Origin of the sequence: Nodosilinea sp. FACHB-141 (assembly GCF_014696135.1) — a bacterium.
GTDB lineage: Bacteria > Cyanobacteriota > Cyanobacteriia > Phormidesmidales > Phormidesmidaceae > Nodosilinea.
In genome coordinates, this window is record NZ_JACJPP010000025.1 from 1 (window position 1) to 115,343 (window position 115,343).

Genomic DNA, 115,343 nt, shown 5'->3' on the forward strand with positions numbered 1-115,343 from the left:
GTCACTCAGCGCTGTCAGGTTCTGCTGAACCGCCCTAGGTTCATCCAAGGACTAACCGGCTTTCACTGGTGGATAGAGGCGCTTAACTATGCCTAAATAAACGGACTTGATATTAGCATCGTGGACAAGCTTTTTCCAGTCCCGCTTCAAATAAGCATTTTTATAAAAGGGATGCTTGTCAGGAAAGAAGCAGCAGCCGTTGTTGCAGACCTTCTTGCATAGATCCTAATGAATTGGGCAAAAACAAAAACCATCAATCTTCTGAAAAAGCACCCAAATCAACGAGTGTTGACTTTTGTGCCTTTGTTAAATTTCTTGCACCTGTGATATTCATACCCTCATATGGTCTAGGGGCTTTTAGAGTTTTTACACATTGTTTAGTTTGCAAATCCCATATCTTAATCGTTTCATCTGCACCGCCACTAGCAAGTACTGAAGCATCTAAGTTGAAAGATACTGAATGCACTAAATTTGAATGGCCACGAAAAATGCTGATGCATTCCTTAGTTGATACATCCCACAGGCGTACAGTTCTATCGTTACTCGCGCTTGCTAGAAAACTACCATCTGGGCTAAAAGTTACTGAGTATATCCACCCTTGATGTCCTCTTAAAACATCAAGACATTCCCCATTGAAGTTCCAAAGGCGTATTTCGTTATCACCGCTGGAGCTTGCTAGAACGTGCCTATTGGGACTGAAAGCTACTGAATAAACTTCATTTCTATGGCCTTGTAGGGTTACTAAACACTCACCTGAGTTGACATTCCATAACTTCACTGTTGTATCACGACTACCACTAGCAAGTATTTGGCCATTAGGACTAAAAGCTACTGAATAAACTTGCTCTTTATGATCTCGTAGAATTTTTAGGCATTCACCTGAGTTAATATTCCATATTCGAACAGTTTTATCATCACTACCACTAGCTATAACGCTTTTTTCTGAACTAAAAGCTACTGAATATACCTGATCGGTGTGTCCTAGAAGCGTCCGTAGGCACTTCCCCGAGCTAAATTGCCATAGTTTAACAGTCTTGTCCCAACTCCCAGTAGCCAAAGTCTGTCCATCAGGGGAAAAAGAAACGGATTGTACTCGCTCAGTATGTCCTGAAAGCAACCTACACTCCTCCGAGGTAATATCCCATATTCTAGTGACTTGATCATCGTCACCACTAGCTATCCTATTACCATCTAGGCTCCATGCAACTGAACGAACCCATTTGCTGTAACCTCGCCATGTTGCTGTACATTTAACTTCTGTAGTATTCTTTCGCAATTCCCACAGCTTAACTGCCTTGTCAACACCAGCGCTAGCCAAAATTTTGCCTTTTGGACTGAAAGCTACTGACTGTATCCAACTGGTGTGACCTTGCAAAGTATTTAAGCATTGAATATTATGAATGTCTCGAATATCCCATAGTTTAATAGTTTGATCTCCAGAGCCACTTGCCAATAGTTGTCCATCAGGGCTAATTGCAATCGAACGTATTTCACTTGTATGCCCGTGGAGAGTTCTTACGCATTGAATATTTTGAATATGCTGGAAATCCCATAGCTTGATAACTACTTTAGAACTACTCACTAATACACAGCTATTAGGACTAAATGCAATCGAACGTATTTCACCGATATGAGCATCAAGAGTTTCTACACATTGAATATTTTGAATATGCTGGAAATCCCATAGCTTGATGGTTTGATCCCCAGAACCACTAGCCAGCAGTCGACCATTAGAATTGAAAGTAACTGAATTCACTCGTCCATGATGACTAGTTAGTGTAGATAATTCTTCTCCAGTAAAAGCGTCCCATATTCCAATTGTTCCATCACTATAACCACTAGCAAGAATTTTTCCATCAGGACTAAAAGCTATTGAATGCACTAAAACATTTGATTTCTCTAAAGTTTTAATTAATTGAAAATTTTCTGGATTCCATAGTTTTATACTTCCATCATAGCTACCACTAGCTAACATACGGTCATTTGGACTAAAAGCTACTGATCTAACTAACTTTCGATGCCCTTTGAAGGTATAAAGTTTCTGACTATTCGCTATTCGCCATAAGTTAACCTCGCCAGATTCATCTCCTATAACTAGTAAGTGACCATTAAAACTAAATGCTAATGAAAGAACAGGAGCCAAAGTAGCGGTAAAAATAGATTTATTCAAATCGGAATGAGAAAGATTGACCCTGTGCAAATTAACATCCTTGAAAAATGCCTGCCAAATTGTTAAATTTGAAAGATCCAATCCGGTCAGGTCTCTTTGCAAAAATACGAGTAAATTAAGGACATTCCCAGCTCCATAATCTGACAAACTACTATGCTCCACGGGTAGACTTGGGTCAGTGCTTTCCCAAAAGCGAGAGGCAGTAATTTCATCAGCAATAGGACTAAGTATTAATCGAATTTGTGCATCTCTGACAAAATCTTTCGTCGTGGCTTTGACAAGAGGAAATTTATTAAAAATCTCAAAGTTACCAGTTTTAATTTCTTCGCAAATTTGAATTACAAATCTGTTAATTACATATTCCATTACTACAGGCTGCTGCGTATAGGCCGCTCCACTCTTCTCAACTAGAGAACGTCGAAACAGAGTGATCAGCGCTTCCATAAAGAAATTACGTCTAGTCCTAGCTGGAACAATATCATCTTGTAACTCCTCAATGGTCACTGGCTCTCTATCAATTGCCAACCAATACATGATTGATTTTTCTAAATTTGAAAGACGCTGAAATTGTTCGTCTAGTAGTTTGCGAATTTCATTAAAAGCTAGTGCTCCTTGCGTCAAAAACTCTGCGATGTCACCGCCAAAAATTTCCTCTATATAACTGGCAGCTACTTGTAATACCAGCGGATTTCCTCCATATAAATGATTTAATTCTTTGCTGTGTTCCTCGTTGCCTAATAAGTTGATACCTTTTGTCCTTAGGAGTTTTTGGGCATCGGCATCAGCTAGTCCTTGTATTCTCAAATATCGAACTAATAAATTTTCACCTTCTGAAGCATTGAGTTCTTCTAACTTTTCTCGAGTTGTTAAAATAAGACAGCTTTGATGAGAAGACTCAGCTATTCGTCTAAAAAACATCCCATATTCGTCATACCCTTGTCGATAAATTCCTGATTGCCCACTCTCAAGAATTGCCTCGACGTTATCAACAATTAGCAAACAGCGGCGCTCCTGAAGATAGTGTAGTAGTCGAGTAGTACAAGCACTGTTTGCTGAAGGTAAGTTAGCTTCATTTTCCTGTTGATTCGAGACAAATTGAATTAGACTGATCAGTATATTCTTGAGGGGTGGAGCTTCCTTAAGCGATCTCCACACCACGCACTCAAAATTATTTTGAATTTGCTTACCTAACCTTTTAGCAAGACTAGTTTTGCCAATTCCACCCATTCCCAGTAAAGAGACGAGACGACAGTGGTCGTCCAAAATCCACTGCTCGAGAACAGCAAGTTCTTCAGTACGACCATACAAGATGGAATCATCTACCGATTCATCCCAATCTATCAATGGAGATTTGCGGCGATCTGCTTCATTGAACTTTAAATTCAACGTTTGAAAAGCCGACTCTAATGATTTAGGTTGCTGGGATGGCTGAACTTGTAGCTTTGCCAGTAGCTCAAAAGCAAAGGCACTGGCATGACAAGAAGCTTTCTCCTGACGAACCTGCTCAGGCTCTTGACCTGATTCTGACGTGTGCGAGTTTTTATTCTCGATTAGGTCAGAAATACCTCGAATAACAATGGCTTTGATATTGGGATACGCAAATACTGCACTCAGAAAGCCAAAGCCTTCCATCTCAACGGCAATCGCATCGTTATAGCTTGCTCTGACAAAGTTGAAAACATCTGATTCTTTCGAGGCGATAACCTTCGCTCCGGCAGCAATAGGAGCGACAAACACACGAGGCTGTAAAGCTGGACTGCTAGATAGTCGCCTTAACCACTCGCCTTTTCTTGCCTCTGCTCTAGCCCGCTGCACTAATGCATGAGCTGATTGTCCTAACGTAGGACGAGTGAAAAACTGCTCTCCGACTTTGCCAGACTCATAGCCGTAAACTTTTGTTGCTGCTACGACATCGCCGATCACAACGTCTTTGATCCCTCCAGCAATGCCCACAAAGAAAAGGATGTCCGGTTTGAAGTGGACGATCGCCCGTTCTGCTTCGACAGCTGCCCCTGCGTTCCCGGCTCCCACTTCTGCAATCCCAACTTCCCATTCTTGACCATTCCCTAAAAATCGTCCGCGCTCGTAAATCGTCCCTTGAGGATGCGTTTCCTCCCGGAGATCTGTGAGATGAGTACGGACAGCCGAATATTCAACGGGCAAAGCAGTTAGTATCACCGCGCAAGGCATAGGCTAATCCTTCGGGTAACCTGAATACCCACTATTTTGGCTGTTCAATCTCGAATTGCCCATGGTTTAGAGAATTTCTTTGGTTTGTTGGGGGATAGCTCCTCATCAGCCACAATAGAGGCAGCGTTTGACGAACTGGGAGTAGCCATGAGCGATAAGGATCAATTTCTTGAAGTGTTGCTTGCCGAATATGACAAGTTGAAGTCTGAACAGGCTCAACGCATTGGCTTTCGGGACAATCTGCTCTATGTGACGCTGGGCTTGTTTGCCACAATTATCTCGTTTGCAGTTTCTAATGCGAGCAACTACTATGCCTTACTGGTGGTGCCTTGGGTTTGCCTGATTCTAGGTTGGACCTATGTGGTTAACGATGAAAAGATTTCGGCGATCGGCAGGTACATTCGCTACAAACTGGTTGACAAGGTGAAGGAACATACGGACTACGCCGACCTGGAAACACTTTTCGGCTGGGAGATTGCTCACCGGGATGACAAACACCGCAAGCGCCGTAAGATTCAGCAGTTGATTGTGGATGAAATTACGTTTGTCGCTTCGGGGTTGATTGCTCTGGGGGCGTTCTGGTTTCTGGTTCCCAACTCACCGATCGGAGTAACGATTCTCTCCTGGATAGAGCTTCTGCTTCTCATTGTGTTGGGGATTGAGACTTACATTTATGCCGACCTGGGGAAAGGTCGTTAACGTTTAATTCAGGTGTAGCACTTTATAGTACAAGGGGGTGCTGTTATGGCAAAAGTAAGCCGGGATGAGGAGCGTGAAGAGCGCATCACGATGGAAATTGTGGTGGATGCCTATGGACCGGAAGAGCAGGCAATGGGCTAGTACTACTACTTGCAGGACGCGATGCAGTTTCCCTTCACAGCAATATGTATCAGTAAGCGACGCATCTCTCCTTTAAAAGAAGGCGAAACTGTAGAAGTTGTGGGCATGGCACCGGAGGATGAGTGCGAGCAGGAGATGTTTGTGGAGATTGAGTTGGAGGGTGATACTTTGGCAGTGCCATTGATCCAGATTGAGGCAACTGAGGCAGATGAGGAGACGCAGCAGGCGATCGCTGACTAGTATTGCTGGATCAATCAGGGCTATGAGTGTGGGTAGGGTCTAGTGCTCGATCGCCTCACTATCGTCAGCATTTTGCCCGAATCTACAACCTGATGTAAGGGGTACTTCCAGCACTAAATGCCGTGTTCATCCAGATAAGCTTTGATTCCCGTCTCCAGATCCTGGAGTGCTGCTTCTATGCTGAGGTAGCTGTCCTCACCCTCGTAAACAGTGCCGCCAAAATCGTATGCTCGGACAAACGATGAAATCATCTCATGCTGCCCAATTTCGATCCAGGCAATTTTCAACAAAGCGATAGATAGTTGGGTATTCTTCCTCAAAGATTTTGAGTTTTGGCATCAACACTAACCTGTACAAATGGCTCTTACTAATACGAATAGCTCTTATTATGTCAAACCGCTTCAGACACCCTCAGCCGGCACATCACTGATTATGAATCTCGCCGATATACGCTGTGCCTCCTTCAATTTTAGTTTGCCAGCCTTTTGCATTATCGTAATTGTTTTGAACCATCATTGTATTGTCCTTCAATTTCTCTGCATAGATTTCCTGCGAGATATGCTGAATCTCTGCTGCAAATTCTGTATCATCGTTCATCATTGTCTCTAAATAAGTAGCTAAATTATCCAGCTCAGTCTTTGAACCTTGCTCAGCAGAGATTAGAGCAGACTCTTGCTTTTGATTACCTTGTATTTTTTCTCGGATACTTCTGTAGAGTTCGTCAATCTTTAAGAGTCCTGCTTTCGTAAACTTCTCTTGTAGATTGTGTGAATTAGAGTCACTGAACCGAGCGAGTGCAACAGTCAAAATCGTATTAGCAGTTAGTGTTGAGATAGTTGGAGTAGTTGCAATTTGACTTGACAAAGAGCTATCACTTATTTTAGCAGCCTTTACTTCTTCAGTATCACTATATCGTCCCTGTACCTGATAAAGTTTGGTCAGATTATTGAGTGTAGCCAGAACCTCTGGATGGTTTTCACCGAGAGCAGCTTGCCTAATTACCAATGCCTTTCGATAAAGCTCCTCTGCATCCTCGTAACGATTTTGTACCGAATACAATCCTGCCAAGTTATTAAGACTGGTTGCTACAGCAGGATGATTTTCACCTAACATTCCTTGCCAAATTCGTAGTGCTTCTCTGTAGAGAGCTTCCGCATCACTATAGCGTTCTAATGAGTAGTAAAGGTTTGCCAAGTTGTTTAGACTGGCTGCAACATCTGGATGCAGTTCACCCAACAATGACTTACGCAGTTGCAAAGCCTGAAGATAGAGAGGCTCTGCATCCGCATAACGTCTTTGAGCACGATATAGCTCTGCTAAATTGTTGAGTCCAGCTGCATTAGATGGATGCCCCTCACCTAAATACGATCTGACAAGGTCTAAAGCCTGAAGATAGAGAGGCTCTGCTTCTGCATAACGTCCTTGGGCACAATAGAGCTCTGCTAAGTTGTTGAGACTAGCCGCAAAGTCTAGGTGTTGTTCACCTAGAAGCACCCGTCTCAGCTGCAAAGCCTGAACATACAAAGGCTCCGCTTCTGCATAACGTCCTTGTGAAACATAAAGATATGCTAAGTTATTGAGGCTGGTTGCTATGCTTGGATGCTGCTCACCTAGAAGCACCCGTCTCAGCTGCAAAGCCTGAAGATACAAAGGCTCCGCTTCTGCATAACGTCCTTGTGAAACATATAGTCCTGCTAAGTTATTAAAGCTGGTTGCTATGCTTGGATGCTGCTCACCTAGAAGTGCCCGTCTCAGCTGCAAAGCCTGAACGTACAAAGGCTCCGCTTCTGCATAACGTCCTTGAGCTTCATACAACGCAGCTAAATTATTTATGCTAGCTGCAATGTCTGGATGCTGTCCGTCTAGAAGTAGCCGTCTTAGTTCTAATGCCTGTAAATATAGCGGTTCCGCTTCTGCATAGCGTCCTTGAGCACGGTAAACTTCTGCTAAATTGCTAAGACTAGTCGCTACATCACGATGTTGTCTCCCCCACAGAGACTGCATCAGGTTTAATGACTGTAAATAATATGTTTCTGCTTCTGCATAGCGTCCCTGAGACTGATAAAGTGCTGCAAGGTTATTCAAGCTAGCTGCTACTGTTGGGTGCTTCTCGCCAAGGCGAGTTCGAGTTGCATTTAGGCATTCCTGTAACCAAGGTTCTGCTTCAGCAAACAGCCCCTGTTCCTCGTAAAAGCGGGCAATACCAAGAAATGCCCAAATCAAATCTTCATCAGATAAAGTAGGTGCTAGTTGTGTAGTAACAACTTGTAGGTGTGGAACAATAACTGTAAGAGACTCAATTTCTGCTCTCGTCAAGACTTGAGAAATTTGTCTTACTTGCTCTGCCATTACTTGGCAGAATTGTCGCTTGTATTGCTCAACTTCTGCTTCAGGCGCTTGACTCAGCCTAGTATTGAAGAATTCTCGAGTTAGGGGGTGTAGCTGGTAGATATCTGATTCAACACGTTGTAGCAAATGAAGATTCAATAGCTGTTTATCTCGTAGGTCTTCAAGTTCCTCTTCGTCCCACTCAGGCAAGCAAAGTTCAACTAATTTCCATGGAATTGGAGCCAAGGCAAATAAACCCAATAGTCTCGCAAGGTTTTGCGCCGATGTTTCTAATTCCTCCCAACTTAACTCAAAAGCTGCCTTGATTCCGAGTGATGCTGTCATATCTATCTCGGATTGACTAACGGCCAAAGCATCCAAACGTTTATTTTCCAGCCGTTGCAGCATTACTGCTAAAGACAGATCTGGCTTTCTTGTCAAATAACTTCCTACTAGTTCTAATGCCAACGGGAGATTTCCGAGCCATTGAGATAATGCAATTGCATCAGAAAATTGTTGTTCAGTTCGCTCACTTCCCAGAAAAGAGCGTAGTAATTCTAAGGTTTCAGCCTGAGTTAGTACTTCCAATGATAACGTTTCAACTGGTGGGCTAAGTCTTAAACGTGTTGTCAGCAAAACCTTAAATCGTGGCTCTGCTGGAGGTAAGTACAGTTGAATACTCTTATAATCTTGTACGTCGTCTAAGATTATAAGCACATTTCCTGCGTCCCAATTCTGCCAACAGAAAGCAACCGTCTCATTTAAGTTCAGATCATCAGGTGGATTTAAGTTCAGCCGAGTTTTAGCAAAGGAGACAATTTGAATTCCTATGTCTTCACGTGCTTTTATCCAGCATATTCCACCAGAATATGTAGCAATTTGACAGTGGGACGAAGCATACTGCAACGCTAGTTCTGTTTTGCCTATGCCACCCATGCCCTCAATTCCCACAATCGCTACTTGATTATCTTGCTGAAGTTTTTTGTTCAGTATTGCTAACTCAGCCTCACGGCCTATGAAAACTGATACTCCAGAGCGAGGAAGGTTGTGAGGAACTGAGACATCTGTTTCAGTGGGTAAAACTTCTAGCCTGGGAGTAGAAATTTCGTAATCAATCGAAAATGGTATCGAAGCGAACTCATTAACTGATTTGTGAAGTCGAATATCGCTGAGTCTTACGCTTCTGATTAATACTCCCCACTTGTTGATCAGCGTAATTTTTATCTTTGCTCCATCTTCTATGTTCGCTGCCGTCATCAAAAATCTTGCTTCGCCATAACTTCCGCCAAAGCGATGCAAAACAACAACAGGTTCTCCAACAGGTTTACTAGTAAATATTTCACTGTCCACTGTGCAGTAAATTGGATATTCTTCTTCGTCGTACTGCCACTCAAAGCCCTCTTCTGGTTGTAGGTCGACCGTCATCAAATAGGTTTTCCCAACCTGTACTTCACGAGGATATTTAATAATGGGCTTAACTGCGATCGACCTCGATATATCAGTCATTGGATTCACCCTCCGCAGAAGCCAGTTGCAACCTGATCAGTGGATTGCCGTAGTAAACGTGCAAGAATGTTGCCAGGTAAGAGGCACATGTATTTTCATTCACCTCATCTTCCAACGCTTCCCACATTCGTTCGCGTAGCCGTCGCAAAATTTCTGGAATTGTCCACTCAGGATGTTGCCGATGTTCTTCCGAGAATAGTTCCACAACCTCTTTTGCCATTGCGCGATCGATCCGTTTCAATGTGCCCACAATGCCCTTTGCCCCATGCTCCAAAAAATTGGTCAACAACGATCGATGCGTCAATCCGGTTGAAGTATCCAGATGAAGCTGTCCGCTAACAAACACAATGCTGGTGCCATTCTTAAACAGCTTCGAGCGTTTGATATACGCTGTTGGGCTACTCTTCAACGGCTCCTCAACACTGAACCCATCAATAAACACCAGCCCAAACTCCGTCGCTGGTTTTTGCATCTGGCTCAAAAACTCTTGAAACACCGTAAACTGCTGCCGCTGATACCGCTGCCATCCCCCATACTTTGCATGGGCATACACCAGAACTCCACCTCCACAGCAGGCATTCACGGGCGCTACCTCTGGCTCCATCTGCCTCTGCCGCACGGTTTGAAATGCAACTCCCACAGGTTTTGCCCCTGACTCCAGCAACTCCCAGGGCATCTCAAACTCAGTGCGCTCATCAATCATCAAACACGGCACCTGATCCGACGAGTCATTTTGCTGTTGGCGGAGCCATGTCAGAAGTTGACCTGCAAGGCAATCAACCGAATTTTTAACCCTAGCATTGCAGTCATCAATAGCACTCAACAAATTACCCGCAGTCAGATTGCCCTCTATTTGCTGATGCAAGTCTATGATCGATCGATCAAACTGTCCCCGGTTGGTAAACGTCCTTTTTCCATGATGGGCATGGATGTAATACTGATTCTCTTCCAGCAGTGCCTGAATATTGAGGCTAATCATGCCTTCTGGCAACGTACTGTCAAGAGCGACCTGCGCTGTGGTTTGATACACCTCCGATCGCTCAGTTACACCCTCGCCATCCAGTTTTGCCAGCAGCGTAAACGTAAAAGCACTGGCATGACGGGCTGCTTTCTCCTGCCGCACCTGTTCCGATTCTATTGAGTCATCATTCTTGCCATCCAGGAGATCCGAGATTCCCCGAATGACCATTGCTGAAACGTTTTTAACTTGCTGGGTTGCTTTCAGGAAGCCAAATCCTTCCATCTCAACGGCGATCGCATCATCGTAATACTCTCGCAAGTACTCATAAACCTCAGCTTTACGCGACGCAATCACCTTCTCTCCCGCTGCAATCGGTTTGACATAAACAGAGGGAGCAGCATCAAAGGACGAACCTGAACGGATCTGCTCAAGCCAATCATCCTTCCGGGCTTCTGCCTGTGCCCGTTGCTTGAGGTCATAATCCGCTTCTCCCAGCTTCGGTCGAGGAAGGGTGCGATCGTCAATGAGCTTGCCACACTCATAGCCATAAACGATGGATGCTGCTACCACATCGCCAACCTCTACGTCTTTGATGCCTCCCGCAATTCCCACAAACAAAATCACTCTGGGATTAAACTGCATCATGGCACGAACAGCTTCTATGCCTGCACTGGCATTACCCATGTCAATCTGGGCGACCGCTACATTCCAGATGCCGTTGTGCGCCTTAAATTGCCCCTGTGTATAAATCGTGCCATTTGGATGAATCTCTTCTAATAGGCGAGTGGCTTGTCCAATGGGTTCAAGGTGGGCTTCAACGGCTTTATGCTCCACGCCCAAAGCAGTCAAAATCACTGCCCAGTCAGTTGCCGTTCCGCCTTCAATTCCTTCATAGGTTGCAGACACAGGTTGTTTAGGAACTTCCGCTAGTGCGATCGTACTGGGCAAAGCACCCGATTGCCGAATGCTACTTCCTTGTGTAATGGCCTGGAAGGTAGTTCCTGACATTAAGCATCCACCTCCCAAGGCTGGAGAGTGGGAATCTTGGCAATCTTTGCCCCCATCGCCTGGGCCAGTTCCACAGGCAAATCCCCATAGTGCTTCGGCTGCGGGTTCAACACCACAGCCTCCACCCCCTTCAACGCCGCAATCTGCTGCGCCACTGCCATGGCATCCTCAATGCCCTGTCGCCCCACCGGAGGCGTCACTGTTCCCGCCCGACTGGCTGCCAGCGGCACATTGCCCCGTCCGTCCGTAATCACCACCAACACCGCTTTTTGCACCGTGCTGCGCCCATGCTGCAACCGATGGCGCAGCGTCTGTAACGCCAAATCTAACCCATGGGCCAGGGGGGTCGCCCGGCCCCAATTCACCTCCAGGCGGTTGCGAATACGGGGCACCAAAATGTTGTCCGCCTCGCGCTTCTCCGCCCGCAACTCATCCTGGGCATCAGCTGCCCCCACCTGGATCAGGCAAACACTAGCCCGCTCCACATAGGCCCATTGCAGGTAAGGCAACAACGCCCCCTGCCACTGGCACTCCTTCAGGGAGGTATAGTCCAAAACCAGGGTCAGCATTTGCTCCGGCACAGCAGCCCGCCGATAGCGGCGCAGATCCCCCGCTTGCAAAATTAACGGAATATGGCCGTTCGCCTGCCGTTTATCCAACAGATTTTTTGCCCACAGAGGCGGGTTTGGCTTCTCCTTAAGCGCCTGCCACCGCAGGGCTTGGTACTTCGCGGCTTCCAATAACGTGCTGACCAAAGCCAAGTCTCGGGGAACCGGGGTCGGTTCAACCCCAATAATCGCTCCACGATCCAGAGATGCCGCCTTAAATCGCCGGGGAGGCAGCCGTAAAGAGGCTGCCTCTCGCTCAGGGGATACCGTGTCTTCCAGATAGGGATCTATGGTTGGGCCACCTATGGGTAACGCTGTGGAAGGCAACGTTTCCTGGGTGTCGGACTCGAAAACAGGTTCTTCCGTCACCGACGGAGCTTCATCTCGGCGGGGCTGAGTATTCTCCTGTTCAGACCCTTGGCTCAGAGACTGCGGCACATCATCCTTTTTCTCCAGGTCAGTCACTGTTGAATCGGGTGGCGATATTTCCGGCTGGCTACGCTGAGGGGTAAGACCAATCAGTGCCGCGGCTCCATCCACCGCCTGCTTACCCACCTGCGCTGCACCTGCCAATCGAGCCTGTGCCCTGGCCAACCGCAACAAAGCTAAATCTCGGCGAGGGCTATACCCGCCAGATACTCCGACATAATCTAACACCCGCTCTCGCGCTTCTGGCAAAACCTCTGGCTGAATTTGCTGGGCCTGTTTTAACGCTTCCACAACCTCAGCTGATAGCGGAGCTGCCTCCCATTCCCTATCCTCAGAGGCGTGCTTTTGGTCAAATTGCTCAAACCACGCTCGCAGCTGCATGACCCGCTGGTGAGAATTTGGCGACTCCCCACCGCTGAGCCGCAGGGCAAAGCGATCGAGCAAGTGGGGAGAGAGGGTGCCAATGCGGGTGCGATCGCACCCTGCCAACCAAAATAACTGGGGCTGCCAGCGATCGCGCTGTCCGTGCCGCTCCAGGTGGGCCACCTCTGCTCCTATCAGCATCACACAGGCTCGACTCGCGGCCAAACTCAGCCGCGACAAATCGGGGATGACGACAATTCGAGTTTCCTGCTCATTCCCGGCTGCCAGCAAACCTGCTTTCCAAATGACCGATTGGGAAGTGCCATTTTGTCCTAAAGCCAGACAGCCCCATAGGTCTTCTTCCGTCTCCACGGTGCCAAGCTGAACTGGCGGAATCCGCTTGGCAGCCTTTGTATCACTGGCTTGGGGCAAAACCACCTCTCCCCCGGCAACAACTGCCGCCATCTGGGCTAGCAGCCTGGCCATAGTTTGTAGCGTAGCCGGGGAAGCATCAAACACGAGAATGCTTCGCAATCCAGAGCCCAGGGCAGCACAAGCCAACCCCTTCATCAACGGATTTTGAAACTCAGCCTTCACTCAATATGCACCTGGTTTACTTGTCTGAATCTGAACCTAGAACCCGCCGTAGCTCAAGCTCATCCTTTTCAGTCCACATCGCCTCTTGGTTCTGATCCACCCCCATTCGCCGATGTTGAAACGCCAGCGGCGCAATTATTCTGAGGTCGTCAATCGTGACTTCAAATCGTTTTGCCAGAGCAGCGTGGGCTCGCGCCGCCATGGCCAGCACCCGTTCTCCCCGGTTACCTTCGACCTCAAAGGCTTCAGCCAGGGCAACACAAGTCTCCAGTGCTGGTGTCACCTCTACGTCATAGAAGTGCTTCCTAGCCTGCGTCAGAGCATTCCGCCTCTGCTCATCTGCCTCTTGGGCCTGGGCTAAAAACGCTGACGCCCCATCCGCTTGCTGCCTGGCCCATTCGTCTTCAAAGGTCAATACATTTTGAAGGATCTTCAGCCGCTCTTCCTTAGTAGTGGCGGTGTTGACGTTCACCATCAACCCAAAGCGATCCAGCAGCTGAGGCCGCAGCCCGCCTTCCTCCGGGTTCATGGTGCCGACCAGAGTGAACGACACATCGTCTCGAACACTTTGCCCATCCCGCTGAACTTCTAGCTTCCCGGTCGAGGTCACGTCCAGGATGATGTTGACGATGTGGTCATCCAGCAAGTTGATCTCATCCACGTAGAGCAGCTTGTCTTTGGCCTCAACCAGTAGGCCATCCTTCCACTGGGCATCGCTCTGCATCAGTTTGTCCACATCCAGGCCACCAACCACCCGATCTTCTGTGGCGTTGATCGGTAGGGTGACGGGCAAATCGCCGTAGACCATTTTGGCGAAGGCACGTACGGCGGTAGACTTGCCTGTACCTCGCTGGCCGCTCAGTAGCACTCCTCCCAACCGAGGGGCAATGTAGGCCAACTCCAATGCCAGCTTGAGCGTTTTCTGCCCCACGATTAGGCTGTAAGGCAAAATCGGGATTAACTGATCTTGGGCTGGAGAGTTGTTTACAGGAGAAGAGGTGTCTACGCCCATGTCATCGTCTGCCGGAGTAAGACTCGTTAGTCATGAGTTTGCCTAGTTCTGGAGGGTAGTCGCTAATTTTCCTAAGACTAACACTGGTTTACTGGGCCGTTATGCCGTAGCCAAGTTGTTTGGCGATGTCGAGGAAGGGGCCTATATTGCCAATACCCCACTGGTTGCAGACCGCAACGGTTTGATTGTCCCCTGTCCGTAAAATCTGGCTCTCATCCAGGAAGTAGCGCTTTTGGCCCTTCTCTAGGGCTTTCTCAATCGGAGCTACTACCCTAAAGGAACTGTGGAGGAAATCGGGGAATACCTGCCTCAGCTCATCCAAAGTCGCCTGGGGGTGATCGTGAATGTACTGGGTGACTACAGCCAGAACCAAGTTGCGCTTGTTGTATACCTGGCTCAGGAACTCATATTGCGTGTTATCTCGACTAGAACGGGCAGCCGCTCTTTGCGCCTCTGCCTGTTCCCGAATTCTTACCTGGTATTCCTCTGCCTCCGGCAGGGGGATAATCTGCTCGATGTCTAGCAGCAAGTCGTTTCCGAGTTTATATGGCTGAAGGCGGACACATCGAATGTCTAAGTCGCGCTTATTCAGCCACATGACGGCTGTGGTCAACTCTTTTGAAAAATTGGCAGAAGCTAACACGATTCTGACATCTGTAGGAAACTGTTCTTCTTGTGGGTCACTCCACCCTAAGAAGCCTAGGATTTCCTCTTCAAAACCTTTCGCAATGCCTCGCTTATCGAGGTACTGCTGGTGAATCTCGATAGCTCGTTTGAAGGTCAGTGTAGAGACCATCGCGGCACAGCGCAGGGACTGTAGCTCCATATGAGCCCCAATTTCATCACGCTTGAGTTCAATCACTACCAGGTTGGCCTGCTTGTCGATGCCCAGTAGATCGATCCGCCGTGCTCCCTCAGTCCAGCCCGAGAATTCCTCAGACAGCACCATCGTATCGGGCGAAATAACGTTGATGTTGTCTCGGAGTGCGGCTTGCAAGCCGGTGCGCTCCTGAATGCCTTCCGCGCCAAATTGAGTACTTTTGACAGCGGCGATTTGCTTGTCTTTAAGGGTAAACAGCGGCATTGGTTCCAAAGGGTGAGGTTATCTGAATCGGAAGTGGGAGAGCGATTTTAGCGGCGATTGAACTCGACCTGGCCGACATGGGCAAAGTCTCCATACTGCTCATTGCCGCTGAATAGGCTGACCTCATAGGTGCCCGACGTAGGCAATGAGCAAGTGATCTGCGGGCCTTGGGTAGGGCTATCGCTGCAACGCTCCGCCTGAGCAGAGCCCTTAAGGGCATAACTAGAGAGCAGCCAGCGCTGATTGGGGTTCTGGAGCTGGATCACCGCCGTTTGGTGGATATCGGTCTGCGATCGCATTGGCGTAACCAGCTTCATTCCCTCCGCAAAGAACCGGGCTCGCATCATCGGCTGGCGCAAGAACTCCCCTCGAGTAATCGACTGCGCCATGAGCTGGAAGCTTTCTTCTTGGGGAAAATGCGTAATCCCCATCACCTCGGGCGGTGGGAAGAGGTAATCGGTTTTGTAGGCTTTGGTAAAGCCAGACGCCCGATCCACATAACCACTGTTCCAGGTGGCGTCAATTAAATACCACTGCCCATTGATCTTGGCAGCATTCCAGGCATGGCTCTGCCCCTCCAGATCGCTGGTGGAGCTGCGAGAGTCACCGGTCACATAGACAATCTCTTCGCCAATGGCCTGGCCTAGGGCTTCAAGCAGCTTGGCGTAGCCCGCACACACCGCCACCCGTCGCTGAAACACCGTCTCCGCATCCTGAGGCGGATAGATGCCCGCAAAGTAGTTGGGAGCATCGTAGGCAATGCGATCGGCCACGTAATCATGCAGAGCTTTGACCCGCAGCATGGGGTCTTTTTCCTGGCTGGCAATGTACTGAGCGACTGAGGCAATGCTGGTTTCAGCGCTGGCAGGCATGTTGACCACAGCGGGATGAAGACCAACGTCTGTCCAGGGCCACCCCTTCCCCTGTCCCGTCTGTCCTATGGGGTTAGGCTGGGGAGTTTGCTGGGGCCGCACCTGGGTTGTATCGGCGTACTGATCAAAGGGGTTATCGTGGAATCTCAGATAAAGCCCTTCAAGTCCCCTAGCGGCAGTGAATAACCCGCGTCGGGCCAACTCCACCTGTGGCCCCTGCATGCCATCCAAGAACCAATCGCCTCGGGTGGATAGCGCCAAAAACGAGGTCTGGGGCCGCAGGGCCAGCAGGAGAGTGAGGAAGACCAGGTTGAGGGCCAAGGTGCGCAGGGTGATGCGATCGCCCCAGGTGAGAATACTGGGCTGCTTCCCTTTCTTTCGTCCCCGCATTTCCCACAAAATGGGCACGAGGGGAAAGAGCAAAATGCCAGAAAAGACGGTCAGCAGCTTAGGGCCATTGATATAGGCAACGAGCGACGAGGCGACCCAAACGCCCAATACCGGGGAGAGGAAGACTGCCAGGTAGAACAGCGTTCTCGTAATCAGCGAGGGCAGCCTCAAAAAGATAAATCGCATGAAACCGGAGATAAGAAAAGCCAGAGCTCACTTCCAGTCTAGGTTTCCCGATTTCGACGCTGACCTATAAGACAAGCTCGTAGGATAGTCTTTTTGATTCGCAGCCTGCCATTTGCCAAACCTTTACAGGTGTATCTCATTCCGGTGGCTCATTCAGCACCGCGAAAAATACTCTGATCGCACGGCCTACACGAAATTCAGTCCCATCTCCCCAAATGTGACGGCATAGGGGCTGAGCTTGCAGTTATTGCTCTTTTTGGTTTGTCCAAGCGGTCTATTGAATTAGTTCAATATGGCACTCATAGCCCTCTCCAAGCGCCCTGCGCCAGCATTGCAGTACCCCCTCTGAGTCGTCCGTAAATCTCACGATCAACAATTCAGTAACAGCGCGGCTTTCAGGCACGGTGCCCTGGGGATGCGACCAATTCGTTCGTCTCAGCACCTCTTTTACCCGTGCTAAGGTGCCCCACCCACACTGAGGCGCAGGTGAAAAACTCTCCCATACCTCAGAAATCAGCGATACTGCATCCGTTGATAGGGTTTCTGGGCAAAGCGATTCCGGCAACCCAATCGCTGTGGTCAACTGCTCATCCGACCACCAAGCCCACCACTCTTCCCGGTGCAAGAGTTGCACCTCCTCAGCCTGACGAATGTTTGACCAGGGAGTCTGATCTAGTGCAGCTAGACGAAGCGCCTCAAACCAGGTCACCGCTACATAGCGGCGCGTCAAAAATCGAGCCATGATGTTCCTACTCCGCTACCGGCCTACAGACGACCACAGCAGCAAGAGCGGGAATGGCCCCTAATGCTCTGCCCCCAAAGCGTTGCTTAAAATTGTTCTTCATTTCAGTCCAACAACCCTGCGTGTGCGATGGCGGTGATACGAGCGACTACGACCCTGGGGCAAACAGGTCATCGCTCTGCCACCCAATTATCAGGTAGCAAATATCACCAGTACATCATTTGTACTGAGTTAACAGGCAGAATCCGGACGAAATGATAAAAGCCGTTTCGAACGCTATGACACGACCTCCGGCCCGCCTTCAATCTCTGATTCCATCCGCGAGATGGCTTTTTCGTAAACCCGCAAGCCCAATAAAACAAGGCGTACCAGCATTTGGTCTGGGTTACGCTGACTTGCTTCCGCCAATTCCACAATGCGTTCTGTCGGGATATGTTCGTTAAACAGAACTAGATTCGCTTCCAGTTCATGAATTAGAGGACGGCGGTGCTTTTGGGCACCTTCTCGCAGCTGTTGCCCTACGTCACTCGTGAGCAGCAGTTCCATGATTTCGGCCAGGAAGGGCGATCGCTTCCGGTTCCCCTCCGCCGTGCACTGAGCCTCGATCGCCTCCAACAGTTCAGCCGTCATGTAGAACGTCGGGCGGCATCCGCCCTCTGAGGCATCGGATGATTTGTCGTGAGGCACAGGCGACTTGACCATAAGGGATAGTAACGAGACCAACTGCCGCTATCCTAGCCTCCTACTTAAGTCGTCGAAAGCCAGCAGAACGTAGATTCACAGAACTCTAGAGCGGATGAAGTCAATCTCTTCACTGCTTCACATCCTCTTAATCAAGGATTTGTCATACTCCTGCCGACTGCGATTTACAAGCCAACCCCCGGTTTAACTTGCCAAAGCCTCGTCCTTGAAGCCCTTGAAGCTACTCATGGTCAAGCTCGCATTACAAGAATGTAAACAAATCTTAAGGGCTGCTTTACTTTCCGAGTTAGCTCATTCAGTATGACTAAGTAGTACTTTGAATACGAAAGTACGATAAAGATTGAGTCACTAATCTTGAGTTCCTGATAAAGTTCCGCGCTTGATCCTGGGGTGGCGAGACCAACGACCTGTTACCCGTAGCCGCAATCGTCCTACTCAATCTGTTCAGGGAGCAATCTACCTACGTCCTCAATCTCTTGGAGTAGGAGATATGAATCTTGTATCTAACCGCCTGGGGCATCTACTGCCTCTATTTCAGCGCAGCCGTAAGACTCTTTCTAGAGCTGGAGATCAACTTGCCCGCTTCAAATTTCGTGGCCTCAGCGGCTGGACGCTGCTGGGCCTAGCCACCGGAATCTTGCTATTCATCAGCATTACCAGCCACGCCAACCCGGCTATGGCCCAGCTTTTCGACACCGTCGAAGGTGAAGCCCAGAATATCTTTGGGCAATACCTAGATGGCGACATCATCAGCTTCATGTTTGGCATCCTGCGCCTGGTGGTGTGGGTATCAGCCGTAGGCTTTGTGTTCTTCGCTGTCTACCAAGCGCAACGGGGCGAACAGTGGCAACCGCTACTGCAAAACGCCTTCATCATCATTGCTGCCGTCGTTATTGTCGAGGGTCTGAGCCGATTGTTCTTTGGAGCCTGAGATGAGCGATGACTCGCGCCTGTACTGCCCGGTTAACCCGAGCCTGGGCCGACAACCTTCTCTTGGCCCCATCCCAGCTAACCTGCTCGCCCCCTCGGGCGGCATCTTCGTCGGTTTCTACATCTTGATTGAAGTCTTACTCGGCCTGGGCTTTGTCCCATTTTTGCTGCTCAGCACCTGGGGCATTTCCACCTGGTGGGTAGTGGTCGGCGAAAAGACCTGGCTCTTTACCCACAAGTTTGTGCCCGTGCCCGACTGGAAACGGGGCCATGTGCCCTATCAGCGTCATTTATCCAACCACCATGAGTAAACCAAGGCTTGGAACGCAACGCTACCGCTTTCGCCCCTTTGAAGATGAATCGCACCTGGAATGTCTCTGCCGCCTGAACTTGCGCGGGCGCAACGTAGGGGCTTACTTGCTCAAGTACCAGCGGCAGTACAGCCTGGTGTTTGGTTTTCGCAGTCGGGGCATTCATACCCAACTGCAACCGGGGCAGGCAGAACCCACGTTGAAGCGACTGGAGGATGGGTTGAAGGGGTTTCGCCCCGGAGACCGTTTGCGCATTCACTGGCGGTCGTTTGCGGAGGACAATGATCGCCAACAGTCCCTCGAAACCCTGATTCAGACCACCAGCACCCTAGAAAGCCAGTTCCTACTGCTAGCCCAGCAACGCGCCACCCGCGACCTCACCACCGAGAAACAACGACAGCCAAAGCAGCTTTACCTGTTTGCTACCTACCCCATCGGGTCGGGTCAAGAGCAAAGTGCCGACCATGTTGAAAAATTACTGGCCTGGGTGGTCGCCCAGTACGACACCTTTAAAGGATTGAAGGAGCAGAACCAGCAGCAGTCCTATGTGCAGCTTCTGACCCAAGGCTTTACTGATGGCTATCTGCACTGGGAGCAGCAGCTCAATGCCCGCATGGGTCTTCAGGTCACCCCGATGGGAACCGAGGACTTGTGGCAGTATCTCTGGGCTCAGTTCAATTCCACCTCTCTGCCACCGGTACCCCAGTGTTTGGAGCTGAGTGATGCGAAGCTCAGCGAACTGATCCACGATCCGCTGCACGCCACATCTCGCCTGATTCGCGGTGAGAACGGACAACCCAGCCATCCCAAAGCAGACCGTCAGTGGGTGCAGGTGAAAGGCAAATTCGTGGGAGCCGTGGTGCTGGAATCCAAGCCTGCCGGATTCACCACTCCCGAGCACCAGCTCTATTACCTGTGGCAAGCCCTGGCTCAATTCCCGGACTGCGAATGCGTCTGCGAACTGGCCGCAGCGGATCGCATGATGACCCGCGTCACCCTGCAAAGGCTGACCAAACAAAGTGTCACCGCTACCTTCCGCGCCAACCTGCTGCGGGATGTGGATGTGGCCTCTCAAATGCGGATGAAGCAGGGGGTGGAAGCTCAAGAACGGATCTACGAAGGAGCGCTTCCCATTTGGATCAGCGGCCTGGTGCTGCTGCATCGGGATAGTCCAGAGTCGTTGGCTGAAGCCTGCCAAAAGCTCACCAACACCTTTCACCAGGGCGATTTTATCCGAGAAACCGAGATTGCCTGGCAATTATGGCTCAGGTCACTGCCCATCGTGGGCGATCGCCTGATCGACGATGGCCGTAGACAGATGTACCTGACCAACGAAGCCCCTGGGCTGATGCCGGTGGCTTGTCCCCGCACCATCGACAACCGGGGCATTGAGCTGATCACCCGCGACGGTCAGATGCCGGTCTATTTGGACTTCGTCAACCAACACCGGGGGATGCTGATCTTCGGGGAGACTCGCAGTGGGAAGTCGGTGCTGGCGGCGGAGATCTTTGTGTGGGCGATCGCCAACGGCATGAACGTTATCTCGTTGGACTACCCCAAACCCGATGGCACCACCACTTACACCGACCTGGTCAAGTTCTTCGGCGACCAGGGCGCTTATTTCGACATCGGCTCTGAGAGTAACAACCTGTTTCAAATCCCCGACCTGCGTAATCTGCCGGGCACCCAATGCCAAGAGCGCCTGGACGACTACAAAGAGTTTCTGGTTAAAGCCCTCGACACCATGGTGATGGGCACCGAGACCGACAACCAATTGGGCAAGCGGGTTCACACCGTGCTCTGGCAAGCGCTATCCACCTTTTTTGAAACCCCGCAGATCCTGACCCGCTATGATGTCGCGTTTGAATCGGGATTCGGCAGTCCTGATTGGCAGCAGATGCCGACCTTGTCCGATTTTGTCGAGACCGTCGCCAACCTGGATCTGGAGGTGGAATCTGCTCTCTTGAACGAAGCTGTCGCTACCATCCTGCTGGAACTGCGGGGCTGGCTCTCCAGCCGGGTGGGCAAAGCCATCTCCCAGCCTTCCACCATTCGCACCGATGCTCAACTCACCGTCTTTGCTCTCCGCAACGTCGGCGACAACATCGAAGCGGCGGTACTGGCCCTCTCCGCCCAATCCATGGCCTTCCGCCGCGCGCTGGAAGTTTCCGACTCCCTGCTGGCCATTGATGAGAGTCCCATTCTGTTCAAGTACAACGGCATCGCCCAGATCATCGGCCAGGTCTGCGCCAACGGAGCCAAATCCGGCATTCGGCCCCTGATTATCGGCCAAGACCCTGACACCATTGCTCAATCTGTCGCCGGGTCGCAGATTCTGCAAAACCTCAATACTCGGTTGGTAGGAGCCATCCAGCCCAACGCCCTACCCTCCTACCAGCGGCTCTTTGGCTACGACCCGAGTTTGCTGCGGCCTAACACCGAAGAATCTTTCCGCATCAGCCCCGGTCGGCTCTGTTCTCACTGGCTGCTCGATGCCGATGCCAGGCTTACCCCCTGCGCCCACTATCCTTCTCGCGAGTTGCTAGGAGCTGTCGCCAATAACCCCAAAGAACAGCGAGCACGCCAGCGGGTGTTATCCCAGCACCCCAACAAATTTGCCGGGTATGCCGCTTTTGCTAAGGCCTACGTTCAGGCGCTGCACAGTGGCCAGTCCCTCGACACCATTGCGCCCGCCACCTCTCAGTTTGAACTAATTCATTCAGCGGCTGAGCCAGCTCCCAACGGTCATCAACCTCAATCTTCAACATCTCGGAGGTCATCATGACAACTCAATCAAAACGCCAACCAATTCGCTATCGCTGTATCCTCGGCACCAGCCTCAGCCTCGGCCTACTCGGCATCAGCACGGCTCGTGCTTCCCTCCAACCCGGCGGCTGGGGCCAGCAGTGGCAAGACTGGGCAACAGAAAACCTGTCCAATCCTTTAGAAGACATCCTGGCCCAAATCGAGGAAACCACAGCCCTGGCCGAAGAAACCTTGCAGTCCGTTCTAGGCGACCAGTGGGAAGCGCTGAAAACAGCCTTGGGCAGCAACCTGCCCGACCCTAGCCGAGTACGGATGGAAGACGCTGTTCCCATCCAAAGCATCCTCGGTACTGACCCCACCACCCAACAGCGCGAGCTAGCCAACCGATACGACCAGGAGGTTGCCCGCTCAATGGCCTCGCCCTGGCTGGGCGATCAGGGCCAAACTCGATTATCCAATCAAGCTGAACAGACCACGGCTCTTTTAGAAGGGAGTCAGGCCCGCACCCAGCAGGCGCAGTCCATGGCCGAAGAAGCCCAAAGCATGAACGTCACCCAAGACGTGATGAAGCAAAATGCTCAGATTCAGGCGTCCGTGGCAGCCCTGCTCCATGAACAGACCCAGCTCACCGCCGAAAACAATACGACGCTGACACAGCTCCACCAGCTTCAGGGGATGCTCACCCAGCTCGCCGCCAATACCAGCGAAGGCATTGATGAAACCAACCGCCGCGAACGGGTGGAGCGGCAGATTTCGATCTCCGGCTCCGCCCAAGCTCCGATCTATATCCCCGGTGCCCTAGGTACTGACACGTCTGGAAACTAACGAGCCATGCTCAACGCTCTCCTACCATCAAGTATCGTCCCCCTGGCCCAAGTCACAGGCGGCGTCGGCATCATTGACGACAGCGTGCAGCAACTGGAAGCGGTGCAGCAGGCCTGGGATGCCCGTTGGCAAGATATCTTCGCCAGCAGCAGCGGCCTGTATCTGGGCATCAACCAGTTTGCCTCGATCATTCTGGTGGGTGCCTTCCTCTTCTTTGCCGTGGGCTGGGTGAAAGAGGCCATCGAGCGAGGCATTTTCCCGGCCCTACCCAATGTGCTCTGGGTGCTGACCATCGCTGTGCTGCTCTTCAACAATGGCGCTTTGCTAGGTTCCGCTACCCTCGGTATCCGCAACCTGATCAACGCTCAAACCCAAACGGTGCTCCAGGTGCAGGTAGGCGAGGTGTCAATGCTGGAAGCTCTCAACGATGTGATTCTGTCTCAACAGGCTAAGGCCGTGATTCAGCAAGAATATGCCGCCTGCGATGCCCAAACCGGGCAAGCCCAGGTGGACTGTTTCATCCGTGCCGGGGAACGTGCTCAGCAGCGGCTGGAAGAAGAATACCGTTCCCGAGGGTTTTGGAGTGCAGGCCTACAACGACTGTGGAGTCGAGTGCAGCAGATCAGCCAGCAGGTGGAGCAGGTCTACCAATCTGGCGAAGCGCCCGTTGGAGGCAATCCCCTGGCCGACATTCTGGTGGGAACTGTGCTGCAAACCAGCAGCCAAGCGCTGGCGGAGCAGTTTCTCAAGGGCTGGCAGTGGGCCTTTGCCAATCTGTTGGAAATGGCGATGCTGCTGACTGGGTTGATTGGTCCCATCGCGGTCGCGGGTTCTGTTGTGCCGCTTCAGGGTCGTCCGTTGTGGTCATGGCTGGTGGGCTTTTTCAGTCTGGGCATGGCCAAGTTTTCCTACAACGTCATCGTCGGTCTGGCGGCCACGGTGGTCGTAGCCGCCGATGCCCAGACCTCCAGCGACTTTGGTTTTTTGCTGCTAATCTCCATCCTGGCTCCGGTGCTTGCCCTGGCCATTGCTGGAGGGGCTGGGATGGCGGTCTTTCGCGGTGTTTCTGGTGGGGTGACCCGACTGATTGCGGTCGGCACCTCTGCAATTCCCATTCCGAGGTAAGTGATGGAACTGCTTGAATTTAGCCGTAAGGTGAAACGACCTCGTATCCATTCCAGCGATATTCTGCCCCTGGCCTTTGCTGGGCTGTCGGTGGGGGTGATTGTTTTCGCGTTGTCTCTTTTGTGGCTGGCGGTATCCGTATCGCGGCTGGCCAACCAGAAGCCGCCGACTTTGGTACAGCAGGTGGATGGTCGTGCCTTCTCGGTGCGCCCTGCCGACTACCGCCACCGGGAACCCGAGGTGATTCGTCAGGTGGTCTCGACCTGGGCAATGATGACCTTCACCTGGGGCAAGCTGCCGGGGGAGGGGGAGAAAGCTGTTGATGAAGGGGTTAAAGTTGCCGGGCGCGATCGGGTGTCTAAAGCTGCCTGGGAAGCCTCGTTTCTGCTGGCCCCCGACTTCCGCGATGCCTTTCTGCAAACGCTGGCTACCGAAGTGATTCCTGAGGGTGTCTTCGACGGGCAGGTGTCAGCGGTCTTGATTCCCCAGCACATCTCCCCACCCCAAGCGATTGGCGAGGGCCGCTGGCAGGTGGATCTGGTGGCCACCCGAGTGGTGTTTGAAGCTGCTAACCCCGCTGGGACAACCCTGAATTTTAACCGACGCATCACGGTGCGAGCCGTTGAACCCACCGATAAACCCCTGATTCCCGATGCGTCAGAGTACCAGGCGGTGGCCTACCGCCTGTTGGAGAGCGGGGTGCAGATTGAAGCGATTCAACCTATTCAACCAGAGGACGTGAGCCGATGAGTCCCCTCCCAGAACCTAACCTGGATACTCTGCGCGAGATGATGGGCGCACCCGATCTCGCAGAACCGCTGGTGGCTGAGGAAGCGTTCTCAGAGCCCGTGCAGTCTGAGCGTCCCTTCTGGAAGCTGCCAGTGCCGAAGCTGGTGTTGATTGGTTCGGCCCTGGTGCCGGTCTTTGCTTTGGCAGGCGTCTTCATTGCAGGCAGCCGTCAGGGCGATACGCCCGGTACGACGACAACTCTGCCAGAAGCCAATCCAACGGAAGCCCAGCCTCAGACGGTGGAAGCTGAACTGGAGCAGGCTAGAGCAGAGATTGCTGCCCTCAAAGCCCAGATGGCGTTGGAAGATCAGGGGGCGGTACAGACGACAACCTCAGGCGCACCGCCTCGTCCGACTACGACACCAACACCTTCACCACCCACGTCGGTGGCAACGCCACCTAGACCAACGTCTCAACCCGTCGCATCAGCTCCTCCACCCACTATTTCAGCAAGACCAGCCTCCCCAGCCGTCAGCTATCCCGCCCCAACGCCTCGCCTACAACCAGCGGCGACAGCGACCCCTGTGGTTTCTCGCCCGTCAGCAGTTCCTGCGGCCCCAACCTCAGCGGCGGCTCCTGCGGTTGATCTGGTAGAGCGCTGGCAACAGCTGGCTCAGGTGGGAAGCTACGGAAGCTTGCCCCTGCCCGAGGAGTCCGCTGAACCTGCCTCAGTGCCCGAGCCTGTGGCTCAAGCGCAATTTGCCTCTGCCACGACCCTACCTCCGGCACCGGCTCCCGTCAGTCCGCCAGAATCCATACCAGCGGAGGCAACCCCTGAATTTTCAACCGCTGAGGTGCCTGACTTGGAAGGGGTAGCCGATCCTGAGGAGCTAGCGACAGCTGATGTGGAGGAACTGTCTCCACCCGCTATTCTCACCACCGCTGAAGAGCGCATTCTTCAACCGCCCTCAATTCCAGCCTCTCTAGTCGCAGGGACACAATCCAACGGTTCTCTAGCAACGCCGGTCATCTTGGATAGCACCGCTGAAGGCAATAACCTGCTGGTCGTGCTTTCAGAACCGCTGGTTGATAGCCAGGGCCAAGTGGCAATTCCCGCTGGGGGCGAACTGGTGGTACAGGTGGAAGCGGTTTCTGATAGCGGCCTGGTGCAGCTTTCCGCTACTCAGGCGATCTGGAATGACCAGGGTCAATCTCGCGAACTGGTGCTGCCCCAGGGCGTGATCCAGATCCGGGGCCAGGGCGGGACACCGCTTCAGGCCGAAGCCTATGACGACATTGGCCCCGGTATTGCGGCGATGGATGCGGGTCAATTTGCCCTGGGTTCGATTCGTCGGGCCAGTGAACTCTATACCCGGCCCAATACTCGGGTTGAAACTGGCAGTGGGTCAACTGTGGTAACAAGCGAAAATCCGGCTCCGAATGTGTTGGCCGGGGTATTGGAGGGAGGGACTGACGCCATTCTCGACACCATTACTGAGCGCAATCAGCGGGCGATTGAGGAGTTGGAGCAGCGGCCCCGCATTGCCTATATCGAGGCCGGTCGGCCTGTGCAGGTATTCGTCAATCAATCGATGCAGATGCCGATTTGAGAACAGGAAAATGATTCGACATTGGAAAACACTGATCCTATCCCTGGCTTTGGCAGGTCTCTCTACTCCAGCCTGGGCACAGGCCACCCGCACTATTTCAAACCGAGCTGCCAGAGGTGATCATGCCCCGGTCACCGTTGAGCTTCATCCAGGTCATGGGGTCACGCTCAACTTTCGCCCGGTAGGCGCGGTTGTGCATCGCGCCTGGCTCGATGATCCGTCTCAGGTGACGCTGAATTTTGACGATACTCGCTGCGCATTAGTAGCGGCACCGGGGGAGTGTGCAGCGACGGTAGTCCATCTGCGGCGGATTCAGCCCCTGGCCTTTCCAGGTTTACCTGCCACAGCGACGACCACGCTGACGGTCGTAACCGATAGCGACCTCTATACCTTTCAACTGGCCTTTCCTCAGTCAGGCGCACCCGCCTACAGCATTTTGGCGGTTCAACCCGATGCCCCGTCACCCTATGCCAGCGCCATTTTGACGACCCAGATCGCTAGCCCTGCCGGGGTGCAGTGGGTCGAGAGAGGGCTGCTCGAAGCTCAGCGTCGCAATCTGGTGGCAACTGGAGATCCACTCTGGGAACGAATTCAAGCCCTGCTGGAGCACCTCAGGCTGGGCCGACCACTGAGGGAATCCGCGCAAACTGCCGGGGTATCCGAAGCCTTGGTGGTGCGCCTAGTGGAGTTAGGCCGATCTGATTCTGGACTCACCCAAGGGAGATAACCCATGAATAAACGATTTCGACGACACCTTCAATGGTTGGGCCTGGTAGTCCTCGGACTGCTTACAGCAGGTTTAGTCTGGTTCAAACCTGCCTCGCAAGCCGCGACAGAACCCTGGATTCCCACTGTACCCGTGCAGTGGGATAAGCAGTACGCCCGAGTTCCTGACTGGTCGCAGCTAACTTTTGCTAACCTGCCGCCGCTACTGTCTGGTGGAGCTGTTGACATACCCGGCGACCTAGTCAGCAGCCTGGGCTACGACCCATCTCGTATCTGGCAAGCGGGGCAGTCGGTGGCTGAGGTGCTGAAGCTAGGTGATTTTCAGACCAGTCTCTACCCCCAGTTATTTAATCTCCAAACACTGGCTCAGATGGATCAAATCGACCTGAGCCAGGTGGCCCTGAGCGCTTTGGAGATGGTCGACTGGCAGCGGGTTGAGGATTTGGTCTCGGCGATTCCGGGGTTAGGCAATCTGCGGTTAGATCAGGTGCCTCCCCTGGATACTCTGGTCTCGGGAGTACTGCCGGTGTCGAGTTTACAAGGACTCAGCAGCCATGACTTATCTATTGCCAACCTGCTGGCCGAGTTTCCAGATCTGGGCCAACTGAGCCTGGGGCAACTGGGTAGTCAGCTCAATTCGTTTGCCCTGACCGATATTCCGGGACTCACCGGCATTTCCTTACAGAACTTTCGGGACTGGGGCAATAGCACCATGGGCGGGGTGCCGGGACTGGCGTCGGTGCCGTTGGATCAGATGCCCAATCCGCTCTCCGGGGCTGGGGCGATTGGTCAGATCGATATGGTCTATGGTCAAGCTGAAACCCAGCGGCAGACGACCATTTCAGGCAGTAAGCAGGCGGGGTTTCAGGTGCCTTGCGCGGACTCCTGCGCCCATGTGGAGTTTGCGGGTACTCCAGGTCTGCACGGGAAACAGTGGATTTCGGGACAGGCGCAGCAGGTGCCAGGGGGCGAAGGGTTTCTGTCGTTTGTCAATGGCGGTCAGGAGCCTACCGGGCGGCATCCCTTTGGCGATGCGTTCAAGGTGGCGCTGTGGGATGTGGATGAGTCCTCGGGCACGGTCAGCACCGCGCTGTTCTTTCGCATGTGTCAGCGGGGGGGCTTCTTGAGTCCGGATCTGGGTTGTACGCCTTACTTCATTGGCCCGGTGCCGTTTATGACCTACCGGGAAACCGATTTTATGATGGTAGGCACTGTAGATGGTGGAAGTGGTGGTCAGGCGGCTTCGAGTCTGCCCATGGTATCGGCGTCTCCTGGCGTCTTGGGCCAGACAGCTTTACAAAGAGCGCAACTACAAGCCGCTGATCTACCGGGTCTACAACCCTGTGGGAATGGCAACAGCGGACTCGATCTGGGAGCACTTTCCACTGCGATCGCTACCCTCAGCCGTTATCCCACCGTCATTGGCCCCTATGGCTGCGATGCTAAAGGCCACTGCGGTCGTCGGTTAGGCCAATACCCCCTAATGAGCTATCAGCCGGAGGTGAAGGCGATGATTGCGGCTCAACCCGGAGGGCAGGAGTTTCTCAAGCGGGTCGAGTCTGGGGCTCAGGTTAATGCTGATGAGGTGGAGCGGTTTTTGCCCACAGCGACCCAAACCCATCTGGTAAAGGAATCCTTGCAGGCTATTGCTGAACAAGCTCAAAGAAATGGGCTGTCGGATGCCGCCCTGATTGAGCGCATTGGCCAGCACTATTTCGGAGGCCCAGGAGTGCCGGTCGAAGGCACAGTGGCTGACATTCAGGGCCAAGTGTTTCTCGCTCCTCAAACGGCTTCCTTAAGTCAGGCCTATGCCCAGGCCAAAGGCTGTATGGCTCAAGGAGGTGACCAGGGATGAAACGAGTCTTGCGTGCCAAACCCCTTCCGGTCAGCCTGGTGATGCTTGTGGCTCTGGCTATTTGGCTCTGGCCTCGACCATCTCAGATGGACTGGCGCTTAGCTCAAGAGGTGGCTCCCCTGCCTTTGCTCAGTCAGATGATGCAGGACAACCTCAGCCCTACTTTTCCGGTCGATCCGGGTCAGATGCAGATGTGCAAGGTGCAGGTTGCAGGCCAACGTCAGCCGCTGTACTTGGTGGATTCTCGGGTTGAAGGAAGGGAAATGCAGCCGCTCTGTGGAGCGATTGGCTGTGCCTTCTTTGCCTATATTCCCCAGAACACTGACTTTCAGCGGGTACTGGCCACCTATCTCAATCCCCACGTACCGCCAGGCCGGAGCCTAATTGAGCCGACGATAACCGTAGAACATGGCTTACCTCGACTGGTGGTGAACCAGTTGAGTGCCGAAGGCTTGCAGCAATACACCTTGGGCTTCAACGGTCAGGCCTACGAGATTCAGCAAATCGACACCTTGGCAGGATCATGACGACCTCCTCTCAACCCCAAAGCCCTCTGGATCTCAGCATCCTACGGGATACTGCTCAACCCTTCTTGGATTCCAGCATGGGTACTCTGCTGCTCGGCCTGGTGGTGCTGTGGGTGGGGATGAGTCTGTTTGGCAACAGCACCAACAAGAACAAGCTGGCGACCGGGCGCTTTGCAGGTAACGCCGAACGGCGACGGGCGAAAGCTCTGGGGCGCAAGCAGCAAAAGCAGCGGCATCCAGCCAAAGTACCACTCAAAGCTGGGGATCTCGATATTCCCCAAGCCCAGCAAAGTATTGTGGTAGCCGGAGCACCGGACTCGGGGAAAACCTACAGCATCATTGATCCGGCGATTCGCTCGGCGATCGCTCAGGGCTTCCCCATCGTGGTCTACGATTTCAAAGGCAGTCAGCTCGCGGCCCATGCCGCCTGGGCCTCCAGCCAGGGGTATCAAGTCGATGTGTTTGCGCCAGGTCAGCCCTACACCGGCATCTGCAACCCCCTAGATTTTCTTGAAGATGAAACCGATGCCCTGATGGCCTCGCAGCTCGCGGCGGTGCTGCAAAAGAATACCCAGCGGGACGGTGGCTACCGGGATAACGACTTTTTCAATAGTGCCGGTACGAATCTGGTCGAGGCGGTGATGCTGCTGGCCAAGCGCACGCCCTACCCCGACCTGCTGATGGCGAACAAAATCTTGAACCTTTCCAACCTGCCAGGGCGCATCCGACAGGCGGGAGAGTCGGGATGGATTCCGCCCTGGACGATGGAGAGTTTTAACCAGCTGATTGCCTCGGAGGAAGCTGATAAGCAGATTGCGGGGATTGTCGCCACCGCCCAGCGCACGTTCAAAACGTTTACCGGCAAGCAGTTGGTGTCCAGCTTCTGCGGCAAGACCACTATTCCGCTGGATATGACTGGCAAGCGCATTCTGTTTTTGCAGGTAGATATCCAAAAGCGCGATGCCGTCAGCCCCCTGCTAGCGGCCATCCTCCACCTGATCGTCACCCGCAACTTTGCCCGGTCTCGATCTGAACCGCTGGTGATCGCCCTCGATGAGTTACCGACGCTCTACCTGCCGGATCTACCCAAGTGGATCAACGAGTTTCGCTCCTACGGGTTTGTGGCGCTGCTGGGCTACCAGAACTTTGCTCAACTCCAGCACATCTATGGGCGCGATCTGTCCAGGGCACTATTTGCCGCCTGTGGTACCAAGGTGTTCTTCAACCCCAAAGACAGGGAGACGGCTCAGGAGTTCTCGGGCTACCTGGGCGAAAAGGACGTGCGCATCTACACCCGCTCCCGCAGCCAGGGTCGCTACGGCAGTAATAGTCGTTCGGAGCAGTGCCAGCGGGTGCCGCTGATGACGGCGGATCAGATCCTGAAGCTGGATCAGGGGGAGTGTGTGTTTATCAACCCGGCCTACCGAGGCGGGGGCGAGGCGTTCGTACCGCTGCGGGTGCGGGTGAAGATTTCAAAAACAGAGCAGGCGATTCAAGCCAGGAGTGAATCCCTGTGGCACAGCACGGTGCAACAGAAACTCATCGCCCGCTGCCAACAGCAGCAGACCCTAACAGATTTAGATGACGAGAACCAAAAGCGCAAGGAAATCGCCGAGTGCTTGTTTCCTCTACCCCTGGGTGGCGGGCAGCCGCTATCAGGGCTATCTGCCAGTTCTGACATTACCGAAGACGAATTCGATGAGGCATTACGATGAACCACACTGTAACAACTTGGGGACTTTCCCCAAGGGCCACGTCGTTTTTAAGCCAGCACCCAGAGCAACTACCTGCACTGGCTGAAGCAAAAGCCTTACCGCCGTTACCCCCTGGCTATGTGCCAGAGGTAGTGGAGGTGTTGTTTGACGACTTGCCCTACCTCCGAGCGGTAAACGGAGAATTGATTTTTTCCAGAGACTGCCTGACTGACTACGAGCCTGGCTGCGTGGAATATCGCCTGGATGACCAACTAGCCTTTTTCCAAGTCGGCGGTGACGTGGTGGTTGACCGATTGGGTGGTCTGGCGCTGGTGCAGGGGAGGGTGGCATGAATCCCTTTGTGATTAGTCCCCAAGAAGCCCAGGCGATTCAGGAGGATGAGGTGCAGCTGGTGATGGCCTTGACCCAGGTCAGTCAGCGGTTAGCGATGACATTTAAACAATCACTGCCACTTCCCCCGATGGGTCAAGATGACTTGCGGATTCAGCTGGGGCAACGGGTGGTTTATGGTCAACTGGCCGATGGCACGATTCGGCGAGAGCTGAATCTCAATAGCTTGAAGGTGATTTTGGATGCCATTCAGCAGCCAGTCACTCCAGGCGTTGATCCAGATGTGTACAGGGGTAAAGTTCCAGCGATTGAGATCCGCGATCGCGGTGCTGTGCTGTTTCGTGAAGAACGGGATGGTGTCATTACCGTCAACCAAATTCAGATGCAGATTGGGGAGGCTGTTGAACAAGCTCGACCTACTGCTCCCAGTCCAGCCCTGAATGGGTGGAACGGGAAAACCCCTGACGCTCCATCGCCAGACCTGACGGTTGACCCAGAGGCTGTGACTCAGATCGCAGCCCGGCTGATCAACCCTCTCAACGAATCGAAACCTATCTACGATGCCGTCGCTGTAGGCGACTACCAGATCAAACAGAGTGGTCACCACCTGAGCGTTAGTCGGGATGACCAAGTGATTCTGGTAATGCGCGATGGGGCAGTGGTGTCCAACCAGTTGCAGGACGTTGACCGAGCGGCATTCCTGGAACTGGATACCCGGCTCTCCCCAGCCGTGGCCGCAGAAGCGGCTCTGCCAGAGCTATCCCAGAATGGTTCGACGCCTCCAGTATTGACCGTACTGAACCAGGCCGTGGAACAGTCAGGGGATAGTCCGACTAAGACCCTGCTGAAGGCGACGATAGAGCAGTGGCAAGGCCAGACTCTAGATGTCCGCGTGACTCAGTGGCTCAGTCAGCATCTGGAGAACCGACGTAATCAGCAGATGGCGCGGGCGGTGGTGGAGCTTTTTCAGCGGGGACACGAGCGTACCGGAGAAACCCTCTACCAAATCGGGGACTACAGCCTCAGCCGCAAAGCCAGTGGCGACTACAGCCTGCGTGATCAGAGGGGAGAACTGATGCAGGTGCGGGTGAGCAAGTCTACAGGACTAGGCCGGGGCATTGAGGTGGTATCGGTAGCCGAGCGGGTCAGCGATTTTCAGCGGCAGGAGTTGAGCCGCCTGCGCCACAACCGGGCCGCTATGCCCCAGGGCAAGCTGGATGTGGAAGCCGTCTATGCGGCTCGCACCCGCCGGGTCGAGCATACCGTACGGAACTTCCTCCAAAGCCACGTCTATGCCAATGCCTGGAATAAGGAGGGTGGCCAGTTCAAGCTGGAAGTGGGCAACGACGACCTGCTGCGCATTACCGATAAGTGGGGGCGAGGGGTGGTGTTTGAACGCCACCACAGCAACGTGGTCTCCCGGCTGAACCAGCAGGATTTGCTCCACTTCGAGCGGTTGGAGCAGCGGATGCAGCTAGTGAAACAGCAAACCCATCGTCAGCCTAAGGCCCAGATGGAGCTGGGCTGAGCCACCACCGCAATCAGGGATTCTCCGGCATCTACCAAGACCGTCCGTTCCCGGAGACCATCACCATGGGCCATCCTCAGTTGGCTGAGGCCTATGCGTCCTACTTCCTATCAGGTCAGGGCTTTGGCTCCATTGTCGAAGCTCGACGGTTTGCGGCGGCGGTGCTGGGGGAGGCGGTGCAGCCAGGGACAGCGTTGGCCAAGGTAGTCGATGAATCTGTTGAGGCTGCTGTGGTCAGGGCCGGGCAGCAGATGGTCGGGGGTTCTCAGACGACTCACGAGGCCTACGATCGCCTGGTGGACTTGCTCCAGCAACAGCCCAACTTGAGCGTACGGTCATCGACTTCGGTGCTGCAACAGGCCTACAGTACGCCGATTCCAATTGCTTACCTGGCCTCTGTGCTCGGGGGCATAAATGCGGAAACCACCGTGTACGAGCCCACGGCTGGCAATGGAGCGCTGCTGATTGGGGCCAATCCATATCGGGTGACTGCCAATGAGCTAAATCCAGATCGCTGGGCTGAACTGCAAACCCGAGGCTTTCGCCAGCTCACCCAGGCCGATGCCCTGACCTATAAGCCTGAGACCCAAGTGGATGTGGTCATCTGTAACCCGCCCTTTGGAGTAGTCAAAGACGAGCAGCGCCACACCCGCCGATTCCCCATCGCCGACACCTGGACAACTCAAATAGACCAGGTGATCGCCCTGAAGGCGTTGACGGTGATGAAGGAGGGTGGTCGAGCCGTACTGATTTTAGGAGGCAAGCAAGGTCGTGAAGGCGAACACCGCTCGGAGCGCTACAACAGCCGTGAGAGCCGAGCCTTCTATTACCTGCTGTATCGCCATCACCGGGTCACCCAGCATGTCTCCATCTGGGGTGACCTGTACCGGAAGCAGGGCGCGGGTTTTCCCATCGACGTAATTGTGATTGAGGGTAGGGGGCAATCAAAACGCCCCCTACCCGCCGCTGAAGTGCCTGCCATCTACACATCGTTTACTGAACTAAAGGAGTTGATTCTCAATGAACCTATCCACCAGGCCCGTTTCACCCTGGACGTACCCGTTCATGACCAGCCAGTATCCCAGCTTTCCCAACCTCTGGACATTGGAGGGCCTGGGAACGCTATTCATCGTCAAGGTGCCGCCACAGATGGAACAGTTGAGCGAAGCGACTTACTTGCAGCTGATGCAAACTCGGCTAGACAGAATGATTCAGGACTCCATCTCGGAAACCTCTCAGATCGAGACGCAGCAACAGTTAGCCACCACCCTCAGCGAATTGGACTGGGCTCAGGAGATTCCGATACTGGAGCCGGACGAGGAGCCGGACTTGGCTCTGGAGTATTGGCGGCAGCAGTGGGCGGAGACCTTGATTCGGAACAACTGGCGGTTTCGGGAACGACTCGGCTATTACGGGGGGATCTTTCCGGTAACGCCCGTAACCCCCAGCTATCCGGATTACCTGGACTGGCTGAGCCTCCACGACGAGACCACGCTAGAGGCGTGGCTGAACGAACTGAGTCTGTAGCCCTTCACCCAGAACTCACCATGAATACTCCTCTTTCAACCGGCGAGGCTGTGACTTCGTCGGCAGACACTTACGATGTCCAGCCCCGGCAAGTGGCCTATGTGCCCAAAAGCAAGGGCTTTTCAACCCAGACTCTAATTCCCTTCAACATGGCCAGTGCGGCGCAGCAGGCGCTAGAGCGATTCGAGCAGCAGCACGGCGACATTGATGAGTACCTGGCCATTCGCCTGGGCTATGGCTCAGTGGCGGAGCTGCACGGCTACTTTAGCGCTGAACAGGTCGATGCTTCAGCTCTGGCGATCAGCAATATCGAGCGAGGAGCTGGGTTCATCACGGGAGACCAGACCGGCATTGGCAAGGGCCGCATCTGTGCCAGCATCATGCGCTATGCCCAGCAGCAGGGGAAGATTGCCCTGTTCATCACCAAGGACAAACCCCTCTATGCCGACATGATGCGGGATGTGGAGGATATTGGCCTGCGGCGGTTTACGCCCTTCATTACCGATAGTGGTACCGAGATTCCGCTGGCCAATGGGGCGGCGTTGAAGACGGCTGGGGCGGCCAAGCAGCAGGCAGAAATGCAGTCGATGATTCAACAGGGCAACCTGGGCCGCTACAGCGCGGTGTTCACCACCTACAGCCAGCTTCAGACGGTGGGAAAGAAAGAACCGCTGCGGCGGACGTTTCTGAGACGGATGGCTCCAAATGCGATCTTGATTCTGGATGAGGCCCACCAAGCGGGGGGCAGCAAGGGCGGGTGGAAGGAAGCGGGACCACCGGATCGGGCTGACTTTGTGCGGGAACTCATCGATCTGTCGTCGGGGGTATTTTATTCCTCGGCCACCTACGCTAAGCGGGCGGATGTGATGGATCTCTATGCCCGGCGCACCGATCTGCGGTTGGGTGTTAGCAGCATGACGGTGCTGGAGAACATCCTTACCCGTGGAGGTGTTCCCCTTCAGCAGATTGTCGCCAGCAAGTTTGTGGCTTCGGGGCAAATGCTACGGCGAGAGCGATCTTACGAGGGCATCTCGTTTCAGGCCAAAACGGTGCCGGTGGATCGGGAGGTGGCCGACGACTTCTCGGCGGCGATGCGGGCGATTAAGGATTTTGACCGGGCCAAGCAGAAGGCGGTAAAAGCGATCAGTAATGAGGCGAAGGCGGAAGCTAAAGCCTTAGGAGAAGATGGGGCGATTGGCGAGGTGGGAGCTAGGAGTACCAACTTCACCTCGTTGATGCACAACTGCATTGAGCAGGGCCTGTTGGCACAAAAGGCAAATGCGACGGTGGAGGAGGCGATTGCAGCCCTGAACCGGGGTGAGAAGCCCGTAATTACGGTGGCCAACACCATGGGTAGCTTCATTGAGGCCTATGCGGAGTCCCAAGATTTGAGCCCTGGGGATGCCATAAGCCTCTCCTTTGGGAATCTGCTAGAGCGGTATTTGGAGCGATCTAGAGATGTGGTGGTGACTGACTACCGGGGTCACTCTACTCGTCTCCGCCTCAGCGATGAGCAATTAGGGGGCGATGCCGTTCTGGCCTATGAAGAAGCCCTGGACTGTATTCGCGAGTCCGACTTCAGCAGCATTCCCATTAGCCCGATTGACTACATTGAGCAGCAGTTGGAGCGGGCAGGCTACCGGGTTACCGAAGTCACCGGGCGGACGGCGGGCATTGAGTATGGGGCTGACGGCGCTATGGCCTACAAGGTGCGGCTGGGGGAGGAAAAGACAGCCAAGGGCAGGATTGATGCGGTGGCCCGGTTCAACGCCGGGGATGCGGACGTCATCCTACTGAACTGTTCGGGCTCTACGGGGATTTCGCTGCACGCTTCGGAGAAGTTTGCTGACCAGCGGCCTCGCCACATGATTGTGGCCCAGGCGGAACGAGACATCAACGTGTTCATGCAAATGCTAGGCCGGGTGCATCGTACCGGGCAGGTGGCCTTGCCGAACTACACCTTATTGATGGGCGACCTCCCGGCAGAAAAACGACCGGGGGCGATCCTCTGTCGCAAGATGGCGAGCCTCAATGCCAACACGACGGCGGCGAGAGAGACGGATATCTCGCTCAACACCGTGGTGGATTTCATGAACCCCTACGGCGAGCAGGTGGTGACGGAGCTGTTGGCGGATGACCCGGAATTGAATGCCAAGCTAGATTTCCCTGCCGCCAAGGCTGAAAACGATGCCTCCGATATCGCCCTAATTAAGAAGGTGACGGGGAGGATCCCGCTGTTGCCCATTGCCGAACAGGAAGCGGTCTACAGCCTGATTGAGTCGGAGTACTGCGACCTGGTGGATCAGGCGCGGGCGATGGGGGAGAACATTCTGGAGGCCGAGCAGCTGGATCTCGATGCGCGTCCGCTGGCGCGGATGGAGGTGATGGCCGATGACAGCGAGACCGCTAGCGAGTTCACCGGGCCAGTGTATCTGGAGTTGGTGGAGGCGAAGAGTGAGAGTAAGCCGCTGACCCAGCTCCAGGCGATCAATGCGGTGCGTGAGTCGGTGGGGTTGGCGGAGGTGGCATCGGTGGACGCCCACGACGCTGAGGATCTGGGTGCAACGGCGCGTCAGCAGGTGGCGGCGACAATTACCGAGTTGGAAGCGCAGACGAACCAATATCGGCAGGCGGCGATCGCTCAAAAGCAAGACAGTAAAGCGATTGAGAAACTAAACGACCGCATTGAGCAACAGCTCATGCATGTCTCTGGCGTGTTGGAACAGTTCGTGCCGGGGACACCACTGCGGCTGGTGACACCAGCTAGTAAGACGATTCTCTATGGCGTGGTGGCCGGGGCCGATACCAAAAAGCGATCCGGGAGTCCGGCGGCACCGAACCGCTGGAAGTTGAGGATTTTGGTGGCGGATTCCGCCCGGCAGATTACGGTGCCCTTCTCCAAGTTCAACACGGGGCGGACGGGGGCGATCGATGCCACAGTTCAAACGGAGGACTGGTTTGGTAATAGCGTCTACTCGCTGTTCGACATGCAGCAGGAAGCAGGGCGGGTCAACCGGCAGATTTTTACCGGCAACTTGATTAAAGCGTTTGAGAAGTACTCCAACGGCAAGTTGGTGAACTACACCGACTATCGGGGCGAGGTCTGCCAGGGGCTGATTATGCCCAAGGGGTTTGATATTGAGTCGGAGCTGACCAAGGAGCCAGTGGCGTTTAAGGAGCCGCAGCAGGTGTTTCGCTTTCTTACAGAGCTGACCAACCGGCAGGGGACGGTGAAGACGTTGGATGAGTTGTTGTTGCTGAAGCCGCAGCAGGCGGGGGACGGGTTTATCCTGCAAGCGCCAAAGTCGAAAGAGTCGGGGGGGCGGTACTACCTGGATGAGGCACTGATTGTGGCGGCGGGGTCGGACTTTTACTCGGTCGCCGATCGCATGGAAGTCGTCATTCCCTCAGAGCGGCTGGAGCGGGTGCTGGGGGTGGTGATGCACCAGCGGAACTACACCCTGGCGGCGTTTGAGTTTAAGGAGGTGGCGCGGCAGTTGATGGGGGTGGCACTGCCGACGCTGGAGAAGGTGGAGATCCAGGAAGTGAAGCCCCCGGTTGTTTCTCAGCCGGTTGTGTCTGCGATCGCCAGCCAACCCAGGCTAGAACCAGAATCCGTAAAGTCAGCAGAAAATCTGGCGTTTCCAAATGTACCCAATCAGCCCTCGATGGGCCAACTGGAAAAGCGGATTCTACGGTTTTTGAGGAATGCGGGAATTGAGCAAGACGTAATGACTTCCCAGGAGTTTCATCTGCGGATTGAGAATGAGCCGTTTATTCCCCTGGTGGTGGAGCGGCAGGGGGATGAGCTGTACCTGACCCACTACCTGACTCAGAACGGCGATATGTTCATTGACTCGGAAATGGTGTTTCGGGTGCGCGGGGAGGGGCACATCGAGTTTAAGGAGACGGCGGTGCAGAGTCTGCGAGGTGGGGAGGCGCGTTTGCCCGATCGCGCTTTTGCTCAGATCTTCTCCAAAAACATTGTGCAGCAGGGGTTTGCAGAAGCAGTTCAGGCTCAGCTACAGGCCAAAGCGAAGCCCGAAGTGGCCTCGCAGGAAGCGGAGGATGAGCGATCGCCCATGCCCAGTGATATGCGGCAATACCTGGCGGTGAAAGACCAGTATCCCGATGCAATCGTCCTGGTGCAGTCGCCAGATCAACGGTTCTATGAGGCGTTCTTTGACGGCGCTCGACCCTTGATCGAGCATCTGGAGATGATTGGCACCAGCATGGAGTCGGGGGTAAAGGAACTCGGACGGGTACCGGTGGCGGGGTTCCCGATGGGGAGTCTGCACAAGTATTTGGGCAGGTTGACTCAGCAGGGGGAGGTGGTGATTGTGGATGGGGAGGGGGCGATCGCCGTCCACCCCCATCAACCGCCTACCCTTGTTGTGGAGGAACCACCGCAGCCTGAACCCGTAACCGTAGTCACTGCTTCAGCCACTGAAGAACCTGAATTTAAGGTGCAGAGCTTGTTTGATGTAGAACCCTTTCGGACGGGGCAACATGCTGGTCAGGGGCTACGACCTAGTCCAGAGCTGCTTTGGCAGCAGGAGCAAGCGGCGGCAATACCTGTGCAGAAGGCACCATCTCCCGATCCGCCTCAGCCCAGATCCACAAACCCTGTTCAGGGGCCAACGCTGCAAAAGGTTGCCGATGAGGTGCGAGGAGCAGATTTAGAGGATGTGGCGGCGCATTTAGGGCTGGAATGCGATCGCCACGACAAGCATAAGTGGCGCAATGGCGACCACATCGTCAGCATTAGTGGCCCACTGTTTATGGACTGGTTGGCCGATGCCGGGGGGCGAGGCGCGATCGACTTGGTAATGCATGTTCAAGGAGTGGAATTTAAAGAAGCGGTGGAGTGGCTGTCGGGTCGAGATTTCTCCCAACGACCGGCACAGGTGTCTAGCACTGCCCAGGCAAAAGACTCGGAACCTCGGGCGTTGGAGATGCCACGAAACTCTTCCATACGATGGAATGCGGTGCGGGAGTATTTGGTGGAGGGGCGCAATCTCCCGGCGGTACTGGTGGATCGGCTCAATGAGAGGGGCTTAATTTTTGCCGATGACCATCAGAATGCTGTATTTTTGCGCCATCAGTTGCAGGCCCAAACGTGGGGCCGGGGTGAGGTCATAGGGGCCAGTTTGAGAGGAACCTGGGGAGAGGAAAACCATTTCCACGGGTTAGCGCCAGGCTCGGCTAGAGACCAGGGCTGGTTTTGGATTGGTACGGGGCAAGGGCCAGTGAGTCGGGTGCTGCTAGTAGAGTCGCCCATTGATGCAATGTCGCTGGCGATGCTAGATCGGGCGCAGCGAGGGCCGGAGGGGGTGTCGATTTATCTCTCGACGGATGGCTCGGGTGGCGTGCCAGTTGAGGCACTCAAGACGGTGTTGCGGAATGGGGGACTGGTGGCGGCGGCGTTTGATGCGGATGTGGCGGGGGAGACTATGGCCTGGCGGGTTGCGCAGCAGGTGCCGGGGATTGAGCGGCTGACACCGAACCAGGGGAAGGACTGGAATGAGGTGTTGGTGCGACCGGAGGAGGGTGGCAATGGGTGGCAGCAAAGTCGCCCGGAGTTAGGGCAACTCTGGGGATGGCATGGGGCAGCAGTGGTACTGAGGAGACCAGAAGGGTATTTGAGCCGGATAACCGAGGTTGCTAGGGACGTCGCGAAGGGAAATCCACTGTCGGAAAAGGCAAAGGCAGCTATGCATCGAGACCTGGGCAGCGTTTCAAATTCGTTGATTCCAAAAGGTAGAGTCTCTGTCTCTCCCACAGCAAATCGGGCGACTAGGTTCGATCTGGGAAGATGAGCAGACGCATCTAGGCACTAGGCGCAATCAAGACCAGATCTGACACAATCTATACTCGCCCTTAATTGCTTTTTGGCTTCAACCGCTGCGGCGATTTTTGAGCCTAAACTGAATAGTAGCAGACCAGAATGAGGTCTTCTATTGCCTCTGGGTTAACATACTGATGAAGACTATTGCTTGTCTCTTGTAGCCACATTGGTAGTGACCATTTTGTTCTGGAATTAGGCTAGATGACAACTGTTGTCTCAGCAACTAGAAGACCATTTTTCTCCTCCAAGTTTTTGTCATGGAGGTATGAAACCTCAATCTTCACAGAAGTGGGTTCGTTATGATGAGCTAGTGTGAATATGGTGCTAATACCAAATGGTGAGTAGTTCAAGACGCTGAATACTGCAGTAGCAGCAGAATGTCGTCAATTTCTTCTCTATTAAGACTATTAGCTCTAGCAGACACTGTCCATTTCCTAATGGGATTGCCTAAAAGTGAGACATTTGGCTCCTGCAACTTTTTTCCATCTTTAATAAAGTTTACATCGACATCGTTAATCTTCATCAGTTCTGGCGTTGTTACAGTTTTTTTGTCTTGCGGTTTAAGGTATACCTTTACTGGGGAAGCTAGAGTGAGTGTTTTATCAATCAAGAAATAGGGAAAATACTGCTCGGTCAACTCAAATTCAGTAGCTTGTGTTGCGCTAGATGAGTGTAGCAGTTGATGAAAAGCGGTTGGAAACTCATGTTTGAGGCTTACCAAGCGAAAAAGCCCAGGATCTTTAGCGTAACTAGTCAGAGTAGCAGCGATTTGTTTTTCAACGTCGATTCGGAATGTTACACTATCTTTCGCTGTGTAGCTGACGTGAATAATGACATCAGAGATGGTGTCGTAATTGAATTGACGAAGTGTTGAGGGCAATTCAAGTTTCCAAGCGCTAATTGCTCCAGCACCCTCAAAGGGGAGATAGCGCTCGTCGCGGAAGTTCAGTTCAAACATACCAGCATCGTTTTGAGCAGAACTAGCTGATATAGATGTGCCTTGTCCAACTTTTAGCTGATCGCCGTTCTTATCTAAGGAATTAGTATTAAGCTTGTTCGATGCACGTACCCAACTCTGTTGTAGCGTGAGTTTAGCGCTGACATTAGTATAGGGGCCTGTTACGCAAGGAATTGTAAGCCGTACTGATTTGATTAACCGTTTGAACTGCCCAGGATAAAACAGATCGAACATAATTTCAGGAATCTCGAAATTACAGCTTCCAGTTTGCTTAAGGTCTATTAGCGCAGAGGGAGACAGCAACGCCAAGGAGAATGACTGGGTAATCTCATAGTCTCGCTTGTGTTGTTCTAGATAAATTTTCTCCATGCGTTGCAGTTGCAGGAGCAACCGTTCACCTGCCAAGAGTCCAGCACGATCGAAATGCCAGTTGTCACCTGCAATAAAAATGGTGTCATCATCTCGCTCAAATTTGTAGGCATTTTCTGCCATTTTTGCCATGTCATGGGCGATGTTGTATGCTTCACGGTAAAGACGATTGAGGTTTGTGGAGAGGTAGTTATATAACCCCAAGCTGGTGAATTTATTCTTGTAAAAATCATGTAACTCTTCCACTTGCTCCATGTTTCTCTCATGGATTTTCAAGTCTTTCTCAGCAATTAGTTGTCTTACTTCAGCCGCCAATTGTTGCTGCTTAACTTGTTCCATTTCCTGTTGAGCAAGCAGCAATTGCTGTTTCCATTCCTGCTCACGCCGTTGAAAGGTAGCTTCTAAGCCTGCTGAAGTAGAAATTGCATCAGCGACTGATGCCATAGAACTGAACCAATCTGCCCACGCCTTCGTACTATCCCCTTGCTCTTTGCCACCAAACTTCATAGCAAATGGGCTACCCAACTGAGGTATTAAGTAGAAAATAGCAGCTAAGGTACGATTAATTCCCTCTTTTCTTTTATAAGTAGTTCCTGTCTGCTTAGAATCTTGCTGGGTAATCTCACAGCCTATCAATCCTTTGACAATCAAGTCCTGATAGTGGTTAACCCGATTTTGAACATTGATTTTGGTTTGAACCATTGCCTGATACTGGTACTGCGCTTCCCTTATTTGCTGCTTCTTAATGTCCTTGGTTAATTGCAAAACATTGCGCTCATGAACCGATCGCAGCAAGGTCAGTTCTTCTACATCTTTCTTCTCTAAAGCGCTTAGTAGAGCAGAGCCAAATGACTGCACTGTTTGAGTGAATTGCTTTGCCTTTTCAATGAGGTAGCTGAAACGGTAATGCGGAAGCGGTGAGTGAGGCGAAAATTCCTCCAGGCTTAACCCAGCGGCTTTTGCTCTAACCAAAAACATCGGCTCGATTTCAGGTTGGAACAGAGCTAATTGACGACGAATACCGCTGATATTCATGCAATTGCGGATTTTGAAGAGCCGATCTTCGACTCTGTCCCAATACCCAAGCAAATTATGATTAGGGGGGACACAGAAAACAGATATGCTCTGTTTAACTAGCTCTAACGCAGGATTCATGGGAATGGGTTTGGCAGTTTCCCATTTTTTTGCATCTTCTTCGAGATGTTTTGTCACAGTTGCGACGGTGCTGTAGCTTGCTAGTAGTGGTTGAGTTACTAAGATAGAGGCATTAGAAGTTGCCGTTGACAGGTTTTCTGAAGTGGTCGCCCCACTTCTAGACGCTACCAGTATATTTTCGTTTGCTCCAGCCACTAAGTCTCTCGCCAACTTAGCTTTGTCGATTTGAACAGCAACACGATCGCTGTAACTTGAATTATCTAATTCAACAAGAAACTCAGAGTCACCAATCCCCTTCGTACTAATTCTTTCATAAGTCCGAGTTCGGTCATCCTCAATCTTGCATTTGCCTAGTTTCGCAGGTCGTTTGCCCAATATGTCGTACGCCAAAACATAGAGCATTGTGGCTTCATTGATGGATTCCATTGTGTCTTGGGCGAATAGGTGATCTCCCCAATCCAATAGATTGTCAATGTATTTCATGACGATTGCTTTTTGGTAAGCGCTCAACCGGAGTCGGGCGATCGCATGAGGATTAAAAGGATCTTCATTGTATTGTGCGACCACTGCCTTGTCAGTCAAGATGTCCTTCATTTTCTGAATCGTCAGATTCCGAAACTCAAGGTATCGCCAGTTGCGATCGGTTGGTTTCTTGTCATCCGGGGATTCATTAGCCGTCGGATCAAAGATGCGCTCGTACCACCACTTGGCTTCTTTGAATTTGTGATTAGCGTTTAGATGGTTAGCGATGGTAAATGGAATATGTAAAAATAGTTCTTGATAATAGCTGCCATAAGCTCCTTTAAAGTTAATATGCTCTGGCTCATCTACCAACGACATCAATTCGAATGGATTTCTTGATTGAAACTCGAAAGGATTTTCAGCCTGTTTTTGAGTGTTGATAGACAGAAAAGTTTCTAGTCCTTCGACAAACAAAAGCTCACCTAACCTAGACGATAAAGATGTGCTGATCCTTATAAAATCTCTCCTAATTTGAAAAGATAGAATTTTTAGGTTGAGATAACGAATCAAGTACTGTTGATCATCAACTGTCCACACAAAATCACCCGGCTTATGACTAACAAGATGTAGATTTGAAGACAGTTGTTTTTCAGTGCTTCGGGCGATGGCTGTGCCTTGACTCTGATCATCAGCAATTAACTCATGATCCAAAGAAGCTTCATCGTAGAAATGAGTACCCCTATAAGTCAGCAACTCAACTGTTATTCCAAGCAAGAAAAGCTTTAGTAATTTGTCGTTAGGAACTCCAAGTTCTACAATTCTATCAGGGGGCTTTATGAGATTGTTGAACAAATCAACTCTCGCTCTGGCTGCCACTTTGTTGGAATTCGCTGAGAAATTAGGTTCATAGTATAGAAGATAAAGCTTATTATTGTTAACCGTTAAAAAGCATGATTTATTAGGTGAGATTTTTTTAGAAGCTTGGCCAAAGAATAAGTTCTTAACAGTCTCATCTTTTTCATTTATGGCTAGCCGCTGAACTGGCAACCATTTTTTACCCTCATTTTGGTATGAGAATAAAAACTCAGCACTATATTCAAATCCCTCTGATTTACTCGTTCCTTCCTGAATAGAAACAATTTCTTTTGATTTGATTTCTACCCAAAATAAGTATACTTTCCCTTGATGTACAACGGCTGAAACTCTATCAGAGTTAATTCCTAGCTCAATCTTTTCCCAAGGTGTCCAGACCTCGTTATTGATCCATTTACGGTAGTAATACTGGGGTGGGTCTTGTGATGTGCGACTAAAGAAGTAATAAGTTCTAGAAGCATCATGGTAGTAGCTTCCAGCAATGCGGAGGCGAGCTAGTTCAGCGAATTGCGAAACATACTTCTTGTAGGCAGTTTCTGCTGACTCTTGAGTGATTTTTTGTTGCAGCAGTTCGTCTTCCAATTCCTTGAAGATTGGCGTTTTATTATCTCTTAAGTCGGGTTCAATATAGTTTTCTGGATAGAGAAATACTTTTCGATTTGCCTCCCAAACTCGATAATTTTTGCGCCATTCCCACTGCTGGGCTGGAATTCTAGTCGGATCAACTTTGATATTAACAACTCTAGGATTTAAGAGAGGATCTGATTGTTCTAGATTTACCAAACAGCGGTGAATATACAACTGTAAACTGGAAATCGCACAAACTAAGCGAGAGGTGCGAAAACAGCCGCTCATTTCAACATCGAGCAGGAAAAAAGCATAGATATTGCGCAGATCTTGAAACTTGAGGTCTACTCGACGAGCAATGATGTAATTACAAAGAACATCCCGTTTTTTGACGTTGATTCTATCTTGGTAAGGCTCAAGTTTTTCTCGACGGACTTTCTCGTCATCATATTTTGAGCTAAATGAACCGAGAGCAACATCCCTCGCGGCAATTAGCTCATTGTAATTGGCATTCTTGGCAAGTGTTTGTAATGAGAAGCCGTTAATACCAAGAATTTGACACAACTTGAGACATTCCCAAAGATGACCCAACGCTTTGATAGAAACATTCGGTAAGCTGAGAGATTTGATCAGCGATTCAACCAGGCTTTTATCTTGTTTCCACAAATCAGCGAGTATAGCAGCGTCACTACCGTCACCAGTAGAAAAAGCTGTAGAGGTCATATAGTGATCCAAAACGGTCTGCACCTGTTGCTCTGCCTCGTCGCTGAGGGTGATTAAGTTCTTGTAGAAATCTAAACTCTGAACAGTGCCGAGCGTCAAATTTTTGAGATCAGCAATGCCTAGAGCAGACGCTGATTGCGTCAGGTAGGCAACCGTTTTCTCTTTAAACTTAAGATTGTCAAGCAGAAGCAGAACTCGCTCTATCTGCTGAACCAGCGTAAGCAATGAACTCACATCCGAAATTCTCTCCGGTATACGAACCCATTGGAGTATTTTTGTTAATTGATCTTGGGTAAGATTAAACAATATTGCCAGAGCGGTTCTGAGGGCTTCTGTCTTATTGGGTGCTGAAGATGCTTGAACCTCCTGCATGAGTTTTCCTGCAGCGCTAGAATCTACCCTAAATTTTACGGCTGTACTTTCTTCACCTATAAGGATAAACCGTAGTTCTGAAACTTTGAATGGGCAAGATTTCAGCCAATTTTCGACTTGTACCAGCTTATGAATTTGGGACAGAGTTTTGACTACATGCTGACTTGGCTCGAAGAGTAGACGAAGCACTGTAATGAAGTCCTCGATGCTTAATCTCAATGCTCTGGCAAGCCGGGCATGACGGTAAAGCAAGAAAATGTTACTTGGATTGAGAGTGCAATCTCCATTTTCATCAAACGGCATCTCATCCTTTAATAACTGAAATAGCAGGAGCAGTTCAGTTTCAGAAATTCCTAAACCGCCTAGTAAAACTGGGGTTCTTGGATCAACTACTGTGTCCCCAGAGTTCCTTTTATTAAGAGAGTAATGATGGAATGTTAAGGGCTCGGTACCCGTAACGCCAAATAGCTTTTGAGTATCGAATAGCCGCTCAAAGAAGTTGCGATCGCCTCGACTCACGACGGTTTGAGAAGCTGCCGTTGAAGTAGGCAGGTGATCCACCATGGAACAAAGTTCTTCAACGGTCAGATTCAAAGCTTCCTGAATATCAACGAGTTGAGCAAGCTCCAGAACGAGTTTTTGAGACAGCTCTGAGGACTGGATAGTGCCATTCGCCTGTTTAGGAGCTAGGATAGATAGAACCAGATCTAGTTCTGTAATACTCCAGGAGGTTCTCTTCCACAGGCGGATGAAGCGATGGGTGTAATCGAGCCGATCTACCGTTAGTTGCTTCAGCACTTCAGAAGTCTGCTGCAAATCACCCGTTTCATACTTCTGCTCAACAGTGATTTTGTTCAAGTCAGGGTTAAATCGTAGTGCCAGTAGCTCGTCTAACTGCGATCGACTGATGCCAGCTAACTGGATAAACTCCTGCACGTCAAAGTCAACTAGAGACTCTCGGTTATCAAAGCGGTATTTCACGTTTGCTGGATCGGGTTCTGTAATGACCTCAACCTCTTCTTGAGACAGATTAAGCCGCGATCGCCAAATTGTTAAATCTGATTGTTTCAGCGTTTTGTAAATTTGGTGTAGTGTGATCCCAAAGTGACTCAAATAGAGGCGCAGTTCCTCCAATGGTAGGTTGAAGGGTAGGGCAAAGGAGACATTTTCAGACTTCTGGCTAAATTGTCCAAAGACATCTTGGGATAGGGTGCGCTTGAGATAGTTCTCCAGCACCTCGTTGACGATGGTTAGATACGGAATGAGGGTATCTGTATTTTCGCAGCTAAGGGCAAGCGTCCATAGATCTGGACGGCGGTTCTTTAGGTACAGTGGATGGGTCGTTTGTTTTGTGTCAACAAACACAGGCTTTGAAACATGCTTCTCAATGAAGCTCATCAGGTCAACAAAGTATGCTGCTGGACTCAAAACAGAGCTACAGGCTTCACAGTCACAATAATTCTGCTTACCAAATAAGTTCTCAAAACCATCAACCTTTTGTAGGTCATTCACGATGGCAGGATCTAAATTTGCAACAGCAAAGTGTTTAAAGTTTCCCTGAACAATATCTCGAATCATCTCAACTTGATGTGAGATATACAGGGAGTTTTCCTGAGATTTGGCATAGGTCTGACGAGCTTTACCCAATGGCAAACCGCTGTTGTGAACAAAATTCTCCTCAGTGTCTGTAGCGATCGCCAATGTGGAGTCATATCCCCGGTTCAACAGCACCTGACTATCGGCAACGGTGTCTGTCAAGTTCAGCACCCGCTGATATGCCATAAGCTGTTTTCTGACCAAGGGTTGCTCAGTTTCTGAAATTCCTTCCCAGTCAATTCTGGTCGCTTGTAGATCCAGGAAGTTAACCAACCGGAGATCTAGGTTAGGATTGTTGGCATGGAACACATTGAGTAAATCAACACGGGTTGCGATCGCCTGTTTTTTCTGATCCAAATCGCTTGCTTTGTCATTGATTAGATCCGTAACGCCTAAATGCCTGTAATGGTTGGCGAAAGTTGTGAGCTTCTCCAGTTCAGTTTGCAAGGTTTGGCGCATTTCGGGGTCAACGCTCTGCCAGTCCATTTCAGCGGGAGTTCCCCCATCAATCAGCTTATCGTTATGATTCAGCAAACTGCTGAGCGAATCCAGGCGATTGAATTGAGTGTCTAACTGAGCATCAAGAATACGGTTAATTAGAACCTGTGATGGAAAAGTCTGCTCAATGTTGAATACAATCTTGTCTACATAGCTTTCGATCGTTTCACCCGCAGGCGCAGGAACTTGTGCACTAGTCACGAGTTGCTGCCAGTCTGCTTTTCTCCAGAAAGTGAAGTCAGTTGTTTTTAAGTTCTCAGTTTTCAGGGCACGCACGAGCGGCAGATTATCGTTCGTGAGTCTGCCCAATTCAATGGTTAGTTGCAGGTTGTTTTTAGTTTGCTCATTTAGCACTCCCTCAGAGACTAATCCTGACAGTACGTCTTCAGTTACATCATCAAGATACAAATTCTTGGCAATGAGTGTTTTAGTACTCTCATTATCTAACTCTGAAAGTCGAGCATATTCCTGAGTTTTAACCCTCAGGATGTCTTGGCTAAAGATAGGGTTTTCTTGCAAAGACTTATCGAGATGCAGCAAATCTTTAACGGGCTGTGATGGAGTTTCAGCAATACGCTTCTCTACGCTTTTGACTTCTTCCGCTAAAGCTTGATTACGTTTGAGAATTGGTAAAATGCTTTCCTGAATAACGGTTGAAAGCAGGCTATCTTGAGCCTGTTGATAATCAACGTGCTGCACTGCTGCTTTGACCGCAGTGGTCATCGCTTCACTGGTTGTCGCGATCGCCTTAACAATTTCGTTCTGCAAGTGTTGATTTAACTTACTTACTACAAAACTCGATTGCTCTGACTTCAAGTTCTCCAGGTCGGTCAGGTTGCTATAGAGAAGTTCAGGTTGAATCAAAAAGGTTGGCTGTTGAACTTCTAATGCCTGCAGTCGTCCCAGGATGTTTTCTAGCTCATTGCCAAATTGAGCAGGAATAATATTGGATTGGAGAGAGACTTGTAACGCTTGACGATGTGCCTTTATGCCTTGAGCCAAAAGCGCAGGCAGGTCAGTGGGTAAGTTTTGGCGGAAGAGTCCGTAGAAGGCTTCTGGATATAAATCTACGCTTCTAGCTAACCGGGCTGCTATAACCAGAAAAGCAATGTACTCTGAGTTGATTTTAGTTTCTCTTGCCAGGAAGTTAATGTCTTGAAACTTACCTTCAATAGGGTTATCTTCTTCGTCTTCTCTCAAATCGACTAGAGAAGTTCCTGCTAAAAGTGGTTCGATTGTTCTGATGAATCGCTCGTATTCCGATGGAACAGGAATCACATCAGAACTGATGACTAAATCAATGACAGCATCCGCAGAAGCATCGATCAGAGTGGGAGAATTGGCAAGAGGGCGCTCTAGAGGAACTATGCCACTAGGAGTAGGTTCGATGGCTGTAATCATCAGATCAGCATTTTGCTTTTCTGATTGAATAAACTGAGCGCGAGTATAGGTGATTTCGTAATATCCTACTTGATCTGTTGTTGTTTCTCCTAATGACTCAAACCTCCGGAGGTCTCTGTCAAAGGCTCGTACAATTACGCCTACTACAGGGCTACCATCAGCCAGATAAACTTTCCCTTTAACGACTCGTTGGTCAAAGGCACCTAGTTGGGTCAATGCCTCATTAAGTGCCCTGGCTGTTGCTTCATCGACAAGTCTGCCATCTTCAGCAGGTAGCCCAGCCGTTTGCCATTGAAAAGTAAGAATCAATCCTGCGGTGGCATCACCATAGCGTTGTTCCCTTTCCTCGTTAGCAAGTTCCTCTTCAAGGGATTGCTGTTGCTCTGAAAGTTGAATGATTTGCTTGTCAAGTAGCAACCTTAACCCTTTGTGTAAATTAGCAATTTCTAAGTTCTGCTGACCAAATTGAAGGGGAAATGAGATAGGTTGCATGATTGAGTTTCCTTGAAGGGGCGATTGGATGAAGGACTCAGGCAATTAATCGTTTTATTTAATGTAGAAATTTAGTTAGTGCTCTTAAAAAACTCGACAGACTTCTTGAATAAGAATTTTAAGTTCCAAGAGAAGCTAACTTTTCACACAACTGTCTTTCCATAAGGGAGATATTTTTGTGTGGAAATAGTGAGGTCAGCGATCGCCCGTTCAATCACAATCTTGATGTCATCATCAAAAATGCCGGTAGGAGAAAGCTGATGTTGGGTCTGGAGTTGCAGCAGTGCATCGCGTATACCCACTCCAAAGACTTGCTCATTCATTTCATTTTGAGGAATGGTGAAGTTTAATCTGCTGAGATTGGTTTGTATGTTATGAGTAAGGGTGCCCCGAGCGCTAAAGCTGAGAGGAACAACAGGTTCTCTCAATGTAATTAGTACATCTAACTTGAAGTTGATGCTGTTGAGATTTTTCGCATAAGCATTAATGATGTTTAGCTTCTGATTAATCGCGCTTAGCTTGCGAACACTAGATATAGCAATCCTAAATCACTTGTGAGATAGGTTGTGAGAGGTGGGGCTGTCTACGCTCGCCCCACCTCTCACAACCTATTTAAGATTGCTATATTAAGGTTTGAGGACTGTTGGTTGAGTGTTAAATAGCAACTCTTCAACTTCTTTATATACAGTTGGGTCAAAATCGTCCCCATACCAGTGCTTTTGAACTGCACTAGGCGTATGCTTGAGCATAAATCCCCTTATGGCATCTGCTTTTGCCTCTTCTTCAGCACATTTTCGATTCATTTCTTGGTCATCGCTACACATTCCTATAACACCAGAAGCAATTACACCTACAACACCACCTCCAGCTAATTTGAAAATAATTCCACCAATTACGAAGTCGGCAATCGTACGTTGAATTGCTCCTTTTTTATCCTGTGCTTGGCTAACTGCATAGACTGTTGTACCAATAACAACTAGTGCAAAAACCATCCCTCCAACTGTTACAAACCCACGTTGTCCAGCTTTTGCCCTTCTAAGCCTGACTACTGTTGCTAATTCGTCAGCCATTGCCTTTGTGCCTGCCTTTGCTTCTTCTGATGCAAGCGTCATGTATTTTGTTGCAACCTCTTCTGGATGTCCATATGCACCCCACTTAAATCCCAATTTCCCCAAAACTTCTTTTACATTTCGATGAAAAGCGCCCCCTACTGGATTTAAGTTTTCTAGGGAAACAGCAGCAGCTTCTGACGCTCCTAGATTTTTAATAGATTGCTTAGCAATTATGTGAGCATACTCTAACGCTTGACCAGCATAAGCTGTACCTTTTTTCCAAAACAACGTTCCACCTCTATCTTCAAACAGCTTTGTTAATGGATGGTCAGGGTTATTAACTAATATTTCCCGAATTCGCTGATTCAAGCGGTATCTAAAAGTTTCATAGTTATTAGACTTCATTCCTGTTAAAACTTCTTCCGCTACAGCTTTAAAAGCAGGATCATTACTTAAAGTTGTTTCAGGTTCAGGAAGAAGTATGGTGCCTTCTTTAGTGCGAAATATTGTATGACCACTCGTACCAGGTGTCCTTTGAACCCCATCTGGGTCAACACTTTGAGTCCCTGTTGGATCATGTAGGCGAATAGGATTATTCCTCACAAATCCATAGTAATTAACCCCATCAGTAATACCAATTGGATCGCAACTTACCCACCTTCCTAGCCAAGACGCATAATATCTCGCTTCGTGATAATTAAGCCCTGTTTCCTCATCACGCTCTTTTCCGATGTAGCGATATCGCTTCAAACTTACTTCTGCTACACTGCGTCCTGCTTGATAGGATGTGCTGCCATACGAATAATATTCCTCGTAGGAAACGACGGCTCCAGTCTCATCGAGTTCTAAGCTGGCAGAGCCGAGATGATTATCCAGTTGATAGCGAATCACAGATTTCGGTGAAGCAACTTCTCCACCTGTGCCATTCTCTTTTATTTCAAATGTCTTTGTTTCTACCAGCGCGATGCGTCGCTGATCATCCATGATGTGCAGCGTTTTTCGCTCTAGTTCCGGTTTGCTGCTAATACGCTTCTGATAAATCTCGAATCCACCTAAATAAATACGTTCTTCCGCCGTGTTGCCATTATGTTGATGTATTTTTCGCACTCGTTGACCACTGGCATCATAAACGTAATGAACTGTTCCGCCGCCACCTAAATCAGTTTGTTGCAACTGGTCTTTGAAATTCCAGACTAATTTGCTTAAATGAGGCATCTGGATCATGTTGCCATGAGCGTCGTAATCGTAGGTGACTCGTGACAAATTTGCGTTAGGTAGGCCGGGTACAGTCGTATTGAGCAGGCGATTACTTTTTTCTTCGTAAGTGTAATCACGACTCCACCCTGTTCCTGCTGCTGTATTCGGTATTTGATGAGATAGGCGCAGAATGTTTCCAACTGAATCGTACTGATATTCCTCGATGTAATCTCGCATCGCTTGAGCATCATTTGGGTGCATTAAACTGCTGCGGGTGAAATCGTTGTAGTCATAGCCCGGTTTACGCTCCAGCTTATACTCCCTGGAGGGATCAACCGCTTGCCCAATGTGTTCTCGTCCCGATGCTTTGATCAGTCGATAAATCGCGTCGTACTCATAGCGATTCACGGGAGAAACCTTCGCCCCCTCAAAGAAAATATCCTGCTGAGCGTTATCTAGAATTTCGGTAATGTTGCCCACTGGATCGTAAGTGTAATTAAGATCTTGAAGGCGAACGGTTGCGCCATTATCAACACGAGTGGTGAAGAGCCGAGTTAACCGAAAGGTGAGGCGATCGTAACTGTATGCCGTCTTCACCCCATTGCCATACTCAATTAACTCTCGCTGTCCCTTAGCGTTGTAGTTGATATTTTGCACAAACAGCGTTTCTTGTTCTGCACCCCGCAAGCGAACGTAGACCTGCTCTAGCAGATTCGCCTCGTTATACACCGGACGCATCACCGAGTGATCTGGACTCGTTGAACGAACCGGACGATTCAACGCATCATAAGCAGTGCTGGCATCAAAAACTTTCTGTTCTAAAAGCGGTTTTGCTGCTGCTGCCAGCTTCTGTGGATCGGTTTCTCGCGCCAGAACTAACCAGTCCACCCGTTTGGTGTATTCAACCGCAAGCTGTCGGCTGCTTCTGAGCAAATTTCCTTTGAAATCAAACTTCCAACTGCTAACAACGCCAGCCCCGTCATAGTGCTGGAATACCTTGCCGCGCAGATTCCGTTGCTGTGCCTGGGGATGCGATTCGCCATAAACAATCCGCTCCGCCAGCACCTTGTCAGTCGTGCCCTGCTTCACAAATAAATGGGTCGGACGTTGCAGCGCATCGTATTCATGAGAAATTTCATGTTCTCGACTATCCCAACCGCGAATCGGTTTACCCGCCACATTATTCAGCATCCAGCGATCGCCCGCATCCATACTGCGCGATCGAATCACATGCCCCAGCAGATCAAACTCCTGCTCTAATACTCGGTTATTGCGAGCATCGGTCACCAGTCGCTGATTCCCTTCAATATCCAACGTTACATGAGTCGGATATTTCCCGGCTGTGCCGTTATCTGCGATCGTCAGGAATGTACGTCCTAACGTGTCTAAATGAGCAACACTGAACGTTTTTGCATGAGCCTGGGTAAGTCTGGCAGCACGACGTTCAGCCTTTTTCGCTGGTTCGTCACCGTCAAAAGCAGGGGATTGGCGATCGCGAAGCCATTGGCTATCGTCTACTGTGTCATTCTCATCCCAGGTTTCCTGATGCCACGCGTCAAACTCAACCTTTGAAAAAGTGCCATCGGGTAAATCGGTGCGAATGACGCGATCGAGCGGGTCGTAGTGAAGGATGGGCGTAACACCGCACTCGACCAAATCTTCCTCATCTTCATAGAGGTGAGTTGGGCTAAAGAACGGCTCATATTGTTTAACAGGCTTTCCCTTATTGTTGAAAATTGTGCGTCCTGTACCCACCCAACGAGGATTTGTCTGCTGAAGGTTTTGACTACACTTCAATATTCCATTTGTATCTCGTACTGGGGCTAACCCTGGCTCTGCCTGAATTACGGTCTGAATCTCCCGCCCAAACCCATCTGAGTACAAGAAACTGACCTGCACCTTTGACTGCTCGCCCGCTTTCAAATCACTGACATGGGTTTCTCGCGCCAACGTCGCTGCAAATGTAGGCTGTTGAGAATCTGATGTTTTAGATGCTTTATACCGCTCCAAATCGTAAATAATGCGAGTCGTTGCAGTGCCTAACAGATTGCCTGCCTCACCAAGCGGATTGGCAAGGAAGCGATCGATCTGCTCCTGCGATAAATCCGCCTGAAAGTTTGCTAACGAATCCCCCTGCTCTCGTTCCCCCGGAGTAGGCTCCTTCCCCATCACAGCAGTTCCCGCCACCATGCCCAGGGCATCAAAAGCCACCTGAGCGCGATTACCATTGGGGTCAATTAATTGTTTGGGCTGCAACACTCGGTAGTCATTTTCTACTCGAATCACATTCCCCAGCGGGTCTTCCGTTCGCTGCATCAGCAGAGTATAGGGGTCATACTCCATTTGAAACACGTGTTCAAATGGGTCTTTTAACCGAGTCACTGCATAGAAATGGTCTGGATCAAACGCCTGCCGTCCAGAGGAAATCCACCAATTTCCATCCTCTTGTGTATACCTACCTTCTGCTAGCAACAGAGCATTCAAATCATCTGTACTGATCTTGCTGCCATAAATCTGGGTCAGCAGACCGGGAGTAAATGCTAGTTTGAAACTTTCACAGGGCAGTGCCAGCGACTCAACCTCACCTAGAGCTAGACAAGTTGGATCGAGGGTATTTGCTTGACTGTTTGGACGATAGCGGGATTGCACCCACTCAATCACACGGCGCTGCTTGCCATTAGTGGGTTGATCTTCGTAATTGACTTCACTATTGGAGATAAGAACCAATTTGCCTGGATTAACCAGATCTGGTTGCACAAAGTCAGAGAGTTGAAACCGACTACCAGTCTTGTCATAACCCGTTAATTCATAGGTACGAGTCTCGATCGGTACGCCAATCCGATACCAGTCTGTTTGATCCGGTTTGTTCGTAACTCGATTTTCTGTATAGGTAATTAGAGTTTTGCCCTGCTCTGGAAAGGCAGGTTTACGGCGAGGATAGGCGATCGCCACACTCTTCAGCACATTACCAAACCCATCCACCTCTAGCGTCATCTGCTGGGCGATTCGCGGATCATCAGGATTGCGTTCGTAATGGTAAGCAATACTTTCTAATGGATGGATGAAGAAAACGGCGTGTTGATTGCCCTGTCGAGGTTGTAGCTGCCGAATCGCATAATTACTTTCAGTAACGCTATACGGATGCTTACGTTTTTCAGAGCGATCCAAGGCATAGACTTCCTGTCGCAGAACGCTACCTTTGAGCGATCGCGCTGCCTCTCGTTCTGCCTCTGCCGTTAACCCAGTGGGCAAAATCGTATCCGGCAGGAGAGACGCTTGAAATGCCTCACCTGATGCGTTCGGTTCTCGATAATACTCATGCTCAAACTGCTGGGAAATCTTCTTCCCTTCAAAATAGGCTCCCGTGTGAAACCAGGTTTTTGTCAGTACAGGCGGAACGTGCAGAGCTTCTTCAAGGGCATTAGTGCTGTCCTGCTGGAACACCCCATACTCCTCCGTATCCCACTGCTCAACAAAACCGAAGCCGCGAAACTCTCGCTCAACCCCATCAAAATAGCCATGATGGTAGGCATAGCGGCTCACAAACCGATTGCCGCTAATGCGATCGCAGGTTTCCACCCGCTCCACAACATGCACTGGAAACGGCAGCTTTGTAATCCAGGGTTTACCTGCCAACCTGTCCTGCAAGTAGAACTTGGTAGAAGGGGCATACTGCACAACGGTTTCGGCACCCAGATTATTCACTGTTTTCAGCAGCAAATGTGGCTTTTGCCCGCCCAGCAGGTCAATGTATCGCATGGCTCGATGGGTATGGTTGGGCAACGGCGAAGACCACACCAAACAAGCGGTTCCATTCCCGAGCAGATCCACCGTCGTGACAGATGCCACACTGTCGATCGGTGGAAAGTTCCGCAAAACTCGCTTCGCTGACCAACTGTTCCCCGACTGATTGAAATAAACCTGGACTCCCTCACTGCTCAGATACAAAATATCCGTCGTGCCAGAGCCATCAATATCGGCTACTCGAATCCGCCGCTGATCAAAAATATCGGGCGCATCAAACCATGGGGCATTGTCCATCGTCACTTTCGCCCCAAACCGCCCGTAGCCCAAATTCGACCAGTAGCACACCTCACCATTGCGAATGCGGACAATATCAGTTAAACCATCTCCCGACATATCCGCCAGGTAAATGGATTGCGTCCCATCGGCGAACACTACTCGCGGACCTTTCTCCTCGTCCCAGGGCTGACTGACTCGCTCCGCTGCACTAAATCCGTCCTCTGCCAGAGATGAGTGCCAGACAAAGCAATTATCCTCCGTGATCAAAATATCGCTATGTCCGTCTCCGTCCAGGTCAATGAACTTCAGGTTTGGGTCATCCCAATCCAGTACAGGCAGCGATCGAAACGCGACGAATGATTCCCATCCTGCCTCCTGCTTCCGCTCGTAGAAGCCAGGGGTTGAACTGCGAAGCGCCACCACATCAAGCTGACCATCCCCTGCCAAATCGAGAAACTGGGCACCGTTGGCAAGTGCGATCGCAGGTTTACTCTCAACCAATTCAACCGGAGCAAACTTCGCTTCAATCTGCTTAGGTTTTCTAGAAACAACATTAATCGGGCTGAGATTACGCTTGTAAAACCAACCCTCTCCCTGTTCCGTCAAAATGCCCGACAAGCCCTCGCCATCCATATCCACCCACTGATAACGTGTCCCGTCTAATCCCTGCGGCAAATTCTCTAAACTCGCAGAATCTACCTCATGCACCGTCTCATCAATCTGCGCTTCACTGTAAGTAAACTTCAATGGTGGTAAGGATTTCTGAGTGTAGCCACCTTCAGAATTTCGGTTGTAGCCCGTCTGTGTTACCGATTTTAATAACGAGTAGATCGGATTACGAACGTCTGTGGGGTCTTGCTCGTAGGAATAGGTGAAGTCAGTCGATCGCACTAATCCGTCATATCCCTCAACCCCTTCCTGGTTGGGGATATGGTGGAACATCAGCACTCGCTGACACAAGCGGTAGGTGCGAACCTCAAACCCAGCCCGGTAGGAGGAAAAGGGATCATTGCGAACAGTCCACGCTCCTGCAGCGCTCGGCTGGGGGTTCGCCTGTTCATGCTCCCCGTAGTCTAATACTGTTTCAAACAGCCAATCCTTTCTCTGTCTCAAGTCTTCATTGGGCTTTCGGGGCGTTTGGTTACCGTAATGGATGCGCTTGAGATAGCGATTTGCCGATCGACTTTTGGATGTACGATTGCGCTCATGAGCTTGAGCAGTGTTGATCCCATCCGAATTCTCCCGCTCATACTCATACCGGATTGCATTGCCCTTGTCGTCATAGCTCTCACAAATCAGCCAGCTAAAAACATGATTCGGCTGATTGGGGTTAGCAACCCGGCTCTCAGTCGTCTGTCCATATAACGTTGTAATGTTGTCTTTGGTAATCGATCGCCAATGAGCTTCACCCGAATCTAACTTTGTCCAGCGCTCGATGCGGGCAAATAGCCCTTCAATTCTAGGGCGGTATTTTTGAACACAATACCCATGGATGTTTGGCTCATCAGGGTTGTCTTTACTCGAAATCGGGACTAAATCCTCTGCTCCTGAAAGGATAAATACATCGGATTCCTCCTTATCCCGATATCGCGGCAACCCCTTATCAGTCTTACGGGTAATTGAGGGCAATGACAGATTCCAACCCAATCCAAAAATGCCATTACCAGCTCCAGAGTCATAGGCCAGCGAGAGCTGTGGACCAACCCCCGAGCGACCAGAGCTGGTAGTAATTGGCACAGACATTGAGCCCGTACCTGTTACCGGATTAGCGGCGAATTTCTCGCCCATTCCTTTAATGGCTCCGCCCCCCTTAGGTAGCGAAATTGCAGGGGGTGGGGAAAAATAGCTCTGATCGGCTTCAGCAGACGGTTTGCTGTCATAGCCGCGGGGGCTGTCTGGCATGACTTCTCCTAAGAAAAATTAGGATGTCTCTTTGATGCCATAAGTAAAACTGTTTTTCAATACGTCGTTCGACTAAGGCATTTGTGAAGAAACTGTAATAAAAATCTGGCATAGGGAATTGCAGTTTGTAGACTATGGCTAACCCTGATTCCATCTCCGCGATATGGCACTTCTAAGCAATGAAGACGTTCGGAGTATTCTTCAATTTCTGCAAGAAATTTTAATTCCTTGTACTGCAGAGACCTTGCCTGAACAGATTTTTTCGGCACTGCCTAAAGTAGTCGCGTCCGAACTTACAGGGTTGTCCTTGACCGACTTCCAGACTGGCACTCTTGTTAAGAGTTGGAATTCACACCCTGGCACTCTAGATAAGCAGATTGGGGTGGCAAATCAGCACTTTATTGAACATCCTTTTGCTCAGTATTATTTCCAGACGCGAGATAGCAAAACACATACTATTTCAGACTTCATGACTCAAGATGAGCTTCATCGTTTGGAGGGTCTCTATCATCAGTACCTGCAACCTGTCGGAGCGGAAGACCAGATGGTCACTATCCTTCCAACCGCTCCTCCTGATTCTGGTAATTCAAGAGTGAAAAACCAGGGAGAAGCTATTGTGCTTGCGTTACATCGGCCTCAGCGAAATTTCACCGAGCGCGATCGCACTGTCCTCAACCTACTGCGTCCTCACATCGCTCAAGCCTTTCAAAACGCTCAAATCCTGACCCAGTCGCAGCAATCCCTAGCTCAGCTCAACCATGTAATCGACCAGTTAGGGACAATTTCTGTCGCAGCGAACGGTCAAGTTCGTCATATGAGTCAACGGGCCTGGAAGCTTTTGGTGCAATACTTTCAGTCAATATCTCTGCAAAGCCAATCTCTCCCAGATAATTTGCAGCGTTGGTTCAACCATCAAATCACTCTCATCACTGAGGGTAGGAATTTATCAACCTCTTGCCGTCCTCTCATTGTGGAACGAGAGGGATGGCAGTTGGTTGTTCGGCTAATTGTTAATGAGCCAGAAGAGCAATATTTACTCTTGCTTGAAGAGGAAGCGCTAGTTCCTCTATCAGCTGCGTCATTGGAGTTAGTTGGTCTGACCAAGCGTGAAGCGGAGGTTTTGTTTTGGGTTACTCAAGACAAAAGTGATGCAGAAATTGCAAAAACTTTGGGCCTCAGTATCGGGACAGTGAAAAAGCATCTAGAGCACGTTTATCAAAAGTTTGATGTGCATACTCGTACAGCAGCGGTCATGTATGCCTTAAAGAGCCTAGGCCTGCTTAGATGAGGGATGCCAGCAGAACTAAAAGCATGCTCCTCGGTGGTAGAAGTATGTCAGGAACTCAACCACCGAGGGGCATGCTGCTGATTGAAACCCTCAATCTGACCCTTCTATACGTTTGACGTGTCCCAACTGTCCAACAAGGTCTGATCTGTTCACTTAAAGACTCTGTAGCTGCCTCAGTCACCCATTTCCAGCCCATGGCTGTAGTGATTTTCAACTTTAGATACAGTGTGATGCAGGCTAGCAATGGCAACTATGTGCTGGGCGAAGGCGATCGCCTCTTTTCTCCCTTGCTTTTCATAGATCAACCTCACCGTCTCACTCCCCGCCACCAGCATCAGCCCTACCTCCTTAGCCGAGCACCTATCCCGCAACGCCCGCTGCGCCACCCGCAACTCCAAACTCGCTGACGGCAAACCCGCTGAGTATGTCTCCCAAAGCGCCAGAAGCTGCTCCCTCGTGTTTACCACCTTTGGATTAGGGGCACCTAGCTTTTGCTGCTCTCGTCTAATAGGTTTTCCAACCGCTCTAGCGACGCGATCAACTGCTGCTGCAAGGCCAGTTCGGTCTTGAGCTGCCCGTTCCAACTGCTCAAAGCCGCAATTAACTGCCTCAACTGCTCCTGCAAGGTCGCCTGTGCATCGGAGGAGGTCTCGTCGCTCACGATAAGCTGCAATTGCGCGACCAAGAGCCCCAAGCTCTGGTTCCAGTGCTGGGGCCACATCGCCAAATCCTCGCCCAAGGCCTGGACGTGGTCTTCGAGGTGCAGCACCCGTTGTGTATTCACGCAGATCTCGGCTCGCAGCGGCTCTAAGCTGCTCTGCAAAACGGTTTCCAATGCGCTCTCCCATTGCTCTAGCGTCAAAGCTGACGATGGGTTCTGGCTTCCGTTCTTCCCGTTGCTCATGCTGTCCATAGGTCATTACCTGTTGAGTTAATGGCACGTAGTCACTGACGTTCTCCTTGGCTCGCGATACCTGGGCTAGTCGCACCAAATCGGTCTGGCTGGTGGTGTACAACTTCACTGCCCTCTTGGCTCTAGAAATCGCGACATAAAAGGCTTCTCGATGGGTGGTCTCTCCAAGCAGCGCTAGCACCCGCTCAGCTGTCTTGCCCTGGCTGCTGTAGGTGGTGCTTACCCAGGCGTAGTCCACATACTGATTTCCGCTGAGATCAATAGTTGAGGTTTTGCCTTCCCCATCCCGAACCGTCGCCTTCCCATCTGCTTCTAGCCCCGTCACCACAAACCCCTGCCCATTGCGGATTTCGGCTTTGGAGTTATTGCGTGTCCACCTGAGGCGATCGCCCACCGCCACCGGGATCGATTGCGTCGTGTACATTGTCTTACGAGGGCACGCTGCCGGATTGACCGACAGTACTGACCCACTCGGAGTCTCCAACACCACCTGCTGAGCCTCGGAATTCACCGCGATCACTCGGTACTGCTCGCATCTAATCAACCCCTGTTTCCGGTAATCCTGAATCGGCACCAACACATCGCCCACGGCATAGGCTTTCAGGTAGCTGGCCTGGGCCGTAGTCAAATCTTTCCGTCGCAAGCTCTGCATTACGAAGCTATCTGCGCCCAAAACCCCCTCATCCTGTAACCCCGATCGCATCGTCTGGGTTAGAGCCAACCGCTCCGCATTAGTTCCCGCTAGCACCAGCGTGGACTCTCGCTCTGCTGCCGTTAGTGCCAAATAGTCTATTGCTACCTGCTGAATCCGTTCCTGAGTTTGAGATCCTTCCTTCACACACCTGGCCTGCGCCAGCAGCTCAATCCCCTCAGAAACCTGTCCCTGAGCCACCAACTCCACAGCCGATCGCAGCACCCCATTCTGCTGTCGCCGATGGGTCTCCAGGTAAGCGGTAGTCATTCCACCCGCCTGCAAACTTTTGAAGGGATTGCCCGCTTCTACTGCCGAAAGTTGCCGGGTATCGCCTATCAGCAACACCCTGGCCTGCTCCAGTGCTGCCCGCCGCAAAAGGGCATGGGTATCCTTCATGCTTAACAGCCCCGCCTCGTCCACAATCCAGACCGTCGGCTGAGGCGGTTTATCTAATGGCTGCGACACCAGCAGCCCAGCCACAGTGATAGTTTCAATCCCTAGCGATTCCCCCAAGACATGGGCCGCTTCAGCACTGGGGGCAAAGCCTCGGATTACGTAACCTTGCGCTTGAGCCAGATCCTTCAAAACGCTTAGAGCATAGGTCTTGCCCGCTCCGGCTACCCCTTGCCACGCCATCACCGCATCCGGTGTAGTTGCCGCCATTTCCACAGCGTTTTGCTGCTCGGAGTTCAGGGAATGGCTTACCAGACTGTCCAACTGGATGCCGTTGGGGACAATTGCGCCCACCTGTCCTCGCCCTTGCTGCATCAGACGAATGGTGTTGAGTTCCAGATTGAGGGCGGTTTGGGTAGTTAACTTGCCGTCGGCGACTCGGATGAGTTCAGGACTTTCGGCAATGCCTTGCTGGATCGACTCAAACCCCTGCACCCCCAATTCATGCTCAAAGACAAAGCGCTCCAGCGCCGTCCTCCGAAACACCGACTCCCGTTCCCCACAGTGCTGAATAGCTGCGTCAATGATCGATGTGGCCGATGAAGATGATTTAGCTAAGGGGGCGACGCCTTCGGGCAACTCCGGCATTTCTAGCCCCTTCAACTGAATCAGCGCATTCCACCCTCGCTGCAATAGCCCCTCGTCCACCTCCTTGGGTTTCCGCTTCCGCGATACCAGGGTCGCCGTTTCCCGCATTGCCCGGTTGTTTTCAGACCCCGTCGCCTCCCATTCCTCGATCAGCTTCAGAATCTGCTGCCGCCGGGTCGAGAACGCCTTTAACAACTCTGGCGAATATCCCGCCAATTCAAACTGCCCGTGGGCCTTCGGCTCAATCTGGTATCCCTGCTGCTTCAACGCGACGGCCAACTCGTTCTGGTAGATCTGGCCCAGGAGTTTTTGATTGGCGATGGCCGCCTCATTGCTCAAACTAAACCACCGGCCATCGTCCAACTGCGTCGCATTCATCACTACACAATGGCTGTGGAGCTGCGGCTCCGCCTCCCGACTGGTGGAATGGGTAAACACCGCTGCCGCGACATTGCCTGTCGTTACCTTCGTCCTCCCAGCCTCGGTTGAAATTCTGGTCTGGGCATAGCGCTCTTCCAACACCGACAGCGCCTTGGCCACCGCCTGATGATGGGCTTCCAACACCCGCTCATCTTGCTGCACTAACGCCGCAATGCTGACGCTCTTTGGCGCACTGAAAGTAAAGTCGGTCGCGGCTCGCCGCTTTTCTGGGTCAACCACCTTGCCTGTTAGCGATCGCCCACCAGGAGCCTGCCCGGAAAGCATCTGGCTGAACTCTTGCTGATTGACGACCCCAGCCAACCCCAACGACGCAGCCCCTTTGCCCATCCACTTCGTCGGGTGAGCCGCTTCCTCGGCAGAGTAATAGTCCTCATGGGTGTAATAGGTCTCCGCCTGGGCAGCAGAGAGGTTGCTTGTGGAAAGCATGGAGAGCACAGGTTAAAAACACGACACCACCCTGGAGCGAAAGCGGCAGCGTCTTCAAAAACGGTAGAAACCCTGAGGGGAGGGCCGTTGCCCGGTTTTTGCCAAAACCTTGGCGTACTGTGTGGCCTCTCCGCGAAGCCCCCGATAGGGGCGCAGCATCCTGATACACCAAATTATATTCCAATTAATCAGCATTTATAGCATAGGTCTCGAAAGGTCACGTTGCTTCGGCACTTTTGAAATGCTTTTCACAAAGTTTCACAAAGTTGCACGGATTTGGCGGAGACAATGCTGATAAATGAATCAGTGATTAGGAGATGTTCCTATGAATTCTCATGCTCCGACGCTTTTATTAGCCTGCGACTTGGGTAAGTCGGGCGGCAAGTTCTTCTACAAGCTGCTCCACGGCCAGACCCATGCCCTTTGGATGGAGGCGGAAGTGGCTCAACGCGAAGCTGCTGGGGTCGAATCGATTAGCTCTGGGGGCCGTCCGCAAGATTGTGCCTGGTACCGCAATAGTGAGGTGTTGACGTTTGTGGGCAAAGCAGCCCAGCGATTTGTGGACTACAACAGCTTCAAGGAGGACAAAAGCCTGAAGGCTCCCGAACGAATTGTGGGGGCACTGGGGGCGATCGCTAAAACCGAGGGGTTGCCCAATCGCTTTGATGCCGTGGTCTGGGTGCTGCTGCCGATTAATGAATTGGCCACCCGTCAGCAGATCTCATCTCGATTGATGGCTCTGGGGCAAGGCTTTCGGTTCCAAGACGAGGTGGAGTACCGAGTCAATCTAACGCTCAGCTTCCGGCCTGAGGGCTATGGTATCTACGTCCAGCGCAAAGCTCAGCTTCAGCAGGCAGGGATATCTATCGCCCAGCGCACCACCTGGATTGAGATGCTGGGCCACCGTAACGGCACCCAACTCGCCTTCGAGACCGGCACCTTAAACACGGCCAAATCGACCTCCAAGTTTCCGGGCTTCTGGGATTCGTTCGAGAAAGCCGCCAATGCGGCGGGGGTGTCGGTGACGGAATACGACGTGTTGCTAAGAGCGCTTGAGACGAGGCAGGCCCAGCAATATTCGGTGGCCAAGGGAATCTCGGTCGATTTCTCGGCGGCGATCGATCAGGTAGAAGCGGCTTATCTGGCCAGCTTGGAATCCCACTTCACCGATTACCTGCTGCCGAGCTTGGCGACGGAAAAGGGGGATGTGGTGTTAGCAGGCGGGGCCGCTTACCTGATGCGGGAACCGTTGCGGCAGTTCTTTGAGGAGCGCGGGTTTGCACTGCGTTTGTCGTTCGCCTGGGAACACCAGGAGGCGTTGTCCCAACTGGTCAAGGATCAGCTACCGGAAGCGGTGGAACTACCCTCGCTGCCGATGCGGATGACCGATGGCTTTGGCCTGTTCCAGGCGCTGCTTGGCGATGTCAATCGACTGCGGGTGGGGGTATGAGCCAAAACGGTCACCCGCATCCGGAGCGGGTCAAGTTCATCTACAATGCTCAGTTTCCGGCAGCGACGGCGGTGGTGCTGAATTACCTGTTGAACAATCCGCATTTCACTGGTCGCCAGGGCCGACAGCAGGGGATGGATGCCATGATGGCGTTCTATCGCCCCCTAGCGGAAGAGTTCCACAGCGAGCTATCAGTTTCAGAGATTCAAGACATGGCGCGGCACTGTGTAGAGCGCTTAGCCAAGCAGATTGACGACCTGTGCGATCGCTACCACATTGCCAATCCCGTCATATCTTATAGCGTTGCTCCAACTCCGTTGAGCAGCACCGCTCGCTTGGAAACAATCTTAGAGGAGTTGGTGGTAGCAGTGAGGGGAGGAGGGGTGACCTCGCCCAAATCCCCTGCACCAGCACAGATGGATATTGAGCAGGGGGTAGCAATGGATGGCGATGAGCTAGGCGACCTCGGAGACATCCTCAACAATTAACGTCAAGCTAATCCGGGTTAGTGGCTGGATACTGATTCTACATTTCTATTCCACCTCTATCGCTACTGTTAAACGATAGAGGTTAATTTCCATGCCAGAATTAGCAATGCTGAGACAATATTAAGTATCGCAAATTAATCAGCATAATATCAGCTAATGCATTGCTGACCCCCCTAAAATGGCAACATCAGGACGGTGCAACCTGGAATAACACCATAGGTTGCACTACAACGCTCTACCAACTCTGCTTTGGACTTTGTCCCTGTTGTTAACCCAGGAGTTGGGTGCCATGCTTCTTTTTGTCAGTAAACGAAAAGCCTCTGAATGTCTCAACCTTAGTGACTCAACTCTGAAAAAGTATCGCCTTCAGGGCGACTGGATTGAGGGCATTCACTGGGTGAGAATCAACAGTCGCTGTGTGCGCTACAACTTGGCGTTGATTCAAGACTGGCTGCACAATCGAGGTAACCCAAATGCTCACTTGCGGGCGATCGAGCTTTACCAGGAGGGCTTACTAAGCCATCAGACCCGCAAAAAGCAAACTAGGAGTTAAGAGAGGTAGTTGTGTTCTGAGAATTCCTGGACAAATTTTGTGTATTGCAATGGTCGACCCTCAAGGTCATGTTTACGACAAATCAGGGGGTCTTAGATTTGTAAAGTTAGTTGCTCCATAGTGCTTGTCAATCATCTTGGCACTAGTTCCTGTCCAGCGACCAATTGCCGTACTGTTGATGTGGGCTTCTACGCACAGGCTGATGAAGGTGTGGCGGCACTGATAACTCTTGCGATAAGGAATATCACAGGCTTTAAGGACGGCTCGCCAAGCACGGGTAGAAAAGTTGTGCTGGTCGATGAACTTCCCCTTGGGACTAGGGAATAAAAAGGCATCGCTCTCGCCCTTCTCCGGCCTGATGGCGTCGAGAATGGCCTTGACCTCTGGAGTAATCGGAAAGTCTCGCTTCCGCTGAGTCTTGAGCCCCTCCTTTAGGGTCAAGCCATCTTCGGAGACCACCACCGACTGCCTGAACTTGATAACCGATGGAGTAACGTACTTCCATTGGAGAGCAATGACTTCGGAAGGACGGGCTCCAGTGGCAAAGAGGAAGCGCACGTAGGAGGCGTAGTGGCTGTAGTAGCGATCGGCCTCAAACCCCGCAATGATCCTGTCTCGCTCCTCTTTGGTAAAAGGATTCACGTCCTCATCTTCAGACAGCCCCTTGGGAGCCTTAATTTTCATTGTCAGAAAGGGATTGCCCTCAATCAAGCCTTCCTCCTCTGCCCAGCTACAGCAGGCTTTAAGCTGGGTCAGGCAACGCTTGGCTGCATCGGGTGTCAGATGGGCTAGCAGGTAGTCACGAATCAGAATAGCCTCGTCTAGAGATCGGCTGGGGAAACGGCTAATGTGATTTTTCTGTTTGGTAAAGTCCTTGGCGTAGGTGCTGGGGCTGATCTGGGGTTTCTTGAATTGGGCGTACTTCTCCCAAATCTCATCCAGCCCCATCTCAGGGGCTACGGGTGGATTGGGGGAAATGGGGGAAACCGTGGAGAGAGATCCAACGGTCTGGTACTTCTGTAGGCTGAGATCCACTTCCCCATAGTCAATATCTCGCTGAATTGCCCTGACTGTATCGCCTACTCGCTGGCGGTTTAGGGGCGTGTCTTCAAACCCTGTGGAGATGTAGAACCGCTTACGCTGTACCTCTCCATCTACTTCGACGGGGTAAGAAAAGACGATTTGCAGCCGTCCTTTAGTGTTTTTGAACTGGACTGAGCCTTTTTTGGCTTTGCTTCTTAGGGTTACCGAATACATGGCAGCATCGGGGAATAAAGAGCATTCGTACTACTCCCCTTTTCGGGGACTGTGGCTATCGTCCGGATATTCCCCAAAAAATTCCCCCAATTTTCCCCCAATCCGTCCCCCGAACTCGCCTAAAGATGTCCAAAAATGGACAACGCGAAAATCAAAAGCTCCAAAGCAAAAGCCCCGAATGGCTTAGATTCAGGGCTTTTCGCTTGATTTAGTTGAATGCCAGGAGGCGGGCTTGAACCGCCGACACGAGGATTTTCAGTCCTCTGCTCTACCAACTGAGCTATCCCGGCTAGGGGCGCAAAATTCAGCGCTCAATTAAGATAGCAAGCTGATGTCACCCCTGACAAGGCTATTGGGAAAAAATCCTGCCCTTCTCTACTGAACCTCTCGCAGGCGGGCCACCTTGAGGTAAAAATTACCGGCACCTTGTCCAGCGTAGGCACTTACCCGAACCGTGTAGGTGCCTGACTCACCAATGCGGGCGAACAGTAAAGAATTAGTGGTGCCGTCCGGGCCGTCATCGTTTTCGCCCACGGTGACACCGTCTTTGTTCATCAAAATGACTAGGGTGTCAAACTCTTCAGAGGTGACATCGACCGCCACTTGGTCTCCCGCCTCTAGATTGACCGTATAGTCGCGGGCAAACCCACCGGTACCGGTAGGGATGTCGCTATTGCTCAGAGCATCGTTAACTTCTCGAGATGCCGGTAGCGAAATAGGAGAATAAACAGTTGTCTGCGCCTTAGCTGGCAGCGAAGTCAGCGCCAAGGTAGTCAATGCCAAAGGAAGCAGCAGGTCGCGCTGTAGCCGAAGGTGAAATTGCATAGATTGTGAAAGATTAATAGAGACAAATTTGCCCAAAGGCACGAGATCGTGCTCATTATGGCCTAAATTTTGGTGTTGCTTCGAGAACTAAAAGAGTCTACATATAGTCGGCCTTCAGGCGCTGAGGGTGTCTCACCGTCAAACACTCTGTAGATCTTACGGGTTTAAGGCTTGGCAAGCTGAAGTTTTGGTTGCGTCGTTTCTCAGTTTCGTTGCTACACTCACAGACGACCAATGCCCTAGGTATGCCGCCCTTGTCCATGCTAGAGCGCCCTCGCCATCGTTCAGTGTCATCAAAGCTCCATCCCAAGCGCAAGCGGCGGCGATCCCGCAGACCTCGGTTGATGATGATGGCCCTGATCAGCAGCACCCTGTTGCTGGTTGCTTTTCGTGGTGCCAGCGAATACTGGCGTCAGCCTCTCGAATTTAGCCAGCGGCCAGTGGGGCAGATTGTTAACCGAGCTGAAGTTGCCACCGGCATTCGCCAAATTCAAACTGCCAACGGGCGGCCTACCCTCAACCCGCTACCACTGGCCGAAGAGGTTTGGACCTGCGAGGTTGTCGTGATTGGCGGCACCCTCGGCGGAGTTGCCGCTGCATCCCAGGCGATGAAAACCGGCGTCACTACCTGCCTGATTGAGCTAACTCCGTGGCTAGGAGGGCAGATCAGCTCCCAGGGAGTATCGGCGATCGACGAGTCGCGGGCCATGCGGTGGCGACGCAACTTTTCCCCCAGTTGGGAAGCGTTTAAGGACCTGATTAAGCGGCAGCCCGTATACCTACCTCCCTGGACAGGACTGCCTGCTCAGCTACCGGTAGAGCGAACCAATAGCTGCTGGGTGGGTGAATTGTGCTTCACTCCCCGGGCCGGAGCTACAGCGGCAGAAATGTGGATGCGAGATGCCGCTCAAAATGCCCCCGAGAGCCGTTGGGCCACCTCTACCGCCTTTAAAGGTGCCGCCTTTGATGCCTCTGGTCGCTACGTGACGGCGGTATATGGAGTGCGGCGCGTTCCTCTCGATCCGGGCTATGTGCCGACGGGGCGGCTCTCCCAGGAGCTAGAGCGGTGGTACGCCTGGTCAGATGATGAGGCCTACAACAAAATTCCCATTCGCCTACAGCCGCCGCCGAACCGCTCCATGATCGTGATCGACGCGACGGATACTGGCGAGCTGGTGGGCTGGGCTAACCTGCCCCACCGCCTGGGCTCGGATGGCCAGGGCTTTACCGGCGAAGTCAACGCGCCGCCGCAGGATAATCCCGACTGTACCCAGGCTTACACCTATCCCTTTGTGTTGGCTACCCTCGACGACAGAAATGAGAGCCTCAAGGAGCTGCAAAAACTAGAGCCTGCTCTATCTAAAGCCGATCACCGCAAAGAATTTAGTCTGGAAGGGTTTCCATTCTTCGACTTTGGCAGTGTGTTTAACTATCGTCGCATTGTCAGCCAGCGGGCGGGAGACTCAAACGTCAATCGCACTCAGCCCGGCGAAATTACTTTAATTAACTGGAATAAGGGCAACGACTGGCACTTTATGGACCCGCCTTTGGTATTTACCGAAGAGGATATTCGCCTGTCGGGGCAGCGCCAAGACTGGCTCGGCGGACTCTCGACCGAATCACTTAACTACGGTGAAGTTCACGCGCTCCAGTTTGCCGAGTGGCTGCTCGAAAATGAGAGCACTAACAAGCTGTCGCTGACGTTTCTGCGGGGGGGTGATTCACCCTTGGGCACTCAGTCTGGCCTTAGCATAGTGCCCTATATTCGCGAGGGCCGCCGCATTTTGGGCCGCCCTGCCTACGGTCAAGACAGCTTTATGGCGGTAGAGGCCGACTTGCGAGAAGACATGACTGGGGGGCGCGATTTTAGAGCCACTGCCGTGGCTCTAGCCCACTACGATATTGATATCCACGGCTGCCGCTACCGATCCTGGCGACCTTCCTATGAGGCAGCCGGGGCCAGCATTAAAGAATTTGTGGTGCGACCGCTGCAAGTTCCCCTAGAGGCACTGGTACCCCAGGGCGTCGACAACGTGCTGATTGGCGGTAAGAGTGTGGCTGCTAGCCACATCGTCAACGGCGTGACGCGGGTGCACTACGGCGAGTGGAGCATTGGCGGAGCGGCGGGGGCGACGGCTGGTTGGCTGCTGCGCTACGCTAAGCCCAGCGACCTGACCCCAGCCCAGGTAGTGGTGACCGGGCAAATGCCTGCTTTGCAACAGTTTTTGATCGAGCAGGGGCTGAAATTTACCTGGTAATTAGCTAAACTCTGCCGTCCACGAGCTGGCAAAACCGTAGCTCAGTGAACACAGTATCCTAGAGGGTGCTGAGCAATGGGTGAGGGGGTATCGATGGCAGAGTGGATGGTCCAGATGCTACGACGAATTGGGCTGCGGGGAGCGATCGCCCTCCTCTTAGTGCTGGCGCTAACCAGCTGTGCCATACCCCAGATTAAGGCTGAAGACCGGCTGTTTTTGCCTCTCACCGTTGAACTGCTAGATGTATATACCCTGCCGCCCCAGGAGTTTGAAGGCACCACGGTGGGTGGGCTGTCGGCCCTGGCCTACGATCGCCCCCGCGATCGGCTCTATGTTCTCTCCGATGACCGGGGTCGGTTTGGCCCCGCCCGCTTTTATACCTTCGCCATTACCCTAAAGCGCAGCGGCCCGCCCAAGTTTGACACCGTCTCCCTCGAAGCCTTTACCCCCCTGCTCGATGCTGAGGGCAACTCCTATCCTCAAGGCAGCCTCGACCCCGAAGGCATTGCCCTATCGCCCCGCGACACACTGTTCATTGCCAGCGAGGGGGATGTGCAGCAGAGCGTGCCACCCTTCATCGCCGAGTTTGACCGCGAGACGGGCCAGGCGATCGCTACCCTACTACTGCCCAAGCGATACCTGCCAGATGACCCCGACAGCCCCAGCCAGGGAGTGCAAAACAACCTCAGCTTAGAGGCCCTCACCGTCACCGGGTCGCCCAGTGGGGCCGGTATGACTGAGCCCTTTCGTCTTTTCGCCGCTACTGAGTCAGCTTTGGTGCAAGACTACAACAACGACCCCAGTCAGCCCCTCAATAGCCGCTTTCTGCATTACTTGATTGGCGACGACCAAAATACCCTGATCGCTGAGCATCGTTATCCGCTCGATTTAGAACCCTCTGGCGCGGTGGTGAATGGCCTTACCGATTTGCTGTCAATCGACCCAGCTGGGCACTTTCTTGCCTTAGAGCGGGCTGCGGGCCTGCGCGGGCTGCAGGTGAAGCTGTACCAACTGGCCACTGGCGGCGCCACCGATACGTCGACCATACCCAGCCTAAGCGGGGATGTATCGGGCAGTTCGCCCATTCGCAAGCAGCTGGTGCTCGATTTTGCCGAAACTCCCCTGGCGGTGGATAACCTAGAAGGTATGACCCTAGGCCCACGCCTGCCCGACGGTAGCCAGAGCCTGCTGATGGTCAGCGACAACAATTTTGAGGGCGATCGCGCTACCCAGCTGCTGCTGCTACGTTTGCAGATGTAGCTTCTATCACGCAAAAACAGGTGGGCCAATAACTTAGGCCCACCTGCTTAAAGAATGTTGCGATACTGCTTCCAGGACGGTCATAGAGACGCTGCTATAACGTCAATGGATTGAGCGATCGCATCCACTATTGCCACATTTATAACTTTGAAAGATTAGCTAACAGCGCTGCCGATCGCCCCTTTGAGAGCCGCAATACCCTGCTCGACGCTGGCCCACAGACCCATGTCAGGCTCTTGACCGGCTATTTCACGGGTGCCAACAAAGTAAAGAACGCCTTTGAGAACCTCTTGGTGGGCCCGATTTTCAAAGTTAACTTTGTTGAGCGGCTCCATGGCATCTTGAAGGTCATCGCTCAAGGTTTGACCCACTTTGTGCAGCACCAAACCGTTCATCGTCTGCTGGTGCTTCAGCAATTCAAGCTGAAAAAACTTGTCGTATAGAGATAGTTCTGAGCCATCCGTCATTTTGGTGACAGCCTCGGCATGCTTTTGGGTGATATCGCGCGGCTCTGCTGCGGAACCTAGTTTAGTTATGGCCTCGTCAATGTTGCTAAGGTTGGCGCGATCGCTTTTTAGCATCCCTTCGAGACGCTCACGAATGGTGTGATCATCGGTGGCCGCCATCAGCTTTTGCTCGATGTCAATCAAGACATTCTGAAAAAGCTTTAGGTCAGCAAGCTTGGTTGACATGGTTGTCATATCAGTCATCAGATGTATCTCCTAATCAGAAATTTGGTAGTGTGTCATCACTCGTAATCTTCATGATTCCGTGAGAACTCAAGAGCACCCTCCCTCGTTGGAAAGGTTCAAGTCGAAAGCCTTTTCTACCATTTACATCGGTTGAGCAGAAATTAATCCGCTAGCGCTCCCTAGCCCGTCTGCCTCCCTGCGGTGTTCCGCCCTACGCCACACACCATCCATCCAACAGCAGACCAGGGCTGCCCTACCCAATTGCTACCATAGAGACAGCGTTCAAGCAGGAAGGCGAGGGCAATGTGTGGACGGTTCAGTCTCAACAAAACCGGTGATGACCTAGCTGACAACTTTTTGCTGCGGTCCACTCCCCCTGTGATGCCGCGTTACAACATTGCCCCCACCCAGCCCTTAACTACGGTGATAGCTACCGCCGAAGAACCAGAACCCCATTTCGACTTTCTGCAATGGGGACTGATCCCTAGCTGGGCCAAAGATTCCGCCATTGGCAGCCGAATGATCAACGCCCGCGCCGAAACTGTGGCTGAAAAGCCATCTTTTCGCGCTGCTTTCAAGCGCCGTCGCTGCCTGATCTTGGCCGATGGGTTTTATGAGTGGGAGACAATTTCTGGCCGCAAAACCAAGCAGCCCCACTACATATTTTTGAAAGAGCATGCGCCCTTTGCCTTTGCCGGTTTATGGGAACACTGGAGCGACCCGACCAGCGGTAGCGAACTGCAAACCTGCACCATTCTCACCACCGCAGCCAACGAGCTGATGGAGCCAATCCACAACCGCATGCCGGTGATTTTGGCCCCTGAAGACTATGGTGCTTGGCTCGACCCTGACTACTACCAGCCCCAAGCGCTCCAGGAGATGCTGCGCCCCTACGACGATGGAGCAATGGAGCGCTACCCGGTTTCAACCGTGGTCAACAAGCCTCAAAATGATTCCCCAGACTGCCTTGAGCCCCTTGACACTGCAACGGATGAACTCGTGAAGGCTTAGGATTGTCGGGGCTAAATCCTGAAGGCTATCGCACGAGGCGAGGATACAGACGACCACAAAAGGCGATCAGCACCGCAGCTACACATACCAAAATTGAGACGCTCAGCCCCAGGCTATAGCTGCCCGCCGGTTCCACCAGCATCAGGTTGCGCAAAGCATCGACCATATAGGTCAAGGGGTTGAGTCGCGAAACCACCTGCAGCCAGGCGGGCATGATCGATATCGGATAAATTGCGTTGCTGGCAAAGAACAGCGGCATCATCATCAGCTGCCCCACACCCATCACGCGCTCGTGGGTCTGCGCCCAGCAGGCCACAATTAGCGAAAAAGTCGAGAACAGCGCCGCGCCCAGCATTACCACCAGGGCTACGCCCAGCACCGCCAGCGGGTTCCAATTGATGGCTACACCCATGAGTGCCGCCACAATATAGATGATTAGCAGCTGCGATAGGCACCGCACCCCGGCCCCGATCGCCTTACCCAGCACCAGCGCCGACTTCGGCGCGGGACTGACCATCAACTTGTGCAAAATGCCGAGGTCTTTTTCCCAAATCACCAGCAGCCCGGTGAAGATCGACATAAACAGAACGCTCTGGGCGAGAATGCCCGGCGTCATAAAGTCGATGTAGCTGAGGTTGCCGGTGGGGATGCCGCGCACTTGAGTAAACACCTGGCCAAAGATGGTCAGCCACAGCACCGGCTGCACCGCTCGGGTAAATAGCTGAATGGGGTCGTGACGCAACTTGCGCACTTCCAGCTCGGCGGCAACCAAGGCCTTAGCAATAAAGTCTTCGATGGGGGCAGTTACTCGCTCTCGGTTAGCCCAGCCGTTTAGCGGTGCGTCGTGTAGTTGACGTGTCACGATAGCTTCCTTCGTTGGTGGTGGTCAGGGGGTTGCGGGTGTAGTGGATGAAGACATCATCCATAGTGGCTTCAGGGTGGGGCACGGTGGCTTTGAGCGCTGCTGGGGTGCCCATGGCTACCTGCTGACCGTTGTATAGCATGGCAATGCGATCGCACAGCACATCCGCCTCTTCCATAAAGTGGGTGGTGAGAAACACCGTGGTCTGGTAGTCGCGCCGCAGCTGCAAGATCAAATCCCACATAGTTTTGCGGGCCACCGGGTCAAGCCCTACGGTCGGTTCATCGAGGAATAAAACCGGGGGTCGGTGCAGGGTAGCCTGGGCCATCTCCAGCCGCCGAATCATGCCGCCGGAGTAGGTGTTGACTAGGCGATTCGCCACCGTGTCGAGGCCTACATAATGCAGGGCAGCGTGGATGCGATCGAGCCGCTGTCGCCGAGGCACGCCGTAGAGCTTGGCCAAAATCAACAGGTTTTCGTAGCCGGTCAGGGTGCTATCCACCGACAGGGCTTGGGGTACGTAGCCAATCCGTCGCTGCACCCCGGCAGCCTGGCGGCCAATATCAAACCCGGCGATCGCGGCCCGTCCACTGCTGGCAGGCAGCAGGGTGGTGAGCATCTTAATCAGCGTGCTTTTGCCCGCCCCGTTTGGTCCCAGCAGGCCAAAGATTTCTCCCGGCTCTACGGTAAGGCTAAACCCATCGACGGCTACTTTAGGTGCTGTTTTGGGGCCGAAGCGCTTGGTCAGTTCTTGAATTTCAATCATTGCCATAGATCATTGAATGGTACGGGGTAGGGCGTAGGAGAGTGGGAAGGTTGGTTCCAATTCGAAATTCAAAACTTAAAACTCGAAATTTCCCCGCCTACCCTTGCTCTTCAGGCTCCTCAAAAATGCTGCTTAAGATTTCCAGTCCCGCCCTCACCTGCTGAAGCTGCGACTCAGACAGACCCTCTAGGCGGTGGGCTACCGTCTGCAACGTTGCGTCGTAAACCCGCTCCATTTCTGCTGTGCCTTCGGCAGTTAGGGTGAGAATGATGCGCCGCCGCTCGACCGGATCGCTGATTCTGTTGACAAGCCCCCGCTGCACCAGACGCTCCACCATGGCCGACATGGTGGGCCGGGTGACATCTAAATAGTCAGCCACCTCTGATAAAGAGGCCTGCGATCGCCGCCGCAAAAAGTACAGCACCCGCAGCTGCGATAGAGATAGCTGGGGCTTGCCGTGGCGACGAATGCCCGCCCGCAAAAACCGCGTCACCGCCGGCACTGCCGTCATTATGTTTGCCGCGCACTGAGCTGAGGTAGGAGCTTGGGTAACCACAAGCAAATGAGCTCTCGAGTAATAGTTAGTTTAACTAACAGTTAGCTTAACTTAGTATCTTCAGATTGTGGGGCAGTTGTAGCTCAGCTAGACCTACTGAGTGAGGAAGCCTCAAAACCTCAGGAATGGCCTCAAGCTGACCCTCAAACTGTCTTCTCAAAAAAAACTTTCCGGTTCCTCAATCTTTGGTTCAGTGGTTTACAGATCCTCCAAACCTGGTAGATTGTCTTGGTATCGGCAAAGAGATTGAAGCATTGATATGAAAGTCCTTGTAATTGGCGGCGACGGCTATTGCGGGTGGGCAACGGCCCTATACCTCTCCAATCGTGGCTACGAAGTCGGGATTCTTGATAGCTTGGTGCGTCGCCACTGGGATGCTCAGCTTCAGATCGAGACGCTGACCCCCATTGCCCCCATCCAAAGCCGTCTACAGCGCTGGAAAGACCTTACCGGTAAGCACGTCGACCTCTACGTCGGTGACATCAACAACTACTCCTTCCTAGAGGAGACAATGCTTGAGTTTGAGCCCGGCGCAGTAGTTCACTTCGGTGAACAGCGATCGGCACCCTTCTCAATGATTGACCGGGAGCACGCGGTGCTGACCCAGGCCAACAACGTGCTGGGCAACCTCAACCTGCTCTACGTGCTGCGCGACCACTTCCCCGAGTGCCACCTGGTCAAGCTGGGCACCATGGGCGAGTACGGCACCCCGAACATTGACATCGAAGAGGGCTACATCACCATTGAGCACAATGGTCGCAAAGATACCCTTCCCTACCCCAAGCAGCCGGGTTCGTTCTATCACCTCAGCAAGGTGCACGACTCCCACAATATCCACTTCGCCTGTAAGGTGTGGGGTCTGCGCGCCACCGACCTCAACCAGGGCGTGGTCTACGGCGTGCTCACTGAAGAGACCGGCATGGATGAGTTGCTGATCAACCGCCTCGACTACGACGGCATCTTTGGCACCGCCCTCAACCGCTTCTGTATTCAAGCCGCTGTGGGTCACCCCCTGACGGTGTACGGCAAGGGCGGTCAAACCCGCGCCTTCCTCGATATTCGCGATACCGTGCGTTGCGTGGAAATTGCGATCGCCAACCCCGGCGATCCTGGCCTGTTCCGCGTCTTCAACCAGTTCACCGAAATGTTTAGCGTCGGCGACTTGGCCATGATGGTGAAAAAAGCTGGCACCACCCTGGGTCTCGATGTCGATATTCAATATATGGATAACCCTCGGGTTGAGGCTGAAGACCATTACTTCAACGCCAAAAACACCAACCTGCTAGAGCTGGGTCTCCAGCCTCACCTGCTGTCTGACTCACTGCTCGACAGCCTGCTCAACTTCGCCGTCAAGTACAAAGACCGCGTTGACAAGAACCAGATTCTGCCCAAGGTTCAGTGGCGGCGCGATTAGTAAGTAAATAGGCCAAAATCACGCTGTGATTTTGGCCTATTTGCAAATTCATTCTTCTATTTTCAATCATCTTCACTTAGCCCCCTCGATTGTTATGCGGATTGCTCTCTTCACCGAGACCTTTTTGCCGAAAGTAGACGGCATTGTAACCCGTCTTAAGCACACCGTTGATCATTTGCAGCGCCAGGGCAACCAGGTTTTGGTGTTTTCCCCAGAGGGAGGCTTAACCGAGTATCGAGGAGCAAAAATTCACGGTGTATCTGGCTTTCCGCTGCCGCTCTATCCAGAGCTAAAGCTGGCTCTGCCGCGTCCGTCTATTGGTGAGGCGCTAGAGAGCTTTCAGCCTGACTTAGTCCATGTTGTGAATCCGGCAGTCCTCGGACTGGCGGGCATTTACTACAGCAAAACCTTAGATCTGCCGCTGGTAGCGTCGTACCACACTCACTTACCCAAATATCTAGAGCACTATGGCCTAGGCATGCTCGAAGGGCTGATGTGGGAGCTGATCAAAGCCATGCACAACCAGGCCCAGATCAACCTGGTTACCTCTACCGCCATGAAGTCTGAGTTGTCAGAGCATGGGGTGGAAAATATCGAGGTATGGCAGCGTGGGGTTGATACCGAGCTGTTTCGTCCTGAACTAGCCAGTGCCGAGATGCGCGATCGCCTCTCGGGCGGTCACCCCGAGCCCCCCCTACTGCTCTACATCGGCCGCCTCTCCGCCGAAAAAGAAATTGATCGCATCAAGCCCGTGCTCCAGGCCATCCCCGGTGCCCGCCTCGCTTTAGTGGGCGACGGACCCTACCGCACCGAGCTAGAGGCCCACTTTGCCGACACCCCTACTAATTTCGTGGGTTATCTAGGTGGAGAAGATCTGGCCTCTGCTTACGCATCGGCCGATGCTTTCGTATTCCCCTCCCGCACTGAGACCTTGGGCTTAGTCTTGCTAGAGGCGATGGCGGCAGGCTGCCCGGTGGTAGCGGCCAACTCCGGTGGCATTCCCGACATTGTGACCGACGGCGTGAATGGTTTTCTCTTTGACCCGCTTGATGAATCAGGCGCCATCGTTGCCACTCGCCGCCTGATCGAGGCCAAAGACGAGCGAGAGCTGATGCGTCGCAATGCTGTCACCGAGGCAGAACAGTGGGGCTGGGCCGCCGCCACTCGGCAGCTTCAGCAGTTCTACCGTCAGGTGCTGGCGCAGCGATCACTGCCCATGGCCGCGTAGGTCTCCTAAACTATAGGTTCGAGCCATACACTGCTGTTTGCGAGGTTAGCTATGGTTGTAGCTTCCCAATCGTCTTGGGTAGTGACCTGGGAGAAACTACCCGACGACTTCATCCTTAACGATGAACCTGTGGATAACATTAACCAGCCTGCCATTGCTGCCGCTCTGACCGAAAGCCTGGAGCTAGCCGGACTTTTACCAGCCCAATCGTTGGTGATGACCAACTACGGCCTGTGCGCCACCGTCAACGGCAAAACTGTGGTCAAAGCGCCCGACTGGGGCTATGTGCCCGAAATTCGTGTGCCACGAAGCGAGGTGACGCGCAGCTACACCCCTCAACTGCAAGGTGACTTCCCTGCCATCGTCATGGAATTTCTCTCCGACACCGAGGGGGGAGAATATTCCAACAAACCCACCTATCCTCCCGGCAAGTGGTTCTTCTATGAGCAAGTGCTCCAGGTAGCTCACTACATCATCTTCGAACCCGAAGGGGGGGCACTAGAGGTCTACCGCCTGAGCGAGTCAGGCCACTATAAGCTCAGCTCAGCCAACGAGCAACAACGTTTTTGGGTTGACGACATTGGCTTAGCCCTAGGTGTTTGGCAGGGCACTCGCGAAAATCGCACTGGCTACTGGCTCCGCTGGTGGAACGATCTCGGTGAGATGCTCCCCTGGGGCAAAGAGCAGGTCGAGCAAGAGCGCCAGCGAGCCGAACGTCTAGCGGCCCAACTCCGGGCAGCGGGCATAGAGCCAGAAGATTAACCGAATCAGCCATACTGCGAGTCAAAATGCTTGGGTGAAAACCTTGGAAGGTACTGACTTATCTTGATTTCTTGAAGAACATCACGCCAGAATAAAGCTACAGCAACGGCAAAGACCTGCTCCCATGACTGCCACCACCCCGCAATTTCGGTCTCCTGCTCCGTCCGATCAGCCCAGTTCAAGTATTCAACAGTCAGAGCTGACGGTGGATGTGGCCATTGTTGGTGGAGGCATTGTGGGGTTAACCTTGGCAGTGGCTCTGGCTCCCAGCGGCATGCAGATTGCTGTGATTGAGGCTCAAACAGCGGTAGCGGCGGCTTCGCGACAGCGGGCCTACGCCTTCTCGCTAACCTCAGCTGATATTTTTAAGGGGCTCGGGTTGTGGCCTCAGATTGGGCCGTACATCTGTCATTTTGACCAGGTGCAGCTCTCTGATGGCAACTACGGCAAGGTCGTGCGGTTTTTGCCCAGCGATTTGGGTACCGATGCAGTCTACTACGGGGCCGAGCACGGCGTACTGATGGCGGCACTTCAGGGAGCGATCGCAGCCTTCCCCAACATTCATTACCTCTGCTTAGCCACCCTAGGGACAACCCACAACCACAGGGAATGCACCGTAGCGGAAGTGAGTACACCGGAGGGCAACGTCACGGTGCGATCACCCCTCTTCGTTGCTGCTGACGGCAAGGGCTCTTCCCTACGCCAGCGGGCCGGCATCGGCAGCGTTGGCTGGCGCTACCGCCAGTCCTGTGTGACTACTGTGCTAGAACCCGAGCACTCCCACCAAAACACCGCCTACGAGCGCTTTTGGCCCAGCGGTCCCTTTGCCATTTTGCCCCTACCTGGCCAGCGCTGCCAGGTCGTGTGGACAGCCCCCCACGCCGAGGCCGAGGCTGTTTTGCACATGCCCGAAGCCGAGTTTATGGCTGAGTTAGAGCAGCGCTATGGTAGCCAGATGGGGCGGCTCAAGCGACTGACTGCGCCAGCGATGTTCCCAGTGCAGCTGATGCAGTGCGATCGCTACGTTCTACCCCGCCTAGCCTTGGTGGGAGACGCCGCCCACAGTTGCCACCCCGTAGGCGGGCAAGGGCTAAATATGGGCATTCGCGATGCTGCGGCCTTAGCAGAAGTTCTAACGGCTGCCCATCAGCAGGGCCAAGACCTAGGCAGCCTCACTGTGCTGCGCCGCTACGAACGCTGGCGACGGTTAGAGAACTGGGTGATTCTCAGTTTCACCGATGGATTGACCCGCATTTTCTCAAACCGGCTTCTGCCCATAGTAGTGCTACGACGCAGCGGGCTTTGGGTACTCAGCCACGTTTCTCCCCTCAAACGCCTGGCCCTACGGCTGATGACCGGTCGCTTGGGACGAGTCCCCCGGCTGGCACAGCTGGGTCGGCAGGGGTATGATTCTGCCTTGTAAGACGACATGTAAGCAATCAATTGCGTCAGCAAAGTTTCCCTCAATTAAGGGAATCTAGAGGCTCAAAGTCCTCTAAGTTGGGGAGATTTGGATTGCAAACAACTTCGGGCATCCACCGTGGACCAGCCATTTGCGCAATAGCCTAATCTACTTTTCGTCTCCTTCAACAGATTCCATCAGCATTGCAGCCCTTTAGATTTAAAGGGTTGCAATGCTAATAGATTTCTCTATCTAACGAGGTATGAAACGGAGCACAAGGCAACGCAATGCCCGTCTACCTAGTACTGATATTGGGCTTCTGAACGGGTGTAATCCCGCAGGGGAACGGCGCGGTTGAGGGCCATATTTTTGGCAAACTTGAACAGACTGTCGTAGTTGCGCTGTCTACAAACCAGTCGCCCATCCCCAGAATATTGATTGCCATCATCTCGAAGCTCAATGGCGAAATCTGACACGTACACCGAAAAAACTCGGGTTGCAGCGTTCATAATAGATAACGATCTTTCGCAAGAATTATGGTTGGAATAACGATTTCTCACACATTAATTCAAACCAAAGGCAAAGCCCAGATCTGTCTGGTATAAACCCTACCAATGGTCAGAACTCAGGCTGAATGAGATCCAATCGAACTAACAAAAGGATTTGATATTGGCGGGATCTACGTAGTAGCAAGCGGAGCTGTCTAAACAGATACGTGCCCACCCTGCAGCACTGACGTCGACTAGTTCATAGGTCGTATCTTGTACAAAAAAGCCCCGATGATCGCGAGTTCCAGGAAGTACGGAAAAGCAGTAACTTTTGTCGTCTAGGGTGTTCATGGTGGTTTCTTATAGTGAGGATTGAAATTTGAGCAGGAACTTTTTCCTACTTTTTAAGTCTAGTTGAAGCAAATATAAGGCAAGTCTTTTTCTTGCGAATTAATTTTAATCTTTACCCTGGATTGCGCGATTGTTACCTCAGCTACGTTTGGGGCAATTTCTTCATCAATAAACGTAACGATCGCAGCTTTGAGCGCTAGGCTACAGCGCGACAGTGCGTTCGGCCACCCGTAGCTTAGCCGAGCGGGCACGGGGGTTTTGGCTCACTTCAGTTTCGGTGGCGATCACAGGCTTTTTAGTGATTACTTTGAGGTCGGGAGCGTCTTTTAGGGTGTGCTTGACCAGGCGATCTTCCAAACTGTGGAAACTGATGATTACCAACCGTCCACCCGGGGTTAGCCAGCTAGGGGCTACTTTCAGCAAGGTTTCTAATACTTTCAACTCTTGGTTGACCGCAATTCGCAACGCCTGAAAGGTGCGAGTGGCCGGATGAATCCGGCCATAGCGATAGCTGCGCGGCACGCAGTAGGAAATGGCCTCAGCCAAATCCGTGGTGGTCTGCCAAGGGCGCTGGTCGACAATCTTGCGGGCAATCCGGCGAGAAAGCCGTTCTTCGCCGTAGGTATAGATCAAGTTAGCCAGCTCAGTTTCATCCCAGTGGTTGACGATGTCGGCGGCGGTGAGGTCTTGGCGCGGGTCCATGCGCATGTCGAGGGGGGCGGTTTGGCGAAAGCTAAAGCCGCGATCGCCCACATCGAGCTGCACCGAACTCACCCCTAGGTCAGCCAAAACGCCGTTGAAGAGATTTCCGGCGGGGTCAAAGTTGGCAAAGTTGCCGTGCCACAGCGAAACTCTGTCGCCAAACTCGGCCAAATTGGCCTGGGTGGCCGCGATCGCTGCCGCATCTTGATCCACAGCCACCACCCTCACGGTTTGATCAGCTTCAAGCATCAGTCGACTGTGGCCACCGCCGCCGGCAGTCGCGTCTAAATACCGCCCACCAGGCTGAATATTAAGCCCTTCGAGCACCGCCTCAGGCAGCACCGGCACGTGATAAAACTCTGGCTCTGCCATCAGCAATCTCAATCCCTGCTTCGTATGCCAACTGAGGCGATACCCATTAAGATACTCAAAGATACAGCAGAACTAGATTTGACGATTGGGTAGCCCCTATGTCGATTATTGAAACTAAGACCGAACCCATGGTGCTCAACATGGGGCCCCACCATCCCTCCATGCACGGGGTGCTGCGGTTGATTGTCACCCTTGACGGCGAAGACGTGCTCGACTGCGAGCCGGTAATTGGCTACCTGCACCGAGGCATGGAGAAAATTGCCGAAAGCCGCACCAACCTCATGTTTGTGCCCTATGTCAGCCGGTGGGATTACGCGGCGGGCATGTTTAACGAAGCGATTACCGTTAATGCCCCCGAGAAACTGGCCAACATTGAGGTGCCCAAGCGGGCCAGCTACATTCGCGTCATCATGCTGGAGCTCAACCGCATTGCCAACCACCTGCTGTGGCTTGGCCCCTTCCTCGCCGACGTTGGCGCCCAGACACCTTTCTTCTACATCTTCCGCGAGCGCGAAATGATCTATGACCTGTGGGAAGCCGCTACCGGCTACCGCATGGTCAACAACAACTACTTCCGCATTGGCGGAGTAGCCGCTGACCTGCCCTACGGCTGGCTCGACAAGTGCCTAGACTTTTGCGACTACTTTTTGCCCAAGGTCGATGAGTACGAAAAGCTAATCACCAACAACCCCATCTTCCGCCGCCGCATTGAGGGCATTGGCACCATCACCCGCGACGAAGCGATTTCCTGGGGGCTCTCAGGTCCCATGCTGCGGGGCTCTGGCGTCAAGTGGGATCTCCGCAAGGTCGACCACTACGAATGCTACGACGACTTTGATTGGGATGTGCAGTACGAAACCGCTGGCGACTGCATGGCCCGTTACCAGGTGCGCATTCGCGAAATGAGAGAATCCGTCAAAATTCTGCGCCAGGCCTGCGCCCAAATTCCTGGCGGCGCATTCGAGAACCTTGAGGCCAAGCGCATGGCCGAAGGCCCGAAATCCGAGTGGAACAATTTTGACTATCAGTTCATCGGCAAAAAGATTGCCCCTACCTTCAAAATTCCGGCTGGGGAACACTATGTGCGCCTAGAAAGTGGCAAGGGTGAACTGGGCGTCTTCATCATGGGCAACGACAACATCTTCCCCTGGCGCTTTAAGGTGCGGGCTGCTGACTTCAACAACCTGCAAATTCTGCCCCACCTGTTGAAGGGGGTGAAGGTAGCCGACATCATGGCCATTCTAGGCAGTATCGACATCATTATGGGGTCGGTAGATCGATAGGGGCCGCACCCCGGCTCAGGTTTCTGGGCCGATGAGCTACCATTGCAATGGCTTAATTGCACTGTCTCCAGGGCGGTGCAGGGCGCTTGCCCTGTTCCCTGCACTAGGTGCATCTAGCCCCTGTTCCTGAATTATGTCGCTGCCTGTGACCTCACTGCCCTCTAGCTCCTCTCCTACCCTTGCCCGGCAGCGCCGGATTCAGAAGGCAAAGCAGCGGCGAGCGCTATTTATCGCCCTGCTGCTGCTGGGTGCAGGGTTTGTGGGCGTGCGATCGCTGCCCCATCCCTCGCTGCGGCAAATTCAAGAGACTGTATGGGTCAGCCATCCTGAACCGTTGGCTATGACCGGGGGTGACCCCTACGTTCGCGCCCTAATGCGCACAATTTCTGCCGCCGAGTCAAACACCAACCAACCCTACAACGTGCTCTACGGCGGTAACACCGTGCAGCAGCTCAACCACCATCCCAACATCTGCGTGGAGATTGTGGCTGGGCCAAATCAGGGGCACTGCACTACCGCTGCCGGGCGCTACCAGTTTTTAACCGGCACCTGGCAAGAAAAAGCCCGCCAGTATCATCCCAAGTCCTCCAGCTGGTTTAGCTCCTGGGGCGACTACAGCTTTGACCCCGAATCACAGGACCTGGTGGTCTACCATTGGCTCAGAGATACTTCCGCCTGGGATTTGGACATTCCTAACGCCCTACGGGACGGTCGCCTAGATGAAGTGCTGCGCCGTCTCTCTGGCACCTGGACCAGCCTTGGCTATGGTATCGAGTCAAACAGCATGACCGCCCGACTGCCGCGCGTCTACGAAAACCTGCTTCAGGAAGAGCTGGCGCGATCGCCTTCCGGGCAGTTGCCCTAATAATTATCAATAAAACCGCTGCCCCCTCGATATAGCTATACCGAGGGGGCAGGGTGACTCAACTTCAACTTTGCCAAAGAGAACTACAGCACGAGAGATCATCATTTCGCAAAAAGCCAGCCAATTTTGCGAATTTTCTGTTCAAGCCCTCACCTCAAGCAATGTCGATCGCAGTACAGTCAGCTCAACTTGGGAGCATGGTGTGGAGCGATCGCACAGCCAGCATCACAAAGAAGGTTTGCCTTAAAGATGCAATCGCCCCCCAGAACTATTGTCCGGTTCTACTCAAATATCAGCTACCTTGAACTTGTGATCGCCTGCCTGTCCTGATGATGGCATTGTGAGATAGGCATCCTGCCTGTCTGAGTTGGACAGCCAAGACGGCTATCCCACAAGACCATGAACGCTCCCGCTTATCGTCAACCTACTGGTTTTATGACAACCACCCTCAACCCCTACCTCACCGGTAACTTTGCCCCTATCGAGACAGAGTTGACGGTCGAGCAGCTACCTGTCGTTGGCGAGTTACCAGCCGAACTGAGTGGCATGTTTGTTCGCAACGGTCCAAATCCTCAGTTTTCACCCTTGGGGCTTTACCACTGGTTCGATGGGGATGGCATGCTACATGGCGTTCACATCCAAGACGGCAAAGCGAGCTACCGCAATCGCTATATTCGGACGCAGGGGTTTGAGCAGGAGCGACAAGCAGGGCAGGCCGTGTTTGGTGGATTGCTTCAACCGTCTCAAGGCGGCTTCAAAAACGTGGCCAATACAGCACTCGTATGGCATCGCAATCGCCTGTTGGCGCTTTGGGAAGGGGGGGAACCACACGCGATTGATGTGCCTGGGCTAGAGACAGTTGGTGCCTACACCTTCAACGGCAAGCTGGCCTCTCCCGTGACGGCCCATCCTAAAGTGGATCCGGTGACCGGGGAAATGATGTTCTTTGGGTATTCGCTAGCCCAACCGCCCTACGTCAAATATAGTGTCGTGTCGGCTGAGGGAGAACTGTTGCGAACAGTCCCGATCGATCTGCCGGTTGGGGTGATGATGCATGACTTCGCCATTACAGAGCACTACACCCTTTTCATGGATTTGCCCCTCACCTTCCGCTTGGAGCGGTTGCAGCGGGGAGAAGCGGCCTTTGCCTTCGAGCGCGATCGCCCCAGTCGATTTGGAATTCTGCCTCGCCATGGCGACAACAGGTCGATTCGCTGGTTTGAAGCACCCAGCTGCTATGTCTTCCACACCCTAAATGCCTATGAGGATGGGGATGACATTGTTCTGATGGCTTGTCGTACAGGTAATACCAACGTTTTGGGGGCGTCTCCTGATGCCCACGAGGGAGACAATCACCAGGTTGGCAGCGACGTGCCCTTGCTCTACCAGTGGCGATTTAACCTGAAGACAGGGGCTGTGCAAGAACAGGCTCTCGACGATCGCGCCTGCGAGTTTCCTCGCATCAATGAGCAGTATTTGGGTAGGCAGTCCCGCTATGGCTATGCTGGCAAGAGTGCGCCTACCACAGTGCCGAAGTTTGATGGGTTACTGAAGTTTGATTTGGACAATGGGAGCGTTCAGGTTCATTCGTTTGGAACCGGACGCTATGGCGGCGAAGGGGTCTTCGTACCGCGGCCAAACGCAACTGTCGAGGATGATGGCTGGTTGATGACCTTTGTGCACGACGAAGCTCAGGATGTATCTGAGTTAGTCATTGTCAGCACGCAGGCCATGACGGATGGGCCCGTTGCCCGCATTCAGATGCCGCAGCGGGTTCCCTATGGCTTTCATGGCACTTGGCTCTCACTGCCCTAGTACCAATGAGCTGGTTTCGGCTCAAGCCTGCCGCATCCAGCTCAGCAAAAACAGAGCCCCCAAGCAGGCTTCTGCCACCACACCGCCAATATTTTTAAGGGTGACGCTGCGGTCAACGATGCTCGATATCAACCGCACGGCCGCAGCCACTAACGAAGCTACCCCGAGGACGGTAAAGGCATCGGTAGACTGCAACCACAAACAGGCGGCTCCTAGCCCCAAAAAGAAACTACCCAGGGTCGAGCGAATCTCAGAAATCCCCACCGGAGCGATGGGACCGAGACCCACGAAGGCCGCCATTGTTTTGGGAAAGAGCAAGGCTGCTCCCCCTAGCAGCATCAAGAGGACTGCCGCTAGATTGGGCGCAATCTGAAGAGAAGTTTCCATAGACATTACGGAATCACTATTTCCTCTATTGGAGGCGATCGGGATTGGGGCAGGGTACTGTCGGTTGGTAGACTTCCTGCTGCCTCTGGCGCTCCTATCTCTCAATCTGTTGGGCAAAGGACAGCAAGTGATCCACAACAACCTGAGGTTGATCAAAGTGGGGAACGTGCCCCGCTCCCTCAACCCAGATCAGCCGACTGCCTTGAATTGCTTGCTCAAACCGAGTAGCATCTGCCGTTCCTAAGACATCATCGGCTGTTCCCCACAAAATTAGGGTGGGATGCGTGACTTGAGCGATCGCATTGCTCAAGTTCGCGTAACCCCCACTCTGGGTAAAAGATGCGATCGCATCCCTCCACCCCGGCATCTCCTGATGCAGCAGCGAGCAGCGCAGGGCGTCTATCAGGCTTGCATCCAATATCGGTAAGACTGAGGCCGCCGCCAAAGCGGCATGTTTGCGAAAATACAACCAGTTTGTGCCCAGTTCGATTAGCGGATGAGGAAGAAACTGCCCAACGGGAAAGCTGCCAGAAAAGCCGACGCTATCCATGAGAACGAGCGATCGCACCCAGCCCGGATGATGCAAGGCAAAGTCAATCGCGACTGCCCCTCCCAAAGAGGCTCCCACCAAAGTTACAGGTTGCCCGATCCAAGCTTCTACAACGCTAAGCAGATGTTGCCGGATTGTCTGGGGATTGACCGCCAGCGTAGCTGTGTATTCAGTAAATCCTGAACCCAACAAGTCAATCGCCCAGGTTTCGTGACGATGCGCCAGTAAGGGAAACACCCGCCGAAATTCCAGCAGAGAACTATCAAATCCGTGCAGCAGCAGAATAGGAACCGTGCCTAGTACAGGAGCTAATGAATTAGGACTGTAATGGGCATAAGCAGTTGCAATCGCCGTCGTACTTTGCCCAACTGCTACTTGAACAAGATGACGCTGAATTCGTTGCAGCAGGGCGATCGCGTCCCCATCTTGAATCTCACAACTGGAGGACGGTAGAAAATGAGCAACCACGTGTCCCAACCCAGAATGGGTAACCTTGCCAATACCAAGCCCTAAATGGCGAAGTTGCTACATCCTATAACTCATCGTTGAACAAATGCCGTAAGCACAGCACCAAGGCAAAGCAACAGGTTTGAGCCATGCTTGAAGATACCGCCCAATCACTAAAAGTTGAACTAGACGATATGGGCACCGTTCTAGATGCAGCGTTCAGATTTAAGCCGGTCAAGCTGGCCTTAGTTGCCACTAGGGAAAACAGCAGCCCGTTCAAGGTGCACAAAGCCACAAGCTGCAGCCGGGAATATCTAACCAGCTCAGAGAGGGCCAAGCTAATCGACGCGGCCAAGGCCAGCTGTTTTCCCAAGACGCTTCAGACAATTTCACGGTAAAATTCATCGCCGATCTGACGGGACCTCAACGCAAACGGAATGACACATTGACACAGAGTGTTGAGGGTTAAGCAGCTCGTTACTGGTGACAGCCCAAAGCTTCTTAACGCCTTTGACATTGCCTAGAACTAAGTTGCTGTGCTGAGTGTACCACTCTGCATTCGGGATCCGAATTAGCAGAAAATTTAGCTGTTTCATATGCTACTCAGCAGTAAACCAGTAACTACACGTAATTTACTCAAAATAAATTCCTTAGGTTAAGAAAATATGGGGTTGATTTAACTGCTTTTTTACCTGAAGAATCCCCATTTAGTGAAAAAATACTTTCGTTGATGAATTTGGTTCTTGTTGGTTAAGAAAAGCGTTTTATGCTGAATTTTTTATCATTGCCAGATCTTAAAAAGATGGTAGAAAAGTTACTGGCAGCAGCAGTTCTTGCTTTTTTCCTTGAAGCGTTTTCGCTTGGCAAACCTGTTCAGGCAGAGCCGGATTCCATGACTGTAACGGTAGAGGTTTATGGCACGCCTACACGGGGTGACTTGGATAGGCAAGCTGAATCTGCAGCAGCCGATGAAATTACGAAAGCCTTTACTCAAAATTCGGAGTTAAGCTCAGTCCAGATCAACGTTTTAGGTCAACTCAACGGACGAGTGGTGCCAATTTTTAGTCTTAATGTTTCCCGAGAACAGTGGTCGAGCAATCGCCGGACTGCTCTTCAAACTGCTCAATACTATTATTCTTCGTACAGTTTACTGGGGTTAGACTCGACCGATGAAGGCCGAACCTCAACAACCCTAGCCCAGGCCCTACCATCGTCATTGGTGAGCCGGGATCCGTCTGTTCAAGCGGGTGAGGCGTTTCGTCAAGGTCGTTTGAGCTCCGAGGAATACGATCAATTAATAAATGCTCTCGACTAAATCGCTATATTTCACCGCCCTCAGGTAAACTACAGGCAAGCCTGCGCCTTATTGGATAAGGCTCTGATAGTCAATAACTCTCAGCATCGTCAGGAGTTAGTTCGTAAATGCTACTCCTAGCAGCCTTAGAGAATAACATCCTTCACATTTTCTACAGTTTGAATTCACATTAATTTTACAATTTATTAATTTTTATTTGGCTTTTAAAGAAGTGAAAGCCGAACATCGTGAGCTCAATTATTTAATTAATCAAAAAATTTTGATTAACCAGATTTTAACTTTAATACGGTTGCAATGAGTACTTTGATGGGTCAGTATTGCTTACAGAAAAACCCGCTCAAGCTAGCCATTAACTGGAGTGGTTGTCCTGTTATGGTTGAATTTATCTCATCCATAAAAAGGGATTGATAAATTTTGGTCAAAGGAGTTATTTAGTCAGCTTTAGGGGTAACTCTAGAGTAATTTTCTTTGCCTTTGGCTCTGCAACGGTCTGTAAGATTTAATGATTTAAAGAGGAGCAAGGGTACGATGTCTAATTTCTCACGGCGTCAGTTTGTCATGCTGATGTCTGCAGCGGCGGCAGGTACAGCAGTGGCTCCCATGGGCTTGCTGAATGCTCGTCGGGCTATGGCCCAAGGAACCTGTAATACCGCTAGTTTTACAGTGCCGGGGTTCGGCACCCCCGTTCCTAAGTTGCCCAACAACACCAAGAGTTTGGGGAGCCTGGCTGATACTCCCTTGATTACCCTGCCTGAAAAGTTTCAATACACCGCTATCTCCATTCAAGGGCAGACAATGTCCGACGGTGCGATTGTGCCTGGAAACCACGATGGCATGGCCGCTTTTCAGGGGCGCAATGGCAACTATATTCTGGTGCGCAACCATGAGCGGAATCCTGGGGGGGGTGGCACCGTTGCGCCAAATGGTAAGCAATATGACCCTTACACAGGTAGCGCTTTCAACAGCGGCGGCGGCGGCACCACCACGGTCGAAGTTGATCGCGATGGTCAAGTAGTCCGGCACTATGTTTCCCTAAGTGGTACCATCCGCAACTGTGCCGGTGGCCCTACTCCTTGGGGATCCTGGATTTCCTCTGAGGAAAATGTAGCCACTCCGGCTACCGACCCGCGGGTGACCAAAAAGCACGGCTACAACTTCGAGGTTCCTTCTCAGTTGGGCCAAGCGGTTGACGCTATCCCCCTAGTGGCCATGGGCCGCATGAACCATGAAGCGGTTTCAGTTGATCCTCAGACTGGATATATCTTTGAAACCGAAGACCGGGGTGATAGCGCCTACTACAAGTTTGTTCCTAAGGTGCGGAAACCCAATGGCTTTGGCGATCTGCAGCAAGGGGGTGACCTCTACGCCATGGTAATTAAGCCAGGGCAGCGTTCTGACTGTACCGGAGCCTTAATTCCCACCGGCGGGACGAATGACCGGGGCGGAAGCTTTAGCGGAGTTGATACCCGTGGCCTAGGCGCAAATGGTTCCGGCAGCCTGCTACCTTTCCTGGGACAGCCCCTCAGCGTAGAGTGGGTCAAGCTAGATGATGTTGACCCAGAGGGAGATACCCTGCGCTATGAAGCGCTGGCTAAAGGAGCTGCTGCGTGGTATCGGGGTGAAGGTGCCTGGTATCACCAGGGCAAGCATTACTGGGTTTGCAGTAATGCTGGAGATAAGGGCGAAGGGCAGGTGTGGGCCTATGACCCTACCACTGAAACGGTCACCCTGGTAGTTGAGTCGACGAGTGAAAACCTCCTGGACGGCCCTGACAACATCACGGTTGCTCGAGATGGCACCCTCTACCTCTGTGAAGACGGCAGCGGTGGCCAACCAGGCGCGCCTAACTTCAGCCAGCGGGTGGTTGGAGTGGATGCTAGCGGTGGTTTGTTTGAGTTCTGTCGCAACATCATTCCCGGCAGCACTGCCGAGTTTGCAGGTGCTTGCTTCTCTCAGAATGGCAAGTATATGTACGTCAATGCCCAGGGATCTGGCATTACCTACTGTATTTGGCGAACGGATAATCGCTCGATCGCCTTAAATGGTGCGACTGCTTAACTGGTGTTGAGTCAATCACCCTAGTTCTGACGTAACCCCTCCAGCCAGCTTTTGGTTTTTGCCCGAGCTGGCTGGTTACTTTACCCTTTGGTTATTCCTCCAACCGTCATTCAAAATAAGGATGAGAAGCGGTTTCTGTTCTGGCAGTTGGTGGGGCTGGATCAGTTTTTCATCATCCTTATATTTAGGAGCCCGATGCTATGCAAACCGTACCTTGGCCAGTTTCTGCTTGGAAACAACTCAAACAGGGAAAAATTTCTTGTGAAGAGGCTCTTAGCCTTGTGCGCGATGACGAGGGCATCCTCAAGCTAGACCTGCTGGACGAAGAGGTTTGCAGTCGCTTCTTTCAGTATTGCCAGGGGCAAAAACTGCCCCCTGTGGTGCCGCTGCTACTGTGGCAAAGCTGCTTTTACCTGGGCAGCCCGGTTGACGTTTCCGCCGAGGCCTTGGAGACGATTAGCGATCGCACCCTGACAACCATTAAAGTCCTACCCATTTCAGCCAAGAGCTATCGGGCTTGGTACCATACTCGCACCGCTGATCTGAGCCGCATTACCTCTAGCCGTCTGCTGGACCCAATCACCGGCCAGCAATCGACCGATGATATTGGCGAGACCACTGAGCTATTTCTGTCCAAGGCAGAGGGGCAAATTGAGCGGATCAAGGCCATCATTTCCAGCGCCCTGCAGCACCAAGCCAGCGATATTCACCTGGAACCGACCCTAGAAGGGCTGCGGGTGCGGTACCGGATTGATGGGGTACTGCGCGATATTACCCTGCTGCCAGGGGAAATCAGCCGCCGGGTGATCGTAGCCCTGAAGGTGATGGCCAACATGGATATTGCCGACAGCCGCCGGCCCCAGGATGGCCGCATTGGGGAAAAATACCAGGTCGACAACGAAGCCGACCAGAGTATGGACATGCGAGTCAGCACCTTACCCTGCGTTTGTGGTGAAAAAGCCGTAGTGCGCCTGCTGCCCCGCGAAAACCCCTTTACCACCATTGACAAGCTAGGGTTTTCGCCCAAAGCGCTGAAGATTTACAAAACCTGGCTAGAACAGCCCCAGGGCATCATTGTCTTCACCGGCCCGACCGGCTCCGGTAAAACTAGTACTCTCTATACCAGCTTGCAGGCGATCGCCACTGAGCATGTCAACGTGGTCACGGTAGAAGACCCAGTAGAATATGTGCTGCCCCGCATTACCCAGACCCAAGTGAACGAAGCGGCAGGTATGTCCTTCGCGGCGGGGCTGCGATCCATCCTGCGGCAGGATCCAGACATCATTATGGTGGGGGAAGTGCGGGACCACGAAACCGCAGAAACCGCCATTCGGGCTGCCCTCACCGGCCACCTGGTGTTCACCACTCTGCACACCAATGATGCGGCCGGGGCAATTCCCCGGATTAAAGATATTGGGCCAGATCCAGGGTTGATCAGCGACGCCCTTCTAGGGGTGGTCGCTCAACGCCTGGTGCGGCGCATCTGCCCTCACTGCGCTGAACCCACCCAACCCAACCCAGAACTCCTGGCCATACTGCAACTGGATGCCGCTCAAATCAAAAAAGGCAACTGGCGACGAGGGCGGGGGTGCCCGGCCTGCTTCCAATCCGGCTATTCAGGGCGGGAGGCAGTAGTCGAGATGCTGGAGGTGGATGATCGCATTCGCGAGTTGATCTACGATGGCACCATGACTCAACTGCGCCGCCACCTCAGCAAGAGCGACTCCATCTCATTTCGAACATCGGCCATTGAGAAAGTCATGGCTGGCATCACAACTGTAGAGGAAGTACTGCGGGTATTGCCCAGAAATGCTCTAAAACTGACTAGTGTTGGAGAACCAGAACCGCTGCATCTGGTGCAACGATTGGGATAATACAAAACTTGCTGTAAAAACTGCTCAAGTCAGGTTAGGCAGGGGAATTCAACATGGTGCTGCTTGCCTTTGATTAACCAACAAGGTCCACGCGCGAGCTGCTGATTAGGGGTGACCACAAATGGGCTTAAATAGGCCCCCTGAGCGGCTGCCCGTGTCTCAGAGCAGCATCACAATCTCCTTGACAGCTCTTTCGTGAAACGGTCTAAATTTGTCCAACACTGCAGCTGTTTTGGACAATTACCACTTAACTACGTCAGATTTTTCTGTAAATAGAAGTGTGAGATTAAGCCAGAACAACTAGTCGCACAAGCTAGCAACTAAGCGCATTTTGATCATTTTAAGCGAAGCTATGCTTAGTTGTGAGGATGGCTAGCAGTGCCCCAGAAAAACGAGGCAGAGCATCAACGGGAGCATACCGAGCCCTTGAGCTTTACCAGGACCGGCTACGGCTGGATGAACCAGGAGATGAACATAGTGACTGAAAACCAGCAGAGAGATAGTGCGCAGTCCAATAAGAACAACACTATTCACCAGTAATCGTTTTTTAACCAAGCTCAGAAACCTTACAGAGCAAGCTTTATAGGGTCATCGTCTTAACAAGCCACGTACGTCCTCAAATAGCTAGCGTTATTGATTTGGGGTATGAAGCAAGGGCTAGACGCATTGAGGACTCATTTAGATTTCCACAAATTCATACTACTATTCAGCATCACTCCCGAGTAGTTCGTAGCTCATGGAAGAAAACGATTGAGATAATTTGCCAGTTCGAAGACATTGGGTTTTTCGAACAGATTAAAGTGATTTCCTGACACAGAGTGAACTTTAATTCCTCCAGTTACCAATTTTTCCCATCCCAGAGTTTCATCTACAAACTGAGGGCTTAGATTAGCCTTTTCTGGGAGTTGGGTGGCCCTCAACAACAGCACTGACCCTGAATAGGGTTGGGGCTTGTAACTTCTGATAGCTCTTTCGCTAATAGCCATCATTCTCTCTAAAACTGCTTCCGAAGAGTGCGATCGCAAGTAACCTAGGGATAGCCATTTCTGGTGAACTCTCCGCACCCCAGCGCTCAGTTTGCCCCTTAATTGGCCCAAAATTGTAGGAGTGCTGAAGTCAAACCAGGACTTAGTGAGGCAGTAAGTATCAATCAGTGTCAGCAATCCTATTGTCTGGCCTTCTTGCACCAGCTGTTGGGCCATCTCATAGGCCACCAAACCGCCAAACGAATAACCACACAAAAAGTATGGCCCTGTAGGTTGAAGTGTCTGTAGCTCTCGAATATAGCGACGGGCCATAGCTTCAACCCGGTAATCTACATCTTCGCTACTGCTCAAACCTCGGGCTTGTAATCCATAGATTGGCTGTTCGCGGTTTAACTGCTGAGCCAATGTATAGTAATCAAGCACACTTCCAGTTCTAGTATGCACGCAAAACAGCGGCGATTTTGATCCGTAGGGTTGAATAGCTACTAGAGACTGCTTAGAGTTATCCTCTGATGTCTCCTGCAAAGCTTTAGCCAATGCTTCAATGGTGGGCAACTGGAAAAAATTGCCCAGAGAGGGCGATCGGCCAAAGACATCTTCGACCTTAATCAACATACTGGCAGCGAGTAAAGAGTTTCCGCCTAGCTCAAAGAAGCTATCAGTTATTCCAATAGGCCCAAGTTGAAGCTCCTGTTCCCAGATCTGGGCTAGCCTGAGCTCTGTTTCATTTCTAGGCGAAACAACGTCATTCTCAAAAGCCTGGCGGTCTAAACTGGGTTCAGGTAGCTTCTTCTTATCAATTTTGCCGTTGGCATTTAGTGGCAGCTCATCCAGGAAAATGAAATGTGCAGGCACCATATAGTCGGGCAACCTACCTCTTAAGAAGTTGTTAAGCTCTTGGGCTGTAGAGCGACCGGAACCGGCAGTTACGATATAGGCTGCCAAACAGGAATTCTCTATATCAGATTGAGAGGCCAAAACAACACATTCAGCAACGCTGCGATGCTGGGTCAAAGCTACTTCAATTTCCTGAAGTTCGATGCGAAATCCACGTATCTTTACCTGAGAATCTAAACGTCCTAGAAACTCGAGATTTCCGTCGAATCGGTAGCGGACTAAGTCGCCTGTCTTGTAGAGCCGAGTTTCAGTATCGGAGGAGTGAGGGTGGGGTATAAAGCGTTCTGCGGTTAGGTCAGGTCGTTTGAGGTAGCCCCTCGCTAACCCCCGCCCTCCAATGTAAAGTTCTCCCGAATCTCCCGTTGCCACAGGCTGCAGGTGCTCATCTAAGACGTAGGCCTCAGCATTTGCAATTGGACGACCAATTGGAGCGATCGCAGTCTCTAGACCAGGTTGGCAAGTCCAACAAGTAGCGTCAATAGAGGCTTCAGTTGGGCCATAAACATTGTGTAATTGTGTTGTTGCTCCAAACTTGTTTATAAAGAGATCTTGGAGAGTGGTAGGTAGCGCCTCACCCCCGCAGAAGACGTGCCGGAGCGGCGTGCTCTGAGCACCTTTCGTTTGTTCTAGAAAAACCTTCAGCACTGAGGGCACCAATGCCAAGATCGTAACTTGCTCTCTTGCAATCAATTCGACTAGATAGGCAATATCCCGTTGCCCACCTGGCTTTGGCAAAACTATCTGTGCCCCACAGGATATCGGCCAAAATATTTGCCATACCGATGGGTCGAAGCTAAAGGAGATGTTTTGCAGTACCCGATCTGACGGTGTTAACGGGAAGGTGGTCTGCCGCCAAAATAGCTGATTACAAATGCCCTTGTGTGGGATCATCACCCCCTTTGGAGTTCCTGTAGACCCCGAGGTGTAGATGACGTAGGCTAGGTGATTAACATTGATCGGGAAATTTGGGTTTATGTGCTTCTGACGTCCAATCTTCTCCTGCTCAAGGTCTAGGCAAATGACATTGATATTCTCCTGGGGAAGGTTTTTTATCAGGTGGGAATAACTGACTACCAGTGAGACTCCAGATTCAGCCAAAATTGAAGCCGTGCGATCGCTTGGATAGTCGGGATCGAGCGGCAAGTAGGCACCTCCGGCTTTGAGGATGCCTAGCATGGCAATCACCATGGCTGGTGAGCGATCAATAAATAGCCCTACGACTGTGTCGGCAATTAGGCCCTGTTGATGAAGGTAATAGGCAAAACGGTTAGCTTGCTCGTTAACATGCTGGTAGGATAGGCACTGCTCCTCAGCTCTTATAGCAATGCTTCCGGGGCTATGTTCAGCCTGCATTTCGAAGAGTTGATGGAGCAATGTCGTTGAAGAGATGCTGTCCCACGCCTCAACCCAGTCACTGCAAAGGTTTTGTCCTGAATCGCTTTCTGCCGCTACTTCTTCAGAGGGCCAGACAGCCACGTCTTTGTTTTTTGACAGCATATTTTTGGGCGCACACATCAACTGAGAAAAACTATTAGAAATCTTGGTAGCGCAGCATTTAGGAATTAATAGCCATGTTCTCAATATGTTTTTTGGCTAGCTAGATCGGTTGTAAGTCTGCTTCGGAAAAATGCCATTCTTATAATCGATGCAAGTAAAGTTTCCTTGAAACTTGCTGAACTAAGCTTAGCCCTAACTTTATATAGAAAGGACCTAGGCTAGAGGCAAATCTAGATTAGCCTCAATGCCTAGACCTCTGAGAATAGAAACGCTCGATTGTAGTCAATAACTTTATTCTCAGCTGATTATTGGTGAAGTTTCCGTAATTTCCACGATGAAAGCAAATCCAAAATGGCGACGAAACGCCTAAATGGACGATAGGCACTACCTTGGTTCAAATTTTGATGTCGCTTTTTTCTGGAGTCTGTACAAATCAAAGTAGCTTGTCAACCGTTAGCCCTATGCTCCCTAGGCTCACCGTTAGTACTAGCTATTTGGTTGAGGGCACACAAAAGCCCATTGATGCTGTCTTCTAGCAATTAGTTCATCAAAAGTCTATCAAATCATAAATTAATAATTTCTGATTTCACCCGTTCGATATTTTCTTGGATCAAGGCTAAAACTCTTGTCCGTCTAGAAACTATATCGTTTAAGGCAACGTTGAAATTAATTCTACCTTTCTTTAACATCTTTCAAGGCTTTATCGTTTTGTCTTTTTTCTGGCTTTAACTATGCTCACAACATCCAAAAAAGCTGCGGATATCGTCTATAGAGAAAAAATTCAAGATTGGATAAAGGAGTTTTTGGGTAGCCCCCATCCTAAGTTAGGGCGGCCAGGAATTGTCTGTCCATTCGTGCCAAGAGCGCTGCGAATGGATACTATCAAAAGCGTCGTTGTCCACACCGAAGGCCTGGAAGAGCCTCAAATTGCCGATCTGGTGAAAAGCTATCGAACGCAGTTTTTGACAATGGAGCCACAGCAGGGTGATCTAGCTATATACAAAGCAATTTTACTGATTTTCCCAGATATTTCAGGGCTGTTTGAGCAGACAGCTTTAATTGATCGAATTCAGCAGCAATTAAAGCCCTTCTTTGTAGAAGAAGGGCTGATGATTGGAGAATTTCATGAGCATAACGAAAGCCCAGGGCTACACAATCCAGACTTTCGGCCTCTGCGGAGCCCGATCCCTATGCTGGCGATTCGATTTATGACTGAGCTTGATCTACCCTTTCTTAGTCGCTCCAGCGATGATCCTCAGGTGAGAATGCGCTACCTCAACGCCTATCTGCAGCAGATATCGGCCATAAACAAAGATTCTAAAGCGCTTGCAACGGCTCATGCTGCACTCCAGATTGCTCAAAGCCAGGTAGCTAATGTAGCTCCCAATGCAAAGTTGATTGGAGAAAATTCTTCAGTGCCCTCGAGTCGCTGTCCTGTGTTTAAACTAAAGCACCTTTTGAATCAGCAATTGCACAAAATTGGCTTTTAGGCGTTGCTGATTTAAGCAGTGGACAAAGGAGCTAAGGCTTTAACTAAAGGCGGTTCACTTGGGTGAAGTTTTGCCCCACCATTCTCCCTGCCGGGATTACCTTCACCCCAACCGCGACTGCAAAGAACTCGGCATAGACTTTGAGACGTGAGAGTATATCGGGCTATGAGGCTGCCTGGTCTACTCAACGCCAGAAGCTGTGGGCGCTGACCCCCTCATGCCAAGCATCGAGCATGTATCCCTTATATCTAGAGCGGCAGCATGATTGCTGAGGTGGCCGCTTCTAATGACGTTGTGTCGCACCAAGAGTAGGTAGTCTGCCTAGGGACATCGTAGGCAGACAAAAAAGCTACCGCAATTTAACCACCGTGTTCATACAGGGTTTCTAGTCGTGGCATTCTCATGCCGGAATCTGATTCGGTCGGTTCCTCTGGAGCCAACAAAATTGCTCAAGCTAGTTGCCCCACGCCGCGACTGAATAGCACTGCAAACCACGTCGGATAAGGCATGTCAGAAACTTGAGAGGTGTGACGTTTATTAGAGGATTAGATCGCTCAGCCATCTGGTTTTGAGTTTGCTGCACTAACCCTTTGCCCAGAGTTAGACTTCATCCGCTTGGTGTGCAGCGTTGTCGCTTACGCAAAACCTACAGAACAATTGCAGTAACGCAAATTTCAATCCGCATCGTTGGAAATCCAAGAACCGCAACTCCTACCTCTGTCCATATTGGGGCGTAGTTGGGCATGTAACGACGAAACAGCCTGACCACACATCGTTAACCTCTGAGGAGACCTACCAACGTGGTAAGAATTGACGTGGACAACACGCTTCCAACCCGCACCGGCAGTCGTCAAGGTTCGCTCTACGTTCTGAAGTGCCTGAGCAATCTCATCCGCAAGTAATTCGGGAATTTGCAGATTGTCATCAATGCCGCCTTTTCGGATGTCTCCGCTCGATTGCCACTTTTTACCGCTTGCGAGTAATGCAATTCATTCAGCATATATTCGCCATAACCGGGGGTGCCAAGAAACTCGGGCTTATTCATGATGTTCCTCTGTTTAGGACGCTTGGCTATCTCTCCTGCTGCTGAGGCTGCGCTGCTGGGTTCATTCTTGGCTTCGACTAGGCATTGCGATCTCCCATGGATAGCGCATTAGATTGTTGTCTCGTTCAAGCGGTAAATCCGCCATCAATTTTGAGGTTCGCGCCCGTAACAAAAGCGGCTTCAGAACTGGCGAGATAAGAGACCATGCCAGCCACCTCGTCTCCTGTCCATAGCGACCGAGGGCAGTCAGCTTGTTCATTTCCACGGCAAAGTCACTGTCTGCGGGATTCATATCGGTGTCGATCGGACCCGGGCAGTCTCTAGTTATGCTATCTACAGTAATGCGACCCAGTGATGAAACGACTACCATCTCTACTGCTGCTATTAACGCCTGTGGTCTTGGCTTGCACCCCAGTGGGCAACCGGCTCCAAGCTACCTCATCACCGCTACTTAACGAGCCTACCTCGAACCCTGCGCTTCCGGTAATTGATCGATTTACCCTTGACGAACTGTTTGCTCAGGATGGGGGTGGCTGCGGCATGACTCTATGGCACCGGGATGATGGCCTGCGATCGCAGGAGTATCTCTTCTTTAACGGCCTGGCTCAACCCTCAGCCGATGCGGTTGCCCTAATGAAACTCAATGGCGAGTTTATCCGCTTCCGCCGCATTGCCGCATCGGGTGATGAGTTTTACGGGCAACAAACCCTACAAACTTTTGCCAGCCCAGATGACGCAATTAAGCTGCAAGTTAATGTCGCCCTAGGTGAACCAGGAGAAATTGAGTCGGTTTCTGTAGAGGGCACCCTGCAACTTCAGCAGAATGGAGAAATGATGGAAATTCCAGTTCTAGGTGACGCTGGTTGTTGATTTTTAGATTTGCACTAAGGCTTCGAGAGGGTAAGCAAAAAAGCTAGATTCGCGATCGCCTTCAAGGCGTGGGGCGCGTTAGCGGGCATCACAATAAACACCCCTGGCTCCAGAGCAATATCCTTGCCCTCTAATGTCAATACCCCTTTGCCCTCTAGGCACTGAACAACGGCATTACGGGGAGAAGTATGTTCTGAAATTTCGGTGTCTGCCGTCAAGCAAAAGAGCGTGTATTGACAGACTTGGTCTTGCAGGAGCACTTTGCTCAACTTACCTGCTTTAGGATACTCAATGTGCTCTTGCAGCTGGGTAAAGGTTGGCTGAAACGAAAGAATTGTGGTTGTCATAGTGACCTTAAAGAAAGAACATTAGCCCTTGAGTGAATCATTCAGTTTTTCAGCGCGGAGGATGATGTAACCTAGGTCGTCGCCGTACTCGGTAAACACCCGCCGCATCGCTAGAATGCGCTGCCGCATGAGTGGATGCACGAGCAAATTCCAGCCCAAGCTGAGCAGCGTACCTAGTCCTTCTTCTTGGGCAATGCGCAGCGGGTTGAGTAGGGCCATCGGGCCAGTTTGGTGCTGCTGCACGGTCAGATTTGCCGCCTCAGAGGCTGCCTGCCAGCCGACCTCACTCAATGGGGCTGTATTAACGCGAATGGTGGTAGCCAGTTCTCGATTAAGGGCTTCAATGCGGGCACCCTGAGCCAGCATTTCATGGCTGAGGAACTGTCCGCCGGGTTTGAGGCGATCGCCCACCCCCTGCAAAATTTTGGCCTTGCCAGGGCCCGACTGCATCGACAAAATTGCCTCGCCCAGCACGTAGTCAAACTGCTCGGAAATACGTTCTAGGTGAAAAATATCGCCTTCGCGAATGTCTACGCGATCGCTCAGGCCCGCTGCTTCTACACTGGTGCGGGCGCGGGCCACACTTTCATGATTTTTTTCGACCCCCACGACCTTGACGCCATAGCGTTGGGCCAGGGCGATGGCGCTGTAGCCAAAGCTGGCAGCCAGTTCTAGCACAGTATCACCGGGTTGAAAGTCAACCCAGGTGAACAGCGTTTCTGTAGCCCCGCGCCCACTGGGACGCAGGATCTTTTTACCCGCTGCGGCCAGCACCTCATGGCCAGGAGCGGTTTTGAGATTGAGCTGTTTTGCCGTCATAGCGTTGACCAGAAGGGGATGTCTCCACTGTGGCAGAGTGGGTTTGAGGTGTTCATGAGGTAGCTCATAAACGCTCCAAATGGTGGCGCTCAATTTGCCTGAAACTCTTATTTTGCCGGGCTTACAGAAGATCGAAACTCGCCCAGGCATGTGGCTTAGGAATCGGTATAGTTTAGTGAAGGCTCGCCGTTCTCTGAGTTAAACCCCACCATGCAGGTCGATGCCCAGCAGCTTCAGAAAATTGGCCTGTTTAAAGGCTTAGACCTGCCGCTGCTGTCGCAGCTCGCCACCCACAGCAGCCTCAACGCCTACGACACTGATGAAACCGTATTTCAAGAGGGTGATACCCTGCCTGCCTGCCTCTATCTGCTGGCAGCGGGTTCGCTGCGCCTAACTAAAGTCTCTGAGTCAGGTAAAGAGACGATCTTGCGGCTGCTGGGGGCCAATGAGATGTTTGCGGCTCCAGCGATGTTTGGCAATGGCCAGGCCCCGGCAACCGCCACGGCGATGGAGCCGATTGAGGTGCTGACCATCGAGCGAGAATCCTTGCTGAAGGGGTTTCAGGAAGCTCCAGAGCTAGCGCTGCACCTGCTGGGCATCCTCAACCAGCGGCTTCAGCACCTGCACAACCGGGTGCATGGCCTGGTGTCAGAACGGGCGATCGTGCGGTTGATTCATTACCTGGAGCATTTTGTCGCCAGCGCCGGTACGGAGGCGGTGCCAGAGGGCCAACGGCTGCGATCGCACCTCACCCACTACCAAATCGCCCGTAGTATTGGCATCACTTACGAAGAGTGTGTTCGCCTGTTTAAGCAGCTCAAGGGAGCGGTGGCCTACCAGCGGGGCGGCAAAATAACCATTCTTGACCCCGATAAACTCACTGCCATCGTGCAGAGCCAGGCCAACTAGTCCGTTCCTGTCAGATGTCCCTAGCATGGGAGGCCGATGGCAAAGGCGCAATCAACTCACAGCATCTTAGGTGAATTGCCTGCGATCGCGCCCTAGCTCCTTCTCGCCATAACTTCTCCCGCCGCAAGGAGAGCCTAGGCGATTTCTAAATCCTCTCTTAAACCTATGTACCAGTTGAATATCAGGCTGACAAGTTCAGAAAATCAATCCGAAATACTGGCATTTGGTAATAGGTTCGAAAACGCCCGCAGGGCTAGTTGGGAAATGCCATGAGACGGTTTTGCTATTTAGGCCTCGCTATATTGACAGCCCTGGTGATCGGGATCGCCAAAGGCGCAATCGGTTTGTTGCCAGTGCAGGCCGTTGTCAGCGCACCCGCTGAAATTCGGGGAGTTTGGCTAACCAATGTTGATAGCCAGGTGCTTTTCTCAGAGCAAGCGGTCAAAGACTCGCTGCAACAGCTGGCCAACAACCACTTCAACACCGTCTACCCAGCAGTGTGGAGCTGGGGCTACACGCTCTATCCCAGCCAGGTAGCAGAACGAGCGACGGGCTACAAGCAGGGTCTCTATCCCGACTTAGAAAACCAGGGGCGCAATGAGGCATTAGAAGCCGCCCAGGGCGATCGCGACATGCTGCTCGAAGTGATTCGAACCGCCAAAGATCGTGGCCTCAGCGTTATTCCTTGGTTTGAGTTTGGCTTCATGGCCCCGGCCAACTCGCCCCTGGCCCAGCGCCATCCTGACTGGCTGACCCAAAAGCAGGGAGTTCTACCCGCTGCGAGCCGAGAACAGGAGGGCAGACACCCTCGGGTATGGCTTAATCCATTTCACCCAGAGGTGCAACAGTTCATCCTCGACCTGGTTGCCGAGCTGATGGCTAACTACGAGGTAGACGGGCTCCAGCTGGATGATCACTTCAGCTTGCCGGTAGCCTTTGGCTACGACCCCTACACCATCAACCTCTATCGGCAGGAGCATCGCGGCCAAGCGCCACCAGCCAACCCCTACGACGCTGAATGGACCCGCTGGCGAGCCGACAAAATTACCGCGTTTGTCGACCGGGTGTTTTGGACGGTCAAAGCAAGACGACCCAACGCGGTGCTGTCGGTTTCGCCCAACCCGGCTGCCTTTGCCTATACGCACCATCTCCAAGACTGGCCCCGCTGGCGAGAAAAGGGATACATCGAAGAGCTCGTCGTCCAGATCTATCGGGATAACCTGGCTAGCTTTCGCAACGCCCTTCGCGATCGCGCCCTTCAGCAGGCTCATCGCCATATCCCTACTGGCGTTGGCATTCTAAGCGGTTTGAAGGATCGACCTGTGCCCATGGCGCTAATTCAACAGCAGGTGCAGACGGCCCGAGGTATGGGCTTTGCTGGCGTCTCGTTTTTCTTCTACGACACAATGTGGACGGTAGCTGAGGGTGAAACCAGTAGCGATCGCACCCAAGCCATGCAGCGCCTGTTTGTTACCCCCCGACAGCGCCCCAGCATTGCCCGCAGTCCCAGGCCAGCGGTGGCTGGAAGTTGAGCTAAGCGACAGATCGCAGATACAGTGCGATCTGTCGCCCAAGGTCGGAGTATAAAGGTCGGTAACATTAGGCTCCCCTCAATCCATCTAGAGCGATGATAGAGGGCAGCTGAGGCCTTCTATAAAGCGGTAGTCGCGATGGTTTTTGCTGAGCAGAGGTAGGTTAAATGCGATCGCAGTAGCCGCAGTTAAGGCCATGAGAATGAGTACCCATGGCTGGAAGAGCACATCGTCAACCCTATGGATTGGGCCGATACAGCCTCGCTTAGAGAGACCAGCGAATTACCACTGCAACGCGGAATCGGGGTTGGGGCTGAGGGGTACAGGCTTGCAAATAAACGCCAGGATGTAAATTTGGTCAGCCGCCGTAGAGGTGGTTTTCGTTTGGCTGGGTTCCTGCGAAACCTTGCTTGCCTGGGGCAGGGTGGGGCGCATGATGGCTTCCTGCTGGAGTCGCAAGAATGCCTTTGACGCAGCGGCCTGAGAAATTTCGGGGTTCCTATCCACTGGCCGTAGCGGTTTCCTCAAAGGTAGATCCGCCGGTTCGATAGTCTGTATCGGCCGGAGTTGAGCCGTATTCAACGAGTTGACCTTAAGCGACTGAGCGTCTGCCTTCAGGGGTTGAGTCACTGCCGATTGAGCGAAGTTTCCTTGGGCTAAGTTGGGTTGTGCTGTTTGAGCCAGGATGGGATAGGCCAGGTCAAGCGAGGTGACGGGGCTAGCGACCATCTTCATCATGACGGAGGGGCGATCCCAGTAACGTTTACCCTTAGGAAAATCAGTTGGGTCAATGAAAATATCAGGTTTAGGCCGTCTAGGGCGAATAACAACGGGCGTTGCCGGGGAAGATGGGCTAGGCGTTGTCGGGGTTGCGGGCGCAGGTGGTTGAACCCGGCGCTTTACTGTAATGTTGCGGGCAAATACCACTGCACTGACATAGGCAGGACATTGACCAGCAGGGGGTGTATTGCCGTTAGAGAGCCGCCGAGAGCGATCCATAAACCGCCAAAAACGGGCTTTAAACAGGTCAGAATCTAGCCAAGTTCGCACGATCGCAGCAGAGCTAAATTCTAGCGAAATTGACTCAATATCTGAGGCTCGAAGGTCGGCGGCAAGGCGCGATCGCAACTCGGCAGGAGCGGTTTTGACCATCGCGTCCACTTCGTCCCGGGTCAGGTTGAAGGTTTGCCAAGAACCCGATGCCAACGCATTCATCGGCGAAAAACTGCTGGGATAAAACTCTACTCCATCTACATCGGTCAGAGCATTTATACTGGGGTCAAACTTGCTGTTCCATTCTCCCCAGGTTCTATGGGGGTTTTTGGCCCCTAGGCGACTGCGTATCTCTTGAGATTGCTCTACCTCTTGCTTAAATCCCTCACTCAGCCAGCGGTTCTCTAAATCACGGAGTTGTTGCCGAAGTCGAGGTTCGTCTACTCTAAGCCATTGCTCCCTGAGAGCGAGATCAGTTGTAGTCTCGCCAGTGATTTTGACTGAGTTGTAATGTTCTTGAAGCACAAACCACTGATCTCGAAATTGATTGTAGGCCTTTACTGCTGGGCTCATCTCTGGCCAGCCGTCGGCACCAGCAATACTTAAAAACTGTACAGCTCGTTGGTATTGAGTTTCTTCTTGAGCCGTGCGGGTAGACTGGGCTAATTCGGTATCATGGCCACCTAAAACATCGCCATAAACATCCCAGAGATAATAGGCTTCTGTCGGCTGCCATGCCTGCCCGGTAGGGATTAAGTTGACCAGCAGTGAAAATTCTTTTAGTCGAGACACATTGAAATTTTGCACAAAACTCAGGTCATCCTGGGTATATTGCAGCGGTGTGAGGGGAAAACTGAGAAATGTATTGTTGCCCCCAAAAACACTTTGAGCTTTTTGCGTCAGGGCCAATTGAGCGATCGCGTCCATAATTTTTCCTTAATTAAGTTGAGCCTAAAACCATAAATTTTGGCAGGAAAAAGGGCTTTTCAAAGTAGCGAAAAAACTGGAAAAAGATTGAGATTTGAATTAAATTATTCACTCAAATCTCAACCTCAATACTCAAGATTTATCTATTCTTTCATCCCATCAATCCACACAAACTAGATCCACTTCTCGATGTTGGGTAATGGATTAGGAGACTTGGGTAGAACATGGCACTTAAAGCCAATTACCTGCATACCTGGCACCTTCATAGTTTGGCCATCAAAGGAATAGCCATGCTTGAAGGTAGTTTCGCCGAGGCTGGTGCTGCGTTTGTGAGAACCGCCCAGGTTAAAGGGACCGAGGGAGAGCGCACCACCACCGCTGGCCGACGACCGTTCGTACTCGGAGAGGTAGTCCGAGAAGCCGCTGCTTTGGCCGAGGGAAAGTTCCAAATCCTTGATCACCACCATCGATGTGGGGTAAGCCGGAATCAATCCCTTGGCAGGGTTGCCGCCATCGCTCACCATTTGCGATTTAGAATCGGGGTTATTTTGATCGAAGCGCCAGGTTTTGCTGTTGAGAAAGGCCGTCTTGAACCAGGGCCGAGTCACCATCACCTGAGCAATCTTGAACGAAAGCCGGAAGCGAGTACTATCAAATTTCACTTTCGACTCGTAGGATGAGCTAGCGTTGCTACCGCCGCCGCCACCACCCACGGTCAGAAAACCGAGGCTGAAGCCACCACCAGCTTTAGTGCTAGAGGATTGGGAGGCATACTTAGAGTTGCGATAGCGGTTGTAGCGGGCGGAGTTGAAGGTAAACTGCGTCCAGCCGGAGGCACGGGTGAAGTTACCAGGAACGACTGACGTAAAGTAAAAGTCACTACCTGAGGCCAAACTAGTGAGTTTCGCTTTTAACAGGTCATCGCGATATTGATCCTTCAGCAACGACATATCTCGCTGCATCACTTGATCGATAAAAGCGTTGATTTGCTCATAGTCATTCTTGTAGCCATTGGAAACCCAATCGGCCATCGCAGCCCGCACCCGATTGCGTAGGATATTGGCGTTCATCGCCCAGTAGTGCACATCTTCAGGACGGCTAGCTGCTAGGGCAGCGATGCGGCGGTTGTTATACTCCAAGGCAGCGGCTTCGTAGTTAGCCATTTTCTCCTGGTAGAGCTTCACAATTGGGCCGTCTTCGGTGATCTCCCGTTCGCGACCGAATAGATCTGTCTCTGTACGGGTGACGTTTAGAAGGCCTCGGAATTGTTCAATCCGTTGCTTAATATCAGCGGGTAATTCCGACTGCATTACCTGACTCATCCGCAGAACATATTCGTAGCGTTCAGAGAGTGTGCCCTCATTGTTCATTACGCTCAGACGAGTGAATTGCTCATTGTTAAGCTTGGCCAAATCGGGGACAAAATCGACCATGCGGGCAAAGCTTTCGGCCTGCATATAGAGCCGAGCGGTATCGGTTGCCCTTAATTGATCGAGAAGCTCTGGGGTGATTTCTGGAGCTTCAGTTTCAGTACCCAGATCTTCAACAGCAGATTTATTCACAAGACCGGTTAATCCTTGGCTAAGAAAGTCAAAATCATCAGCTTCAATGGGCATACCGGGTGATGTCCAGCTAAAGAAGTTGTCTTCTGAGGCAGGAACATTATTGTCACCGCTGGTTAGCACATCGTATAGGCTAGCCATAATCGAATTGGCTAAAGCACTCGGAGTTTCGAATGACATAATCAGGTCTCCTAATTTTAAAACACAGCTTTGGCAGTCTAGTTCTGTCAAACTTGTCAGTTCATCCTGGACTTAACCATTCAGAAATTTACAGTTTCAGTCATTAATTAGTTGACAAGAAGAAATGCTGCCGGTTAACTATATTTCTAAGTATGAGAATCTAATATTTGTTTGACATGACCCATGCGGGTACTTCTTGCCGACAAATTGAGAGGACGTTGGCAAGAAACGGCTTAACTGCTGCAACGCTCCTCGTTTCAATAACGCACAAGCTTTCTCTCAGGCGTTCTATCTCTCCGCTGTTCCCAGTCGGGATCTTTGTTTCGCGAATTAGTTAGTCAGCTAAGCACATGAACTGTAAGAGGCAAAGAGTACCTGTTCTGGCTAAGCGATTGAGCACTTAAGCACTTATCCTGAACCTCAACCCAAGCTCCGGTTGGGCGATCGGGATAATGCCTTGGTATATTGCCCGTGAAGTTGACGATGGGCCGCTGAACCCAGGCAATGCTTTAAGGAGCACCCATTAAATAACCCCCGGCGCACAGGGCACCGGGGGCGGTTTCGTTATATGGAGTTCGCTATAAATCGACTGTGTTAGAAGGAGTAGCTGCTGCCTTCCTTACAATGCCTTAGACTCAAGACCGTGGACAGAGTTCCTGGTCATGTTCATCAGAACTTGGTTTACACCCAAAGCCCCTCAACCTTTCGGTGAACTGTGATCCCCATCACTTACAGAACTTAAAAGACCTAAAAGGCTTAGCCTGGAATGAGTGTTGAACTAGGTAAAGGCTAAAATCGGCCTATCGACTCCCATAGACAGCAGCTGTGCATTGGCAATGGTCAACGCTTCTACTAACCTCTCCCCTACGCGGCAATGCCGCAGCTGCCGTTTCAACGCGCGCAGTCCCTACCTGGTCTGTGCAGTGCATCCAGCCGGGCCAGAGCAGCGGCGATGCCCTGACTTTGAGTCTCTCACTACCGTTGTCCAACGCCCTAGCGGCAACCTACCGCAGGCTTCAGTAATAGAGCCTGACTGGATGAGATTTTGGGGGCCGTCAGATGAGGAATGGTTAACCTTCTGGGGGGATGAGGACTTGAACGAGATTAATTAACTGATTAAACGATTGATTCACTAGCCGCTTAATCAGAAAGCTTTGCCAGCTTGTGCTCCCTGCTAAGAACATCTTGTCCAACCTGTTCCAGCGTTAAGGCGGTGCCGTTACCAATTTTGAGCGAATCCTACCGCCTGAACAGTCTGATCTCGCTCAGTAACTGCTCAAAGACCCTTACAATTTCGCCTTTCTCAATCTGACGTTTGCCACCCAAGAGCGAGAGCTAAAGAAGGCTCTGGCCGTCGCCCCGCTACTTAGTGGTATTGCGTTGTCACTGCCCATAAAGCAGGAGGTCAAACCCTGGTGGAGGGGTTCAACATAGAGGTAGCCAGTGGTGACTACTTTGGTTGGGGAGACTAGGCCGCGATCGCGGCCCGCGTTGACCAGCATTACCCCTGGCACGAAGTAGTAGACACCTGGCCAATCGCCCGCCCGATTGCAGCATAGACCTCCCTAGAGCTGTCCCCTACCACCGCACACCTCACCTACCCGCAACCATGACCGACAACACCGCCGACCTAGCCCGCGCACTGAAGCAGATTGAAGTCGCTACCATGGCGATCGCCGCAGCCAACCCGCCCAACTGGAAGCGCCCACTATCGGCCTACAAAGACGGCTGGGTAGCTGCGATCGGGGCAATCGAGGTAGCTCACGACAACCACGGCCCTACTGTCATTTGGTGGATGGGCCATCATTACACCCGCCGCAGTGGCAGTAACCCCAAATTTGGTGCGGCGATTTGGTTCAGCCGCAGTATGGGCAAGGGCGAAGATGGCGAGGCCAGCTACGTGAGGCTGATTACCTTCGCCGACGGCCCTACACCTACAGCAGAGCCGCTGCCTGACTACGTGGTGAAGGCCCTCGATCGCAGCAAATAGCGCTGCCACAGCGGCTCAGATGTGCGCCGCAATCGAGCTAAATTGTGAGGCTGCCGTGCTGCTGAAGGTGACCAGCGGTGGACCAAGCTGCAAGCCATCGACCCAGATGATAGCGATCGCATCCTCGACCTAGCCGACCACGCCGACTAATTTCTCAATAGCCGCAGCCCGCTCAGTGTCACGATTACCGTCGAGCCTTCGTGCCCCAGCACGCCCAGGGGCAACGTGAGGTCACCCGCAAAATTCGAAATCAGCAGAATCACGACAAACCCAAGGGCAAACACTATGTTTTGCTTAACTACGCTCTGAGCCCGGCGACCTAGCCGAATCGCGTGCTCTAGGTGCTCCAAGCGATCGGCCATCAGCACAACGTCTGCGGTTTCAAGCGCCGCGTCGCTGCCCGCGGTTCCCATCGCAATGCCCACCGATGCCTGGGCCAGGGCGGGCGCATCGTTAATGCCATCGCCGACCATCGCCACCGTTTGATACTGTTTCTGCAAGCGGCGAATCACGTCTACTTTGTCTTCGGGCAGCAGCTCGGCATGGAACTGATCGACCCCGGTCTGCTGAGCAATGCTTTGAGCCGTCCGGGCATTGTCCCCCGTTAGCATGACAATCTGCTCAACCCCCAGCCGCTTGAGTTGGGCGATCGCCCGCGCTGCAGTCGGGCGCACGGTGTCGGCAACAGCGATGATGCCCAATACCTCGCCGCCATAGGCTACCCACACCACCGTATTGCCCTCAGCTTCCCACTGCTGGCTGTGCTGAACCAAGGTTGGGGGAGGGCTCTTGGCCTGGGACTGGACAAAGGCCGCTTTACCAACCACCGCTGTTTTGCGATCAATTTCTCCGGTAATCCCCTGCCCAGTCTTGGCTTGGCCATTAACCGCCTCTGTCCAGCTCAGGTTTTGCTGGCGGACGGCCTGCACGATCGCTTCACCAATGGGATGCTCAGACAGGCTTTCCAAGGCAGCGGCAACTTGAAGTAATAGCTGCGTGGACGGCTCAACGGCCCGCATGCTGACTACCTCAATCCTGCCCGTGGTCAGCGTGCCGGTTTTGTCGAATGCGATCGCTCTCACCCGTCCCATGCGCTCCAGATGCGCTCCATTCTTAAACAAAATTCCGCGCCGCGCGCCGTTGGCAATGCCCGACAGCAGCGCGGGCATAATCGAGGCCATCAACGCACAGGGCGACGCCACGACCAAAAAAATCAAGGCCCGGTAAATGGTCTGCTCCCAGCTCCAGCCCAGTAAAAAGGGCGGCAGCACGCCCAGCAAAATTCCGGCCACCACGATGACTTTGGCATAGCCCCGCTCAAAGCGCTCGATAAACTGCTGGGAAGGTGGGGCCTCGGTTTGGGCCTGCTGCACCAGGCGAATGACTCGCTGAATTAGGCTGCTTTCGGGCGGCTGGTGAATTTTTAGCCGCAGGGCGCCGCTGCCGTTGATGGTGCCCGCAAAGACCTGGTCGCCGATCGTCTTTTCTACCGGAATGGATTCTCCGGTAATTGGTGCCTGGTTTAGGGTGCTAACCCCTTCAATCACCAACCCATCGGTCGGCACCAGCTCTCCCGGCTTGACCAGCACCTGCTCGCCAACAGCGATCGCTGAAATCGGCATAGTCTCTTCTCGCTCCCCTCGGATCACTCGCACCGTATCGGCAGTCAGGCTCATCAACCCGCGAATACTGCGCTCTGTTCGCTGCATGGCGTACCCTTCCAGCGCCCCACTGATGGCAAAAATCAGGATCAAAACCGCGCCATCCACAATCAGGAAATACTCTCGCCGCCACAGGCCCAGACTGGCCGCACCCAGAGCCGCCACGATCATCAGCAGGTCTACGTCTAGCTCTTTCTCCTTGAATAGGGTCGTTAACCCTTCCCGCGCACTCTCAAACCCGCCAATCACGTAGGCCGCCGTCAAAATCAAAATGGCCGCTCCAACCCAGCCCAGATGGAGCGATTGCCAGCCTAGGAGGACGAGAGCCGCACAGGTGAAGGCGGCGATCGCATCCGGGTGATCTTTAACCAGGCTAGACAGCCGGGGCGTGGATAGGTTGGCAGAAACCATACTGAGACCGTGAAGTAGAGACTCCCTCACCCTAAACATTGACATTAGTGTCAATGTCAATGTTTTGAGTAAGCTAGAGGGATGAAGGCTCCATACCTAACCATCAAAGAACTCACAGACGCGGTTGGCGGCGTCACCCCCCGCATGGTGAGGCACTACCACACCCTGGGGCTGCTGCCGCCCGTGCAGCGCTCCGAGGGCAACTACCGCCTCTACACCCAGCAAGACGTGCAGCGTCTTCAGCGCGTGATTGCCCTCAAGCAGCAGGGGTTTCAGCTCTCGCACATTCGCCAGCTACTCGACAGCCAGTCCGAAGAACTCACCAACCCCACATTGATGGCCCAGCTACAGCAGCAGTATCGCGCCGTGATTGAGCAAATCACCCGGCTGCGGCAGACGGCAACGGCGCTAGAGGGGCTGCTGGGGCGCGATCGCGATTGCCAGAGCACCCAGGCCGAGGTGTTGGCCCAGATCAAGCAGCTAGATGTGAATACCCAGGAGGAACTCGGCAAACTCGACCAGATCTGGTCAAATCTAGATGCCGAGACAACAGCGCACCCAGAAGCATTTCAAGAATCCCTACAGCGGCTGCTTCCTGACCTGTCTGACTACTCTGAAGTCACAGTTCATTTACTGCATCAGCTCGTGCTGGCCTGTGGCGACGTTAGCTTGATCAACTTTGTCAGCTTGAGCCCAAGTGCTGTTGCATCTGCTCGCAAAGTGCTCAAAGCAAAGTGTTGTATTGTGACAGACTTGCCAAGCGTCGCCGCCACCCTCGATCGCACTCGGTTAGCGCATTTGGAATGTCCGATCGCAACTCTGATTGATGATCCCCACATTACGGGCGTTAGTGAAGCAGAGCAAACGTTTTACAACCATCCAGCTTGGCAAGAACGGCTACGGCAGACGCCCAAGGGGTCTGTGCTGGTCATCGGATACGCCCCCTCAGTGCTGCTTGCGGCCTGCCAGCTGATTGAGCAGCAGCAAATCGAGCCCGCCCTCGTCATTGGCATGCCGATTGGGTTTAGCCATGCGCCAGCGGCAAAGCGGCGACTGGCGGCGACAAAAGTTGCTCACATCACGATTCAAGGCAGCTTCGGTGGTGGGCTTTTAGCATCAGTGACGTTAAATTCTCTAGTGGAAACGCTCATTGAAAAGCCAGATTGCCACTGTTACCTCACCCGTTCTTAGCCTTAATCCCTGTGTCGGTTAACCAATGAGTAATTCTCTGATTTTGACGCTGAAGTTAGACCAAACCACTTTCGAGCGAGCAAACACGTTACGCCAGCAGCACTTTCCCCCAGAGCGAAATGTCGTTCCGGCCCACGTTATTTTGTTTCATCAGTTGCCGGGCGATCGCGAATCGGCTATTTCCCACAGCTTAGAGGCCCTGTGCGCTCAGACAAAGCACTTTCCTTTTTCTTTGCCTTCGCCCCAGCTGCTTGGCAACGGCGTCGCCATCAGCGTCAGTTCTCCTGAGCTGATTCAGCTACACAAAGACCTAGCAACCGCCTGGGACGAATGGCTCATCCCCCAAGATCGCCAGGGCTACCGTCCGCACATCACCATTCAAAATAAGGTGGATTCCAATGCAGCCCGCCAGCTATATGAAGAACTGGAGGCACAATGGCAATCTATGACGGGTTGGGGAGAAGGCTTGTTGCTGTGGTACTACCAAAAAGGACCTTGGGAGTTAGCCCGGGAATTTTGCTTTGCCCAATAGCTCATATTCCAGGTTCCAAAAGGCGTAGCGGATGGGCGATACGCTATGAAACCACATACGCACAGTTAACTACGCTAGGAGCCGCAGCACTAGTGAGTATTGCGTGCCAAGACTGGCTTGAATTCGAGGCTGGTGAATGTATGGTTCTGGGAACTAACCCATTGGATTAGCGCCATCGGTTTGGTTTATAGTCTTGTCAACTCCGCAACAGCAGCAACAAGTTCATAAACATCAGTTGGTTTGGGGAGATACTTCTCAAAGCTTTCCGATCGAAAATTCTGTGATAAAAGCTTTAGACAGTCCTGTTGTTTAAGCAGCGTTGTCACCGCAATGGCACACAAAAATTTGTCTGGGTCGGTCTGCAAACTTCTTAGCTCGTGAACTAGGGCATAGCCATCTTGACCTGGAAGGCTGATATCACAGATCAAAACATCTGGATACCAGTTAGTTGCCTTATCAATTGCTTCGGTGGTCGAAGTAGTTGCGAAGACCTCTGCTTCTCTTCCTTGCAGCACAAAACTAAAGATGTCTAAAGTATCGACATCTCCATCAACTATCAAAACCCGTAGGCCCTTTAGGGAAGATAGATTGCCATCAAAATTGATGTGGTTGTTTTGACATTCTTCTACTAGCAAATCACCATGGTCTGCATCCATTTGCACTGCTTGAGGGCTAGCTAAATGCAACAAATAATCTAGATTTAGCCAGTCAGCACAGTTTGTTTCGTCGCCGTATCCGCATTGACGATATTCTGGCTGCATAATCACCCAAAACGAGATTGTGACCTAGGTAAGCCAGCTTTTCTAAGCTAAGGTCATCCTAAACCGCTCTAAACGGTCAAGTCGGTCGGGTTTTAAACATAGGGCAGGTTTTTTCTCCTATAGGGGACCTAGCAAATGGGCAAACTCCCTTTGAATAGCGCCATAGCATTCACAGGAACAGTTTTCTAAAGCTTCACCATCCAAAATCGTGACCCGACCACGGGTGTAGCGAATTACACTAGCCTGACTCAGGTTGCCAGCGGCTATCGTGACACTAGAACGGGGAACACCCAACATTTCCCCTATAAACTCTTGAGTCAGTATAAATGTATCGCTTTGCAAGCAGTCTCGCACTAGCAAGAGCCAGCGGGCCAGCCGCTCCTCAGTTGAGTGAAACCGATTACAAGCAACATACTGAGCTGCTTGGCTAAAAAGAGCCTGACAGTAGCGCAGCAGGATGCTTTGTAGCGGTCCACCGCGATCGAACTCAGCCTTTAACGCTGCGGCACTCATGCGCATAGCTTGGCCTGGAGCCTGCACATAGGCTCGATGGGCCTTGGTTTTACCGCCCAAAATAGCCATAATACCTGCCATTCCTTCCCGCCCTACTAGGCTAACCTCAATGGTAGAGCCATTTTCCATTGAGGTAACTAGGGAAATTAGTGAGTGGTGCGGAAAGTAAACATAGGAAATAAGTTCATCAACGTCGTAAATAGACTGATAGTTCGTCAGTGAAACCAGTTCTAAATGGGGAACTAGCCGTTCATATGCTTCCGTTGGTAAAACCGCAAGCAAATGATTTTTAGGGGGGTCGAATTTTTGAATGTTGGACATAATCTATCCTAGGGACAAGCCATGTTGAGAAAAACAACTACTGGCACTAGGAAGAAGGATTCAAATCTTATTCACAATGTCAAAAGAAATTAATCTAGCCGGGCAAGCCTTCTGGCGTTGCCTATCTGCACAATAACAAAAATTTAGCTAGCAATGGGGCTCCATTATGTCTTTGTAGCGTTAAGTTAGGTACACCTGTTGCTCTAAGCAAAAAATTGGACCTACTAACGATACCTAAAAGCTTAGCCAGTCCTTGTTTCCAGTCTGCTTGAGGGCCTGACAACTCTATAGAGTTAGTCCTACTGGCTTGGCGCAAGTCGAGATGCTGAAAATTTCTGAGTTCAAGTGTACTATTGAGTTAGTGCATTCAGACCTTTGATGGTCTATCGAGGCAACCATGGCCAATTTGCTGCTGATTGAAAGCCCTGGCAAGGTGAAGAAACTGGGGCAAATTTTGGGTTCGGGTTGGGTGATCAAGGCCAGCATGGGCCATGTGCGCGAACTTGCTAATGACGGCGAAGATGCCCTCGGCTTTGACCTAGGGACAGACTCTATTAACTGCCGCTATCAACCTCGTGATGACCGCGCCCAAAAGGTGTTGGCTGATCTGCGCCAGGCGGTCAAAGCCGCCGACTGTGTCTACATCGCCACAGACCCCGATCGCGAAGGCGAAACCATTGGCTGGCATTTGCAGCAGGCGCTCAACCTAAAGCACCCTCGGCGGGTGGTCTACAGCGAAATTACCTCTCAGGCGGTGAGAGCGGCGATCGCCCAGCCCCGCACCCTCAACCAGAGCCTAGTCGCCGCCGGACGCGCCCGCGACTGCCTCGATAAGCTGGTGGGCTACACCGGCAGTCGCCACGTGGTCTGGCCCCTAAACAACGGTGCAAAATCTATGGGTCGGGTGCAGAGCGCTACCCTGCATTTGCTCTGCGTCAGGGAGAGAGCCATTCAGGCCTTTGTCCCCCAAGACTACTGGAGCGTGTGGGTAACCTACGGCGAGGGGTTCAAAGCGTTTTATCGCACCAGCCCTAAGCCGCAGCGGCCACCAGCCAAAGATGCGGAGGATAAGGGCGCTGAGCAGGAGTCTGAGCGGGTGACTTCCCAAGAGCGGGCCGATCAGCTGGTGGCGATCGCCCAAGCCCATTCCCATCACGTTTTGCACATCGAAGGCAAACAGGCCACCCAGGCGCCCCCGCCACCCTTTGTCACCTCCACCTTGCAGCAGGCGGCTGGTTCTAAACTGCACTTCAGCCCCGAGCACACCATGAAGGTGGCCCAAGCGCTCTACGAAAAGGGCCATATCACCTACATGCGTACTGATTCGATCACCCTCTCGGCCCCCTTTTGCGAGTCGGTGCGCCAGTACCTAGAGCAGCACGACCCCACTAACTTGCCCCGTCAAACCACCCGACACCGGGCGGTTAAAGGCTCTCAGGAAGCCCACGAAGCGATTCGCCCCACCGATGTTAATCACCTACCCCAGCACCTCCAGCGAGAGCTCTCTGCCGAACAAGCTCGCCTTTATGAGCTGATTTGGAACCGGGCGGTGGCCTCGCAATGTGCTCCAGCGCGCCTGCGCAAAACTCGCATTG

Annotated in this window: 73 protein-coding genes, 1 tRNA gene and 3 pseudogenes (1 of these 77 running past the window's edge); 42 read left to right on the plus strand and 35 right to left on the minus strand. The window is 52.1% G+C overall.

All coding sequences use genetic code 11. From position 1 onward, the window contains the following. Positions 1 to 253: 253 nt before the first annotated feature. Complete coding sequence (locus H6F59_RS24265) at positions 254 to 4,360, minus strand: NB-ARC domain-containing protein (protein WP_190706995.1); 4,107 nt, start codon at positions 4,358 to 4,360, stop codon at positions 254 to 256. A gap of 147 nt (positions 4,361 to 4,507) precedes the next feature. Between H6F59_RS24265 and H6F59_RS24270 the strand changes: the two genes are divergently transcribed. Together H6F59_RS24270 and H6F59_RS24275 are read left to right on the plus strand one after the other, a co-directional pair. Beyond that, complete coding sequence (locus H6F59_RS24270) at positions 4,508 to 5,059, plus strand: hypothetical protein (protein ID WP_190707250.1); 552 nt, start codon at positions 4,508 to 4,510, stop codon at positions 5,057 to 5,059. 45 nt (positions 5,060 to 5,104) lie between these two features. Beyond that, positions 5,105 to 5,440, plus strand: a pseudogene (locus H6F59_RS24275) (calcium-binding protein). Between the two features lie 113 nt (positions 5,441 to 5,553). Here H6F59_RS24275 and H6F59_RS24280 read toward each other — a convergent pair. The 9 genes from H6F59_RS24280 to H6F59_RS24320 form a co-directional block, all read right to left on the minus strand. Beyond that, positions 5,554 to 5,727 carry a hypothetical protein gene (locus H6F59_RS24280; RefSeq protein ID WP_242021665.1) on the minus strand — a complete coding sequence of 58 codons (174 nt, stop codon included), beginning with the start codon at positions 5,725 to 5,727 and terminating at the stop codon, positions 5,554 to 5,556. A 136-nt stretch (positions 5,728 to 5,863) separates the two neighbouring features. Then, positions 5,864 to 9,274 (minus strand): tetratricopeptide repeat protein, encoded by a 3,411-nt coding sequence (locus tag H6F59_RS24285; protein ID WP_199325956.1) that lies wholly within the window; start codon positions 9,272 to 9,274, stop codon positions 5,864 to 5,866. Then, positions 9,267 to 11,243 (minus strand): 5'-methylthioadenosine/S-adenosylhomocysteine nucleosidase, encoded by a 1,977-nt coding sequence (locus H6F59_RS24290; RefSeq protein ID WP_190706998.1) that lies wholly within the window; start codon positions 11,241 to 11,243, stop codon positions 9,267 to 9,269. Before H6F59_RS24290 ends, H6F59_RS24285 begins: the two co-directional genes overlap by 8 nt. After that, entirely contained in the window at positions 11,243 to 13,240 is a 1,998-nt protein-coding gene (locus tag H6F59_RS24295) for a hypothetical protein (RefSeq protein WP_190707001.1), read from the minus strand. Before H6F59_RS24295 ends, H6F59_RS24290 begins: the two co-directional genes overlap by 1 nt. Before the next feature lie 16 nt (positions 13,241 to 13,256). Beyond that, entirely contained in the window at positions 13,257 to 14,252 is a 996-nt protein-coding gene (locus H6F59_RS24300; protein ID WP_190707006.1) for an AAA family ATPase, read from the minus strand. 88 nt (positions 14,253 to 14,340) lie between these two features. After that, positions 14,341 to 15,336: a hypothetical protein gene (locus H6F59_RS24305; protein ID WP_190707010.1), complete on the minus strand. Its 996-nt coding sequence runs from the start codon at positions 15,334 to 15,336 to the stop codon at positions 14,341 to 14,343. Positions 15,337 to 15,383: 47 nt separating this feature from the next. Continuing rightward, positions 15,384 to 16,784, minus strand: a complete 1,401-nt coding sequence (locus H6F59_RS24310; RefSeq protein ID WP_190707013.1) for a transglutaminase domain-containing protein — start codon at positions 16,782 to 16,784, stop codon at positions 15,384 to 15,386. 274 nt (positions 16,785 to 17,058) lie between these two features. Next, on the minus strand, positions 17,059 to 17,526 hold the full coding sequence (locus H6F59_RS24315; RefSeq protein WP_190707016.1) for a hypothetical protein: 468 nt from the start codon (positions 17,524 to 17,526) through the stop codon (positions 17,059 to 17,061). A 276-nt stretch (positions 17,527 to 17,802) separates the two neighbouring features. After that, positions 17,803 to 18,228: a hypothetical protein gene (locus H6F59_RS24320; RefSeq protein WP_190707019.1), complete on the minus strand. Its 426-nt coding sequence runs from the start codon at positions 18,226 to 18,228 to the stop codon at positions 17,803 to 17,805. 490 nt (positions 18,229 to 18,718) lie between these two features. Between H6F59_RS24320 and H6F59_RS24325 the strand changes: the two genes are divergently transcribed. From H6F59_RS24325 to H6F59_RS24390, 14 genes are all read left to right on the plus strand, one after another. Beyond that, positions 18,719 to 19,159 carry a hypothetical protein gene (locus tag H6F59_RS24325; RefSeq protein ID WP_190707022.1) on the plus strand — a complete coding sequence of 147 codons (441 nt, stop codon included), beginning with the start codon at positions 18,719 to 18,721 and terminating at the stop codon, positions 19,157 to 19,159. Position 19,160: 1 nt separating this feature from the next. Continuing rightward, the gene (locus H6F59_RS24330; RefSeq protein WP_190707025.1) at positions 19,161 to 19,469 is read left to right on the plus strand and encodes a hypothetical protein; all 309 of its coding nucleotides are present in this window, start codon (positions 19,161 to 19,163) and stop codon (positions 19,467 to 19,469) included. Further along, positions 19,462 to 22,254: a hypothetical protein gene (locus tag H6F59_RS24335; protein ID WP_190707027.1), complete on the plus strand. Its 2,793-nt coding sequence runs from the start codon at positions 19,462 to 19,464 to the stop codon at positions 22,252 to 22,254. Before H6F59_RS24330 ends, H6F59_RS24335 begins: the two co-directional genes overlap by 8 nt. Continuing rightward, the gene (locus H6F59_RS24340) at positions 22,251 to 23,060 is read left to right on the plus strand and encodes a hypothetical protein (RefSeq protein ID WP_190707030.1); all 810 of its coding nucleotides are present in this window, start codon (positions 22,251 to 22,253) and stop codon (positions 23,058 to 23,060) included. Before H6F59_RS24335 ends, H6F59_RS24340 begins: the two co-directional genes overlap by 4 nt. A 6-nt stretch (positions 23,061 to 23,066) precedes the next feature. Next, positions 23,067 to 24,185 (plus strand): hypothetical protein, encoded by a 1,119-nt coding sequence (locus H6F59_RS24345; protein WP_190707034.1) that lies wholly within the window; start codon positions 23,067 to 23,069, stop codon positions 24,183 to 24,185. 3 nt (positions 24,186 to 24,188) lie between these two features. Beyond that, positions 24,189 to 24,935 (plus strand): hypothetical protein, encoded by a 747-nt coding sequence (locus H6F59_RS24350; RefSeq protein ID WP_190707037.1) that lies wholly within the window; start codon positions 24,189 to 24,191, stop codon positions 24,933 to 24,935. Beyond that, positions 24,932 to 26,524 carry a TrbI/VirB10 family protein gene (locus H6F59_RS24355; RefSeq protein ID WP_190707040.1) on the plus strand — a complete coding sequence of 531 codons (1,593 nt, stop codon included), beginning with the start codon at positions 24,932 to 24,934 and terminating at the stop codon, positions 26,522 to 26,524. Before H6F59_RS24350 ends, H6F59_RS24355 begins: the two co-directional genes overlap by 4 nt. 10 nt (positions 26,525 to 26,534) lie before the next feature. Continuing rightward, positions 26,535 to 27,251, plus strand: a complete 717-nt coding sequence (locus H6F59_RS24360; RefSeq protein WP_190707045.1) for a hypothetical protein — start codon at positions 26,535 to 26,537, stop codon at positions 27,249 to 27,251. Between the two features lie 3 nt (positions 27,252 to 27,254). Further along, positions 27,255 to 29,105 carry a hypothetical protein gene (locus H6F59_RS24365; protein WP_190707048.1) on the plus strand — a complete coding sequence of 617 codons (1,851 nt, stop codon included), beginning with the start codon at positions 27,255 to 27,257 and terminating at the stop codon, positions 29,103 to 29,105. Then, positions 29,102 to 29,632 (plus strand): hypothetical protein, encoded by a 531-nt coding sequence (locus H6F59_RS24370; protein WP_190707052.1) that lies wholly within the window; start codon positions 29,102 to 29,104, stop codon positions 29,630 to 29,632. The genes H6F59_RS24365 and H6F59_RS24370 overlap by 4 nt, the downstream gene beginning before the upstream one ends. Next, the gene (locus H6F59_RS24375) at positions 29,629 to 31,347 is read left to right on the plus strand and encodes a type IV secretory system conjugative DNA transfer family protein (protein ID WP_190707055.1); all 1,719 of its coding nucleotides are present in this window, start codon (positions 29,629 to 29,631) and stop codon (positions 31,345 to 31,347) included. Before H6F59_RS24370 ends, H6F59_RS24375 begins: the two co-directional genes overlap by 4 nt. Continuing rightward, entirely contained in the window at positions 31,344 to 31,679 is a 336-nt protein-coding gene (locus H6F59_RS24380; RefSeq protein ID WP_190707058.1) for a hypothetical protein, read from the plus strand. The genes H6F59_RS24375 and H6F59_RS24380 overlap by 4 nt, the downstream gene beginning before the upstream one ends. Next, positions 31,676 to 33,205: a hypothetical protein gene (locus H6F59_RS24385; protein WP_190707061.1), complete on the plus strand. Its 1,530-nt coding sequence runs from the start codon at positions 31,676 to 31,678 to the stop codon at positions 33,203 to 33,205. Before H6F59_RS24380 ends, H6F59_RS24385 begins: the two co-directional genes overlap by 4 nt. 65 nt (positions 33,206 to 33,270) lie before the next feature. Beyond that, positions 33,271 to 40,551, plus strand: a complete 7,281-nt coding sequence (locus H6F59_RS24390; RefSeq protein WP_190707064.1) for a strawberry notch C-terminal domain-containing protein — start codon at positions 33,271 to 33,273, stop codon at positions 40,549 to 40,551. A 375-nt stretch (positions 40,552 to 40,926) separates the two neighbouring features. Here H6F59_RS24390 and H6F59_RS24395 read toward each other — a convergent pair whose 3' ends face one another. The 3 genes from H6F59_RS24395 to H6F59_RS24405 all read right to left on the minus strand — a co-directional run bounded on the left by H6F59_RS24395 (position 40,927) and on the right by H6F59_RS24405 (position 58,220). Then, on the minus strand, positions 40,927 to 50,046 hold the full coding sequence (locus tag H6F59_RS24395; protein WP_190707067.1) for a neuraminidase-like domain-containing protein: 9,120 nt from the start codon (positions 50,044 to 50,046) through the stop codon (positions 40,927 to 40,929). A gap of 143 nt (positions 50,047 to 50,189) precedes the next feature. After that, positions 50,190 to 50,474, minus strand: coding sequence for a peptidoglycan-binding protein (locus H6F59_RS24400; protein WP_190707070.1), 285 nt, complete (start codon positions 50,472 to 50,474; stop codon positions 50,190 to 50,192). Between the two features lie 198 nt (positions 50,475 to 50,672). Then, complete coding sequence (locus H6F59_RS24405; protein ID WP_190707075.1) at positions 50,673 to 58,220, minus strand: SpvB/TcaC N-terminal domain-containing protein; 7,548 nt, start codon at positions 58,218 to 58,220, stop codon at positions 50,673 to 50,675. Positions 58,221 to 58,383: 163 nt separating this feature from the next. Here H6F59_RS24405 and H6F59_RS24410 point away from each other — a divergent pair, with 163 nt between their 5' ends. Beyond that, positions 58,384 to 59,508, plus strand: a complete 1,125-nt coding sequence (locus tag H6F59_RS24410; protein ID WP_199325957.1) for a helix-turn-helix transcriptional regulator — start codon at positions 58,384 to 58,386, stop codon at positions 59,506 to 59,508. Between the two features lie 173 nt (positions 59,509 to 59,681). Here the strand turns inward: H6F59_RS24410 and mobF are convergent, their stop codons facing one another. Further along, positions 59,682 to 63,023 (minus strand): MobF family relaxase, encoded by a 3,342-nt coding sequence (gene mobF / locus H6F59_RS24415; RefSeq protein ID WP_190707078.1) that lies wholly within the window; start codon positions 63,021 to 63,023, stop codon positions 59,682 to 59,684. Positions 63,024 to 63,348: 325 nt separating this feature from the next. Here mobF and H6F59_RS24420 point away from each other — a divergent pair, with 325 nt between their 5' ends. From H6F59_RS24420 to H6F59_RS24430, 3 genes are all read left to right on the plus strand, one after another. Next, the gene (locus H6F59_RS24420; RefSeq protein WP_190707082.1) at positions 63,349 to 64,473 is read left to right on the plus strand and encodes a hypothetical protein; all 1,125 of its coding nucleotides are present in this window, start codon (positions 63,349 to 63,351) and stop codon (positions 64,471 to 64,473) included. Next, a complete protein-coding gene (locus H6F59_RS24425) occupies positions 64,470 to 64,961 on the plus strand; it encodes a hypothetical protein (RefSeq protein WP_190707085.1) in 492 nt (163 codons plus the stop codon). Before H6F59_RS24420 ends, H6F59_RS24425 begins: the two co-directional genes overlap by 4 nt. A 289-nt stretch (positions 64,962 to 65,250) precedes the next feature. After that, the gene (locus H6F59_RS24430) at positions 65,251 to 65,514 is read left to right on the plus strand and encodes a hypothetical protein (protein ID WP_190707088.1); all 264 of its coding nucleotides are present in this window, start codon (positions 65,251 to 65,253) and stop codon (positions 65,512 to 65,514) included. A gap of 72 nt (positions 65,515 to 65,586) precedes the next feature. Here the strand turns inward: H6F59_RS24430 and H6F59_RS24435 are convergent, their stop codons facing one another. The 3 genes from H6F59_RS24435 to H6F59_RS24445 form a co-directional block, all read right to left on the minus strand. Further along, positions 65,587 to 66,771, minus strand: coding sequence for a site-specific integrase (locus tag H6F59_RS24435; RefSeq protein WP_190707101.1), 1,185 nt, complete (start codon positions 66,769 to 66,771; stop codon positions 65,587 to 65,589). A 217-nt stretch (positions 66,772 to 66,988) separates the two neighbouring features. Further along, positions 66,989 to 67,061 (minus strand) — tRNA-Phe (locus H6F59_RS24440). Between the two features lie 85 nt (positions 67,062 to 67,146). After that, positions 67,147 to 67,596 carry a PPC domain-containing protein gene (locus H6F59_RS24445; RefSeq protein ID WP_190707105.1) on the minus strand — a complete coding sequence of 150 codons (450 nt, stop codon included), beginning with the start codon at positions 67,594 to 67,596 and terminating at the stop codon, positions 67,147 to 67,149. 260 nt (positions 67,597 to 67,856) lie between these two features. Here H6F59_RS24445 and H6F59_RS24450 point away from each other — a divergent pair, with 260 nt between their 5' ends. Further along, positions 67,857 to 69,854 (plus strand): FAD-dependent oxidoreductase, encoded by a 1,998-nt coding sequence (locus H6F59_RS24450; RefSeq protein ID WP_242021666.1) that lies wholly within the window; start codon positions 67,857 to 67,859, stop codon positions 69,852 to 69,854. A 114-nt stretch (positions 69,855 to 69,968) separates the two neighbouring features. Then, on the plus strand, positions 69,969 to 71,114 hold the full coding sequence (locus H6F59_RS24455) for an esterase-like activity of phytase family protein (RefSeq protein ID WP_190707108.1): 1,146 nt from the start codon (positions 69,969 to 69,971) through the stop codon (positions 71,112 to 71,114). 155 nt (positions 71,115 to 71,269) lie between these two features. Here H6F59_RS24455 and H6F59_RS24460 read toward each other — a convergent pair whose 3' ends face one another. Further along, positions 71,270 to 71,824, minus strand: coding sequence for a hemerythrin HHE cation-binding protein (locus H6F59_RS24460; protein ID WP_190707111.1), 555 nt, complete (start codon positions 71,822 to 71,824; stop codon positions 71,270 to 71,272). Positions 71,825 to 72,109: 285 nt separating this feature from the next. Here H6F59_RS24460 and H6F59_RS24465 point away from each other — a divergent pair, with 285 nt between their 5' ends. Beyond that, positions 72,110 to 72,817, plus strand: coding sequence for an SOS response-associated peptidase (locus H6F59_RS24465; protein ID WP_190707114.1), 708 nt, complete (start codon positions 72,110 to 72,112; stop codon positions 72,815 to 72,817). 25 nt (positions 72,818 to 72,842) lie between these two features. Here the strand turns inward: H6F59_RS24465 and H6F59_RS24470 are convergent, their stop codons facing one another. The 3 genes from H6F59_RS24470 to H6F59_RS24480 form a co-directional block, all read right to left on the minus strand. Next, positions 72,843 to 73,679, minus strand: coding sequence for an ABC transporter permease (locus tag H6F59_RS24470; RefSeq protein WP_190707117.1), 837 nt, complete (start codon positions 73,677 to 73,679; stop codon positions 72,843 to 72,845). Then, a complete protein-coding gene (locus tag H6F59_RS24475) occupies positions 73,636 to 74,451 on the minus strand; it encodes an ABC transporter ATP-binding protein (RefSeq protein ID WP_190707120.1) in 816 nt (271 codons plus the stop codon). The genes H6F59_RS24470 and H6F59_RS24475 overlap by 44 nt, the downstream gene beginning before the upstream one ends. A 91-nt stretch (positions 74,452 to 74,542) precedes the next feature. Beyond that, positions 74,543 to 74,956 (minus strand): MarR family winged helix-turn-helix transcriptional regulator, encoded by a 414-nt coding sequence (locus H6F59_RS24480; protein WP_190707131.1) that lies wholly within the window; start codon positions 74,954 to 74,956, stop codon positions 74,543 to 74,545. 304 nt (positions 74,957 to 75,260) lie between these two features. Here H6F59_RS24480 and H6F59_RS24485 point away from each other — a divergent pair, with 304 nt between their 5' ends. The 4 genes from H6F59_RS24485 to H6F59_RS24500 all read left to right on the plus strand — a co-directional run bounded on the left by H6F59_RS24485 (position 75,261) and on the right by H6F59_RS24500 (position 79,828). Continuing rightward, positions 75,261 to 76,415 (plus strand): NAD-dependent epimerase/dehydratase family protein, encoded by a 1,155-nt coding sequence (locus H6F59_RS24485; RefSeq protein WP_190707136.1) that lies wholly within the window; start codon positions 75,261 to 75,263, stop codon positions 76,413 to 76,415. Between the two features lie 94 nt (positions 76,416 to 76,509). Then, entirely contained in the window at positions 76,510 to 77,643 is a 1,134-nt protein-coding gene (locus H6F59_RS24490) for a glycosyltransferase family 1 protein (RefSeq protein WP_190707140.1), read from the plus strand. Positions 77,644 to 77,694: 51 nt separating this feature from the next. Continuing rightward, the gene (locus H6F59_RS24495; RefSeq protein WP_190707144.1) at positions 77,695 to 78,405 is read left to right on the plus strand and encodes a Uma2 family endonuclease; all 711 of its coding nucleotides are present in this window, start codon (positions 77,695 to 77,697) and stop codon (positions 78,403 to 78,405) included. A gap of 124 nt (positions 78,406 to 78,529) precedes the next feature. After that, the gene (locus H6F59_RS24500; RefSeq protein WP_190707147.1) at positions 78,530 to 79,828 is read left to right on the plus strand and encodes an FAD-dependent hydroxylase; all 1,299 of its coding nucleotides are present in this window, start codon (positions 78,530 to 78,532) and stop codon (positions 79,826 to 79,828) included. A gap of 278 nt (positions 79,829 to 80,106) precedes the next feature. Here H6F59_RS24500 and H6F59_RS24505 read toward each other — a convergent pair whose 3' ends face one another. Further along, a complete protein-coding gene (locus H6F59_RS24505; protein WP_190707150.1) occupies positions 80,107 to 80,316 on the minus strand; it encodes a hypothetical protein in 210 nt (69 codons plus the stop codon). A gap of 531 nt (positions 80,317 to 80,847) precedes the next feature. Next, positions 80,848 to 81,720: a 16S rRNA (cytosine(1402)-N(4))-methyltransferase RsmH gene (gene rsmH / locus H6F59_RS24510; protein ID WP_190707153.1), complete on the minus strand. Its 873-nt coding sequence runs from the start codon at positions 81,718 to 81,720 to the stop codon at positions 80,848 to 80,850. Between the two features lie 98 nt (positions 81,721 to 81,818). Here rsmH and H6F59_RS24515 point away from each other — a divergent pair, with 98 nt between their 5' ends. From H6F59_RS24515 to H6F59_RS24525, 3 genes are all read left to right on the plus strand, one after another. Continuing rightward, positions 81,819 to 83,003, plus strand: coding sequence for an NAD(P)H-quinone oxidoreductase subunit H (locus tag H6F59_RS24515; protein WP_190707156.1), 1,185 nt, complete (start codon positions 81,819 to 81,821; stop codon positions 83,001 to 83,003). A gap of 133 nt (positions 83,004 to 83,136) precedes the next feature. Next, positions 83,137 to 83,868 carry a glycoside hydrolase family protein gene (locus tag H6F59_RS24520; RefSeq protein ID WP_199308945.1) on the plus strand — a complete coding sequence of 244 codons (732 nt, stop codon included), beginning with the start codon at positions 83,137 to 83,139 and terminating at the stop codon, positions 83,866 to 83,868. A 435-nt stretch (positions 83,869 to 84,303) separates the two neighbouring features. Continuing rightward, the gene (locus H6F59_RS24525; protein ID WP_190707159.1) at positions 84,304 to 85,683 is read left to right on the plus strand and encodes a carotenoid oxygenase family protein; all 1,380 of its coding nucleotides are present in this window, start codon (positions 84,304 to 84,306) and stop codon (positions 85,681 to 85,683) included. Positions 85,684 to 85,704: 21 nt separating this feature from the next. Here H6F59_RS24525 and H6F59_RS24530 read toward each other — a convergent pair whose 3' ends face one another. Together H6F59_RS24530 and H6F59_RS24535 are read right to left on the minus strand one after the other, a co-directional pair. Continuing rightward, complete coding sequence (locus H6F59_RS24530) at positions 85,705 to 86,070, minus strand: DUF4345 family protein (RefSeq protein WP_190707162.1); 366 nt, start codon at positions 86,068 to 86,070, stop codon at positions 85,705 to 85,707. 94 nt (positions 86,071 to 86,164) lie between these two features. Further along, complete coding sequence (locus H6F59_RS24535) at positions 86,165 to 87,088, minus strand: alpha/beta fold hydrolase (RefSeq protein WP_190707165.1); 924 nt, start codon at positions 87,086 to 87,088, stop codon at positions 86,165 to 86,167. A gap of 745 nt (positions 87,089 to 87,833) precedes the next feature. Here H6F59_RS24535 and H6F59_RS24540 point away from each other — a divergent pair. The 3 genes from H6F59_RS24540 to H6F59_RS24550 all read left to right on the plus strand — a co-directional run bounded on the left by H6F59_RS24540 (position 87,834) and on the right by H6F59_RS24550 (position 92,314). Beyond that, the gene (locus H6F59_RS24540; RefSeq protein ID WP_190707168.1) at positions 87,834 to 88,382 is read left to right on the plus strand and encodes a hypothetical protein; all 549 of its coding nucleotides are present in this window, start codon (positions 87,834 to 87,836) and stop codon (positions 88,380 to 88,382) included. A gap of 528 nt (positions 88,383 to 88,910) precedes the next feature. Further along, the gene (locus H6F59_RS24545) at positions 88,911 to 90,440 is read left to right on the plus strand and encodes an alkaline phosphatase PhoX (protein WP_190707171.1); all 1,530 of its coding nucleotides are present in this window, start codon (positions 88,911 to 88,913) and stop codon (positions 90,438 to 90,440) included. 200 nt (positions 90,441 to 90,640) lie between these two features. Next, entirely contained in the window at positions 90,641 to 92,314 is a 1,674-nt protein-coding gene (locus H6F59_RS24550) for a GspE/PulE family protein (protein ID WP_190707174.1), read from the plus strand. A gap of 734 nt (positions 92,315 to 93,048) precedes the next feature. Here H6F59_RS24550 and H6F59_RS24555 read toward each other — a convergent pair. Further along, positions 93,049 to 95,694, minus strand: coding sequence for an amino acid adenylation domain-containing protein (locus tag H6F59_RS24555; protein ID WP_199325959.1), 2,646 nt, complete (start codon positions 95,692 to 95,694; stop codon positions 93,049 to 93,051). A gap of 731 nt (positions 95,695 to 96,425) precedes the next feature. Here H6F59_RS24555 and H6F59_RS24560 point away from each other — a divergent pair. Further along, positions 96,426 to 97,184, plus strand: a complete 759-nt coding sequence (locus H6F59_RS24560; protein WP_190707177.1) for a DUF6875 domain-containing protein — start codon at positions 96,426 to 96,428, stop codon at positions 97,182 to 97,184. Positions 97,185 to 97,830: 646 nt separating this feature from the next. Here the strand turns inward: H6F59_RS24560 and H6F59_RS27175 are convergent. Next, positions 97,831 to 98,229, minus strand: a pseudogene (locus H6F59_RS27175) (Rid family hydrolase). 125 nt (positions 98,230 to 98,354) lie between these two features. Further along, a pseudogene (locus tag H6F59_RS27750) lies at positions 98,355 to 98,572 on the minus strand (SDR family oxidoreductase); the annotation flags it as partial. An 11-nt stretch (positions 98,573 to 98,583) separates the two neighbouring features. Between H6F59_RS27750 and H6F59_RS24570 the strand changes: the two are divergent. Next, on the plus strand, positions 98,584 to 99,099 hold the full coding sequence (locus H6F59_RS24570; RefSeq protein WP_190707181.1) for a hypothetical protein: 516 nt from the start codon (positions 98,584 to 98,586) through the stop codon (positions 99,097 to 99,099). 14 nt (positions 99,100 to 99,113) lie between these two features. Here H6F59_RS24570 and H6F59_RS24575 read toward each other — a convergent pair whose 3' ends face one another. Both H6F59_RS24575 and H6F59_RS24580 read right to left on the minus strand, forming a co-directional pair. Further along, positions 99,114 to 99,446, minus strand: coding sequence for a cupin domain-containing protein (locus H6F59_RS24575; protein WP_190707184.1), 333 nt, complete (start codon positions 99,444 to 99,446; stop codon positions 99,114 to 99,116). 21 nt (positions 99,447 to 99,467) lie between these two features. Then, positions 99,468 to 100,265: a cyclopropane-fatty-acyl-phospholipid synthase family protein gene (locus H6F59_RS24580; protein ID WP_190707187.1), complete on the minus strand. Its 798-nt coding sequence runs from the start codon at positions 100,263 to 100,265 to the stop codon at positions 99,468 to 99,470. A 210-nt stretch (positions 100,266 to 100,475) separates the two neighbouring features. Between H6F59_RS24580 and H6F59_RS24585 the strand changes: the two genes are divergently transcribed. Together H6F59_RS24585 and H6F59_RS24590 are read left to right on the plus strand one after the other, a co-directional pair. Next, positions 100,476 to 101,174, plus strand: a complete 699-nt coding sequence (locus H6F59_RS24585; protein ID WP_190707191.1) for a Crp/Fnr family transcriptional regulator — start codon at positions 100,476 to 100,478, stop codon at positions 101,172 to 101,174. A 269-nt stretch (positions 101,175 to 101,443) separates the two neighbouring features. Continuing rightward, positions 101,444 to 102,706: a glycoside hydrolase family 10 protein gene (locus tag H6F59_RS24590; RefSeq protein WP_190707194.1), complete on the plus strand. Its 1,263-nt coding sequence runs from the start codon at positions 101,444 to 101,446 to the stop codon at positions 102,704 to 102,706. Positions 102,707 to 102,988: 282 nt separating this feature from the next. Here H6F59_RS24590 and H6F59_RS24595 read toward each other — a convergent pair whose 3' ends face one another. Together H6F59_RS24595 and H6F59_RS24600 are read right to left on the minus strand one after the other, a co-directional pair. After that, a complete protein-coding gene (locus H6F59_RS24595) occupies positions 102,989 to 104,626 on the minus strand; it encodes a hypothetical protein (protein WP_190707198.1) in 1,638 nt (545 codons plus the stop codon). Between the two features lie 173 nt (positions 104,627 to 104,799). Next, positions 104,800 to 106,368, minus strand: a complete 1,569-nt coding sequence (locus H6F59_RS24600) for a hypothetical protein (RefSeq protein ID WP_190707201.1) — start codon at positions 106,366 to 106,368, stop codon at positions 104,800 to 104,802. Positions 106,369 to 107,204: 836 nt separating this feature from the next. On the opposite strand from H6F59_RS24600, the gene H6F59_RS27755 reads away from it, so the two are divergent. Together H6F59_RS27755 and H6F59_RS24605 are read left to right on the plus strand one after the other, a co-directional pair. Continuing rightward, complete coding sequence (locus H6F59_RS27755) at positions 107,205 to 107,480, plus strand: DUF6464 family protein (RefSeq protein WP_279308375.1); 276 nt, start codon at positions 107,205 to 107,207, stop codon at positions 107,478 to 107,480. 497 nt (positions 107,481 to 107,977) lie between these two features. Continuing rightward, positions 107,978 to 108,358 (plus strand): single-stranded DNA-binding protein, encoded by a 381-nt coding sequence (locus H6F59_RS24605; RefSeq protein WP_190707204.1) that lies wholly within the window; start codon positions 107,978 to 107,980, stop codon positions 108,356 to 108,358. 146 nt (positions 108,359 to 108,504) lie between these two features. Here the strand turns inward: H6F59_RS24605 and H6F59_RS24610 are convergent, their stop codons facing one another. Beyond that, complete coding sequence (locus H6F59_RS24610; protein WP_190707208.1) at positions 108,505 to 110,430, minus strand: heavy metal translocating P-type ATPase; 1,926 nt, start codon at positions 110,428 to 110,430, stop codon at positions 108,505 to 108,507. Between the two features lie 81 nt (positions 110,431 to 110,511). Between H6F59_RS24610 and H6F59_RS24615 the strand changes: the two genes are divergently transcribed. Together H6F59_RS24615 and H6F59_RS24620 are read left to right on the plus strand one after the other, a co-directional pair. Continuing rightward, entirely contained in the window at positions 110,512 to 111,621 is a 1,110-nt protein-coding gene (locus H6F59_RS24615) for a precorrin-8X methylmutase (protein WP_190707211.1), read from the plus strand. Positions 111,622 to 111,646: 25 nt separating this feature from the next. Further along, positions 111,647 to 112,153 carry a 2'-5' RNA ligase family protein gene (locus tag H6F59_RS24620; protein ID WP_190707214.1) on the plus strand — a complete coding sequence of 169 codons (507 nt, stop codon included), beginning with the start codon at positions 111,647 to 111,649 and terminating at the stop codon, positions 112,151 to 112,153. A gap of 185 nt (positions 112,154 to 112,338) precedes the next feature. Here the strand turns inward: H6F59_RS24620 and H6F59_RS24625 are convergent, their stop codons facing one another. Next, positions 112,339 to 112,914 (minus strand): response regulator, encoded by a 576-nt coding sequence (locus H6F59_RS24625; RefSeq protein ID WP_190707217.1) that lies wholly within the window; start codon positions 112,912 to 112,914, stop codon positions 112,339 to 112,341. Between the two features lie 117 nt (positions 112,915 to 113,031). Beyond that, the gene (locus tag H6F59_RS24630; RefSeq protein ID WP_190707220.1) at positions 113,032 to 113,748 is read right to left on the minus strand and encodes a Crp/Fnr family transcriptional regulator; all 717 of its coding nucleotides are present in this window, start codon (positions 113,746 to 113,748) and stop codon (positions 113,032 to 113,034) included. A 397-nt stretch (positions 113,749 to 114,145) separates the two neighbouring features. Between H6F59_RS24630 and topA the strand changes: the two genes are divergently transcribed. Next, positions 114,146 to 115,343, plus strand: the 5' portion of a protein-coding gene (gene topA / locus H6F59_RS24635) for a type I DNA topoisomerase (RefSeq protein WP_190707223.1). Its footprint extends 989 nt past the window's final position; the window shows 1,198 of its 2,187 coding nt (coding positions 1–1,198); it begins with the start codon at positions 114,146 to 114,148; its stop codon lies beyond the right edge, outside the window.

What these genes read in the sequence shown, in the direction of transcription:
- H6F59_RS24265 (WP_190706995.1), bottom strand. Translation starts at nt 4,360, where the DNA reads ATGCCTTGCGCGGTGATACTAACTGCTTTGCCCGTTGAATATTCGGCT.
- H6F59_RS24270 (WP_190707250.1), top strand. Translation starts at nt 4,508, where the DNA reads ATGAGCGATAAGGATCAATTTCTTGAAGTGTTGCTTGCCGAATATGAC.
- H6F59_RS24285 (WP_199325956.1), bottom strand. Translation starts at nt 9,274, where the DNA reads ATGACTGATATATCGAGGTCGATCGCAGTTAAGCCCATTATTAAATAT.
- H6F59_RS24290 (WP_190706998.1), bottom strand. Translation starts at nt 11,243, where the DNA reads ATGTCAGGAACTACCTTCCAGGCCATTACACAAGGAAGTAGCATTCGG.
- H6F59_RS24300 (WP_190707006.1), bottom strand. Translation starts at nt 14,252, where the DNA reads ATGGGCGTAGACACCTCTTCTCCTGTAAACAACTCTCCAGCCCAAGAT.
- H6F59_RS24305 (WP_190707010.1), bottom strand. Translation starts at nt 15,336, where the DNA reads ATGCCGCTGTTTACCCTTAAAGACAAGCAAATCGCCGCTGTCAAAAGT.
- H6F59_RS24310 (WP_190707013.1), bottom strand. Translation starts at nt 16,784, where the DNA reads ATGCGATTTATCTTTTTGAGGCTGCCCTCGCTGATTACGAGAACGCTG.
- H6F59_RS24315 (WP_190707016.1), bottom strand. Translation starts at nt 17,526, where the DNA reads ATGGCTCGATTTTTGACGCGCCGCTATGTAGCGGTGACCTGGTTTGAG.
- H6F59_RS24320 (WP_190707019.1), bottom strand. Translation starts at nt 18,228, where the DNA reads ATGGTCAAGTCGCCTGTGCCTCACGACAAATCATCCGATGCCTCAGAG.
- H6F59_RS24325 (WP_190707022.1), top strand. Translation starts at nt 18,719, where the DNA reads ATGAATCTTGTATCTAACCGCCTGGGGCATCTACTGCCTCTATTTCAG.
- H6F59_RS24330 (WP_190707025.1), top strand. Translation starts at nt 19,161, where the DNA reads ATGAGCGATGACTCGCGCCTGTACTGCCCGGTTAACCCGAGCCTGGGC.
- H6F59_RS24335 (WP_190707027.1), top strand. Translation starts at nt 19,462, where the DNA reads ATGAGTAAACCAAGGCTTGGAACGCAACGCTACCGCTTTCGCCCCTTT.
- H6F59_RS24340 (WP_190707030.1), top strand. Translation starts at nt 22,251, where the DNA reads ATGACAACTCAATCAAAACGCCAACCAATTCGCTATCGCTGTATCCTC.
- H6F59_RS24345 (WP_190707034.1), top strand. Translation starts at nt 23,067, where the DNA reads ATGCTCAACGCTCTCCTACCATCAAGTATCGTCCCCCTGGCCCAAGTC.
- H6F59_RS24350 (WP_190707037.1), top strand. Translation starts at nt 24,189, where the DNA reads ATGGAACTGCTTGAATTTAGCCGTAAGGTGAAACGACCTCGTATCCAT.
- H6F59_RS24355 (WP_190707040.1), top strand. Translation starts at nt 24,932, where the DNA reads ATGAGTCCCCTCCCAGAACCTAACCTGGATACTCTGCGCGAGATGATG.
- H6F59_RS24360 (WP_190707045.1), top strand. Translation starts at nt 26,535, where the DNA reads ATGATTCGACATTGGAAAACACTGATCCTATCCCTGGCTTTGGCAGGT.
- H6F59_RS24365 (WP_190707048.1), top strand. Translation starts at nt 27,255, where the DNA reads ATGAATAAACGATTTCGACGACACCTTCAATGGTTGGGCCTGGTAGTC.
- H6F59_RS24370 (WP_190707052.1), top strand. Translation starts at nt 29,102, where the DNA reads ATGAAACGAGTCTTGCGTGCCAAACCCCTTCCGGTCAGCCTGGTGATG.
- H6F59_RS24375 (WP_190707055.1), top strand. Translation starts at nt 29,629, where the DNA reads ATGACGACCTCCTCTCAACCCCAAAGCCCTCTGGATCTCAGCATCCTA.
- H6F59_RS24380 (WP_190707058.1), top strand. Translation starts at nt 31,344, where the DNA reads ATGAACCACACTGTAACAACTTGGGGACTTTCCCCAAGGGCCACGTCG.
- H6F59_RS24385 (WP_190707061.1), top strand. Translation starts at nt 31,676, where the DNA reads ATGAATCCCTTTGTGATTAGTCCCCAAGAAGCCCAGGCGATTCAGGAG.
- H6F59_RS24390 (WP_190707064.1), top strand. Translation starts at nt 33,271, where the DNA reads ATGGGCCATCCTCAGTTGGCTGAGGCCTATGCGTCCTACTTCCTATCA.
- H6F59_RS24395 (WP_190707067.1), bottom strand. Translation starts at nt 50,046, where the DNA reads ATGCAACCTATCTCATTTCCCCTTCAATTTGGTCAGCAGAACTTAGAA.
- H6F59_RS24405 (WP_190707075.1), bottom strand. Translation starts at nt 58,220, where the DNA reads ATGCCAGACAGCCCCCGCGGCTATGACAGCAAACCGTCTGCTGAAGCC.
- H6F59_RS24410 (WP_199325957.1), top strand. Translation starts at nt 58,384, where the DNA reads ATGGCACTTCTAAGCAATGAAGACGTTCGGAGTATTCTTCAATTTCTG.
- mobF (WP_190707078.1), bottom strand. Translation starts at nt 63,023, where the DNA reads ATGCTTTCCACAAGCAACCTCTCTGCTGCCCAGGCGGAGACCTATTAC.
- H6F59_RS24420 (WP_190707082.1), top strand. Translation starts at nt 63,349, where the DNA reads ATGAATTCTCATGCTCCGACGCTTTTATTAGCCTGCGACTTGGGTAAG.
- H6F59_RS24425 (WP_190707085.1), top strand. Translation starts at nt 64,470, where the DNA reads ATGAGCCAAAACGGTCACCCGCATCCGGAGCGGGTCAAGTTCATCTAC.
- H6F59_RS24430 (WP_190707088.1), top strand. Translation starts at nt 65,251, where the DNA reads ATGCTTCTTTTTGTCAGTAAACGAAAAGCCTCTGAATGTCTCAACCTT.
- H6F59_RS24435 (WP_190707101.1), bottom strand. Translation starts at nt 66,771, where the DNA reads ATGTATTCGGTAACCCTAAGAAGCAAAGCCAAAAAAGGCTCAGTCCAG.
- H6F59_RS24445 (WP_190707105.1), bottom strand. Translation starts at nt 67,596, where the DNA reads ATGCAATTTCACCTTCGGCTACAGCGCGACCTGCTGCTTCCTTTGGCA.
- H6F59_RS24450 (WP_242021666.1), top strand. Translation starts at nt 67,857, where the DNA reads ATGCTAGAGCGCCCTCGCCATCGTTCAGTGTCATCAAAGCTCCATCCC.
- H6F59_RS24455 (WP_190707108.1), top strand. Translation starts at nt 69,969, where the DNA reads ATGCTACGACGAATTGGGCTGCGGGGAGCGATCGCCCTCCTCTTAGTG.
- H6F59_RS24460 (WP_190707111.1), bottom strand. Translation starts at nt 71,824, where the DNA reads ATGACTGATATGACAACCATGTCAACCAAGCTTGCTGACCTAAAGCTT.
- H6F59_RS24465 (WP_190707114.1), top strand. Translation starts at nt 72,110, where the DNA reads ATGTGTGGACGGTTCAGTCTCAACAAAACCGGTGATGACCTAGCTGAC.
- H6F59_RS24475 (WP_190707120.1), bottom strand. Translation starts at nt 74,451, where the DNA reads ATGGCAATGATTGAAATTCAAGAACTGACCAAGCGCTTCGGCCCCAAA.
- H6F59_RS24480 (WP_190707131.1), bottom strand. Translation starts at nt 74,956, where the DNA reads ATGACGGCAGTGCCGGCGGTGACGCGGTTTTTGCGGGCGGGCATTCGT.
- H6F59_RS24485 (WP_190707136.1), top strand. Translation starts at nt 75,261, where the DNA reads ATGAAAGTCCTTGTAATTGGCGGCGACGGCTATTGCGGGTGGGCAACG.
- H6F59_RS24490 (WP_190707140.1), top strand. Translation starts at nt 76,510, where the DNA reads ATGCGGATTGCTCTCTTCACCGAGACCTTTTTGCCGAAAGTAGACGGC.
- H6F59_RS24495 (WP_190707144.1), top strand. Translation starts at nt 77,695, where the DNA reads ATGGTTGTAGCTTCCCAATCGTCTTGGGTAGTGACCTGGGAGAAACTA.
- H6F59_RS24500 (WP_190707147.1), top strand. Translation starts at nt 78,530, where the DNA reads ATGACTGCCACCACCCCGCAATTTCGGTCTCCTGCTCCGTCCGATCAG.
- H6F59_RS24505 (WP_190707150.1), bottom strand. Translation starts at nt 80,316, where the DNA reads ATGAACGCTGCAACCCGAGTTTTTTCGGTGTACGTGTCAGATTTCGCC.
- rsmH (WP_190707153.1), bottom strand. Translation starts at nt 81,720, where the DNA reads ATGGCAGAGCCAGAGTTTTATCACGTGCCGGTGCTGCCTGAGGCGGTG.
- H6F59_RS24515 (WP_190707156.1), top strand. Translation starts at nt 81,819, where the DNA reads ATGTCGATTATTGAAACTAAGACCGAACCCATGGTGCTCAACATGGGG.
- H6F59_RS24520 (WP_199308945.1), top strand. Translation starts at nt 83,137, where the DNA reads ATGTCGCTGCCTGTGACCTCACTGCCCTCTAGCTCCTCTCCTACCCTT.
- H6F59_RS24525 (WP_190707159.1), top strand. Translation starts at nt 84,304, where the DNA reads ATGACAACCACCCTCAACCCCTACCTCACCGGTAACTTTGCCCCTATC.
- H6F59_RS24530 (WP_190707162.1), bottom strand. Translation starts at nt 86,070, where the DNA reads ATGGAAACTTCTCTTCAGATTGCGCCCAATCTAGCGGCAGTCCTCTTG.
- H6F59_RS24540 (WP_190707168.1), top strand. Translation starts at nt 87,834, where the DNA reads ATGCTGAATTTTTTATCATTGCCAGATCTTAAAAAGATGGTAGAAAAG.
- H6F59_RS24545 (WP_190707171.1), top strand. Translation starts at nt 88,911, where the DNA reads ATGTCTAATTTCTCACGGCGTCAGTTTGTCATGCTGATGTCTGCAGCG.
- H6F59_RS24550 (WP_190707174.1), top strand. Translation starts at nt 90,641, where the DNA reads ATGCAAACCGTACCTTGGCCAGTTTCTGCTTGGAAACAACTCAAACAG.
- H6F59_RS24555 (WP_199325959.1), bottom strand. Translation starts at nt 95,694, where the DNA reads ATGCTGTCAAAAAACAAAGACGTGGCTGTCTGGCCCTCTGAAGAAGTA.
- H6F59_RS24560 (WP_190707177.1), top strand. Translation starts at nt 96,426, where the DNA reads ATGCTCACAACATCCAAAAAAGCTGCGGATATCGTCTATAGAGAAAAA.
- H6F59_RS24570 (WP_190707181.1), top strand. Translation starts at nt 98,584, where the DNA reads ATGAAACGACTACCATCTCTACTGCTGCTATTAACGCCTGTGGTCTTG.
- H6F59_RS24575 (WP_190707184.1), bottom strand. Translation starts at nt 99,446, where the DNA reads ATGACAACCACAATTCTTTCGTTTCAGCCAACCTTTACCCAGCTGCAA.
- H6F59_RS24580 (WP_190707187.1), bottom strand. Translation starts at nt 100,265, where the DNA reads ATGACGGCAAAACAGCTCAATCTCAAAACCGCTCCTGGCCATGAGGTG.
- H6F59_RS24585 (WP_190707191.1), top strand. Translation starts at nt 100,476, where the DNA reads ATGCAGGTCGATGCCCAGCAGCTTCAGAAAATTGGCCTGTTTAAAGGC.
- H6F59_RS24590 (WP_190707194.1), top strand. Translation starts at nt 101,444, where the DNA reads ATGAGACGGTTTTGCTATTTAGGCCTCGCTATATTGACAGCCCTGGTG.
- H6F59_RS24595 (WP_190707198.1), bottom strand. Translation starts at nt 104,626, where the DNA reads ATGGACGCGATCGCTCAATTGGCCCTGACGCAAAAAGCTCAAAGTGTT.
- H6F59_RS24600 (WP_190707201.1), bottom strand. Translation starts at nt 106,368, where the DNA reads ATGTCATTCGAAACTCCGAGTGCTTTAGCCAATTCGATTATGGCTAGC.
- H6F59_RS27755 (WP_279308375.1), top strand. Translation starts at nt 107,205, where the DNA reads ATGGTCAACGCTTCTACTAACCTCTCCCCTACGCGGCAATGCCGCAGC.
- H6F59_RS24605 (WP_190707204.1), top strand. Translation starts at nt 107,978, where the DNA reads ATGACCGACAACACCGCCGACCTAGCCCGCGCACTGAAGCAGATTGAA.
- H6F59_RS24610 (WP_190707208.1), bottom strand. Translation starts at nt 110,430, where the DNA reads ATGGTTTCTGCCAACCTATCCACGCCCCGGCTGTCTAGCCTGGTTAAA.
- H6F59_RS24615 (WP_190707211.1), top strand. Translation starts at nt 110,512, where the DNA reads ATGAAGGCTCCATACCTAACCATCAAAGAACTCACAGACGCGGTTGGC.
- H6F59_RS24620 (WP_190707214.1), top strand. Translation starts at nt 111,647, where the DNA reads ATGAGTAATTCTCTGATTTTGACGCTGAAGTTAGACCAAACCACTTTC.
- H6F59_RS24625 (WP_190707217.1), bottom strand. Translation starts at nt 112,914, where the DNA reads ATGCAGCCAGAATATCGTCAATGCGGATACGGCGACGAAACAAACTGT.
- H6F59_RS24630 (WP_190707220.1), bottom strand. Translation starts at nt 113,748, where the DNA reads ATGTCCAACATTCAAAAATTCGACCCCCCTAAAAATCATTTGCTTGCG.